Annotated in this window: 54 protein-coding genes, 1 tRNA gene and 1 pseudogene; 27 read left to right on the top strand and 29 right to left on the bottom strand. The window is 61.2% G+C overall.

The window, feature by feature from the left end:
* The 4 genes from DK870_RS26495 to DK870_RS26480 form a co-directional block, all read right to left on the bottom strand.
* On the bottom strand, positions 1–9,434 hold a 9,434-nt coding region (locus DK870_RS26495), incomplete at its 3' end, for a non-ribosomal peptide synthetase (RefSeq protein ID WP_161550164.1).
* Positions 9,431–19,261, bottom strand: coding sequence for an amino acid adenylation domain-containing protein (locus tag DK870_RS26490; RefSeq protein ID WP_372241723.1), 9,831 nt, complete (start codon positions 19,259–19,261; stop codon positions 9,431–9,433). The genes DK870_RS26490 and DK870_RS26495, both read right to left, overlap by 4 nt.
* Entirely contained in the window at positions 19,258–28,917 is a 9,660-nt protein-coding gene (locus tag DK870_RS26485; RefSeq protein ID WP_161550162.1) for a non-ribosomal peptide synthetase, read from the bottom strand. The genes DK870_RS26490 and DK870_RS26485 overlap by 4 nt, the downstream gene beginning before the upstream one ends.
* 461 nt (positions 28,918–29,378) lie before the next feature.
* Positions 29,379–31,076, bottom strand: coding sequence for a cyclic peptide export ABC transporter (locus DK870_RS26480; protein ID WP_090372016.1), 1,698 nt, complete (start codon positions 31,074–31,076; stop codon positions 29,379–29,381).
* A gap of 319 nt (positions 31,077–31,395) precedes the next feature.
* On the opposite strand from DK870_RS26480, the gene DK870_RS26475 reads away from it, so the two are divergent.
* The 4 genes from DK870_RS26475 (at position 31,396) to DK870_RS26460 (ending at position 35,473) form a co-directional block, all read left to right on the top strand.
* Positions 31,396–32,211 (top strand): helix-turn-helix transcriptional regulator, encoded by an 816-nt coding sequence (locus DK870_RS26475; RefSeq protein ID WP_161550161.1) that lies wholly within the window; start codon positions 31,396–31,398, stop codon positions 32,209–32,211.
* 62 nt (positions 32,212–32,273) lie between these two features.
* Positions 32,274–33,713, top strand: coding sequence for an efflux transporter outer membrane subunit (locus tag DK870_RS26470; RefSeq protein ID WP_161550160.1), 1,440 nt, complete (start codon positions 32,274–32,276; stop codon positions 33,711–33,713).
* Positions 33,710–33,916 (top strand): hypothetical protein, encoded by a 207-nt coding sequence (locus tag DK870_RS26465; RefSeq protein ID WP_060756414.1) that lies wholly within the window; start codon positions 33,710–33,712, stop codon positions 33,914–33,916. Before DK870_RS26470 ends, DK870_RS26465 begins: the two co-directional genes overlap by 4 nt.
* Positions 33,917–34,009: 93 nt before the next feature.
* A complete protein-coding gene (locus DK870_RS26460; protein WP_161550159.1) occupies positions 34,010–35,473 on the top strand; it encodes a carbohydrate-binding protein in 1,464 nt (487 codons plus the stop codon).
* Between the two features lie 102 nt (positions 35,474–35,575).
* On the opposite strand, the gene DK870_RS26455 is transcribed toward DK870_RS26460, so the two are convergent.
* The 3 genes from DK870_RS26455 to DK870_RS26445 all read right to left on the bottom strand — a co-directional run bounded on the left by DK870_RS26455 (position 35,576) and on the right by DK870_RS26445 (position 37,648).
* Positions 35,576–35,983, bottom strand: coding sequence for a DUF2000 domain-containing protein (locus DK870_RS26455; RefSeq protein ID WP_161550158.1), 408 nt, complete (start codon positions 35,981–35,983; stop codon positions 35,576–35,578).
* Positions 35,984–36,114: 131 nt separating this feature from the next.
* Positions 36,115–36,576: a transketolase gene (locus DK870_RS26450; protein ID WP_104993274.1), complete on the bottom strand. Its 462-nt coding sequence runs from the start codon at positions 36,574–36,576 to the stop codon at positions 36,115–36,117.
* A gap of 55 nt (positions 36,577–36,631) precedes the next feature.
* The gene (locus DK870_RS26445; RefSeq protein WP_090372028.1) at positions 36,632–37,648 is read right to left on the bottom strand and encodes a 1-aminocyclopropane-1-carboxylate deaminase; all 1,017 of its coding nucleotides are present in this window, start codon (positions 37,646–37,648) and stop codon (positions 36,632–36,634) included.
* 195 nt (positions 37,649–37,843) lie between these two features.
* Between DK870_RS26445 and DK870_RS26440 the strand changes: the two genes are divergently transcribed.
* Positions 37,844–38,353 carry an Lrp/AsnC family transcriptional regulator gene (locus DK870_RS26440; RefSeq protein ID WP_104993273.1) on the top strand — a complete coding sequence of 170 codons (510 nt, stop codon included), beginning with the start codon at positions 37,844–37,846 and terminating at the stop codon, positions 38,351–38,353.
* A 129-nt stretch (positions 38,354–38,482) separates the two neighbouring features.
* Here the strand turns inward: DK870_RS26440 and DK870_RS26435 are convergent.
* The 6 genes from DK870_RS26435 to DK870_RS26410 all read right to left on the bottom strand — a co-directional run bounded on the left by DK870_RS26435 (position 38,483) and on the right by DK870_RS26410 (position 43,086).
* A tRNA-Gly gene (locus DK870_RS26435) sits at positions 38,483–38,558 on the bottom strand.
* 59 nt (positions 38,559–38,617) lie between these two features.
* Positions 38,618–39,178 (bottom strand): CDP-diacylglycerol--glycerol-3-phosphate 3-phosphatidyltransferase, encoded by a 561-nt coding sequence (pgsA, locus tag DK870_RS26430; RefSeq protein ID WP_060756420.1) that lies wholly within the window; start codon positions 39,176–39,178, stop codon positions 38,618–38,620.
* A gap of 32 nt (positions 39,179–39,210) precedes the next feature.
* Positions 39,211–41,034, bottom strand: a complete 1,824-nt coding sequence (uvrC, locus tag DK870_RS26425; RefSeq protein WP_161550157.1) for an excinuclease ABC subunit UvrC — start codon at positions 41,032–41,034, stop codon at positions 39,211–39,213.
* Between the two features lies 1 nt (position 41,035).
* Positions 41,036–41,677, bottom strand: a complete 642-nt coding sequence (gene uvrY, locus DK870_RS26420) for a UvrY/SirA/GacA family response regulator transcription factor (protein ID WP_003190387.1) — start codon at positions 41,675–41,677, stop codon at positions 41,036–41,038.
* Positions 41,678–41,882: 205 nt separating this feature from the next.
* On the bottom strand, positions 41,883–42,317 hold the full coding sequence (locus tag DK870_RS26415) for a GNAT family N-acetyltransferase (protein WP_060756422.1): 435 nt from the start codon (positions 42,315–42,317) through the stop codon (positions 41,883–41,885).
* Positions 42,318–42,336: 19 nt separating this feature from the next.
* Entirely contained in the window at positions 42,337–43,086 is a 750-nt protein-coding gene (locus DK870_RS26410; RefSeq protein WP_161550156.1) for a carbon-nitrogen hydrolase family protein, read from the bottom strand.
* Between the two features lie 602 nt (positions 43,087–43,688).
* Between DK870_RS26410 and DK870_RS26405 the strand changes: the two genes are divergently transcribed.
* Complete coding sequence (locus tag DK870_RS26405; protein WP_161550155.1) at positions 43,689–44,768, top strand: 3-deoxy-7-phosphoheptulonate synthase; 1,080 nt, start codon at positions 43,689–43,691, stop codon at positions 44,766–44,768.
* A gap of 169 nt (positions 44,769–44,937) precedes the next feature.
* On the top strand, positions 44,938–45,756 hold the full coding sequence (gene dkgB / locus DK870_RS26400; protein WP_060756425.1) for a 2,5-didehydrogluconate reductase DkgB: 819 nt from the start codon (positions 44,938–44,940) through the stop codon (positions 45,754–45,756).
* Here the strand turns inward: dkgB and DK870_RS26395 are convergent.
* From DK870_RS26395 to DK870_RS26370, 6 genes are all read right to left on the bottom strand, one after another.
* On the bottom strand, positions 45,753–46,175 hold the full coding sequence (locus tag DK870_RS26395) for a hypothetical protein (RefSeq protein ID WP_060756426.1): 423 nt from the start codon (positions 46,173–46,175) through the stop codon (positions 45,753–45,755). The genes dkgB and DK870_RS26395 overlap by 4 nt on opposite strands.
* Before the next feature lie 134 nt (positions 46,176–46,309).
* Positions 46,310–49,924 (bottom strand): transporter substrate-binding domain-containing protein, encoded by a 3,615-nt coding sequence (locus tag DK870_RS26390; protein WP_060756427.1) that lies wholly within the window; start codon positions 49,922–49,924, stop codon positions 46,310–46,312.
* 1 nt (position 49,925) lies between these two features.
* A complete protein-coding gene (locus DK870_RS26385; protein WP_060756428.1) occupies positions 49,926–50,552 on the bottom strand; it encodes a response regulator transcription factor in 627 nt (208 codons plus the stop codon).
* Between the two features lie 295 nt (positions 50,553–50,847).
* Positions 50,848–51,564 (bottom strand): MgtC/SapB family protein, encoded by a 717-nt coding sequence (locus DK870_RS26380; protein WP_060756430.1) that lies wholly within the window; start codon positions 51,562–51,564, stop codon positions 50,848–50,850.
* A 485-nt stretch (positions 51,565–52,049) separates the two neighbouring features.
* Positions 52,050–52,649, bottom strand: a complete 600-nt coding sequence (locus DK870_RS26375) for a GNAT family N-acetyltransferase (protein WP_161550154.1) — start codon at positions 52,647–52,649, stop codon at positions 52,050–52,052.
* Between the two features lie 12 nt (positions 52,650–52,661).
* Entirely contained in the window at positions 52,662–53,006 is a 345-nt protein-coding gene (locus DK870_RS26370) for an FKBP-type peptidyl-prolyl cis-trans isomerase (RefSeq protein ID WP_104993266.1), read from the bottom strand.
* 391 nt (positions 53,007–53,397) lie between these two features.
* Here DK870_RS26370 and DK870_RS26365 point away from each other — a divergent pair.
* From DK870_RS26365 to DK870_RS26355, 3 genes and pseudogenes are all read left to right on the top strand, one after another.
* A pseudogene (locus DK870_RS26365) lies at positions 53,398–55,208 on the top strand (FAD-dependent oxidoreductase).
* 121 nt (positions 55,209–55,329) lie between these two features.
* On the top strand, positions 55,330–56,217 hold the full coding sequence (locus tag DK870_RS26360) for a nitrilase family protein (RefSeq protein ID WP_090372049.1): 888 nt from the start codon (positions 55,330–55,332) through the stop codon (positions 56,215–56,217).
* A gap of 14 nt (positions 56,218–56,231) precedes the next feature.
* Positions 56,232–57,398 carry a hypothetical protein gene (locus DK870_RS26355; protein ID WP_178126909.1) on the top strand — a complete coding sequence of 389 codons (1,167 nt, stop codon included), beginning with the start codon at positions 56,232–56,234 and terminating at the stop codon, positions 57,396–57,398.
* A gap of 61 nt (positions 57,399–57,459) precedes the next feature.
* Here DK870_RS26355 and DK870_RS26350 read toward each other — a convergent pair whose 3' ends face one another.
* Positions 57,460–58,080, bottom strand: a complete 621-nt coding sequence (locus DK870_RS26350; RefSeq protein ID WP_060756436.1) for a hypothetical protein — start codon at positions 58,078–58,080, stop codon at positions 57,460–57,462.
* 78 nt (positions 58,081–58,158) lie between these two features.
* A complete protein-coding gene (locus DK870_RS26345; protein ID WP_161550153.1) occupies positions 58,159–59,127 on the bottom strand; it encodes a hypothetical protein in 969 nt (322 codons plus the stop codon).
* 175 nt (positions 59,128–59,302) lie between these two features.
* Here DK870_RS26345 and DK870_RS26340 point away from each other — a divergent pair, with 175 nt between their 5' ends.
* Both DK870_RS26340 and DK870_RS26335 read left to right on the top strand, forming a co-directional pair.
* The gene (locus DK870_RS26340; protein WP_161550152.1) at positions 59,303–60,799 is read left to right on the top strand and encodes a PAS domain S-box protein; all 1,497 of its coding nucleotides are present in this window, start codon (positions 59,303–59,305) and stop codon (positions 60,797–60,799) included.
* A gap of 102 nt (positions 60,800–60,901) precedes the next feature.
* Positions 60,902–61,174: a DUF1652 domain-containing protein gene (locus DK870_RS26335; RefSeq protein ID WP_090372055.1), complete on the top strand. Its 273-nt coding sequence runs from the start codon at positions 60,902–60,904 to the stop codon at positions 61,172–61,174.
* Here DK870_RS26335 and DK870_RS26330 read toward each other — a convergent pair.
* The 4 genes from DK870_RS26330 to DK870_RS26315 form a co-directional block, all read right to left on the bottom strand.
* On the bottom strand, positions 61,137–62,330 hold the full coding sequence (locus DK870_RS26330) for an MFS transporter (protein WP_161550151.1): 1,194 nt from the start codon (positions 62,328–62,330) through the stop codon (positions 61,137–61,139). The genes DK870_RS26335 and DK870_RS26330 overlap by 38 nt on opposite strands.
* Before the next feature lie 76 nt (positions 62,331–62,406).
* Complete coding sequence (locus DK870_RS26325; RefSeq protein ID WP_060756441.1) at positions 62,407–62,715, bottom strand: RcnB family protein; 309 nt, start codon at positions 62,713–62,715, stop codon at positions 62,407–62,409.
* Positions 62,716–62,856: 141 nt separating this feature from the next.
* The gene (locus tag DK870_RS26320; protein ID WP_126870574.1) at positions 62,857–63,315 is read right to left on the bottom strand and encodes a transposase; all 459 of its coding nucleotides are present in this window, start codon (positions 63,313–63,315) and stop codon (positions 62,857–62,859) included.
* 226 nt (positions 63,316–63,541) lie between these two features.
* On the bottom strand, positions 63,542–63,910 hold the full coding sequence (locus tag DK870_RS26315) for a DUF4440 domain-containing protein (protein WP_256679924.1): 369 nt from the start codon (positions 63,908–63,910) through the stop codon (positions 63,542–63,544).
* A 46-nt stretch (positions 63,911–63,956) separates the two neighbouring features.
* Between DK870_RS26315 and DK870_RS26310 the strand changes: the two genes are divergently transcribed.
* From DK870_RS26310 to DK870_RS26295, 4 genes are all read left to right on the top strand, one after another.
* A complete protein-coding gene (locus DK870_RS26310; protein ID WP_161550150.1) occupies positions 63,957–64,514 on the top strand; it encodes a helix-turn-helix domain-containing protein in 558 nt (185 codons plus the stop codon).
* An 11-nt stretch (positions 64,515–64,525) separates the two neighbouring features.
* On the top strand, positions 64,526–65,872 hold the full coding sequence (locus DK870_RS26305; protein ID WP_161550149.1) for a glutamine synthetase family protein: 1,347 nt from the start codon (positions 64,526–64,528) through the stop codon (positions 65,870–65,872).
* A 28-nt stretch (positions 65,873–65,900) separates the two neighbouring features.
* Complete coding sequence (locus DK870_RS26300; protein WP_161550148.1) at positions 65,901–67,001, top strand: DNA alkylation repair protein; 1,101 nt, start codon at positions 65,901–65,903, stop codon at positions 66,999–67,001.
* A 155-nt stretch (positions 67,002–67,156) separates the two neighbouring features.
* Entirely contained in the window at positions 67,157–69,016 is a 1,860-nt protein-coding gene (locus DK870_RS26295) for a DUF3857 domain-containing transglutaminase family protein (protein ID WP_161550165.1), read from the top strand.
* Positions 69,017–69,149: 133 nt separating this feature from the next.
* Here the strand turns inward: DK870_RS26295 and DK870_RS26290 are convergent, their stop codons facing one another.
* Positions 69,150–70,043 carry a LysR family transcriptional regulator gene (locus tag DK870_RS26290; protein ID WP_060756446.1) on the bottom strand — a complete coding sequence of 298 codons (894 nt, stop codon included), beginning with the start codon at positions 70,041–70,043 and terminating at the stop codon, positions 69,150–69,152.
* A gap of 129 nt (positions 70,044–70,172) precedes the next feature.
* Between DK870_RS26290 and DK870_RS26285 the strand changes: the two genes are divergently transcribed.
* From DK870_RS26285 to DK870_RS26260, 6 genes are all read left to right on the top strand, one after another.
* On the top strand, positions 70,173–71,834 hold the full coding sequence (locus tag DK870_RS26285; protein WP_161550147.1) for a GMC family oxidoreductase: 1,662 nt from the start codon (positions 70,173–70,175) through the stop codon (positions 71,832–71,834).
* An 84-nt stretch (positions 71,835–71,918) separates the two neighbouring features.
* On the top strand, positions 71,919–73,541 hold the full coding sequence (locus DK870_RS26280; RefSeq protein WP_161550146.1) for an MFS transporter: 1,623 nt from the start codon (positions 71,919–71,921) through the stop codon (positions 73,539–73,541).
* A gap of 195 nt (positions 73,542–73,736) precedes the next feature.
* Positions 73,737–75,686, top strand: a complete 1,950-nt coding sequence (locus tag DK870_RS26275) for a DNA topoisomerase III (protein WP_161550145.1) — start codon at positions 73,737–73,739, stop codon at positions 75,684–75,686.
* Between the two features lie 131 nt (positions 75,687–75,817).
* Positions 75,818–76,258 (top strand): CBS domain-containing protein, encoded by a 441-nt coding sequence (locus DK870_RS26270; RefSeq protein ID WP_161550144.1) that lies wholly within the window; start codon positions 75,818–75,820, stop codon positions 76,256–76,258.
* Positions 76,259–76,266: 8 nt separating this feature from the next.
* On the top strand, positions 76,267–77,118 hold the full coding sequence (locus DK870_RS26265; RefSeq protein WP_161550143.1) for an NAD-dependent protein deacetylase: 852 nt from the start codon (positions 76,267–76,269) through the stop codon (positions 77,116–77,118).
* 598 nt (positions 77,119–77,716) lie between these two features.
* Positions 77,717–78,046: a hypothetical protein gene (locus tag DK870_RS26260; RefSeq protein ID WP_060756451.1), complete on the top strand. Its 330-nt coding sequence runs from the start codon at positions 77,717–77,719 to the stop codon at positions 78,044–78,046.
* Between the two features lie 67 nt (positions 78,047–78,113).
* On the opposite strand, the gene DK870_RS26255 is transcribed toward DK870_RS26260, so the two are convergent.
* Positions 78,114–79,016, bottom strand: coding sequence for a LysR family transcriptional regulator (locus DK870_RS26255; protein ID WP_060756452.1), 903 nt, complete (start codon positions 79,014–79,016; stop codon positions 78,114–78,116).
* Between the two features lie 133 nt (positions 79,017–79,149).
* Here DK870_RS26255 and DK870_RS26250 point away from each other — a divergent pair, with 133 nt between their 5' ends.
* From DK870_RS26250 to DK870_RS26240, 3 genes are read left to right on the top strand one after another with little or no spacing between them, the layout of a single operon-like run.
* Complete coding sequence (locus tag DK870_RS26250) at positions 79,150–79,848, top strand: CoA transferase subunit A (RefSeq protein WP_060756453.1); 699 nt, start codon at positions 79,150–79,152, stop codon at positions 79,846–79,848.
* Positions 79,849–79,883: 35 nt separating this feature from the next.
* Positions 79,884–80,543, top strand: coding sequence for a CoA transferase subunit B (locus tag DK870_RS26245; protein ID WP_065872325.1), 660 nt, complete (start codon positions 79,884–79,886; stop codon positions 80,541–80,543).
* An 11-nt stretch (positions 80,544–80,554) separates the two neighbouring features.
* Positions 80,555–81,736, top strand: a complete 1,182-nt coding sequence (locus DK870_RS26240) for an acetyl-CoA C-acetyltransferase (RefSeq protein ID WP_161550142.1) — start codon at positions 80,555–80,557, stop codon at positions 81,734–81,736.
* A gap of 98 nt (positions 81,737–81,834) precedes the next feature.
* On the opposite strand, the gene DK870_RS26235 is transcribed toward DK870_RS26240, so the two are convergent.
* The gene (locus DK870_RS26235) at positions 81,835–82,254 is read right to left on the bottom strand and encodes a PaaI family thioesterase (RefSeq protein WP_104993254.1); all 420 of its coding nucleotides are present in this window, start codon (positions 82,252–82,254) and stop codon (positions 81,835–81,837) included.
* A 157-nt stretch (positions 82,255–82,411) separates the two neighbouring features.
* Between DK870_RS26235 and DK870_RS26230 the strand changes: the two genes are divergently transcribed.
* A complete protein-coding gene (locus DK870_RS26230) occupies positions 82,412–83,197 on the top strand; it encodes a DUF4349 domain-containing protein (protein ID WP_060756456.1) in 786 nt (261 codons plus the stop codon).
* Here the strand turns inward: DK870_RS26230 and DK870_RS26225 are convergent, their stop codons facing one another.
* Positions 83,198–84,283, bottom strand: coding sequence for a DUF1615 domain-containing protein (locus tag DK870_RS26225; protein WP_161550141.1), 1,086 nt, complete (start codon positions 84,281–84,283; stop codon positions 83,198–83,200).
* Between the two features lie 233 nt (positions 84,284–84,516).
* Here DK870_RS26225 and DK870_RS26220 point away from each other — a divergent pair.
* Positions 84,517–86,381 (top strand): DUF6531 domain-containing protein (locus DK870_RS26220; RefSeq protein WP_256679923.1); only part of this gene is annotated, 1,865 nt, incomplete at its 3' end.

The following is an 86,381-nucleotide window of genomic DNA, read 5'->3' as shown; positions in this document are numbered from 1 at the left end:
TGGATATCGACGTTTTCACGCTCGGTGAAGTACGCCACCAGGCGCTTGTGCCCCGGTTCGTCCTGACGGGCGAGTACCACCGCGTCCTTGACCTGCGGGTGCTCACTCAGGCGCGTTTCGATCTCGCCCAGTTCGATGCGGAAACCGCGGATCTTCACCTGCTGGTCGTTACGGCCCTGATACTGCAAGGTACCGTCGGCACGCCAGGCCACCAGGTCGCCAGTGCGGTACATCAGCGCCCCGTCGTTGAACGGGTCGGCGAGGAATGTCTCCGCCGTCAGGTCAGCCCGGTTCAGGTAGCCCAGGGCAACCCCCTGGCCACCGATATACAACTCGCCAGTGACACCGACCGGCACCGGTTGTTGACGGGCGTCGAGCACATAAGCTCGGCTGTTGCCCACCGGGCGGCCAATCGGAATGCTGCCCTCGTCTGCCCGCGTAATCTCATGGGTGGTCGAGAAGGTAGTGGCTTCAGTCGGGCCGTAGCCGTTAAGCAGATGCTGGGGTGCACCGTCCTTGAGGACCCGAGCGATCACGTTCGGATCGAGCACATCGCCACCGACAATCAGGTAACGCAGTTGCGGGAAGACCGGCAACAATCCTTCGGCGTACTGGTGGAACAAGCCGGCGGTCATCCACAACACGCTGACTGCTTGTTCCTGCAACAGCGCGGCAAAGCCGGCCTGGGATAGCAATGTGTCCTGATCGACCACCACCACCGCGCCGCCATTGAGCAATGGCGCCCAGACATCCAGGGTACTGGCGTCAAACGCCGGGTTCGAAGCAAACGCCACCCGATCATGCTGATTGAAATCGGCATAGCCGTTGTTGATCACCAGGCGCGTGATGGCGCGGTGCGGCACCAGCACGCCTTTTGGCGTCCCCGTGGAGCCGGAGGTGTACATGATGTACGCCACCGTCTCGGCGGATTGCTCCAGTGCCGGGTTGTGATCAGGCTCAAGACTCAGATCCAGAGTATCCAGGTCCAGGCGACGAGCAACCTGCGGCGTCTCGATCGAGGCCGCCGTCAGCAGCAGAGCCGCCCCGCTGTCCGAGATCATGAAACCTTGACGGTCCAACGGCGCGTTGACATCCAGCGGCACATACACCGCCGCACATTTGCTGATTGCCAACTGGCTGACCAGCAGGTCCACGGAGCGTTCCAGCAAGATCGCCACGCGGTCGCCGGGCGCCACGCCTTGGCCGAGCAGGTGATGGGCCAACTGGTTGGCCCGTCGGTTCAATTGCGCATAACTCACGGCTTGCTCGCCATGCACCGCCGCCAGCGCCTGCGGATCGGCCGCCGCGCGGGCTTCGAACAGCGCGTGCACGGCCTGTGTTTCGGGGTAGGCACGCGTGGTCGGGTTGAACTCGACCAGCACCTGGTGTACTTCGCTCGCCAGCAATACCGACAATTGCTCGAACGGCAGATCGGGGGATTGCTCCAGTGCCTGCACCAACTGCTCCACGACGGTGAGCAGGTAGTCACAGAGACGGCGCGCCTCCAGCGGCGAAACCACCAGTGCATTGAGATTGAATTGCTCGCCCAGGTCATCGACGCTCAAGGTGATCGGGTAGTTGGTGCGCTCTTCGGCGTGCAGGAAGTACATACCGTGCCATACCTGTTCGAGCGCGGCCATGTCCTCGACCACGCCAGTGTGCCGGTAGTTGAGCAAGGCGCTGAACAACGGCACGCTCGCCGGCACCCCGCTGCAACGCTGGGACAGCGCCAGTGAAGCATGCTCGTGCCCCAGTAACGCCGTCAGTCGCGCATGGGTTGCCTTGACGGCCGAGCGCACGCCCACTGCGTCGACATCGACTCGAAGCGGCAAGGTATTGATAAACATCCCCAGCCCACGGTCCGCCCCTTCACCGCCTTGCATGCGGCCGAGCAACACGGTGCCGAATACGACCTCGCGACGGCCCGACACGCTGCCCAACACCCTTGCCCAGGCCAGGTGAAACAGGCTGGCGGCGCTGACGCCGGTCTGGCGTGCCTGTTCGCGCAGGCGCAGGCTCAAGCCCTTATCAAGCAGGTGTGTGGCTTCGCCCACGCCATGCCCATCGCCCTGCACATCCTGCAGACCGAACGGCAAAGTCGGTTCATCGATATCGCTGAGCATCTCGCGGAAAAACCGCTCGTGCTCCGCATCAGTGCTGCCCAGGCGTGCCTGCGCCACATAATTGCGGTAAGGCACCGCGTGCTTCAGCTGTTCGACCTGGCCCTGCAGCAACAGGTGCATTTCCTGTTGCACCACATCAAGGGCGGTATGGTCCATGATCAAGTGATGGAACATCAGCAACGCGACGATCCGCTGATTGGCCTCGTCACGGGCATAGACGATGCGCATCAACGGTGCCTGGGTCAGTTCCAGGCGATAGTGACGGGCATCGAAACGCTCACGCAGCTGGTTCACGACGTCATCGCCGTGCGGGTCGGCGGGCATTTCCTGCACCGCCAGCGCGGCCTTGCGCCACACCACTTGCACCGGGTTTTCCAGGCCTTGCCAGACGAGGCTGGTGCGCAGGATGTCATGGCGATCGATGACCGCCTGCAGCACCTCGATAAACACCTGGAAACGCTCCAGGCTGTCAAACCCGTAACTCGATTGCAGCAAGTAGGGGTCGCCGGTTTCGGCACGGATATGGTGGTACAACACGCCTTCCTGCAATGGCGCCAACGGGTAAATATCCTGCACATTCGCCGTGCCGCCCGGGATCTGGGCGACGATATGGTCGATGCTCGCCTGGTCCAGGGTCATCAGGGGTAGCAGGTCGGGAGTGATGCGTGCGCAGTCAGGCGTAATACGGTTGGCCGGTACAACCACCTCACGCCCGGAGCCGACGGCAGCCGCCAACGCCGCAAGGGTGGGCTGGCGAAACAACACGCGTACATCGGCGCTGAGGTCGGCCTGGCGCATGCGTTCAATCAAATTGACCGCCAGCAGCGAATGGCCGCCCAGTTCAAAGAAGTTATCGTGACGCCCGACTTGCTCGACCTTGAGCACATCCGCCCAGATCTGCGCCAACACGGTTTCCACTTCACCTTGTGGCGCTTCGTAGCCACGGCTCAGCAGGGCCTCCTGGTCCGGTGCAGGCAGGGCCTTGCGGTCGACCTTGCCGTTGTTGGTCAGCGGCAGGCTGTCCAGGCGCACGTAGGCGGCCGGCACCATGTAGTCCGGCAACTGCGCTTGCAGATGCTCACGCAAGGATTGGATATCGACGTTTTCACGCTCGGTGAAGTACGCCACCAGGCGCTTGTGCCCCGGTTCGTCCTGACGGGCGAGTACTACTGCGTCCCTGACCTGCGGGTGCTCACTCAGGCGCGTTTCGATCTCGCCCAGTTCAATGCGGAAACCACGGATCTTCACCTGCTGGTCGTTACGGCCCTGATACTGCAAGGTGCCGTCGGCACGCCAGGCCACCAGGTCGCCGGTGCGGTACATCAGCGCTCCGTCGTTGAACGGGTCGGCGAGGAATTTCTCCGCCGTCAGGTCAGCCCGGTTCAGGTAGCCCAGGGCAACGCCCTGGCCACCGATATACAACTCGCCGGTCACACCGACCGGCACCGGTTGTTGGCGAGCGTCGAGCACGTAGGCACGGCTGTTGCCCACCGGACGGCCAATCGGGATGCTGCCCTCGTCTGCCCGCGTAATCTCATGGGTAGTCGAGAACGTCGTCGCCTCGGTCGGGCCGTAGCCGTTGAGCAGATGCTGGGGCGCGCCGTCCTTGAGGACCCGGGCGATCACGCTCGGATCGAGTACATCACCACCGACAATCAGGTAACGCAGTTGCGAGAAGACCGGCAGCAGCCCTTCGGCGTACTGGTGGAACAACCCGGCGGTCATCCACAACACGCTGACCGCCTGCTCCTGCAACAGCGCAGCAAAATCAGCCTGGGACAGCAGCGTGTCCTGATCGACCACCACCACCGCGCCGCCATTGAGCAATGGCGCCCAGACATCGAGGGTGCTGGCGTCAAACGCCGGGTTCGAAGCAAACGCCACGCGGTCCTGCTGATTGAAATCGGCATAGCCGTTGTTGATCACCAGGCGCGTGATCGCTCGATGCGGCACCAGCACGCCCTTCGGCGTACCGGTGGAGCCGGAGGTGTACATGATGTACGCCGCGGTCTCGGCGGATTGCTCCAGCGCCGGGTTGTGATCCGGCTCGATACTCAGATCCAGGCTGTCCAGGTCCAAGCGACGAACACCTTCCGGCACCTCGACCGAGGCCACCGTCAGCACCAACGCCGCCCCGCTGTCCGCAATCATGAAGCCTTGACGGTCCAACGGCGCGTTGACATCCAGCGGCACATACACCGCCGCACACTTGCTGATTGCCAACTGGCTGACCAGCAGGTCCACGGAGCGTTCCAGCAGGATCGCCACGCTGGCACCCGGCGCCACACCCAGACCGATCAGGTGATGCGCCAGGCGGTTGGCCCGCAGATTCAGTTCGGCGTAGGTCGCTCGTTGCTCGGCATGCACAGCCGCCAATGCCGTCGGTTGTACGGCGGCAAGCGCTTCGAAAACCTCATGGACGGTGTGTGCAGCCGGGTATTCCCGTGCCGTGGTATTGAAGGTGCTCAACACTTGCTCGCGTTCGGCCGCCGGCAGGATTGCCAGTGCCTGCAGCGCAGTCGTGGGGGCATGCTCCAGCGCGTGTACCAAGTGTTCCAGCGCCTGGTGCACAAAAGCGCACAGGCGTTGCGCACCGACTTGTGGCAGGGTCAACACCGTGAGACTGAAACCGTCGCCCCATTCGTCAACGTTCAAGGTCAGCGGGTAGTTGGTGCGCTCCTCGCCGCCGAGCCCTTCCATCCCTTGCCAGGCCAGGGCCTGCGCCACCCCGTCGCCGACACTGCTATGGCGATAGTTGAGCAGCGCACTGAACAACGGCAACGGCGCCAACACTTGGCTGCAACGTTGCGCCAGGGCCAACGCGGCATGTTCATGCCCCAGCAGCGCGCTCAGGCGCGAGTGCGCCTGGCGCACACCGGCGCGAACGTCGCGACCATCCACATCGATGCGCAGCGGCAAGGTGTTGATGAAAATGCCCAGCGCCCGCTCCGCCCCTTCGCCACCGAGCATGCGCCCCATCAACACCGTGCCGAAGACTACGTCTTGCTTACCGGTCACCCCGGCCAGCACTTGGGCCCAGGCCAGGTGAAACATGCTGGCGGCGCTGACCCCGAGGTGGCGCAACTGGCTACGCAGGCGCCGGTTCAACTCGGGGTCGACACGCAGGCTGGCCTCTTCGATCGCCTGGGCATCGCCTTGCACATCCTGCAAGCCGAAGGGCAACGTCGGCTCTTCGATGTCGCCCAACAGCTCGCGAAAGAACGCCTCATGCTCTTGTTCGCTGACACCCAGGCGGGCCTGGGCCACGTAATTACGGTACGGCACCGGCACCGGCAGCTCGGCTGTCGGGTCCAGCAAGTAGGCCTGCATTTCCTGGCTGACGACCTCCAGCGCGGTATGGTCCAGGGCAATGTGGTGGAACAGCAAAATCGCCGCCACCCGCTGATTGAGCGGGTCTTGGGCATACACCAGTTGCATCAGTGGCGCGCGGGCCAGGTCTACGCGGTGGTGACGGGCGCCAAAACGCTGCTCCAGTTGGGCCAGCACGTCGCCGTGGGCGGCGTCCACCGATACGCCTTGCACATCAAGCTCGGCCTTGCGCCAGACCACTTGCACCGGCGCTTGCAAACCCTCCAGCACGATGGCGGTACGCAGGATGTCATGACGGTCGATCACCGCCTGCAGGGCCTGGACAAACGCTTGCAGACGCTGCGCGTCGGCAAAGCTGAAACGCGCCTGCAGCAAGTACGGGTCGCCCTGTTCGGCGCTGAGGTGATGGTAAAGAATGCCTTCCTGCAACGGTGCCAGCGGGTAGATATCCTGCACGTTGCCGACACCGCCCGGTACGCTGTCGACAATCCGATCAATGCTGCTCTGGTCCAACGTGATCAGCGGCAACAGGTCCGGGGTGATGCGTTGGCAATCCGCTTGAATACGGTTGGGCTCGACCGTCACTTCACGCCCCTGGCCAACGGCGGCGGCCAATGCCGCCAGGGTCGGCTGGCTGAACAGTACGCGTACATCGGCATTCAAACCGGCCTGGCGCATGCGACTGACCAACCCCACCGCGAGCAAAGAATGCCCGCCCAACTCGAAGAAGTGGTCATGCCGCCCCACGCGCTCGACCTTGAGCACCTCGGCCCAGATCTGCGCCAGGGTGCGTTCCACCTCGCCCTGCGGTGCCACATAGCTGCGGTTGAGCAGCGCGTCCTGGTCCGGTTCCGGCAGGGCCTTGCGGTCCAGCTTGCCGTTGGCGGTCAGCGGCATATGCTCCAGACGTACGTAGGCGGCCGGCACCATGTACTCCGGCAACTGCGCCTGCATAAAGCCGCGCAGGCTCTCGACATCCACCGCGTCATGCGCGGTGAAATAGGCGACCAGCCGCCCGTCACGGGCCAGCACCACCGCTTCACGCACCTGAGGATGGGTGGCCAGGCAGCTGTCGATCTCGCCCAGTTCGATACGTACACCGCGAATCTTCACCTGGTCGTCGTTACGCCCCAGGTATTCCAGGGTGCCGTCCGCCAGCCAACGCACCAGGTCGCCGGTGCGGTACATCCGCGCCTGCGGGTCGGCACTGAACGGGTCCTTGAGGAAGCGTTCGGCGGTCATTTGTGCACGGTTCAAGTAACCCCGCGCCACCCCGGCCCCCCCCACGTACAGCTCACCGGCCACGCCCAGCGGCACCGGCTTGAGTTGTGCATCCAGCACGTACGCCTGGGCATTGGCCACCGGCTTGCCGATGTGCAACGCCTGTCCTGCCGTGATCACGCCGGAAGTCGCCACCACGGTGGCCTCGGTCGGGCCATAGTTGTTGACCAAGGTAAAGCGTTGCGCCTGGCTGAACTGGCGCAGACGGTCGCCGCCGATCAGCAGGGTCTTGAGGGTCGGGTGTTGCAGGTTCTGGCTGAAGGCGTATTCGGCCACTGGCGTCGGCAGGAAGCTGACATCCAGCGGTTGCGCCTGCCACCAGGCCAGCAAGGCGTCGATGTCTTCGTTGCCCTGCGCCGCCGGCGGCAGATGCAGGGTCGCCCCGACGCACAGGGCCGGCCAGACTTCCCAGGCCATCGCATCGAAACCAAACCCGGCGACGCTGGAGGTATGGCTGCCGGCGTGCAGGTCGAACGCATCGCAATGCCAGTTGACCAGGTTTTCCACAGTCTGATGTTCGACCATTACGCCCTTGGGCAGACCGGTGGAACCGGAGGTGTAAATCACATAGGCCAAGTGTGCCGGGGTCAGGCCGGCGACCTGGGGGTTGCCGCAGGCAGCACCGTGCAGCAGGCGGCTGTCGAGTTCCAGCACCGGCACCTGCAACGTCGGTAAACGCTGGGCCAGCTCCGGCTGCACCAGCACCGCAACCGGGGCGCTGTCTTCGAGCAAGTAGCCGATGCGGTCCAGCGGGTGCGCCGGGTCGACGGGGACATACGCCGCACCGGCCTTGAGGATCGCCACCAGCCCGACCAGGGTGTCCAGGCTGCGCCGCGCGCAGATGGCCACGCGGTCGTCAGGCTGCACGCCCAGCTCGATCAGTTGAAAAGCCAGGTGGTTGGCCTGCTGGTTCAGCTCGGCATAAGACAGCGCCTGTCCGTCATACACCGCGGCGACCGCCTGCGGGTTGCGCTGCACGTGCTGTTCAATACGCTGGTGGAGCGTCAACCCACGTGGGTAGTCGATCTGGGTCTGGTTGAAGTCTTCAAGCACCTGTCGACGCTCAGCACTCGGCAGCACCGGCAGTTGATTGACCGCGAGCGTCGAGCCCTGCTCCAGCGCCTGCACCAGGTGTTCCAGGGCAACGTGCATGCGCTCGCAGAAACGTTGCGCGCCCAGCACCGGCAGCGCCTGCACGGTGAAAGAGAAGCCGTCCGCCAGTTCATCGACACTGAGCGTCAGCGGGTAATTGGTGCGCTTGCGCTCTTCCGTGTGGAAGAACTCGATGCCGCGCCAGGCCGTTTGGGCCTGTTCGGACGCGAGGTCATGCGCTTTATGACGATAGTTGAGCAAGGCACTGAACAACGGTTGCGGCGCGGCCACGCCGCTGCAGCGTTGGGCCAGCACCAGCGGCGCGTGCTCATGGCCAAGCAACGCCGTCAGCCGTGCATGGGTCGCCTTGAGCGCGGCCGGTGCGTCCTGCTCGCCGATGTCCACTCGCAGCGGCAAGGTATTGATCAGCATACCCAGCGCATGCTCGGCGCCTTCGCCGCTGTCCATACGCCCGAGAAATACCGTGCCGAAGACCACCCGCTCATTGCCGGTAACGGCCGCCAGCACCTGGCCCCACGCCAGATGACACAGGCTGGCCGTGCTGACCCCCTGCTGCCGCGCCTGGGCTCGCAGGCGCTGGCTCAACGTCGTCGGGATCGTCAGCGCGGCCTCTTGCAGCAAATGCCCATCACCTTGCACATCCGCCAGGCCCAACGGCAGTGTCGGCGTGTCGACGTCGCCGAGCATCTCGTGGAAAAACGCTTCGTGCTGCTGCTCACTGACGCCCAGGCGCGCCTGCGCTACATAATTGCGGTACGGCACCGGCTTGCCCAGTTGCGCCGCCTGGCCCAGCAAGTATTGCTGGATTTCATGCTGCACCACGGCCAACGCGGCGTGGTCGGACACGATGTGATGCAACATCATCAGGGCGAGCCAGCGCCCCGTCGCCGGGTCCTCGGCACACGCGATACGGATCAGCGGCGCCTGACTGAGATCCAGCCGGTAATGCTGGTTGTCAAAACGCTGCTCCAGTTGCTGGCGGATATCGCCGACGGTCGGGTCCAGGGCGACTTCTTCGACCTGCAGGCGGGCCTGGCGCAAGACCACTTGCACAGGTTCGTCGAGCCCTTCCCACAACACCGCCGTGCGGAAGCTGTCGTGCCGGTCGACCACGTGTTGCAGGGCCTGGTTGAAATCGTCCAGGCATTGGCGGTTGTCCAGGCCGATCAGGCATTGCAAGACGTAAGGATCGCCCTGTGGCTCGGACAGGTGATGGAACAGCAGGCCCGATTGCAGCGGTGCCAGCGGGTAGATGTCCTGGATGTTGGGCGCGCCGCCGGGGATGCACGCGACGATGTGCTCGATAGTCGCCTGATCCAGCGTCATAAGCGTCAGCATGTCCGGGGTAATGCGCGTGCATTCGGCGGGGATGCGGTTGGCTGGAATGGTGACTTGCCCGGTACGCTCTGCGCGGTACTCGCCGGCGTTGATCAAGGCGATCAACGCGGCCTTGTGTTCACGCAGCGCAGCCAGCACGCTGGGTTCCTTCAGCGCTTGCTTGTTGCCCTGCACCACGAGTTGCTCACCCTTGACTGCAAGTTGAACGTCTTTTTCTTTTAATGTCGCCAACAGTTCGAGAACACTCACAGGACCATCTCCATTCTTTCGGTAATTTCGGCGTATTCCCAGAGCGTGGGTTGCTCGAACAGCGCCTTGACGTTCGCATCGATGCCTTCCTGGCGCAGTCGCCCAATGAGGCTGACGGCCAGTAACGAATGGCCGCCCAATTCAAAAAAGTGGTCATGCCGACCGACTTGCTCAACGTTCAACAATTCGCCCCAGAGCCGGGCCAGGGCCATTTCCGTGTCGCTCACCGGCGCTTCATAGGCACGCACCCGCAGCGCCGCCAGGTCCGGTGCCGGCAGGGCCTTGCGGTCCAGCTTGCCGTTGGGGCTCAGCGGCAATGCATCCAGATGCACGAACAGTTGCGGCACCATGTAGTCCGGCAATTGCGCCAGCAAATGCGTACGCAACGCCTCGGTCTCGGCCGGCGCGCCGGTGTAATAGGCCACCAGGCGCTTATCGCCCGGCACGTCCTCACGGGCCAGCACCGTGGCTTCCTGGATATTCGGGAACTCGCCGAGGCGCGCCTGGATTTCCCCCAGTTCGATACGCAGGCCACGGATCTTCACCTGATCATCGTTACGCCCCAGGTACTCGATGTTGCCATCGGGCAGGAAGCGTCCAATGTCACCGGTGCGGTACATGCGTCCGGCGTTGAACGGGTCGTCGAGGAAGCGTTCGGCCGTCAGCTCCGGGCGGTTCAGGTAGCCACGGGCAAGCTGCACGCCACCGATGAACAGCTCGCCACTGACACCCAGCGGCACCGGTTGCAGGTGTTCGTCCAGCAGGTACATACGGGTATTGGCGATCGGTTTGCCGATTGGCGTGTTATCCGGGGTGACCGGCCCTGCGCAATCCCACGCGGTGACGTCCACCGCCGCTTCGGTCGGCCCATAGAGGTTGAAGAGCGAGCTGGCCGGCAGTTGCTGCTTGAAGCGACGCACCACACTGCCAGGCAGTGCCTCACCGCTGCACATCACCCGCACCAGCCCGGCCGCCTGGCTGACATCGCCATGGGCGAGGAACACATCGAGCATGGAGGGCACGAAGTGCAGCGTGGTGACGCGCTCGGCCTGGATGATTTCGCATAGGTACTGCGGATCCTTGTGCCCACCCGGGCGGGCCATGACCAGGCGAGCGCCGATGAACAATGGCCAGAAGAATTCCCACACCGACACATCGAAGCTGAACGGGGTTTTCTGCAGCACCGTGTCGCTGGCGTCGAGGCCGTACTCTTCCTGCATCCACAACAGGCGGTTGACCACCGCGCTGTGCTCGTTGATCACCCCCTTGGGTTTACCGGTGGAGCCCGAGGTATAGATCACGTAAGCCTGGTGTTGCGGGGTCAACCCGGCAATCAGCGGATTGCTCGCCGACGCCTGTTGCCAGGTCTCCTGCTCCAGGTCCACCACCGGTACGCTGATTTCACCGAGCAGACCACGAGTCGCCTCTTGCACCAGCACCACGGCCGGCGCGCTGTCTTCGAGCATGTAGGTCAGGCGCTCCTGCGGATAAGCCGGGTCCAGCGGCACATAACCGCCACCGGCCTTGAGGATCGCCAGCAGGCCGATGACCATTTCGAGGCTGCGCTCGACGCAGATCGCCACGCGCGAATCCGGCTGTACACCCAGCTCGAGCAGGTGATGGGCCAGACGGTTGGCGCGCTCATTCAGCGCGCGATAGCTCAGCTGCCGGGTGTCAGACAGCAGTGCAATGGCATCCGGCGTGCGTTGCACCTGGGCTTCGAAGAGGCCGTGCAGGGTTTGTTGCAACGGGTAGTCGCGGGCCGTGTCGTTGAACGCCACCAGCAGCGTTTCGCGCTCCTCGGCCGGCAGTACTGACAGTTGCCACAAGGCCGTATGCGGTGCGGTCTCTAGCGCTTGCACCAGGTTGTACAAGGCGGTCTGCACATAATCCAGCACGCGTTGGGCATCCACCGCGATGGCCTGCACGTTCAAGCGGAAACTGTCGCCTTGGTCATCGACGTTCAACGCCAACGGGTAGTTGGTGCGCTCCTCGCTGGCCAGGGTTTCGATGCCGACCCAGGCGTCACGGGTCTGGTGCATCACCCCATCGCTGGCACTGTGGCGATAGTTGAGCATCGCGCTGAACAACGGTGCCGGCGCGGCCACGCCACTGCAACGCTGGGCCAGGGACAGCGAGGCATGCTCGTGCCCCAGCAGCGCCGACAGCCGTGCATGGGTTGCACGCACGCCGTCTTGTGCGCTGTGCTGACCGAGGTCGACGCGCAGCGGCAAGGTGTTGATGAACATGCCCAATGCGCGGTCGGCGCCTTGGCCGCCCTGCATACGCCCAACCAGTACCGTGCCGAACACCACATCCTGCTTGCCCGAAACCGCACCCAGCACCTGGGCGTAAGCCAGGTGGAACAGGCTGGCGACACTGACTCCCAGGGTACGCGCCGCCGCACGCAGGCGCTGGCTGACATCTGCCGGCAGCACCTGCGTGACCTCGGCCACGGTGTTGCCGTCGCCCTGCACGTCCTGCATGCCGAAGGGCAAGGTCGGTTCGTCAACGTCACCGAGCATCTCGCGGAAGAAGCTTTCATGTTCCTGTTCAACGCCGCCCAAACGTGTCTGGGCCACGTAGTTGCGGTACGGCACCGGCGCGGCCAGCGGTTCGGTGGAACCCAACAGGCTGGCCGCCATTTCCCAACTGACCACCTCCAGCGCGGTGTGGTCCAATGCCGTGTGGTGGAACAACAGCACCGCCACTATCCGTTCGTTGAGTTCATCACGGGCATAGGCCAGGCGCATCAACGGCGCCTGACTGACATCCAGGCGGTAATGCCGGGCATCAAAGCGTGCATGCAGCTGGCTCAGGATGTCGCCCTCGGCCGGGTCGAGCACCAGCTCCTGCACCGCCAATTCGGCCTTGCGCCACACCACTTGCGCCGGAGTGCTCAGGCCCTCCCAGACAATCCCGGTGCGCAGGATGTCGTGACGGTCGATCACGCCTTGCAAGGCGTGGGCAAAGCGCTGCAGACGCTCCACGCTGTCGAACGCCATTTGCGACTGCAACAGGTACGGGTCGCCCTGCTCCGCCGTGATGTGGTGGTACAGGATGCCTTCCTGCAACGGTGCCAAGGCGTAGATATCCTGCACGTTGGCGACGCCGCCCGGCACGCTGGCGACGATGCGGTCGATCGCCGCCTGGTCCAGGTCCGCCAGGGGCAGCAGGTCCGGGGTGATGCGTACGCAATCGGGCGTGATCAGGTTGGCCGGTACGGCTACCTCACGCCCACTGCCCACCGCAGCGGCCAGCGCTGCCAAAGTCGGCTGGCTGAACAGCACGCGCACGTCGGCGCTGAGGTCGGCGCGGCGCATGCGTTCGATCAGGTTGACCGCCATCAGCGAGTGGCCGCCCAGTTCAAAGAAGTTGTCGTGACGACCGACTTGCTCGACCTTGAGCAGGTCGGCCCAGATCTGCGCCAGTACGGTTTCCACTTCTCCTTGTGGCGCTTCGTAGCCACGGCTCAGCAGGGCTTCCTGGTCCGGTGCAGGCAGGGCCTTGCGGTCGACCTTGCCGTTGTTGGTCAGCGGCAGATGGTCCAGGCGCACGTAGGCGGCCGGCACCATGTAGTCCGGCAACTGCGCGTGCAGATGCTCACGCAAGGCTTGGATATCGACGTTTTCACGCTCGGTGAAATACGCCACCAGGCGCTTTTTCCCCGGTTCGTCCTCACGCGCGAGTACCACCGCGTCCTTGACCTGGGGGTGTTCACTCAGGCGCGTTTCGATCTCGCCCAGTTCGATACGGAAACCGCGGATCTTCACCTGCTGGTCGTTACGCCCCTGATACTGCAAGGTACCGTCGGCACGCCAGGCCACCAGGTCGCCGGTGCGGTACATCAGCGCTCCGTCGTTGAACGGGTCGGCGAGGAATTTCTCCGCCGTCAGGTCAGCGCGGTTCAGGTAGCCCAGGGCGACACCCTGGCCACCGATGTACAACTCGCCGGTCACACCGAACGGCACCGGTTGTTGGCGGGCGTCGAGCACATAGGCACGGCTGTTGCCCACCGGACGGCCAATCGGGATGCTGCCCTCGTCTGCCCGCGTAATCTCATGGGTGGTCGAGAAGGTGGTGGCTTCGGTCGGGCCGTAGCCGTTGAGCAGATGCTGGGGGGCGCCGTCCTTGAGGACCCGGGCAATCACGCTCGGATCGAGTACATCACCGCCGACGATCAGGTAACGCAACTGCGGGAAAACCGGCAACAATCCTTCGGCGTACTGGTGGAACAACCCGGCGGTCATCCACAACACGCTCACCGCTTGCTCTTGCAACAGCGCAGCAAAATCAGCTTGGGACAGCAGCGTGTCCTGATCGACCACCACCACCGCGCCGCCATTGAGCAACGGCGCCCAGACATCCAAGGTGCTTGCGTCAAACGCCGGGTTCGAAGCAAACGCCACCCGATCGTGCTGATTGAAATCGGCATAGCCGTTATTGATCACCAGGCGTGTGATCGCCCGATGCGGCACCAGCACGCCCTTCGGCGTACCCGTTGAACCGGAGGTGTACATGATGTACGCCGCCGTCTCGGCGGATTGCTCCAGCTCAGGGTTATGCTCAGGTTCGTCGGTGAGGTCGAGGCGATCCAGGTCCAGACGACGAGCACCCTCAGGCGCATCTATCGAAGCCGCCGTCAGCAACAGAGCCGCCCCGCTGTCCGAAACCATGAAGCCTTGACGGTCCAACGGCGCGTTGACATCCAGCGGCACATACACCGCCGCACACTTGCTGATTGCCAACTGGCTGACCAGCAGGTCCACGGAGCGTTCCAGCAGGATCGCCACGCTGGCACCCGGCGCCACACCCAGACCGATCAGGTGATGCGCCAGGCGGTTGGCCCGTCCGTTCAGTTCGGTATAGCTGAGCTGTTGCTCGCCATGCACCGCCGCCACCGCCTGGGGAGCCGCCACCGCATGGGCTTCGAACAGCGCGTGCAAGGTGCAGGTGTGCGGGTAATCCCTGGCAGTGCCATTGAACGCCTGCAGCACCTGATGACGCTCAGCCGGCGGCAGTATCGACACACCGTTGAGGGGCGCCGATGGCGTATGGGCCAGCGCATCGACCAACTGTTCGATGACGGTATTGAAGTAAACACCGATTTTTTCCGCGTCCAGCGTGGCAACCGCCAATATGCTCAGGCTGAACTGCTCGCCCAGGTCGTTGACACTCACGCTCAGCGGGTAGTTGGTGCGCTCATGCACATCCATCACCGCAATGCCGCGCCAGGCGTGCTGGTACTCGGCCTGCTCGGCCGCCGACGGCAGCGCACTGTGCCGGTAGTTGAGCAAGGCACTGAACAACGGCACGCTCGCCGGCACCGCGCTGCAACGTTGCGCCAGCGCCAGTGCGGCGTGCTCATGGCCGAGCAAGCCACTCAGGCGGGCATGGGTGGCCTTGACCGCCGCCTGCACCGGCTGGTCATCGATGTCGACACGCAGCGGCAGGGTGTTGATAAACATGCCCAGCGCCCGGTCGGCGCCGTCTCCGCCCTGCATGCGGCCCATCATCACCGTGCCGAACACTACGCGGTCGGTCTGCGCGATAACACTCAGCACCCGCGCCCAGGCCAGGTGAAACACGCTCGCCGGGCTGACGCCCAGTTGCCGGGCATGTACACGCAGCCGGCGGCTCAGGCCCGCGTCGAGGGTCAGTTCGGCTTCGTCGATGTCCGCCCCGTCATCCTCGACGCTCTGCAGGCCAAACGGCAGGGTCGGTTCCTCGATGTCCGCCAACATTTCGCGAAAGAACGCTTCATGCTGCTGCTCACTGACGCCCAGACGCGCCTGGGCGACGTAGTTGCGATAGGGCACCGCCGCTCCCAGGCGGTCGGCGTGATCCAGCAGATACGCCTGCATTTCATGCTGCACCACCTCGACAGCGGTGTGATCGAGCACCAAGTGATGGAAGACAAAGAACGCGACGATTGTCCCGCGTGCCGCATCATGGGCGTAGACCAGGCGCATCAGCGGTGCCTGGTTCAGGTCGAGACGGGCGTAGCGCGCCCGTACTTCGGCACGCAGTTGCTCGGCGACTGGCGTTGCGCCAGGGGCCGGCGTGAACGGCTCCACCGGCAATGGCGCATGGCGCAACACCACTTGCATCGGCTGCTCCAACCCTTCCCAGAGCACGGCGGTGCGCAGGATGTCGTGGCGTTCGACCACCTGTTGCAGGGCTTGGCAAAACGCCTGAAACCGCGCGCTATCCGCCAATTCGAATTGCGACGTGAGGACGTACGGGTCACGGTGCTCGGCCGACAAGTGCAGGTAGAGAATGCCCTCCTGCAACGGCGCCAAGGGATAGATGTCTTGCACATTGGCCGCACCACCGGGCACCGCGGCGACGATCCGGTCGATGCTCGCCTGATCCAGTGTGGCCAGGGGCAGCAGGTCCGGGGTGATCCGGGTGCAGCCGGCCTCGATGCGATTGGCCGGCACCGCCACTTCGTGGCCGGCGCCCACCGCCGCCGCCAGGGCCGCCAGGGTCGGCTGGCTGAACAGCACGCGCACATCGGCGCTCAGGCCCGCCTGGCGCATGCGTTCCACCAGGTTGACGGCCAGCAACGAATGCCCGCCCAGCTCGAAGAAGTGGTCATGCCGCCCCACCCGCTCGACTTTGAGCACATCGGCCCAGAGCTGCGCGAGGGTGGTTTCCACCTCGCCCGCCGGGGCTTCATAGCCTCGGCTGAGCAATGCTTCCAGCCCGGGCTCCGGCAGGGCCTTGCGGTCGAGCTTGCCGTTGGCGGTCAGCGGCAGGCTATCGAGCTGCACGTAGGCCACCGGCACCATGTATTCCGGCAGCTGCACCTGGACAAAGCCACGCAGGCTCTCGGCGTCCAGCGCATCGTCGGCGGTGAAATAGGCGACCAACCGCCCGTCACGGACCAGCACCACCGCTTCACGGACCTGGGGATGGGCGGCCAGGCAACTGTCGATTTCGCCCAGTTCGATGCGTACGCCACGGATTTTCACCTGGTCATCGTTACGCCCCAGGTACTCCAGGGTGCCGTCCTCACGCCAGCGCACCAGGTCTCCCGTGCGGTACATGCGCGCTTGCGGGTCGCGGCTGAACGGGTCCTGAAGGAAGCGTTCGGCGCTCATCTCAGGGCGGTTCAGATAACCCCGGGCTACCCCGGCACCGGCCACATACAGCTCGCCGGCCACTCCTTGCGGCAACAGTTGCCGTTGCGCATCGAGCACGTACACCTGCGCGTTGGCCACCGGTTTGCCGATGTGCAGGGGCTTGCCCGCTTCGATCAAGCCGGAGGTGGCGACGACCGTAGCTTCAGTCGGGCCGTAGTTGTTGACCAGCTTGAAGCGCCGAGGCGTATGGAACTGACGCAAACGGTCACCGCCAATCAGCAAGGTCTTGAGCGTCGGGTGTTCCAGGTGCTGGCTGAAGGCGTACTCGGCCACCGGCGTCGGCAGGAAGCTCACATCCAGCGGCTGGGCGACCCACCATTGCAGCAGCGCGTCGATGTCTTCATGGGCTTGCTGCGCAGGCGGCAGGTGCAGGGTCGCCCCCGCGCACAAGGCCGGCCAGACTTCCCAGGCCATGGCATCAAAACCGAAACCAGCCACGCTGGACGTCTGGCTGCCGGCGTGCAGGTCGAAGGCATCGCAATGCCAGTTCACCAGGTTCTCCAGGGTCTGGTGTTCGACCATCACCCCTTTGGGCTGGCCGGTGGAACCGGAGGTGTAGATCACATAGGCCAGGTGCGCCGGGGTCAGGCCGGCCACGTGCGGGTTGTCGGCCGGCGTGGTGTGCCAGGCAGCCGAATTCAGATCGATGACCGCAACCGGCAGCCCGGCAACCAGGCCGGCGGTCGCCGCCTGCACCAGAACGGCCACGGGCGCGCTGTCTTGCAACAGGTAGGCAATACGCTCCTGGGGGTGCGCCGGGTCGACCGGCACGTAGGCCGCGCCAGCCTTGAGGATCGCCACCAGGCCCACCAGGGTTTCGACGCTGCGTCGAGCGCAGATCGCAACGCGATCGTCAGGGCCCACGCCCCGTTCGATCAAATGGTGGGCCAGTTGGTTGGCCTGCTCGTTGAGCTGTTGATAGCTCAGTTGCTGCGCGCCCTGGCGCACGGCCACCGCCTGGGGCAACGCCCGTACACGCGCCTCGAACCTGGCGTGAATGGTCTGGCCACGCGGGTAATCCCTGGCCGTGTGATTAAAACCGACCAACTGAAGGCGCCGCTCTTCGGCGGGCACGATCGGCAAAGCCTGCATCGGCGTGGCGTGGCCCTGCTCCAGCGCCTCGACCAGGCTGTGCAGCGCGGTGAGCAGATAACCGAGGATGCGCGCCAACGGCATGCTGGCGACGCCTTGCAGTGTCAGGTTGAAATCTTCACCGACATCATCCACCGACAGCACCAGCGGATAGTTGCTGCGCCCCTCGCCGCCCAGCAGCTCGATACCGTCCCATTGCGGCCCGCTCGATGCCGACGCGTGGCTCTGGCGATAGTTGATCAAGGCACTGAACAACGGCGTAGGCGCGGCCACGCCGCTGCAACGCTGAGCCAGCGCCAGCGGCGCATGCTCATGCCCCAACAGACGCGTCAGGCGCACATGGGCGGCCTTGGCCGCGGCCTGTACGTCCAGTGCGCCCACATCCAGACGCAGCGGCAAGGTATTGATAAACAGCCCCAGCCCGCGCTCACTGCCCTCGGCACCGCCCATGCGCCCCATCAGCACGGTGCCGAACACGACATCGTCACGCCCGGAAATACGCCCCAGCACCTGGGCCCAGGCCAAATGATGCAGGCTGGCGACGCTGACCACCTGCTGCCGGGCCTGGGCGCGCAGGCGTCGACTCAACTCGGCGTCGAGTCGATGGACCTGTTCGCCGACCTGCTCGTCGCCCTGCACATCCTGATGACCGAAAGGCAGGGTCGGCTCATCCAGATCGCCAAGCATGTCGCGAAAGAACCCTTCATGCTCCTGCTCGGTCGTACCCAGGCGTGCCTGGGCCACATAGTTGCGGTATGGCACCGCCGCGCCGAGCTGTTCGGCATTGCCGTACAGACAGGCATGGATCTCCTGATACACCACCTGCATGGCCACATGGTCAATGGCGATGTGATGGAACAGCAACATCGCCACCCACCGCTGGTTGGCCGGGTCTTCGGCGAACACCACACGCAACAGCGGCGCCTGGCCCAGAGGCATATGCATCGAGCGGGTGTCGAAGCGTCGGTACAACTGCTCGATGATCGGTCCGTCTGCCGGGTCGAGCAGCACCTCGTCGATCATCAGTTGCGACTCGCGCCAGACCACTTGCACCGGCTCATCCAGCCCCTCCCAGACAATGCTGGTGCGCAGGATGTCGTGACGGTTGACCACCTGCTGCAGGGCCTGGGCAAAAGCCTCCAGGCGCGGCCGCGTGGTGATCGCGAACTGTGAGCGCATCAGGTAGAGGTCGCCTTGGCGCGCCGTGACGTGGTGGTAGAAAATCCCCTGCTGAAGCGCCGCCAGCGGGTAAATGTCCTGCACATTTGCGGTGCCGCCGGGCACCGTGGCGACGATACGGTCAATCGCCGGCTGGCTCAGGTTGACTAGCGGCAGCAGCGCCGGGGTGATCCGGGTGCAGTCGGGGCGGATGGCATTGGCCGGAACCTCGAGTTGCCCAGCGCGCTGCGCCGAGTAATCGCCGGCCTTGATCAAGGCGATCAGCGCGGCTTTATGCTCGCGCAGCGATGCCAGCACGCCCGGCTCGCTCAAGGCCAGCTTGTTGCCCTGCAACACGAGTTGATCGCCCTTGACGGACAGCTGCACATCCTTTTGCTTCAGTGTCGCCAACAGTTCGATAACACTCACAGGACCATCTCCATTCTTTCCGTAATTGCCGCGTACTCCCACAGCGTGGAGTGTTCGAACAGCGCCTTGACGTTGGCCTCGATGCCTTCCTGGCGTAAGCGCCCGATCAAGCTGACCGCCAGTAACGAATGCCCACCCAGCTCCAGGAAGTTGTCGTGGCGACCCACGCGCTCGACCTTCAACAACTCCGTCCAGAGCCGCGCCATGGCGGTTTCAATTTCGCCCTGAGGGGCTTCGTAGGCATGGGTGCGCAGCGCTCCCACGTCTGGCGCCGGCAGGGCCTTGCGATCAAGCTTGCCGTTGGGGCTCAGCGGCAGCGCGTCAAGGTGCACGAAGAGTTGCGGCACCATGTAGTCCGGCAATTGCTCCAACAGGTGCGCACGCAGCGCCTCGGTGGCGGCCGGCACGCCGGTGTAATAGGCCACCAGGCGTTTGTCGCCCGGCACGTCCTCACGGGCCAGCACCGTGGCTTCCTGGAGATGCGGGAACTCGCCGAGGCGTGCCTGGATTTCCCCCAGCTCAATGCGCACGCCACGGATTTTCACTTGGTCATCGTTGCGGCCCAGGTACTCGATGTTGCCATCGGGCAAATACCGTGCAACGTCACCGGTACGGTAGATTCGCCCAGCACTGTAAGGGTCCTTGAGGAAACGCTCGGCGTTCAACTCGGGACGGTTCAGGTAGCCTCGGGCAACCTGCACACCACCGATGAACAGCTCGCCACTGACGCCCAGCGGCACCGGCTGCAAGTGCGCGTCGAGCACGTACATGCGCACGTTGCCAATCGGCTTGCCGATCGGGGTGTTGTCCGGGGTAACGGCGCCGTTGCAATCCCACGCCGTGACCTCTACCGCCGCTTCGGTGGGGCCATAGTGGTTGAACAAGGCACTGTCCGGCAGTTGCGCCTTGAAACGGCGCACCAGGCTGCCCGGCAAGGCCTCGCCGCTGCACATCACCCGTACCAGCCCGGCCGCCTGGCTGACATCGCCATGGGCCAGGAACACATCGAGCATCGAGGGCACAAAATGCACCGTGGTGATCCGTTCGGCCTGGATCACCTCACACAGGTAGGCCGGGTCTTTGTGCCCACCGGGGCGAGCCATGACCAGGCGCGCACCGGTGAACAGCGGCCAGAAGAATTCCCACACCGACACGTCGAAGCTGAACGGGGTTTTCTGCAGGAGCGCATCCGAGCCGTCCAGGCGATAGGTGTCCTGCATGCACAGCAGGCGGTTGACCACCGGGCTGTGTTCGTTGATCACGCCCTTGGGCTTGCCGGTAGAACCTGAGGTGTAGATCACGTAGGCCTGATGCTGCGGGGACAATTGGGCAATCAGCGGGTCGTTTGCCGGTTGGTGCTGCCAAGTGACGTGCTCCAGGTCGACCACCGGCACGCCGACGTCACCGAGCAAGGCGCGGGTAGAGCCTTGTACCAGGACCACCGACGGCGCGCTGTCTTCCAGCATGTAGGCCAGGCGGTCCAGCGGATACGCCGGGTCCAGCGGCACGTATCCGCCGCCGGCCTTGAGGATCGCCAGCAACCCGATGACCATCTCGACGCTGCGCTCAACACAGATGCCGACCCGCGACTCCAGCCCTACGCCCTGTTCGAGCAGATGATGGGCGAGACGATTGGCATGTTGGTTCAGCTCGCGATAGCTCAGGCGCCGGCCGTCCGCCTGCAGCGCAATCGCGTCCGGCGTGCGCTGCACCTGGGCTTCGAACAAGCCGTGAATCGTCTGTTGTACCGCGTGGTCCCGGGCGGTGTCGTTGAAGCGCTCCAGCAGAGTCTCACGCTCGGTTGCCGGGATTACCGAGAGGTGCCGCACGGCAGTGTGCGGCGCCGTCTCCAGCGCCTCCACCAATTGCTGCAAAGCAGTCTGCATGTAGGCTGCTACGCGCTGGGCATCCACGCCGCTGGTCTGTACGCCGAGCAGGAAGCCTTCGCCTTGGTCATCCACCGACAGCATGCACGGGTAGTTGGTGCGTTCACGAACTTCCAGCACCTGCGCGCCGGACCAATACTGCGGCCCTTCGCGCTCCAGCAACGGGCTGTGTCGGTAGTTGAGAATTGAACTGAACAGCGGCGACGAAGCCGGCACGGCGCTGCAGCGCTGCGCCACCACCAACGGTGCATGTTCATGCCCCAAGAGTGCCGAGAGCCGGGCGTGTACAGCGCGCACCGCGGCGCGCACGCCTTGCTCATCGACGCTGACCCGCAGCGGCAAGGTATTGATGAACATGCCCAGCGCCCGGTCGGCGCCGTCGCCACTTTGCATGCGCCCCAGCAACACGGTGCCGAACACCACGTCATCCCGCCCGCTGACGCTGGCCAGCACCCGCGCCCAGGCCAGGTGGTGCAGGCTGGCCGCGCTGACACCCAAGTGGCGCGCCTGCGCCCGCAGGCGCCGGCACAACCCAGCGTCCAGTTGGATCTTGGCTTCTTCAGCCGCGAGCCCGTCACCCTGCACTTCCTGCAGGCCGAACGGCAGCGTCGGCTCGTCGATGTCGCCAAGCATTTCGCGGAAGAACTGTTCGTGGTCGGCCTGACTGACGCCCAACAGCGCCTGCGCCACGTAATTGCGGTACGGCATCGCCGCGTCCAACTGCGCAAAACCGCCACTGCGGTAGGCAAGGACCTCCTCGCTGATCACATCCAAGGCCGTGTGGTCCATGGCAATGTGGTGGAACAGCAACATCGCCAGCCAGCGCTGGTTGGCCTCATCGTGCACGTAGGCCAGGTGCAGCAGCGGCGCCTGGCTCAACTCCAGCCGCACCCGGCGCGGGTCGAAGTGCGCGTGCAATTGCTCCAGCATGGCGCCCCGGGCCGGATCGAAATGCAATTCTTCGAGGGGCAGCTCGGCGTGGCGCAGCACCACTTGCACCGGCTGTTGCAGGTCCTCCCAGTAGATCGTGGTACGCGTCATGTCATGCCGGTCAATCACGGCCTGCAGCGCCTGGATGAAGGTCTCGAGCTGCGCGCGACTGTTCAGGCTGAAGGTCGCCTGCAACAGGTAGGGGTCGCCCTGCTCGCTGGTGATGTGGTGGTACAAAATGCCCTGCTGCAACGGTGCCAGCGGGTAGATGTCCTGTACATTGCGCGCCCCGCCCGGCACCCGCGCGACGATACGGTCGAGGGTGTCCTGCCCGAGGTCGATCAGGCTCAGCATGTCGGCGCGGATGTGTGCGCAATCCGCCGGGATACCGTTGGCCGGCACCTGGATTTCACTGCCGCCCCCCACCGCTGCCGCGAGGGCCGCCAGTGTCGGCTGGCCGAACAGCACGCGCACGTCGGCGCTCAGGCCCTGTTGGCGCATGCGTTCGATGAGCTTGACCGCCAGCAGCGAGTGGCCACCCAGTTCGAAGAAGTTGTCTTGGCGCCCCACGCGGGTCACACCCAGCAGCTGGCTCCACAGTTCCGCCAGGGTGGTCTCGATGGCGGTGTGCGGGGCTTCATAATCACGGCTGGCGAACGCCTCGACATCCGGCACCGGCAAGGCGCGGCGGTCGAGCTTGCCGTTGGGCGACAGCGGCAGCGCGTCCAGATGCACATAGGCCGCAGGGATCATGTAGTCGGGCAGCAGCGCCTGCAGATGCTCGCGCAGCACGTCGACACCCGCAGGCTGCGCCTCGGCATGGGCGGTGAAATAGGCCACCAGGCGCTTGTCGCCGGGGCTGTCTTCGCGCACCAGCACCGCCGCATCGCGGATGCCCGGATGCTGGGCCAGGCGCGCTTCGATCTCGCCCAGTTCCACACGGAAACCGCGGATCTTGATCTGACCGTCGTTACGCCCAAGATAATCGATTTGACCGTCGGCCTGGTAGCGCCCCAAGTCACCGGTTTTATACAGGCGGCCGTGGGGCATGAAGGGGTCGGCCAGGAAGCGTTCGGCGGTCAGGTCATCGCGGTGCAAATAACCACGGGCCACGCAGGCGCCGCCAATGTAGATTTCACCGGCAACTCCCAACGGCACCGGTTGCAGGTGTTCGTCGAGCAGGTAGATCCGCGTATTGGCCACGGGCACGCCAATCGATGGCAGCACCGGCCAGGACCGCGCATCCCCCTCCAGGGTCAGGGCCGTGGTGACGTGGGATTCGGTCGGCCCATAGTGGTTGTGCAAGCGGCAGCCAGGCAGGCGCTGGAACAGCTCGCGCATCGGTTCGCTGATACGCAGTTGTTCACCGGCGGTGATCACATCCTGCAGCGCACAGGGCAAGCGCCCCAACTCGGGCGTCTCGGCCACGGCTTCGGCCAACGCCTGCAGGGCAATGCACGGCAGGTACAGGCGTTGCACGCGCTGCTCGCAGAGATGTCGGAACAGTGCGCGGAAATCCAGGCGCAAGTCACCCGGGATCAACGACAGCTCACCGCCTGCGCACAGGGTGCTGAAGACCTCCTGGAAGGCCACGTCAAAGCCCAATGCGGCAAACTGCAGGGTGCGCTGGGCCGGACGGCCATCGGCCAGGGTTTGCGCAATCTGCCACTGCATCAGGTTGACCAGCGGCCCGTGTGGCATGGCGACGCCCTTGGGCTGGCCGGTGGAGCCGGAGGTGTAGATCACGTAGGCCAGGGCCTCGGCATTCAGGCCCGCTACTTGCGGATTGTGCGCGGGCTGCGCAGCGAGGCCGTCAACCGCATCCAGCAACAAGGCCGGCACGCTGCACGGGTGGAAACGTTGCGCCAGGCGCTGCTGGGTCAGCAAGGCCCTGGGTGCGCTGTCTTGCAGCATGTACCCCAGGCGTTCGTCCGGGTACGCCGGGTCCAACGGCACATAACCTGCGCCGGCCTTGAGAATCGCCAGCAGGCCGGCGACCATTTCCAGGCTGCGCTCGGCGCAGATCGCCACGCGGTCGTTGGCGCCGATGCCGTCGGCGATCAGGCGGTGGGCAAGCCGGTTGGCCAGGGCGTTCAAATCGCCATAGCTGAGCGACTCGCCGGCATAGGTCACGGCGATTGCCTCCGGCTGGCGCTGCGCCTGTGCTTCGAACAGCGCGTGCACGGTTGCCGTGACCGGGTATTGGATATCGACGGCGTTGAAGTCGGCCAGCAGTACCTGACGTTCAGCGTCAGGCAGGATCGCGAGGCTATGCAACGCTTGATCCGGCTGGTGCTCCAGGGCGTCGGCGATGGCTTCGAGTACGCGGTGCATGTAGCCGCAGATGCGCTGCGGGTCGACGCCGGCCACGGCTTGCACGCTCAAGCCGAAGGCATCACCGAGGTCGTCCACCGACAACATCAGCGGGAAGTTGGTGCGTTCTTCGCCGCCGAGCATTTCCACCCCGCCCCAGACCAGGGCCTTGCCGGCATCTTCCGCCGATTGTGCGCCGACGGCGGCATGCCGGTAGTTGAGCAAGGCGCTGAACAGCGGTGTCGGTGCCGCCACGCCACTGCACCGTTGTGCCAGGGACAGCGGCGCATGTTCATGGCCGAGCAAGGCGGCCAGGCGCGCATGGGTGGTTTTCAGCGCACGTTCGACACCCTGGTCGCCCGCTTCAACGCGCAATGGCAAGGTATTGATGAACATACCGAAGGCACGGTCGGCGTCTTCGCCGCTGCTCAGGCGGCCCATCAACACGGTGCCGAACACCACGTCGCGGCGTGCGGCCAGATGCCCGACTACCTGGCCCCAGGCCAAGTGGTACAGGCTGGCATTGCTCACGCCCAGGCGCCGGGCCTGGGTGCGCAGGCGCTGCCCGAGCAGCTTGGCCACCGGCACGCTGGCTTGGGTCACCCCTTGGCCATCGCCCTGCACATCCTGCAAGCCGAACGGCAAGCTCGGCTCGTCGACGTCGCCCAGCATCTCGCGGAAAAACGCCTCGTGGGCGGCCTGGCTGGTGCCCAGGCGGGTCTGCGCCACATAGTTGCGATACGGCACCGACGGCGCCAACCGATCACCGCGACCTTGCATCACGGCCTCGATTTCCTGGCCCAGCAGCGCCAGCGAGGTCGCGTCATCGATCAGGTGATGGAATTGCAGGACCGCAACCCAGCCGCTACCCGGCAGGTCTTGGGCGATATGCAGGGCCATCATCGGCGCGCGGGTCAGGTCCATGCGCGTGTGACGTGGGTCAAAGCGCTCGGACAGTTGCGTGGCCACCGCTCCCTCTGCCGGATCGAACTGTACTTCCTGCACGGGCAGGCGTGCCTCGCGCCAGACCACTTGCACCGGCTCGTCGAGACCTTGCCAGGCCACCGAGGTGCGCAGGATATCGTGGCGATCGATGACCTGTTGCAGGGCCTCGACAAAGCTCTGCACCTGCTCGCGACTGGACATGCGCAACACCGCCTGCAACAGGTAGGGGTCGCCCTCGGTGCTGGCCTGGTGGTGGAACAGGATGCCTTCCTGCAACGGCACCAGCGCATAGATATCCTGTACGTTGGCGACACCGCCGGGGATGCCGGCGACCACGCGGTCGATCTGCTCCTGGGGCAAACGCGTCAGGGGCAACATGGCCGGAGTGATCCGCGTGCAATCGGCCGCAATCGCATTGGCCGGCACCTGTACCTGGTGTCGGCTGCCGGCGGCAGCGGCCAGCGCGACCAGGGTCGGCTGGCCGAACAGCACGCCCACATCAGCGTTCAGGCCGACCTGGCGCATGCGCTCGATCAGCTTGACCGCCAACAGCGAGTGGCCGCCCAGCTCAAAGAACTGATCATGCCGCCCTACCCGCTCGACGCCCAAGAGTTCGCTCCAGAGGCGCGCCAGGGTGGTTTCCAGCTCACCTTGCGGCGGCGCGTACTCGCGTCGCGCAAAGGCTTCGGTATCCGGCGCCGGCAAAGCCTTGCGGTCCAGCTTGCCGTTGGTGGTCAGCGGTAAACTCGTCAACATCACAAAGGCGCTGGGCACCATGTACTCGGCCAGGGACACGCGCAGCTGCGTGCGCAACTCGGCGGCCGACGGTTCAGCGCCGTCGGTGGCGATCACATAGGCCACCAGGCGCTGGTCTCCCGGCTCATCCTCGCGGGCGATCACCACCGCTTCGCGCACGCCTTCACAGGCGGCCAAGCGGGCCTCGATCTCACCCAGCTCGATACGGAAACCACGGATCTTCACCTGGTCGTCGTTACGCCCCAGGTAGTCGATGCTGCCGTCCGCCAGCCAACGACCCAGGTCGCCGGTACGGTACATACGTGCGCCCGCAGTGGTGTCAAACGGATCGTCAAGGAAGCGTTCGGCGTTCAATTCAGGCCGGTTCAAGTAACCACGGGCAACCCCCGCGCCACCCACGTACAACTCACCTTCCACGCCGTGCGGGACGGGCTGGCCCTGTGCATCGAGGATGTACAGGCGCAGGTCCGGTATGCGCCTGCCAATCGGGCTCGTGCCGACGCGCTCGGCGTCAGCGGCGGTCAGTGCGCGATAGGTCACATGCACGGTGGTTTCGGTGATGCCGTACATGTTCACCAGTTGCGTACCGGCGTTGCCTGGGCGTGCGTACCAGGGCTTGAGAATCCCCGGTTCCAGGGCCTCGCCGCCGAAGATCACCTGGCGCAGGGAGTGCTTGAGTTCGCTCTGGCCCTGGGCCGCAATCAACGAGCGGAAGGCACTCGGCGTCTGGTTGAGGATGGTCACCCCGGCGCTGCACAACAGCGCATAACAGGCGTCCGGCGAACGGCTGGTCAGCTGCGGCACCACCAGCAACTGCCCGCCATGCATCAGCGCGCCCCAGATTTCCCAGACCGAGAAGTCAAACGCAAACGAGTGGAACAGTGCCCACACGTCTTGCTCGTTGAAGCGGAACCAGCCCTCGGTGGCGCTGAACAGGCGCGCCACGTTGCAGTGTTCGATCATCACCCCCTTGGGCAAGCCGGTGGAGCCGGAGGTGTAGATCACGTACGCCAGGTTGGCCGAAGTCAGGCCCGGGACGTGGGGATTCTGAGTGGACTCACCCTGGCAATCGCCGCCGTCCAGTTCGAGCACCGGCACCGACACCTCGGCCACCCGGGCACGGGTCGCCTGCTGCACCAGCACCGCTACCGGCGTACTGTCTTGCAGGGTGTAGCTGATGCGTTCCTGCGGGTACGCAGGGTCAATCGGCACGTAACCGGCCCCGGCCTTGAGGATGCCGAGCAGGCCGACGATCATGTCCAGCCCGCGCTCGACGCAGATCGCCACCCGATCATCCGGGCGCACGCCCAGGCTCAGCAAGCGATGCGCCACCTGGTTGGCGCGGCGGTTCAAGTCGCCATAGCTCAAGTGTTGGCCGTCGAAAATCAGCGCTGTCGCATGGGGCCGCGCTGCCGCCTGCGCCTCAAACTGCCCATGGAGAGTGGCATGGCTGGGGTACGTGCCGACGTCGGCATTCCAATGCTGCATCAGCGCGCGGTCGGCTTCGGTGGTCAACGAAAACTCAGCCACGGCCAGATCGGCATTCTCCAGGGCCTGCTCGAGCACGTGGGTAAAGCGCTCGGCCAGGGCCTCGATATCATCGGCGTTGAAATACGCCTCGTTATAAACGTAGTGCGCCCACGCCTTGTCCTTGTGATTGCTCGCCCGCAGGTGAAACGCCAGGGGCATCTGCTCGTGGTTGTTGGTGACTTTGAGCAGGTGCCCGCCCTGCTCGGCGAACTGATAAAGGTGGTCGTCCTGTTCGTAAGACAAGGTCAGGTCGAACAGTTGGCCCCCTTCGGTCCGCAGGTTCATACCGCTCAGAGGGAAGCGTTGGTGGCGATAATCCTGCTTGAGTGCATCGCGTACCGCGCCGACCAGGGCGCTGAAGGTCAGCTCGCGACCGAGGCTGAAGCGCACGGCACTGACCTGGGTAAACAGACCCAGGGTGGTTTTGAACTTGGCCGAGCGGTTGAGCAACGGCAAGCCCACCACCCATTCATCGCGCTGGCTCACACGCGTGAAGTAGACATACATGGCCGCCAGCAACACGTGGTAGGTCGAGGCCTGGCAGGCTTGCGCCAGCTCTCCCATACGATCGTGCAACACCACCGGGAACGGCCGCACATAGTGCCGGCCAGGGGCTTTGCCCTTGGCATGCTGGTTCTGATAACGCGGGGTAAACAGCGCTTCGGGCAAGGTCTGATACTTGTGCTGCCAGTATTCGCGATCCTTTGCATAACGTGCCGACTCACGGTAACGCAGGTCGTCGTCAATGAAGTCGACATAGGAGCTGGCCTGCATGTCAGGCTGTCGCGCCTCGGCCAGGTCGCTGTAGATGCCGCCCAGCGACTGCAGCATTTCTCCGAAAGCCCAGCCGTCGAGAATGATGTGGTGGGCCTGGCTGGCGAAGTAGTAGTGCGCCTCCCCCAACTTGATCAGGAAAAAGCGAAACAGCGGCGCCTGGGTCAGCGAAAACGCGCGGGCCATATGCTCGCCCATCCATACCAACGCGGCGCTGGCAGGATCGGCGTGTTCAGAGAGGTCGAGCAGCGGAACCTCCACCGGCACAGTTGACGCGATACATTGCAGCGGCACGCCATCGGCATCGGTGGCTTCCAGCAGCGTGAGGCGCAGCGCGTCGTGCTTGGCCACCAGCAACTCGGCGGCGCGTTGCATCCGTTCGGCGTTGATCGGGCCGTTGAGTTCCAGGTAAGAGCCGATGTTGTACAGCGGCGATTCAGCCTGCGTTATCTGGTCCAGCCAGATGGCTTTCTGCGCGGCGGTCAGCGGGAATGTCTGCGGCAACTGCACGGGCGAATTCATGCGATCACCTGCGCGGTAAACCCTGCCACGGCAAGGTTGCTTGATAGGACTTTTTTCGCGACAAGGTCGCCCATGGCCACTGCAGAAAAACGTTTCATAAAAGCCTTCTCAGAGTTTTGTCAGTGCCACCTGGGTCACAGCGCAGCAGCGAGGGAAATTGAGGCAAAAATCGTTAAAAACGTCAGACCAATGGGCAACTCAATCTGCCTATACGGCCTCGTACGCCGGATAAAAAAGCCGCCCACAGCGTGACCTGATAAGCGCATTGGCAAATTTAATCATCGGCGTTTTGGGCTGTATGTCACCCGAATCCCGGACAATCACGGGACACGGAAATATTTCGTAATTTCTCAATTATCTTTTTGATATTTAAGAATTTTTAACCACAAAAAAGCACGACACCTGCAGTTTTTAAACCTATAGGTGTCGTGCTTGGGGGAAAGGCGTCGGCATCGTCTGGATCAGGCGCGACGGTCCTCGGCGACAAGGCTTACATCGGAGACGATATGGCCGTCGACCAACTTGACGATGCGGTCAGCCAATTGGAAGTATTGATCATCATGCGTAATGATCAGCACGGTCTTTCCGCGACGCTTGAGCTCCGGCAGCAACTCTTCATAGAAGAAGCGCTTGAACGGAGGATCCTGGTCCGCCGCCCACTCATCGAGGACATACACCGGGCGATCTTCCAGGTAGGCACACACCAGGGCCAGGCGTTTTTGCTGGCCGTAGGACAGCTCTTTGGTGGTGGAATACCCCAGCCCTTCGATCTTGATTTTTTCGGCCAGGCCCAGTGCGGCCAGGTACTTCTGCGCCTGGGCCGGATTGACCTCCTCGCCTTCAGGACCGATCAGGCGGTTGAACAGATGGAAGTCGCTGAATACCGCGGAAAACAGGTCACGGTAGTCACTGCGGGTTTCATCGTTAACGGCGACGCCGTCGAGCAATATCTGCCCGGCCTGGGGCACGTACAACCCGCATAGCGCCTTGACCAGGGTACTTTTGCCGCAACCGTTGCCGCCGATGATGTAGATCAACTCACCGCTGTTGATGGTCAGGTCGACCGGCCCCAGCGCGAAACCGTTCTCCGCGTCGGCGCCACGATAGTTCATCACCACCCCCTTGAGCGTGATCTGGCGCCAGTGCTTCTTGTGCTCCAGACGCAGGACATTGGTGTTATCCGGCTCGTCCTGTTCGGCGTGGTGTTCGTTGATCAGGAAACCAAATTCGGCGAGACGGCTGACCGCAATCCGCCCTTGCGCCACGACCGGCATTGCACCGATCAGCAACCCCAGCGGTCCCAGGATATACATCACCGTCAACACGCTGCCGGTCATCACTTGACTGTCAGCCACCATCAGCAACGGCAACGCGAACACCAGGCTGCCGATCAGCAGTGACTGGGTGACCAGCCCCATGTTTTCCGCACCGAGGTACCACATATGCTCGATGAAATTGAAGCGCGCCACCCGCGTGGACGATTCCTTGATGGCAGAGCGGCCAAACCAGCGGCGGCGAATGCCGTTGAGCTTCAACTCCTTGAGGCCGAAGACCAGCCCGTGCGTGTGTTCGTTGAAAGCGGTGAACTCATCACGCACGCGGCCGGTGAACTTTACGCCGCCGAGAAACAGGAAGACGTACAGAATCGCACCCACTGCCAACAACGCCAGGGTTAACGCAAACACCGTCCACGACAGGTAAGCCAGGTAAGCCAGGCCGCACATGAACACCGTGCATTCCACCAGGACCACGGGCATCACCAGCAGCGTCGCATTGAGCTGCGGAATATCAGTGGTCAGCAGCGTCAGCACATTGGGCGGGCCGCGCCGATCCACTTCTTCGAGGGGCGAAGAAAGGATTTTCTGGCACAACGCTATGCGCAGGCGCGTCATCAATTTCATGTTGGCGTACGCGGGAAACAAGGTCGCGCCGTTGCGAAACGCCAGCGCCACCACACTCAAACCGACAAACCAGTACAGCAAGTGCAACCGCGATCCCTGCTCGTAGATCGCCTGGTTGATCACGTTCACCACCGCAATCGCCGCCACGCCACTGATGATGCCGGTGACCACTGAAAAGAAGGCCAGCCAGGGATGATTTTGCCAAAGCAGGCGCAAGACCGAGCCCGGCTTGGGCGGCTTCTCATGCTCTTTATTCATGGATTAACTCCTCAAATACACTCAAGACCGGGCGTGGCCCGTCAGGCAAACCGCTGCGACTGGCCAGGGTGCCGGAGCCGCAAGTGTACGGATTGCCCGGAATTCGGCTGTCCCCGAAAGCCTGTACAAAGCGTTGAGTGAGGCAAATCCATGAGGGGCAAGCGGCTGAGACCTGAATGTCCCCGCTTTCTATTACAGACCGTCGCGCAATGAGTGGGCCTAATACGGACCCGAGTTGAACCCTTCAGGAGTGAACGATGGCTGCACTGCTCGCTCACCAACAACTTATAAAAACGGCGCCATCAAGGATGATTGGACTATGGATCTGACCAGCAGTATTCGAAATGCGGACAGCCCACACTTCTATTTCATACTCGGCGAGTTGATCTCCAGTACTGACCAGGATCACTTCGCACTCAACATGCTCAAGCTGATCGACAAACTCTTGCCGGTCACGGCGTTGACGCTCAGCGAATGGACACTCGATAAGTCAAACGCTCAACTGACCGACATCAAGCCCTTGGGCAATGCCGGCGACCCCGCCGACGTCCCTGCGCCCGACGCAAGCCTTCCTGCCCATAACCCTCAATTGCTCAAGGAGGTGCTGGAGATGGAGGGCTCGCTGTTGATCCGTATGAACACGCGCGCCAAAGGTGCAGCCGGCAAGGGCACGCGCCGTGCGGCGCACCAGTGCACGCTGGCGTCACGCGACGGCAACCGGCGCTGCGTGGTGACCTTGTATCGGTCGCCCACGCACAAGGATTTTTCCTTGAGCGAATTGTCGCTGCTCAAGAACCTCTCCGAAGCCCTGCTGCCGCTGATTGAAAATTATGCCCAGTTCAGCCGCCAGAGCTCACTGCGAAAAATGGGCAGCTGGATGGCGACCCTGGTCACCCATCAGGAACCGACGCACATTCATCGCGAATTTCAAAAGCGCCTGGCGTTGTGCGACATCACCCTATCGACCCGCGAACAGGAAGTTTGCCTGGGTTTGCTCAACGGCAAGACGGTGCCGGAAATAGCAGAAACGCTGCAGCTGAAAAATAGCTCTATCGAAACCTACCTCAAGCGTGCAACCGCAAAGCTTGGGGTCAGCGGCCGACATGGATTGACCCGATGGATGGTCGGCGCCTAGCGCAACTCAAGCAACGGGCGGCTGCGCAGCCCCCCGTGCCCCTTTTCAAATGAGGCTGGCTCATGAACAAGTTTGCTTTTTCTCTGGTAACGGTTGCAGTGGCACTGAGCGGCTGCTCGCTCATCCCCGATTACCAGCAACCGGCCGCGCCCGTGGCGCCACAGTACCCCCAAGGCCCGGCGTATGCCGCTGCCGCTGGGACGGTCAGCGAAGAAGCGGCCAGCCAGGGATGGCGCACACTGTTTCGCGACCCGGCCCTGCAGCAACTGATTCAGACCGCCCTGACCCAGAACCGCGACCTGCGTGTGGCCGCCCTGAATGTCGAAGCCTACCGCGCGCAGTACCAGATACAGAGCGCCGACCTGTTCCCGGCGATTTCCGCGGGCGTCGGCGGTACCCGCCAGCGTGTCCCGGCGAGCATTACCCGCACCGGCAAAGCGGCAATCACCTCCACCTATTCGGCGACGCTGGGGATGAGTGCGTACGAACTGGATTTCTTCGGCCGCGTACGCAGCCTCAGCGAGCAGGCGATGCAGGCTTACCTGGCCACCGAGCAAGCGCGCCGCAGTGCGGAACTGAGCCTGGTCGCCAGCGTCGCCAACGCCTACCTGACTTGGCGCGCCGACCAGGAGTTACTGGTGCTGACCCGCCAGACCCTGGCCTCCTACGAGGAAAGCCTGCGCCTGACCACCCGCAGCCTGGCGGTGGGGACCGCGTCGTCACTGGACGCCGCACAGGCGCAAACCAGTGTCGAGAACGCCCGCGCCAACCTGGCTCGCTATGAGCGTCAAGTGGCGCAGGACCGCAACAGCCTGACGCTGTTGATCGGCGGCGCACTGCCGCCATCCTTGCCGGCTCGGCCGCTGGCCAGTGACTTGATCGCCCAGGTGCCTTCCGGCCTGCCGTCGGACCTGCTGCAGCGCCGGCCCGATATCCTGCAGGCCGAATACCAGCTCAAGTCCGCCAACGCCAATATCGGCGCGGCCCGTGCCGCTTTCTTCCCCAGCGTCAGCCTGACGGCGAATGCGGGCGCCTCCAGCTCCCAACTGTCCAGCCTGTTCAAGGGTGGCTCGGGCAGTTGGACGTTCCAGCCCCAGATCAACCTGCCGATCTTCAATGCCGGCAGCCTGCGCGCAAGCCTCGACTATTCCAAGCTGCAGAAAGACATTGGTATCGCGCAGTATGAAAAAACCATTCAGACGGCGTTCCAGGAAGTCTCCGATGGCTTGGCGGCTCGCCAGACCTATGACGATCAACTGAGCGCACAACGCGACCTGGTGCGGGCGAACCAGACCTATTACGACCTCGCGCAACGTCGCTATAAAATCGGCGTGGACAGCAACCTGGTCTTTCTCGATGCACAGCGCTCGCTGTTTTCCTCGCAACAGACGCTGATCACCGACCGGTTGGCGCAACTGGTCGCCGAGGTCAACCTGTACACCGCCCTGGGCGGCGCCTGGGGAGAACCGACCCGCCTGGCCGTTGCCGAGACGCGCCCATGAGCACCTTCGAGCCCGGGCAATATGTACGCCTGCGCTCGGGGGGCAAGAGAATGCTGGTCAAACCAGCGCAGGACAGCACGCACCTGCCCAACACCACGCTGGTGCCCTGTGAATATCAAGAGAAAAAACGCACGGTCGTAGGGTTTTACATCGCCGCCAACCTCAAGTTGGCGGACGCGCCGCCGAAGGCGTCACGCGAGTGAGCACGTCGGCGCTCTGCATCAGCCCAAGCTTGAGCTGACTTCAAATCACAACCGGACAGTTGTTGATTCATTCAAATTCTAAAGGATTGGAATATGAGCAAGATTGATTTTTCCTCAGTAAAGAAACTGGCGAACGATGCAGCGTCGTTGATGCCGTCAATCGCCGGCAAGAAAATCCTCATGGGGTTCTGGCACAACTGGCCGGCGGGTTCCAGTGACGGTTACCAGCAGGGGCAGTTCGCCAACCTCAATCTGGTGGACATCCCCAAGGAATACAACGTGGTGGCTGTGGCCTTCATGAAAGGCAACGGTATTCCCACGTTCAAGCCTTACAACCTGTCGGACGAAGAGTTTCGTCGCCAGGTCGGGGTGCTCAACAGTCAGGGCCGCGCCGTATTGATCTCCCTTGGCGGTGCCGATGCGCATATCGAGTTGCATGATGGTGACGAGAGACCGCTGGCCAGGGAAATCATCCGCCTGGTGGAAACTTATGGTTTCGATGGGCTGGACATCGACCTTGAGCAGAAAGCCATTCACACCGCCAACAACAAGACCGTTTTGCCGGCTGCACTGAAACTGGTGAAGGATCACTACGCGGGCGAAGGCAAACACTTCATTATCAGCATGGCACCGGAGTTCCCCTATCTCGTCACGACCGGGGCGTACGTCGCCTACATCCAGGCACTGGAGGGTTACTACGATTTCATCGCGCCGCAGTACTACAACCAAGGGGGCGACGGTGTGTGGGTCCAGGAAGCCAACGGCGGAAAAGGTGAGTGGATTGCCCAGAACAATGATGCGCTGAAAGAAGACTTCCTGTTTTATCTGACTGAAAGCCTGCTTACAGGCACTCGTGAATACATCAAGATTGCCGCCGACAAATTCGTGATCGGCTTGCCTAGCAATATCGACGCGGCGGCGACCGGGTACGTGATTGACCCGGCGGCGGTGAGCAATGCCTTCAAGCGTCTGGATGCGGCAGGGTTGTCGGTCAAGGGGCTGATGACCTGGTCGGTGAACTGGGATGACGGCCTCAACAAGCAGGGAACCCACTACAACTGGGAGTTCCGCAACCGTTACGCATCACTGATCCACGGCGACAGCGGCAATGAGCGGCCTTCGGCGCCGGGGAGCTTGTCTTCCCCAGCCCGGACGGAAGTCAGCGTGACCTTGAACTGGAGCGCTGCCAGCGGTGTGCGCCCGATCGAGTTTTATACCTTGTATCGCAATGGCAGCCCGGTAGGCCAGACCGCCGCGTTGACCTTTACGGACAATGGCCTGACAGCGGATACCCAGTACAGCTATTTCGTCACCGCCACCGATAGCCAAGGCAATCAGTCGTTGCCGGGTGTCAGCCTGAACGTCAAGACCGCAGGTGGAATGACTGACCCGCAATACCCGGAGTGGCAACTGAATCATCACTATCGCAAGGACGATGGGGTGACGTATGAAGGCAATCGCTACGCGTGTATTCAGGAGCACACCTCCAATAGCGGTTGGGCCCCGAATGTTGCCTTTACCCTTTGGTCCAGGGTGGCGATTCAACGGCGGGCGTGATCCGCCGCAGACGATAACCAAGAGGACGCATTGCCGGCCGCATAAACAAAATGCCCGTACCTTTCGATACGGGCATTTTTGTTTATGTGCCTGGGCTGATTATCACGTGTGAAGCAATAAACCCTTCGTGGCTTTTTCCACGGCTTTTTTGGGCCCTCGAATACCGATCCCAACCAGGTTCAGATGCTGGGGGTCTTCTGCCAGAAATGCCTCACGGTTCGCCTGATCGTGGCCGGTTGAAAACATCGCAAAGACGTAGGGCACTATCGTGATATCGCGTGCCAGAGCTACGCGATGGGCAGTCTGGAGGCCCGCCAAATCGGCTTCGAATATCAGCATCGGCTGTCCCAGCATCTTTGCATAAAGGTGGCCACTCGCATCGGCATAGGCGTCGCCCATGGCTTCGGGAGCCGCCGACGCGATACCGGTTGCAAGAAATGCGACGACGTTCAAACGCTGCCAGATTTTCAAGTCGTTGCGCACGATGATCGCGACTTTGGTGTCGAACATTAGCGGCTCCAATACCGTTTTCATTGGGGGCGGGATTAGCCGGTATTATTCGCAGCAATGACGTCAGCGGCTAGAACGTTTGTGCATGCCCGCTGCGCGGCGCGCACCTCATAGGAGAAACCTGACGGTTGTTAGCTGAAACAACGTTCTTGCAACACGCTTTTCACCAGCGTGCGCGTCACCGACAAAACCTCTTCTACCTGCCTATCAAGCGCTGCTGGGGATGCTGCGTCTTCCAGTTTGAGGACGCGCAGCGGGTGACCGCAGACTGATCCCAGCCAGGTGAGACGGGGTATCGGGCTGACTTCGACATCCAGTAAAAAGCAGCCCTTGGATACACCGCGCAGCAGTTGGCTGGCCTGACAGGGGGTTGCCGGCGCCGAGGCTGTCGGGTTGGAGCCCGACTGCAGCCAGTCGAGCATAAATGCCCTCGATTGCCGGACCGCCAGGTAGGCGACCTGATCCCAGTCGTCAATCGCCATGTGCAACGCGTCAATCAGGTATTTGGGCAAAGCGGCGCTGGTCACGATGACCACCCCGGTATCCGCCAGGGGTTCTTTCACCCAGATTGCAGACTGTGATATCGCATGCATGGTGGTACTCCCGGCAGGATTCTGGACGCGAGCGTGACTCCAGGCAGCGTTACGTTTAACCGTTACGGAACAGGAAGCTGTAGGCGTTCAGCGCCGGCACCCCGCCCAGGTGTGCGTAAAGCACTTTCGAGCCTTCGGGGAATTCACCGCGACGCACCATTTCAATCATGCCGTGCATCGATTTACCTTCGTACACCGGGTCTGTCAGCACCCCTTCAAGGCGGCCGCACAGGCGGATGGCCTCCAATGTGCCTTCGTTGGGCAAGCCATATTCGGGGTAGGCAAAACGCGTATCGAGCACCACATCCGCCTCGGTAATCTCTTGACCCAGCTCCACCAGCTCAGCGGTGTGTCGAGCGATACGCAGGATCTGTGCCTTGGTCTGTTCCGGCTTGGCCGAAGCATCAATACCAATCACCTTCCTGGAACGACCGTCGGCAGCGAAACCGACAACCATGCCCGCCTGCGTACTGCCGGTCACCGAGCAGACCACGATGTAGTCAAACTGGAAGCCCAGTTCTTTTTCCTGCTGCCGCACTTCTTCGGCAAAACCGACGAAACCCAGGCCGCCGTAGGGGTGCTCGGAACAACCCGCCGGAATCGGAAAGGGTTTGCCACCCTGCTCCACGACATCACTCATGGCCTTTTCCCAACTTGGCCGAATGCCAATATCGAAGCCTGCAGCGTCAAGCCGCACGTCAGCGCCCATGATGCGCGACATCTCGATGTTGCCTACGCGGTCATACACTGCGTCGGAATAGTTCACCCAGTTTTCCTGCACCAGTACGCACTTCATGCCCAAGTGGGCTGCGACCGCAGCGACCTGGCGGGTCTGGTTCGACTGAATGCCACCGATGGACACCAGCGTATCGCAACCTTGCTCGATCGCCTCGGGAATGAGGTATTCGAGCTTGCGTGTCTTGTTCCCGCCAAAGGCCAGGCCGCTATTGCAGTCTTCACGTTTGGCATACAGCTCGACCTTGCCCCCCAGGTGTTCACTCAGGCGCTTCAAGGGCGTGATGGGAGAAGGACCGAAGGTCAACGGATAACGTTTAAAACGATTCAGGTTCATGACTGTGCTCCTTGATAGTGGATATCCAAGCGCCAGACGAGAGAAAGAGGCCACATTCCGGGCTCTTTCAGGGGGCTTCGATGAGTTAAATACTAAGAAGAATTCAGAAAATATGTGTTGCAAGTTTTTGCCATTTGGAAAAACATAATTTCCAACAATTCACATCACACACACTTTTAATGTGTAAAAAACGATATGAAAGCAACAAATAATCGCCACAAGCCGGGCGCTACAGCCCCAGAGCCGCAGCCACTGGATCGAACCGACCGCGCGATTCTCAAGGCCCTGCAACGAGATGCCTCCATCTCCAATGTGGCGCTTGCGGAGAAGGTGAAATTGAGTGCCCCGGCCTGCCTCAGGCGTGTCGAGCGGCTCAAGCAGGTCGGCCTGATCAAAGGCATCGTCGCACTGCTGGACAATGACGCGCTGGACGCGGGGATGGTGGTCTTGATCGGTGTCGTGCTGGACCGCTCCACACCGGAATCTTTCGCCGCCTTCGAGGCGGCCGCACAAAAAGTCTCCGGCTGCATGGAATGCCATGTGGTGACGGGAGAGTTCGACTACTTCATGTTGATACGGACCAAGGACAGCAACAGTTTCAACCGGCTCCACGCCGAGCAATTGCTTTACCTGCCCGGCGTTCGCCAGATTCGGTCATTCATGGGGCTGCGCCAGGTCCTGTCGACGACCCAGATTCCGTTTTGAAGCTTGAACCAGATTCGAAAGGCTGCGCGTATGTGGTTTTTTTCGGTGATCGGCGAGTTCCCGCCAGGGCCTGCCTGGAATCTGACGAGCAAAAAAAAGCCACTCGATTGAGTGGCTTTTCTTTGTGTTTGGAGCGGGAAACGAGACTCGAACTCGCGACCCCGACCTTGGCAAGGTCGTGCTCTACCAACTGAGCTATTCCCGCTTGGTGTTGCGCATTCTATAGATTTATCAGAACCCGTCAACCTCTTGATTCAAAAAAGTTTATTTCTTTTCAACGGTAGTGCGCAGATGAGGCCAGGCAGCGCGCAGGTATTGGAGCATGGACCACAGGGTCAGGCCGGCCGCAATCAGCAGCAAGGCGTAGCCAATGAATACCCAGAACGAAAAGTCCGAAGGGTTGGCCAGCAGGATCACCAGGGCGAGCATTTGCGCGGCGGTTTTCCATTTACCCAGGTTCGATACGGCAACATGGGCGCGGGCGCCGATTTCGGCCATCCATTCGCGCAGGGCCGAAACGACGATCTCGCGACCGATGATCACCGCGGCCGGCAAGGTCAGCCACAGGTTACCGTGCTCCTGCACCAGCAGGACCAGGGCCACCGCGACCATGAGCTTGTCTGCCACCGGGTCGAGGAACGCGCCGAACGGCGTGCTCTGTTCCAGGCGGCGGGCCAGGTAGCCGTCGAGCCAGTCAGTGGCGGCGGCAAACGCAAATACCGAACTGGAGGCGGCATAGCTCCATTCGTAAGGTAAATAGAACAGCAAAATAAAAATCGGAATAAGCAGGACGCGTAGAACGGTGATCAGATTAGGGATATTCATCGGCACAACTGGCTACGAGGTGAGAAGGCATTCTATTCGCTGTGCAGATTTGCATAAATCAACTCAGCGAGCTTTTTACTGATACCGGGTGCTTTGGCTATTTCGTCAATGCTGGCACGGGACAGCTCCTGCAAGCCACCAAAATGTTTAAGCAGGTCGCGACGCCGTGTCGGGCCAACCCCCGCCACCCCTTCCAGGGTTGAGGTGCGCCGGGTTTTGCCACGCCGGGCGCGGTGACCGGTAATGGCAAAACGGTGGGCTTCGTCGCGAATCTGTTGAATCAGGTGCAATGCAGGTGAGTCGCCCTTCAAAGTGAACTCATGGGCGGCATCATTCAAGTACAACGTTTCGAAACCGGCCTTTCGCGTGGTGCCCTTGGCCACACCGAGCAGGATCAGATCGGGCACCGCCAGTTCGTTGAGCACGTCACGCGCCATGGACAACTGGCCCTTGCCGCCATCCACCAGCAGGATGTCAGGCAGTTTGCCCTCGCCGTCCTTCAACTTGCTGAAGCGTCGTGTGAGGGCCTGATGCATGGCGGCGTAGTCATCGCCGGCGGTAACGCCTTCGATGTTGTAGCGCCGGTAATCAGATTTGATCGGCCCTTCCGGCCCGAACACCACACAGGAGGCCACGGTGGCCTCGCCGCTGGAGTGGCTGATGTCGTAGCACTCCAGGCGCTGCGGTGGCTCGTCCAGGTGCAGGACCTCTGCCAGGGCGTCAAAGCGTGCGGCAACATGCTGTCGATTCGCCAGGCGTGCGCCCAGGGCCTGCTCGGCATTGGTCACGGCCAATTGCTGCCAGCGCGCCCGGGTGCCGCGTACCCGATGGCTGATATCCAGCTCACGACCACGCAGCTCGTGGATGGCCTCGATCAGCGTGGGAAAGTCTTCATGCACCACGTTGACGATCAGCTCCGACGGCAAGTCGCGCTCCGGACTGCTGACATAGTACTGGCCCAGGAACGCGGCCATGACTTCGGCGACGTCTTCGTCGATGCCGGTCTGCGGGAAGAAATTCTTGCTGCCCAGCACCCGCCCGCCCCGCACGCTGATCAGGTGCACACAAGCACCGCCCGGGTTGACGAAAGCGGCGATCACATCGACGTCACCGCTGCCACCTTCCATGCTTTGCTGGTCCTGGACGCGACGCAGCAGGGAGATCTGGTCACGCAGCTCAGCGGCGCGTTCGAAATCCAGGGTATTGGCGGCTTGCTCCATGGAAACCGAGAGTTCATCGGTGAGTGCATTACTGCGCCCCTCAAGGAACATGACGGAATGGCGAACATCCTCGGCATACTCCGCCGGTTCCACCAGGCCCACGCAGGGCGCCTTGCAGCGCTTGATCTGGTATTGCAGGCACGGCCGCGTGCGGTTCTTGTAGAAACTGTCTTCGCACTGACGCACAAAAAAGGTCTTTTGCAGCAAGCTCAGGCTTTCACGAATCGCACCGGCACTCGGGTACGGGCCGAAATACTTGCCCTTCTGCTTCTTCGCGCCCCGGTGAATGCTCAGACGTGGGAAGGCGCCATCAGATAAAAACACATAGGGGTAGGATTTGTCGTCACGCAGCAGAATGTTATAGGGCGGACGCCATTCCTTGATCAGCGTCTGCTCAAGCAGCAGCGCTTCAGTCTCGTTGGCGGTAATGGTGGTTTCGACCTGGGCGATACGCGCCACCAGCGCAGCGGTTTTCGTCGCGAGACCGGTCTTGCGAAAGTAGCTCGCCAGGCGGTTCTTCAGGTTCTTGGCTTTACCGACATACAGCAGCCGCGCCTCGCTGTCGAACATGCGGTACACGCCGGGGCGGCCACTGCAGGTGGAGAGAAAGGCGCTCGGATCAAACGGTGTGGTCATGTCAGGCGCTGGCGTCCACCATGCCGTGGCGCACCGCGAGCAAGGTCAATTCAACATCACTGCTGATGGCAAGCTTCTCGAAGATACGATAGCGGTAGGTGTTGACGGTTTTTGGCGACAGGCACAGCTTATCGGAGATGGTCTGCACCTTCTGGCAACCCACGATCATCAAGGCGATCTGTATTTCCCGTTCCGAAAGTGCATCAAACGGCGAGTCACTGGTGGGCTGAAACGATTTGATCGCCAACTGCTGGGCAATCTGCGGGCTGATATACCGCTGGCCGGCAAACACCAGGCGAATGGCTTGCACCATCTCCGCCAGGCCCGCGCCCTTGGTCAGGTAGCCCGCCGCGCCTGCTTGAAGCAGGCGTGTTGGAAACGGGTCTTCCTCGCACACGGTCACCACCACGACTTTGATGTCCGGATGGCTGCGCAACAATTTGGTAGTGGCACCAAGACCGCCGATCCCGGGCATCTTGACGTCCATCAAAACCACATCGGGTTTCAACTCCCGGGCCTTGATCAGGGATTCCTCCCCCGATTCGGCCTGGCCGACTACTTGCAGGCCATCGATGTCAGCCAGCATTCGTGTAATGCCTGTACGAACGAGATCATGGTCATCGACTACTAGCACCCTAATCAAGCAGACACCTCGCGATATGGTCTTATAGGTTGCTGAACACCTTAGCAAAAAACCAAGGCGCAGACCTAGCTGCAAGCGTCATATATATAGAGTTTGGATACATAGCGGCCACACAGCGCGACGCGATTAGCGCAGTTTGCTGGGAGAACGGTCAGGATTTACGGGGGTGCGGCCTGTTTTTTCCTGTTCAACCCATCTGAGCAGGTCAGGAAGGCGAGCGACAGACCCTTTCCATCCGCCAGAAGCAGCCTTCGTCACCGACGATACTCAAACCCATGCGCTGATAAAGCCGCCTGGCCGGGTTTGTCTTGAACACGGTCAGGCGCAGCAGACCCTGCTCGCGAGCCTTCAGCGCCATCTGCGCCAACACCCAACTGCCAGCACCTTGCCCGCGCGCACCATCGAGCATATGCAACTCGCGGATGTACAACGCCGCGCTGTCACAACTCACGCTGATAAAACCCATGACATGCCCGTCGCGGCAAACCAGCCAGTTTTCCCGACAGGCCCAGGCGGTATCAAAGCCATTATCCGACCATGACAAACCATACTGCAGGTAATAGTGGTTCATCGCCTCGTAGGTCAGGGTCCGGGCAAACAAGCGGTCCTGAGAGGTCGCTTCGCGCAGGTGAAACCCCATGAGGTTGCGCTCCTTCAACTCAAAGGTCGACTGCGTAGCCACTCCAGCCGCCGTCGGTGCGTTGGGCAACCAGGAGTGCATCGCCAACACCCGGCGCGGCAGCCACCAGGCGCCCCTCGGCGTCCCAGATGGCACTGCGACCGGCGCAAGCCCAGCCGCCAGACGGGCCACCGTGATTGGCCATTAACACCAGCAGGCCATGTTCAACAGCATAGCCCTGGAGCAAGGCACTGTCCGTCGCATAGCCGCCTTCGCTGATCAGCACGCCGGCGGCGTACACACTGGCGCCGGCTTGTGCGGCCTGGCGTGGATGGCTGGCGTGGGAGAAGTCAGCGCAAACCGCCAACGCAATCCGCTCGCTCCCGAACTCAAGCGCCCGGCCACCCTGCCCCGCGACAAATGCCACCTCTTCGCCTGGGTGCAGATGTTGCTTGGTGTAGACCGCCAATGCACCGTCTGCCGCCAACACCAGTGCACCAATCGATACGCCCGCCTCTGGCGCCAACCGGATCGGCATCCCGACCACCACCGTCAAGCGCAGTTCACGTGCGCTGTCGCGCAGCGGTGCCAGCACCCGATCGTGTGGATCAATCGCCAATGCCGCGGCCAAGAACGGCTCATACCCGGTCAACGACAACTCCGGAAATACCAGGCATTGCACACCACGCTCGGCTGCCGCCTGCATGAAAACCAGGTGCCGTTCGATATTGGTCGCGACATCACCCGCGATGGAAATCGATTGAGCCGCAGCAAGGGTCAAGGCAGTCATGGTTACGTCCAGGCAGTCATCAAGGTTCTGTGAGCATATCTCGGCCCATAGCCGTCAGTCCTCTCAGGCAATAGAAATTACTGATTGAATCCACCCGTGCGCCTCTAGTAAGCTCCTTCCATCTTTCGGAGACACACCATGTTGCAACTCACCCACACTCAGGTTTGCACTGCTTCCAGCGCCCAGCGCTCGGTATCGGCTACCCGTGTGAGCGGTTCGAGCGCAGCTGTAAGCTTTTATTTTGGGTATTGGTTTAGCCACTGGCGCGCCTGATACCTGAAATCGGCGCCCACTACTCAAGGGGTCGCCTACCAGAGAAATCTAAACCCCCGGTCGGCTCCCCGATCGGGGGTTTTGTTTTTTCAGGCCCCACTTATTTTCGGAACACTCAAGGAAATCACCACATGAACTACGCCACCTATTACTACGACACCTGCACTGCCTGGCGATTTAGCAAGCTCCGTTCGGGACAGCCTGCCGCCTCCGATCGGTCACCTATTGGTGGCAAGCCAACACACGCACCCAATACGGCCAATTGTCGAACACCCCAGTAGGGCAGAGCGCGCGGGAACAACCCGCCGCTTGCCCAGGAAGCCTTGAATATGAACTCCTCCGTCGCCGCTCTGCCCGTTTCGAACCTGAACAGCGCCAATGAAGCCCTGACTCAGCGTCTGCCCAGTTCCCTGGATTTAAAGCACCAGCTGCCTCTCAGCCCGTTCCTCGTTGAACAGATCCACGCCCATCGCCAGGCCGTGCGCGCCATTCTCAATGGCGAAGATTCACGCTTGCTGGTGATTGTCGGCCCGTGTTCGATCCACGACCCGGAATCGGCCATGGAGTACGCACGCAATCTGCAAAAGCTCGCCCGGGACGTCAGCGACCAGATGCTGCTGGTGATCCGCGCCTACGTCGAAAAACCGCGCACCACCATCGGCTGGAAAGGCCTGGCCTACGACCCACACCTGGACGGCAGCGATGACATGGCCACCGGCCTCAGCCTGTCCCGCGAACTGATGCGCGAAATGCTGCGCCTGGGCCTGCCGGTCGCTACCGAACTGCTGCAACCCATGGCTGCGGGCTACTTCGATGACCTGCTCAGTTGGGTCGCCATCGGTGCACGTACCACTGAATCGCAGATCCACCGCGAAATGGCCAGCGGCCTGGGTATGCCCGTGGGCTTCAAGAACGGCACCGACGGCGGCGTCGCGATTGCCTGTGATGCAATGCGCTCGGCGTCTCACCCACACCGCCATTTCGGCGTCGACAGCCAGGGCCATCCGGCGATCATCCAGACCCCCGGCAACCCCGACACGCACCTGGTGCTGCGCGGCGGTCATCGTGGGCCGAACTACGATGCGCAAAGCGTGGCGCAGGTGAAGCACGACTTGGCCAAATCCAAGGTGGCGGCGCGGATCATGGTTGACTGCAGCCATGCCAACAGCGGTAAAGACCCGCTGCGTCAACCCGCCGTATTCAACGACGTGCTGGAGCAGCGCTTGCAGGGCGATACCTCGCTGATCGGCATGATGCTTGAGAGCCATTTGTTCGAAGGCTGCCAACCGCTGAGCCCGGCCATGAAATACGGTGTGTCGGTGACGGATGGTTGCCTGGGTTGGGACGGCACCGAGCCGTTGTTGCGCAGCGCCGCCGAACGTCTGCGCCTGCATCGCAACGCCAGCTGACGCCTGCAGGAGCGAGCAAGTCTCAGCCCCCTTTCACTCCCCCTGGACTCGGGCTGAGGCTGCGATTCGTGATTTGCAGTCAAGAGTCCTTTTCGGAGCAGGCGGTTTTTCCGAAGGAACGACGGGCGGATACTCGGCTTCGTTGTTTATCGCCCTTCAGGAGTTACCGATGTCTATTCCCCAACAACCTGTTCCGGCCTTCGGCCTCGGCACTTTCCGCCTGCAAGGCCAAGTGGTCATCGACTCCGTCAGCACCGGCCTGGAACTGGGTTACCGCGTCATCGATACCGCGCAGATCTACGAGAACGAAGCACAAGTCGGCCAAGCCATCGCCGACAGTGGTGTGCCGCGTGATGAGCTGTTCATCACCAGCAAGATCTGGATCGCCAACTTCGCCGAAGGCCAGTTGATTCCAAGCCTCAAGGAAAGCCTGCGCAAACTGCAGACCGACTATCTGGACCTGACCCTGATTCATTGGCCATCGCCGGAAGACCAGGTGCCCGTCGCCCAATTCATGGAGCAGTTGCTGGAAGCCAAGCGCCTGGGCCTGACACGCCAGATCGGCATTTCCAACTTCACCATCGACCTGATGAAGCAGGCCATTGCCGCAGTGGGCGCAGAGAACATCGCGACCAACCAGATCGAACTCCACCCTTACCTGCAAAACCGCAAGGTGGTGGACTTCGCCACCGCCCATGGCATTCAGATCACCTCGTACATGACCCTGGCCTACGGCGAAGTGTTGAACGACCCGGTAATCCAACAGATTGCCGAACGCCATCAGGCCACCCCGGCGCAAGTCACCCTGGCCTGGGCTATGCAGCTGGGCTACGCGGTGATCCCGTCGTCGACCAAGCGGGCCAACCTGGCAAGCAACCTCAAGGCCCTGCAACTGACCTTGAGCCCGGCCGATATGGCGCAGATTGCCGGCCTCGAACGTGGCCACCGCTTGACCAGCCCCAAGGGCATCGCACCGAAGTGGGACTAAACCCCGGCCACGGGGCGGCGGGATAACTCCCGCAGCCATGGCAACACCCGCAGCCCCTGGGGGGACGCGGGTGGATCGATGATGTCCATGAAGTGTTCAAGATTGACGTTGTCCGGCACACCCGGCAGGCGTACCAGCACCGTCGGCGTTGCACCGGCGAGCGCTCCCATGTCGAGCTGGTCGTAGACCAGCACATGGCGCACCTGTGGGTTTGGCCCGTCAGCACAGGCCGCCAGCCCCGCATTGATGATCAGCACATCGAAGGGCTCGGCCGGGATGGCCGTCAGGATCTGGACCTCTTCGAAGGTTTGCACCGGCACAATCCGGTGATACCCCAACTGGTTGAGCATTTTTTCGATGTACAGCCGTTGCAGGTGCTGTTCATCGGCAATCAGGATAGTCAGTGCTTTGTTCGGCATGGCAAGCCCCTGGGCTGGCAGTACTCGTCAGTGAGTGCCGACCATTTTCCAGACATACCTCGACGACAAAATCAGGCATGTTCCCCCTTCGCGTAGGAGTTCTCCCAAATCCACCGAATGGCCATCAACTGCGGTCAAGGCCGCTTGCAATACATGCTCAGGCCACGCTGCAAATCATCGATCGCGTCATCCAGCGCTTCAACCACTGGCCCCAACGCTTCGCGGTCGCGGCGCTCACAGACGGTCGCCAACGCTTCACACCCCTGGATCAGCGTGTGTGCCTTGACCATCCGCGCCCCACCCTTGGCACGATGGGCCAGGTCGTGCAGCCCGGCGAAATCGGCTTTGCGTTGCAGCGTCGACAACAGCGTGCGATCCGCCGCCAGACTGTCGAGCAGTGGCATCAGTAATTCTTCAAGGACATGGGGATCTCCACCCGTCAATACGGCCAAGGTGCTCAAATCGAACGCGGCCACTTCTGGTTCGCAAAGGCTGGCGGTGAGGGGAGCCAACGCGCTCCGCAGATCCTCGAGCCCCGTGGGCTTGAACAGGCACCCGTCCATGCCGGCCTGCCGGCAGCGCTCGGTTTCTTCGGGTTGCGCATTGGCGGTGAAACCCAGCAGCAGGCACGGCGTCAGGCCCTGCGCGCGCTCCTGCGCACGAATGTCCTGCGCCAACTGGTAGCCGTTCTTGAGCGGCATATTGCAGTCCGTGATAACCCCGTCGAAGTGCCCGGCCTGCCACTGCGCCAGCCCTTGAATTCCGTCTTCGGCCGTGGTGATTTGATGCCCCAGGAAATTCAACTGCCGGGCCAGCAGCAGGCGATTGGCCGGGTAGTCGTCCACCACCAGAATGCGCAGCGCCCGGGCCGACGGGGTCTGTACACCCGCCGGCAGCGCCTGGGCCGGCAATGCAGCGGCCCGCGCCAGCCTCAACGTCACATCGACTCGAGTGCCCTGCCCCAGCACACTGCTCAGGTGCAACTGCCCCCCCATCATTTCACAGAGGCTGCGGCTGATGACCAGCCCGAGGCCAGACCCGCTGCGGGCCGACTGCTCACTGTTGCCGCCCTGGACGAAAGGGTTGAACAGCCGTTGTTGATCCTGGGCACTGATACCGACGCCCGTGTCCTGCACCCACAACTGCACGCTCAAATACTCGCCTTCATCAAGCACCTGGGCACCCAGCTTGACCTGGCCCTGCGGGGTGAACTTGATCGCGTTGCTCAGCAAATTGGAGATCACCTGTTTGAAGCGCAGCGGGTCGAGCATCACGATGCGCCCCTTCAGCGGGTCCAACTCAACCTGCAGCACCAACTCCTTGACCCGTGCCAGCCCCTCGAACACACGCACCACCGAGGCCAGCAACTCATGCAGATTGGCCGGCTGCAATGCCAGTGACAAATGCCCCGACTCGATCCGCGCGATATCGAGGATATCGCCGATCAGCTCCAACATGCCACGCGAAGCCACCGAGGCCACCTCCAACGCATCACGGTCGGCCCGGCCCTGCTCGGCATTTTTCAGGGCCAGCTCGATCATGCCGATCACCGCGTTCATCGGCGTGCGGATTTCGTGGCTCATCGTCGCCAAAAACGTGGTCTTGGCCCGGTTGGCGGCGTCGGCATCATCCTTGGCCTCCTGCAATTGGCCCAGCAGCCGCTGACGCTCGCTCACATCCAGCCAGCCGGCGATCATGCCCACCACCTTCTCATCACGATCACGGTACGGCAGCATCCACTGGTAGATCGTCAGCACCTCTCCCGTGGGCACCTTGAGTATGCGGTCCTGAATCTGCGGCTCGCCGTCAGCCATCAACCGCAAGTAATCCTCATGGAAGGACCGGGCCTGCGGGGGATTGCCCGTGTCGGTTTCCACCACGGTCTTGCCGATCACGTCTTCGAGCTTGAAGCCGAACACATCCAGATAGGCGCTGTTGCAAGCCATCAAGCGCCCCTGCCGGTCACGCACATAAATCGGGTGCGGCGTACCGTCGATCAAGGCGCGCATGAAGATCATCTGATCACTCAACGCCCGCTCGGCCTGCACCCGCTTGCGGATCAAGCTGCGCAGATAAATGGCCCAGCCCAATGTGACCAGCAGCAACAGTGCCGCCAACCCGAAGCCTTGAATGATCGCGTTGCGGTGACGCAACCAGTAACTGTCCTCGATGATGATGTCGTTGCGCCAACGACCTATCAATTCATCCATTTCCTGAGGTGTGATACTCAGCAACGCCTTATCGAGGATCGAGTACAGCTCCAGCTGACTGCGATTGACGCCAAACGTGACGCGAGCCGGCTCGGAGCCAACCGTGCTGGATACCCGCAATCGGTCGCGGTAGTACCGTGCTATGAGGTAGCGCGCACTGATCAGCGAATTGACCGCGCCGTCCACTCCCCCATCGGCTACCAGCGCCATGGCTTGCTCCGGGTTCTCAACGTCGACAAATTCAACCCCCGGGAAATTCTGGGTGATCGCATCACGCAGGCCATTGCCGGGGATCAGCGCCAGGCGTTTGCCCACCATGTCTTCCAGGGTGAGCGGGCTGCGTTCGTCACTGCGAGTGACCAGCACAAAGGGATTGGTGAGATAGGGCCGACTGAACCGTATCTTCTCGGCACGCTCGACGCTGGGGGTGACCACCGCCAGCATGTCCGCCGCGCCCGTACTGACTTGATCGATCTGCTGCGGCATTGAAGTGCCCGAGACCACATCGAACTTCAAGCCGGTACGCAGGCTGATGCGCGACAACACTTCGGCGCTCAACCCTTCGAATTGCCCGTGCTCATCGAAAAACGATAATGGTACGAATTTGTCGAGCGTCGCGACCTTGACCCGCGGATGTTTCTGCAACCAGCGTTGTTCGCTGGCACTCAGGTGCAAGCGGCCGGTACCGACGATCCCGAGGTTGCCGGCGCTCCAACGACGCAGGATTTCCATCTGCTCGCTCGCCGGAATGACCGCCAGGGCGGTGTCCAGTATGGGCAGCAAGCGGGTATTTTCACGGGTGACGGCAAAGGCAAAAGGGTTGACTTCCAGGGCAGAGAAGTCGGCCATGCGCACGTTATTCAGATGGTTGTGGTTGATCAGGTAACTGGTGCTGATGGCATCGCCCAGGTACACATCGGCGTTACCAAACGCCACCGCGCCGAGGGCTTCGACGGTCGAGGGAAACAGCTCCAACCGGGCACGGGGATAGAAGGCCTGCACCGCGGCGGGCTGCATATAGTGATAGAGCATCGCCACGCGTTTGCCGGCCAGGTCGTCACTCAGCGCCTGGCTGTCACCGGTGCGGGTCACCAACGTGGGCTGATCATTGGCATAGGAACGGGACAGGCGCAACTGCGGGTCGGCCGCTTCATAACCATTGGCTGAGCCGAGGAAATCCACGCTGCCTTGTTTGAGCGCCTCAATGACCTCATCACGGGTATCGTAGCGCCGCACCTCAATGGGCATATTCAGGATCTGCCCGATCAAGGCGGCGTAATCGGCAGTGACCCCTTCAAGTTCGTCGTTGTTATTGGTCAAGTCAAAAGGCGCGTAATCCGGGGCGGACACGCCCATCACCAGGGTTCGCCGCTCGCGCAGCCAGCGCAGTTGAGCTTCATCCAGCACCACACTGGCTTGCTCCACCCGCGAATGCCCCAACAGCCGCAGCGTGCGCGGCTCATCGAGAGCGGCCGCGCACAGAGGCAACAGGCTCACCAGCCAGATCGCGGTAAACCTCAAAAACGTGGCGCGGGTCATTTCAGATCAGATGATTGCGTTGGGCAAACTTGGACAGATGCACCACCGATGACATATGCAACTTCTCTTTGAGTCGAGTCTTGTAGGTACTGACGGTCTTGTGGCTCAGCAACAGGTCTTCGGCGATATCCTTGTTGCCCAGGCCCTGGGCGAGTTTTTGCAGCACCATCAATTCGCGGTCTGACAGTGCCTCCACCATGGCCGCCTCCGTCACTTGCAAATCATCGCGACGCACCGAGCTGGTGGCGATACTGGGGAAGCAACTGTAACCGGACATGATCGCCTTGATCGCCTTTTGCAGTTCGTCCAGTTCACCGGTCTTGGCGACAAACCCCATGGCCCCGGCACGCATGCAGCGGGTGGAAAAAAACACCGCCAGGTACGACGTGAGCACCAGGATCTTGCACGGCAAGCCCAGCGACTTGATCCGGCTGATCACTTCCAGCCCACCCATCTTGGGCATTGCCAGGTCCATGATGATCAGGCTGGGACACTTCTCCCGCGCCAGTTGCATGGCATCCGCACCGTTGCCCGCCTCGTAGATCTCATCGAAACCTTCCAGCTTCAATAGATGCCTGACCGTGGCACGGATAAACGGGTGGTCTTCCGCGATTAACGCTGTGGCCATAAAACTCCCCTAAGTAGACACCCTTTCACATTACGTAGGGCCTCGGCACCTGTGAGAAATGACAGTCCCGACCAACGGTACTGCGCACATTCCAGGCAATCACCAGGCGCTGCCGGCCCCTTCAATTGAAAACACCACGAGCACGCGAAGCCGGACCAAAAGGCCCGTCAGCCGCAAGTGCGCAACCTTAACAACGTAATAACGCCCCATCTGAAAGGATAATCCTAATTGAGTGTAGGACTTTTCCGCGCACAACCCTGCCAATCCTTGGACCCGCCGGGTTTTCATAGGAGGCTCAGTCGGTGGTACTCGGGCTCCAAAAGGCCTGCACCACCAGAGTTGACATGGAAATACGCGTCACCAGCGCATCCAGTTCATCCCCATCGACCGACGTCGCGACCAGGGTTGCCTCGATTTCCACTTCCTCACTGCCGAACGGCCGCACGTCGACGTCACTGGCCGGGTAGTTGCACCGCGCCAACTCGGCTTCCAGCAACACCATCACCGCCTGTTGCTGGCTGCGCCGCGCAATCACATAGAGAATATTGGTGACCTCTGCCGACACCACATCCAACGGCTGGCGGTTGATGTTATTGACGATCGGCCGCAGCAGCGTGTTGGCCGCCAGTATAAACAGGGTGCCCAGCAGCGCTTCGAGAATCAGGTCGGCGCCGGCACAGGCCCCCACCGCCGCCGAGGCCCAGAGGGTAGCGGCGGTATTGAGCCCACGCACATTGCCCTCTTCCCGCATGATCACGCCCGCCCCCAGAAAACCGATGCCCGACACCACGTACGCAACCACGCGCACGGCGCCTTCCGCCCCCCCGAGACGGTTGGCCATGTCGACGAAAATCGCCGCCCCCACGGCGACCAGCACGTTGGTACGCAGGCCTGCCGTACGCTGACGGTACTGGCGCTCAAAACCGATCAGGCCGCCCAGAATAAACGCCGCGGTGAGGCTGACCACAGTATCCACGAGGGAGTTGAGGTTGATGTTATTGATTGCTTGCATAAGGATTCTTCCCTGCTCATTACCCGCCAGAATTACGGATGTGGAAACCCTTCACTACCGGGGCACGGCGTGTCGGCATCAACCCCATACCACAGGTGTGGCAACGGGGTGATGTCAAGGATCGAGCAGTACGCAGCGCCCATCATAAAAGGCAGGCGCACGCGTGGCATCCCGGCGTGAGCCAGGTGCTGATCAGCGTCATGAGAGGGATTCGGGCAGGTGCCAGGACTGGCCGCTGCCGGGATGCCGCTTCTCGCAATTCAAGGCGAGACAACGGCATCGCAAGAACGCGCGTTATCTTGCCAAGTAGGTGCCGGTTACCGAAACCGGCCGACAACTGTCACTCGAACAAGTACCCACTGAGGGTCTCCGCTATTGATGAAAACGCGCGAAGCTTACGCCCCGTTTGCGCGGGAGTAAACCGTAGGAAAGTATCCGCATGGTGAATGAGACAATTCTTCAGGGTAAGTTCAGGCAGGTGATTTTCAGGGCGCGCCCGGTCGATCCCTCGCCACCACCGCCAAGTAATCATCAACCTGCCCATCGGCCAGCGCCTTGATCTGTATCGACACCCGGTTCACCCGCCGCCCCATCTCGATGCCCTCGCGGGTACGCACCTGCACATAACCCAGCCTGGGCCAGAAACGCTCGGCCTTGGTATTGCCGATGACTACCGTCAGCCGAAGCCATCGGGCACCGCGCTTCGCCGCCCATGCTTCAAGGTCTTCATGCAAGCGATGAGCGAAACCGGTGCCATGCATACGCTTATCGACCAACAGCAACCCGATATGCCACACACCGGCTGCCAGCAAGTCTGCGGCGATATTCACCACGGCGACCAGTTGGTCATCACCCCCCCGGTAACCCAGCCAGTACATCCGGCTGCAGCTCCAACCTGCGGGCAGACAGCCCTGCAACTCCTCGTGCGCCTCGGTCGGCGTCGCCGGTTCGCCATTCACGGCGATGAAGTAATCCGGCGCCCGCTCAAACAGCCGTTGCAACTGGGCCTCATCGCAACTGCCCAACTCACTTACCCGAACACCCTCGATAGAGCAGTCCGGTATCGCTTGAGCATCAACGTCCATGTCCACCCTCGTTCAATCATCCCGCGTGAGCACTTCCAGCAATTCAATTTCGAAACGCAGATTGCTGTTGGGCTTGATATGCGCACCCATTGATCGCTCGCCATACGCCAGGTGCGCCGGCACGAACAACGTGCGCACACCGCCCACCTGCATGCCCATCAGGCCCTGGTCCCAGCCCTTGATCACCCGCCCCGTGCCGATCACACACTGGAACGGTTTGCCGCGCTCCCAGGACGAATCGAACACCGTGCCATCCTCCAGGGTGCCGGTGTATTGGGTGGTGATCAACGCGCCCTTGACGACGGCCTTGCCGGTGCCGGGGCGGATGTCGGTGATCTGAAGTTCGTCAGTGCTCATGGGAGGTCTCGTTGTCGGTGCAAAGGTTGGGGGTTTTCCCAGAATTGGTGGGGTTTGGCAAGTGGGCGGAACGGCCGGCTCAACGAGCGGCTCGTGACCAGGAAACCTCAAAAAGGCGCTGGGTCACGTTGGCGGTTTGCGGTTTCCCTACTAAAGAACGCGATTTTCCCCAGCCAAAAATCACTCCCTGCTTATTCTCTTGTCCCAGCGACTGAAGACAACCTATGAACAGACAATCATCTGATCAGCGAACCTCACAATGACAATAGGCTCAAGCTTCAACTATCCAGCCGACATCGCCCACAAGCATCATCGGAAAAAGCGCTCTCCCAATGATAAATGGAGAGCCAGATTCCCTAACCCGCCAGACTTGTGATTTGACTATCGCGCACTGGTAGAGCAAAAAAACGGTATCGCACAAGCCACGCAAAACCATCATAAAATCTGCATTATTGGGGCAGGCATTACAGGTTTAACAACCGCACGAGAACTACATCGGTGCGGCTTCACAAACATTACGCTCATTGAAAAGTCCAAGCGCATCGGCGGCAGGCATCTCACAGTCCTTGGGAGCAACAATAGCAATACCCTCGGCCGCCCGCCTTTTGAAATGGGCGCCATGAGAATGCCTTTTTTCAATACGTCCGATGAGCCCCCAAAAGAAGGGCGCTCACTCATGGCTTATTATGCGAGCGTATTTGAATTGGTTCATTCAGACTTCCCTAACCCAGGCAGTCCTGCCGTTCGGTCAACTGGAATATACCTACGAGAAGGGAGCATAGACGGCCACATCGAGCCCACCCTGCTTATATGGAAAAACACCGATGGAAAAACAGCACCACCGGGTGAAACCCTAGGTGCTGTCTTCGCAAAATGGAAGATTTTCGCTGAACGCATGACCCTGCATGTGTCAGAGCATTACGGCTGCGAACACTGGGATGATATGTGGGCTTCCATCGTCAAAAAATACGAAGGTATTTCATTTCGCGACCTGGTAAAAATGCCCGCTATTGATAGATGGCAGGCCAGCGATCCAGGCAATTTTGGCGGGCTGGGCATGACCGCACAGGAGTCAGCTGTTTTCTACTCTATTGGAATCGGTGATGGCAGTTGGGGAGCCTTCTATGACGTTTGCTCAATTTACCCCCTACGCACTGCGATATTTGGGTTCAGCAGCCATCTGCAATTGATCCATGGACGCGTAAGCGCAGATGGAACCCCGGTAGCCTCGCCTTATTTGGACGCTACAGAAACTGTGGACTCCAGCGGACTTCACTTTAACAAACCCAAGTACGTAGGATTAGGCGCTCTCGCAGAATCTCTCTTATTCATAAAATCAGACGAGACCCAGGAATCATTGTATGAACACCTGATGAAGAGTTCTTCCGGCTTGCTGACCAGCAGTTCAGTGACAAAACTGAAAAAACTTAAAAATGGTCAAATACGCGTTTACTATGACTGGAACGCCGCACATCCAGATGAGACGGAGAAGAAATTCATCGACGCTGACTCGGTTGTCATGACGCTCCCTTCGTGGCTGATAGAGACACAAATTCTTCTCGAAAACTTCGATCAGACAATGCTCCCATTCGAGATAGTAGCGGCCTACAAAGCCGCTCACTGGGAAACCAGTTGCAAAGTGTACGCTCCGCTTAAAAAGTCTTTTCTCTCACATAACAAAACCATTCCCCAAACCATCGTTACCGATAGCTTGGTCCACGATGTCTATACCTACCGCTACAACAAAAACAACACCTACGACTGCATACTGCTCAGCTACACATGGGAAGATGACGCTACAAAACTTTCGATATTCAGCGACAAGGAGCTTGTGAACAAGTGCATAGAGGAACTGGACAGGATCCTTTTAAAATCAAGCAATATAAAACAAAAAATATCACCTTATATCGGCCGCGAACAAGCGGTAGTCCAACGCTGGATGAATAATAAAACTCACTCGGTTGTGCAAAACTCTATCGTGCAGGCGCCTACTACGAGGCAGTGACCTTGATGAAATACAACAGAGAGTTTTCTTACACATCGGACCTTTATCTCTGCGGTGAATCCTTTTCTGTCGATGCCGGCTGGACTGAACCCTGTTTCAGAGGTGCGATTGATACGGTGATCCACATCTGCAACAAAACCCAAGCGCTTTTTTTTGGAGGTTTTAGCATTCAAAACTATCCAGCGTATAAAACGTAACTCAATCAACAGAAATAGACTACTACGCAGTAGGAACCATCCGACTTTCATTTAAACAAGTTGTCACCTCTTATAAACGCCCAACCATTTCCTGGTTGTATAACAATAAGAGGTCATCTTCATGAGCGAACCAATAAGCCCCGCCCGCGTAGCGGTCATCCAGCTTGACCCTCAAGTCGGTATCGACAACCGCGCCAACAACCTGCACCAAAGTCTTGCATTGGCAACCGAAGCCGTGAACGGCGGCGCCAACTTGATCGTACTGCCCGAACTTTCCAATTGTGGGTACTTCTTCAGCAGTCGCCAGGATGCCTTTGATCATGCCGAAACGGTACCGGACGGCGCCAGTGTACGGGCGTGGATTGATTTTGCCTGCAGGCACCAGGTGTATCTGGTTGCGGGCTTGAGCGAAATTGACGACACGCGTTTGTTCAATACAGCCGTCCTGTTAGGGCCCGACGGGTTTATCGGAAAATATCGCAAAGCTCATTTGTGGAACCTTGAAAAGCTCTGGTTTTCCCCCGGAGATACAGGTTTTCCGGTGTTTGAAACGCCCATCGGCCGCATCGGTTTGCTGATCTGCTGGGACATCTGGTTTCCAGAAGTACCGCGCATTCTCAGCCAGCAAGGCGCCGATATCATTTGCAGTCTGAATAATTGGGTTTGGACACCACCGCCATTATTCGACGACGCAGGCAAATGCATGGCCTCGTACCTGACGATGACCGCGGCCCATGTGAACAACGTATTTATCGCGGCTGCCAGCCGCATTGGTGAAGAGCGCGATGCCCGTTATCTCGGTTGCTCGCTGATTGCAGGAACCAATGGCTGGCCTATCGGCGCTGTCGCTTCGCCCAATCGCCAGGAAATCCTGTTCGCAGACATCGATATCACCAGTGCCCGAAGCGCGCCAATCTGGAACAGCCTCAATGACCTGCAACGCGACCGACGCACTGACCTCTACGATCAAATGCTCGGGTATTGCCAACACCCTGCCCTGCCACGCTGATCGGAGGGGCACCCATGGAAACGTTATTTACCAAGGCAACACTCGTCCGATCGAGAGCCGATACCACGGTCTTCATCCTGGGTTTGATAAGCGTATTGCTGGTGTTCTGGGTCACCCTGAGTCATCAAGGGTCTTGGCCGGGCTATGCCGAAATGACCGAAAGCCTGCCCCATCCCGCTGCCTGGCTGCGCTGGATACTCGGGGACATCAGTGAAGTTGCCTTCTACAAGCACGAGCTTGCTTCGCTCGGTTTGCTGGGTGGCGCCTACCTGGCTTGGTGGGCAAGCAAGCGCGGGAAAACCTGGCAAGGTTTTTCCATTTCCTATGGTACTGGGCTATGGCCTTGGCTAGTCACCAGCTCACTGCTGGGGCTACTGCTGAGCAACTTGTTATGGGGGTGGAGCGTCAGTTCCGAGACATGGCAACCGACGTTTGCAGCCTTCGTCTCATTGCCGGCGGCGATGGTGCTGATGTTCGGTAGAGGCTGGAAGGTTACGTTCAATGGTGCGTTATCAGGGGCACTGCTGGTTACGCCGATGTGTCTCTTGATCGTGAACTTTGTATGCACGCCACTGGGCTTACCGGTGGTGATCGGCAATGTGCTGGGCATGGCGACTGGGAGTGTCATCGCGTTCCTGCTTTGCCATCGTCTGCCTGCACTGGTGCGGTCGGACTACATCGCGCCCATCAGACCCATGCCGGCCAAGCCACCCACCTATGGCGTAGTGTGGAGCCTGCGCCGGGTGTTGGCGGACTTCTCTGAAGCCCCCTTTTTCGGAAATGAGCTGGCCAGCCTTGGGCTGCTGGCCGGGGTGCTACTGGCATACGCCCTTAACCCGCTCAGTCCGGCTTATGGGTCGGGCCTGGTGTTGCACATGATCGGCGCGCAGGCCCTGACATCCGCGCTGGGTGTGGTGATCTGGCGGCAACAATGGATCAAACGGGGCTGGTATCCAACCTACGTTCCGCTGGTATCGGTGGTGCCTGCGGCAGTATTGGCACACGGTGGCAGTTGGACGGTGATCGGCTCAAGTGCCTTACTGGGCGCACTGATTGCACCGCCACTGGCCTGCGCAATGGCTGGGCGAATGCCCCCGCACTTTCATCCGTATATCGGCAATGTAATAGCGATGGCGCTAAGCACGCTGCTGGTGGTGCCGCTGGTGGGCTGGTTAGCCTGAGTCACTGAGGTTTTCCCACGCTGTACATTGAACAGCGTGGGAGCAGCCAAACATTTCGACCTCACAACCACCGCCAAAACCGACTCCAGAACCCCCGCCCCAAATCATCCTTGCACCCGGCATATTGCGCCGCATACATCTGCGAGCGTGCCTGCACCTTGCTCGCCACCGGTGGCAGCCAGGCTTTGGCGGCGTAGGTGCGTTGGCGGTAGCCGCCCCACCCTTCGTGGTAGTTCAGGTATTGGCCATAGGCGTCGTATTTGTAGACGCCATTGATGGTGTAGGTCTTGTCCATGTACCAGCCGACAAAGTCGATCGCGTCGTCGAAGTCCTGGCGGCTGGCGCCGCTGCGGCCGGTGCTTTTGCGGTAATCGTTCCACACCTCATCTTTGGCCTGCGCGTAGCCGGCGGCCGTGGAGACGCGGCCCCAGGGGATGATCCAGAGCAGATATTTACGCGGGGCCAAGGCGTCCTGCCGGAAGCCGGACTCCTGGTACATGATGGCGAACGGTACCTGGATCGGCACGCCCCAGCGCTTTTGCGTGACTTTGGCGGCGTCGTACCAGTCGTCCTTTTCGCGGAAGATGCCGCAGATATCATTGGGTGTGCGTGGCGGCGAGGTGCCGCAGGCCGCCAGCAGTGAGGTGAGTAACAACAGTCCGACGGCTTTGCCTGCGCTCAAGGGGCACCTTTGTGTGATACGCGTAAAAAGCCGGCATTTTACGCGTTCAGCGAAGCGGCGTCCTTGCCGCAAACAGCTTTACGCCAAAGGTACGCGACGCGTTGTCAGTGCCAGGCGTCCTACCAGGAAACTCAAGGCAGCACCCAGCAACAGCATCGCCAAGGTGCTCCACGCTGCGCGGGACACTTGCTTGGCCGCCACTTCACCGGCCTCACGAGCCTTTTGCTCGGCCTGTTGCTTGAGCTCATCGACCTTCTGCACGGCTTGTTGATACGCCTGAGCATAATTGTCGACGATCTGGGTGGCCTCAGCCTTGCTCTTGCCGGTACGGGCCGCAACGATGTTGATCAGCGCGTCTTTATCCGCAGCATTCAAGGCAGGCTCGCCGGAAGCTTTGACCCGATCGAACCACTGCTTCAACGCATCGCCGGCCTGGGTCGGGTCCGTAGCGGCAGCCGTCGCCGATTGCTTGCCGTCGGCCGTCGCCTGATCGGCTTTCTGCTCAACGTTGGCCGGGTCCAGTTCAGGTTTACCGCTTTGCTTGAGCAAAGTGTCGAGCTGACTTTGCAGGCTGTTCCAATCCAGGTGGATGCCCTGCTCGTCCAGTTGCTGCTTGACGCTATCACTGATACCCGGCGCCACAGCAGCGATGCCACTGCCGGCAGCGGACAGGCCCTTGCCCACCACATTGCCCGCCGTACCCACAACGCCGGAGGCCAATGCCGCCAACAGCCAAGTGGTGAACAAGGTGGTCAAGGTCCAGGTCAGCACGCCGTGCAAGCCACCGCGATCCGGTGCGGTACGCCCCGCCACAAACGCGCCAGCGGCAATTGCCAGCAGCGTGGAGACAAACAACCAGATACCTGCGCCCGTACCAAAACCCCGCAACGGGTTACCCGCCTCCATCGGGTCGATGGCACTGGCGCCGATGGCGGTGCCCAACACACTGAGCACCAGGTAACTCACCAGGGCAATTGCACTACCGGCCAGCACAGAGCTCCAGGACACGCGAAATGCAGAACGATGGGTTTCATAGACAGTGGTCATGTTCGATCCTTTGACAGTGATTGACCGTTTCAGTCTGGCGAGCGCGCTGTCCGGCGTCCTCGTTCAAATGCACCATGCCACCTGGTGCATTCGCACCCCCGCATGGGGAATTGCTCTGCACTATCCTGATGCCCGGATGTCGTACTTCCATGCGCCCAAAACCCAAGGAGATTCTATGACCCGGGACGTTCTTGCCAAAGAAACCAACCGTCGCCAACTGCAGCAGATCATTTCCGGGTTGTCCGACGGTGTGATTCTGGCCGAAGTCGACCAGACCATTCTCTGGGCCAACGAAGCCGCACTGCGCATGCACGGTGTGGAGTCAGTCGTAGCATTGGGCGCCAACACGCAGGAGTACGCGCAGCGCTTCGCCCTGCGTTATCGCAACAACCACCCGGTGCAACTGGAAAACTACCCCCTCGCTCGTGCAGCGGCGGGCGAAGAGTTCAGCGATGTGATGGTCGAAGTCACCCCCTGCGCAGAGGAGGAGAAAACCTGGGTACACCGCCTGCGCAGCCTGGTCATCACCGACTCACACGATGAACCCGAACTGCTGGTGCTGATCCTCAGCGACGCCACCGAATGGGCCAGCGCCGAGCAGCGCTTCGAAAAAACCTTCAATGCCAACCCGGCACCGGCGGTGATCTGCCGCTTGAGCGACCTGCGCTACATCAAGGTCAACCAGGGCTTTTTGGAGATGACCGGCTACAACCGCGATCAGGTCATCGGCAAATCCGTCTATGAACTGGACGTACTGGAGCAGGCCGAGCGCAAGGACCTGGCCATCCAGCGTCTGGGTGAAGGCTCGACCATCCCGCAGATGCAGGCCGAATTGCGGCTGCCTGAAGGGGGTAGCAAACTGGTGATCGTCGCCGGCCAGCCGCTGGACATGAACGAAGAAGACTGCATGCTCTTTTCGTTCATGGACCTGGAGCCACGACGCAAGGCGGAAATTGCCTTGCGCCAGAGTGAAGAGCGCTTCGCCAAGTCGTTCCGACTGACGCCCGTACCCACCCTGATGTGCAGCGCGGACAACCGCCAGGTCGTGGATATCAATGAAGCCTTCATGGATATCACCGGCTATACCAGTGAGGAATTGATTGGCAAAGCCATTGAGGAAATCGACTTTATCGACAACCCTCAAGCGAGTGAGCAACTGTTTGCCAACCTGGAAAAAGCCGGTCGGCTGGAAGGCCAGGACATCAGGGTGCGCAAGAAAGGCAATGAAGTGATCGACTGCGTGGCCTCCGCCGACACCGTGATCATCCAGGACGTGCCCTGCTACCTGCTGGTGCTGATGAACATCACCGAACGCAAACGCACCGAGCTTGAACTCGTCGCGGCGATCGAGGAAGTGATGCAGGACGCGTCCTGGTTCAGCCAGACCCTGATCGAGAAACTTGCGAACGCCAAGAGTGTCAAGAGCCCCAATTCGCCGAACGTGGCCTTTACCGACCTCACCGCTCGAGAGCGCGATGTGCTGGGTTTGATTTGCGAGGGGCTGGCCGACAAGGAGATCGCCTCACGCCTGAAACTGGCGCCCAATACCGTGCGTAACCATGTCGCCACGGTGTATTCCAAACTGGGGGTGCACAGCCGCAGTGGAGCCATCGTCTGGGCCCGTGAACGCGGGCTGTTCGCCGGTGAATTGCGCCTGAAAAACAAGCCATGAAAGTGCAAATGCACTAGTGCGACTAGTGCGAACTCACCTTATTGCGGTCCAGGCTAAGCCATAACCTTCAAGGCATCGTATTGATGCCATGAAGGAACCCGCATGTTTACCGTCTCTCAATTGCGAAACTGCATCGAAGAAGGCCTGTCGCCACTGACCTGCGAATTCACCCTGTGCCGGGACGCATCCCTGACTCTCAAGGTCTTCGACGCCGCAACGGGCCGGGTCGACCTGGTGGTCACCGGGATCAGCACCAACCGACTGCAGACCCCGCAAGAAGTCGCCAAGATGGTCGAAGAGCTGCGCTACGAGCTGGAAAGCAACAACGTGGGCAAGCTTACGCTGGATGATTTGCCTTCAACGACGCCCCAATGAAATAGAACACTCCACCGCCGACAATGAACGCCCCCAGCATGTAGAACAGGGTGTGGGCCGGCAGGTTGGCCAATACCAGCCCGCACAGCACCGGCCCCAGCGCGGCGCCCAGGTTGGACAGGTTCTGCGCCCCGTAATACATGCCACGCAAGTGGTCCGGGGCGATCCGGTCGATAAACATGTACTCGGCCGGGAACACGATGATTTCCCCCACGGTAAATACCGCCATCGCCACTACCCACCACACCACGCTGGTGGCCAGCGCAAAGCCGATCAAGCCCAACATGAACATGCCCAAGCCGGCGACCAGCCACTGGCCCAGGTAGCGGTGCGAGATGCGCCGGCCGATCACGTACTGCAAGGCGATAACCCCCACGGCATTGGTGGTGAGCACGGCGCTGATCACGGTGTAGGTGTATTGCGCCGTCGTGGTGGTGACCAGGTACTGCGACAGCCAGGCGGTGAATTGGCCGAACACAACGGCGCTGAGTACGCCGCCCAGGGTAAAGCACACCAGGCGATGATCTCGCAGCAGCACACGGCCTACGGCCATGAACGGCACGGGTTTTTGCGTGGCATCGACGCTGGTCAGCGTGCGATCGCCCCAGCGCCAGTACAGCAGGAAAAACCCGACGCCCAACAGCGCCGACAGCAGAAACGGCAGGCTGATATCCAGCTTGGCCACTACCGCCCCGAACGCCGGCCCGATCGCATAACCGATATTGGTCAGGGTGTACTTGATGGAAAACACTTCACTGCGCGCGTCTTCCGGCAACAGGCTGGCGAAGCCGGCTTTCACCGCAATATCGATCACGGCGTAGGCCAGGTTGATCAGGATCAGGCAGCTGTAGAACGCCCAGATATTCCCCACGAGCACCGTGCCGATAAAGCCCAGTACAAACAGCGCGCTCAAGCCGAGCAGCAGGCGATAACTGTTGATGCGGTCGACCAGAAAGCCGCCGTAGACACTGAGCAGCGAGCCGACAATCAACGAACTGCCGATCACCAGGCCAACCTGGGAGATATCGAGGCCAAAGCGGCTGGTGAGGTAAATGACCAGGTAGGGAAAGGTGATTGCCTTGGCCAACGTCAGCATCAATGTGGCGGACAGCAACAGGTTAACCGTGCGGGGGTAGTTTCTTATTGTGGCAAGCATCCTGCTCTCTTTCTTTGAAGGTAACGCGGTCCGTCGGGCCGGTTACCTTAACGCAAGAGCAGGGTGTTACGGGAGGTCATTTTTTAACGGGCGTGATCTCGAGAATGGTGCCGTTGGTGGTCTTGAGCAACACGAATTTATCGCCGACCCGCGCCCACTGGCTGTCGGCTTCAGGCTGCTTGAGACCGTGCTTTTTCCAGTTGCTGATCGCCGATTCCTTGCGCATCAGGATATCCGGGGCACGGTCGCCTTCCTTCAAGTCACGGGCGTTGATGCTTGAAGGTTGCACGGTTTCCTGCGGAGTATCATTGGCTTGCACGACGAAGCTGGCAGTGGACAGGCCGGCAGTGAGCAGCAGGCAGGCAACGAGGGCTTTGGACTTCATGGGTACTCCTTCAATGAATGATGCGTACCCAGGTTACGACCGCCTACCGGTCTGAACATTCAACCGGCAATCGGCGATAAATGGATCAGGGCAGCTTCGCTGCCCAGCGGGAGCAAGCTCCCTCGCCACAAAGGCATGCCGTCATAACCAAGCGGCGTCCCAAAGGGAGTAGTCGCCTATATGCTTGACCAGGCCGGCTCGCAGAGGGTTGGCAATGACATAACGAGCCATTCGGATAAGATCTTCTTCTGCGCGGACCGCGCGATCATGGTATCCACTCTGCCAGAAAGCACCTTGCGTATGACAAGCACGATTAATGGTCAATGTGCTTCTCGACTTCACACGTCTCATCACCTCGGGCAACGCTGCCCTCCTCAGTTCAAATAGCCAATGAAAATGGTCCGGCATGATGACCCATGCCAGTGAATCAACAAGATTGAGGTCATGAGCTTGCTTGAGTTCGGCAACCAGTAGTCGCCCCAAGCGAAGGCTGGTAAATACCGGGCGGCGCTGATAAACCACAGAGGTGACCAAGTAGGCACGACCAGACTCTGAATAACGACCACGTCGTAACAGATGAGAATTGGGTTTTTGAAGCAATCCTGCGCTCCTGGATTAAATGGGTGCCTCATTCAACCTAGCAGGCACCCAGCCTCACCTTGCTGAATACAGTTTCCCAATATTTCCCCTGTGGCGAGGGAGCTTGCTCCCGCTGGGCTGCGCAGCAGCCCCAAAAAGCCCGAACTCAAACTGCCTGGACGAACACAATAAATAGATGAGGGCAGCTTCGCTGCCCAGCGCAAGCAAGCGCCCTCGCCACAGAGTGCTATAGGGCCGCAGCGGGTGTGCCCTGATGAAACACCATCCGCCACTGCCCTTCCTCCTCCCGCCACACCGAACTGCGCAGCGAATCGTCCGCGCCTTCCCGGTGGCAGCGATAAGTCACCAGCGCAACGCCCTTGCTCAGCAGGTTGAGCGCAAACTCAGTCATCCGGCGTTCGCAAAACACTTCATCCTGCAACCCGGCAATCACCTGAGCCTTGCTACCCCACACATGGCCGCTGGCACCAAACTCAACGAAATCATCCGCCAGCAACTGCGACAGCCGCGCCGCATTCAAACGGGTGGCACCGCCTTGCAGCTCCCGCTCCAACTGGAACAAAAGCGCTTCCAACGTCGTCCTCATTGCTCGCATGAAATAAATCCTGTAATTTTTCATGAAATTATTCGACATAAATTTCATGAACCAACAAGAAGAACTTGCCGTCCTGGCCACCCTCATCCACGACCTGCGCAAGCACAAGAAACTTACCCTGGCCCAACTCGCGCAAAAAATCGAGCGTTCGGTGGGTTTTCTGTCCCAGGTCGAACGTGGCCTGTCGCGACCGACCGTGGCTGACCTGACCGCCATCAGCCACGCCCTCGACGTGCCCACCACTTACTTCTACAGCCTGCCCAAACCCAAGGCGGTGGATTGGGTCACCCGGCCCAACGAGCGGCGCACGGTGTATTACGCCAATGGCATCACCGACATTCTGGTTTCGCCCAGCATGAACGGCGCCTTCTCGATGCTCGACAGCCTGCTGGCACCCGGTGCCAACAGCGGCGAACAAACCATGAGCGACCGCGCCGAGCAGGCCGGCTTCGTGCTGGAGGGTGAATTGACGCTGTGGGTGGAGGGCGAAGCCGAGTCGGTCACCCTGGGCCCCGGCGACAGCTTCCACCTGGCCAGTTTCGCCCACTGTCGCTACGCCAACCTGACCGATCTGCCCGCCCGCGTACTGTGGGTTTACAACTAGGAGCTGCACCCGTGAAAAGCCATTGCTCGACGTTGCTGGCCGAAGTCCGGACCTTTCGCCAGAACCACCCCGACGTACGTTATGTCGACCTGATTGCCCTGGATATCCCCGGGCACTTCTACGGCAAACGCTACCCCGTGGAGATGCTGGAAAAGGTCGCCGCCGGCAGCCCCTTGAAGCTGCCGCAAAACGCCGTGCTGCTGGGGGTTCAGGGTGGGTTGTTCAAGATTGGTGATTACTGCTTCAACGACGGCGACCCGGATGCCAACCGCCGCCTGGTGCAGGGTACGCTCAAACCCGTCACCTGGGAAAAGCAGCCACTGGGCCAGATGCTGATCACCTCCGACGGCACCGAAGCGCCCATCGAATTCGAACCCCGTGAAGTGCTGGCCAAGGTGCTGGAACGCCTGCAACACAAGGGCATCCACCCGGTAGTGGCGTTCGAACTGGAGTTCTATCTGTTCGACAAGCAACTCGACAACGGCCTGCCGCAATTTGCCCGCGACCCGCTGAGCGACGACGCCGATGACCAGCCCAACCTGCATATCGAACGCCTGTCGCGCTTCAGCGAGGTACTGGACGACATGGCACAGACCGCCAAGGACCAAGGCATCGACATCACAGTGATCACCGCCGAGCTCGGCCCCGGCCAGTTCGAGATCAACTTCGGCCATCTGGACGACGGCCTGCGCGCCGCCGACTGGGCCGCCCTGTTCTGCCGCAGCACCCGTGGCGTGGCGCTCAAGCACGGTTACCGCGCCAGTTTCATGGCCAAGCCCTATCTGCAATATCCCGGCAGTGGCATGCACGTCCATGTGAGCCTGTATGACGCGGCGGGCAACAACCTGCTGGCGGCGCACCAGCAACAACCGCTGCGCCATGCCGTGGCCGGTTGCCTGGAGTTGTTGCCGCACTGCATGCCGATTTTCTCGCCCAACCACAACGCCTTCCGCCGCCTGGGCGGTACGGTCAACGCGGCGACCCGCGCCAGTTGGGGTTTTGAGGACCGTGACGCCTGTGTGCGCATCCCCGAGTCCGACCCACGCAACCTGCGCATCGAGCATCGCCTGGCCAGTGCCGATGCCAACCCGTATCTGGTGCTGGCCGCCATCCTCGCCGGTTTGGAGCATGGCCTTGAAGCCAAACGCGAACCCATCGCACCGCTGAACGAAGACCGCACCAGCGGCGCCGACTTCCCCCTGGAAATGCTCGACGCCGTGCGTGCCATGCAGCACCAACCGGTATTGCGCGATAAGCTGGGCGGCGAATTCGTCGACGTGTATTGCGAAAACAAACGCCAGGATCACTTGGCCTTCCACCAAGAGATCGCGGCACGGGAATACCGCTGGTTTCTCTGAACCGCCCCTACCCTGCATGGACTCACCGATGACCGTACAAAGCTCCCCGGCCCTCAAGGAAATCTTCAACCTCGAACGCCTGCAACACATCGCCACCGAGATGACGGCGGTATACCCGGATTTCGACGCCAAGGGCTTCCTCAAGCGCGCCAAGGCGGGGCTTGCCGAGTTGTCGGTGATGCAGCGCATGGCGCGGGTCAGTGAAAGCCTGCATGCGGTCATCCCACTGGATTACCCGCACACCCTCAAGCTGCTTTATGCGCTGGCCCCGCGCCTGAACAGCGGGTTCGTCAGCCTGTTCCTGCCGCACTACGTGGCCAGTTACGGGCGTGACGACTTCGAGCGCTCCATGGCCGCGCTCAAATACTTCACCACCTTTGGTTCGGCCGAATTCGCTATCCGCCAGTTCCTGCTGGACGACTTCGAACGCACCCTGGCGGTGATGCGGACCTGGTCGCTGGATGACAATGAACACGTGCGTCGCCTCGCCAGCGAAGGTTCGCGCCCTCGCCTGCCCTGGTCCTTTCGCCTGGGTCAAGTGCAAGCCAACCCCGAGCTGTGCGCGGTGATCCTCGACAACCTCAAGGCCGACAGCAGCCTGTACGTGCGCAAATCGGTGGCCAACCACCTCAACGACATCACCAAGGACCACCCGGACTGGGTGCTCACCCTGATCGAAGGCTGGTCCCTGGATAACCCGCACACCGCCTGGATCGCCCGTCACGCACTGCGCAGCCTGATCAAGCAAGGTAACAGCCGCGCGCTGACGATCATGGGCGCGGGCGCCAAAGCCGAGGTGAAGATTCATCACCTTTGCGTCACACCGGCCGTGATCCGCCTGGGGGAACGCATCAACCTGTCTTTCAGCCTGGAATCCACCGCCGCCGCTGCGCAAAAGCTGGTGGTGGACTACGCCATCGATTACGTCAAAAGCGCCGGTCACAGCGCGGCCAAGGTGTTCAAGCTCAAGGCATTTACCCTCGGCGCAGGCGAGCGTCAGAGCATCCGTCGTGAACAACATATCCGCGAGCTGACCACGCGCAAGCACTACCCCGGCAAACACGCGGTACATGTCTTGATCAATGGCGAAAAGCTTGCTAGCGCCGAATTCGAACTGCTGAACCCCTGACATAAATCATAGAAAAGGCTCTATCTCGGGCCTTACAGCCAATATATTGTCGAACAATCCTGGCCTTTATTGTTGCGATCCATTATCATTCGCCGCCTTCTCACTACCCATCGGGTAGTTGTTTCAATGTGTCACCCGAGGCGCCAATGTCCCGTTTGTACCGTTTTCCATTTCACCGCCCGTTGCTTGCCCTCAGCCTGGGCCTCGCGGCCCAGTCCACCTACGCTGCGTTACAACCCATGGCCGAAGCCCCGCTGGCCAGCGACACCGAACTGCACTGCCACTTCAACCGCGACGCCAGCACCGACTGCACCACCACCTACCACTACACCATCCTCAAGCCCAACGGCCGCGAAATGCTTTCGCGCATCGACTTCGATTACTCCGAAGGCGACACCTTTGAAGTGATCAGCGCGCAATCCACCCAACCCGGCGCGAAGCCGGTAGCACTGGGTGCCGCACAGATCGACACACGCACCGCGCCCAACCCGGACCAGGGTTTCAGCCGCGACAAGCAGACCTCCCTGGCCTTCCCCAACTTGCGCGTTGGCACACAGATCCGCCTGACCGTGCGCGAACACAACCCCGCGAAACCGCTGATGACCCAGTTTCACTACGCGCTCAAGTTCGGTCCCAGCGCGACGCGGCGCGACCACTTCAAGGCGCGCTTTACCGCCGAACGGCCGATCGAGTGGCGCAGCGAATTGTTCGAGGGTTTCAAGGTGACGCCCTCGGCCAACGGCAAGACTCTGGATGTAGTGCAAAAAGCCCCCGCCTACCTGAACTACATCAACGAATCCGCCAACGCCGCCCTGTTGCGCATCCCGCGCCTGGAGGTGGGCAGCGCACTGGATCGCCAGGCGTATTTCGGCGATTTCGCCCAACGCTACAACCAGATCCTTGGCGCCAGCCTGCCCACGCAAAGTGCCGCCGCCGTAGTCGCCGCACGCGGCCTGGCACCGGCCGAACAAGTCGCCGCACTGATGCAACACATCAACGACCACTACCGCTACCTGGGCGACTGGCGCGCCACCGAACGCGGCTACGTGCCGTTCAACCTGGCGGAAATCGAGCAGCATGGTTATGGCGACTGCAAAGACCTGGCGATTCTACTGACCGCCATGCTCAAGGCCAGTGGCATCAAGGCCGAGACGGCCTGGGTCAGCCGTGGCGATGTGGTCGAGTCCTTGCTGATCCCCGGCACCCTCGCCCCGAACCACGCCATCGTGCGTGCCGAAGTGGATGACCAGGTGTGGTGGCTCGACCCGACCAACCCGGTGTTTGCGCCCGGCCAGGTGATGCCGGACATCCAGGACCGCTGGGTACTGGTCAACGATGCCCAGGGCCAGGTACGCGAAGAACACATCCCGCTGGAACGCCCCGAAACCACCCTGCTCCTGGATAAAAAAGTCCACTTCGACAAACAGGGCAACGGCGCGACCCAGGCCACCATCACCTTCAGCCGCCTGCCGCTGATGCAACTGAGCGTCGCCGACCGCCAGCAAGGCGCCACTGCCACCGACCAGAACATCTGCGCCAACTTCGGCAACGAGATCAGCGACTGCCACATCACCCGCGAGCCCACCGCCTTCGTCATGCACGATGGCTATACCGTCAAAGCCACCTTGAACGACCAGCATGCCCTGGAAAAACTGGCGAACGATTACGTCTACAGCGATGCATCCTTGAAAGATCGCTGGGACAGCTTCATCAACTATCGCCGCCACGGACAACAGGCTGAACTGTACCTGGGCAACCCCGAAACCAATGACTACACCATCACCCTCAGCGGCGGGCAGATGGAAAAAGCCATCCCCGGATGCCAAGTGCGCTCGCCCTGGTACGACCTGGACCTCGACGGAACCCTCAAGGATGGCGAACTGCGCTACCACTACCGCTTGAGCCAGAAAAAGCGCTGGCTGACCCACGATGAGATTGCCAGCGAGGCGTTTGGCACGATGATTGAGAATGCGCGGGCGTGTGCCGAGCAGGTGCATCAGGTGGTGAAGCTTTAAGGTCACCCTGACGCAACACCGTCCAATTGTGGGAGGGGGCTTGCTCCCGATAGCAGCCGGTCAGTCAATACATCTGTGACTGAGCCATCGCTATCGGGAGCAAGCCCCCTCCCACATTTTTAATCCGGTTTATTCAGTCAGGCTCGTTGAGCAGCAACGCTTGTTCCCGTGCGCACAACTCCACGACGTAATCCCACAACACCCGCAACCGCACGGACTTGTGCAACTCCCGTCTTGAGCTGATCCAGTAACTGCGCTGAATACTCTCCCCCGGCAACAACGCCACCAGATCCGCATCCCCCGCCGCCATGAAGCACGGCAGTACCGCGATGCCCAACCCCGAACGCGCAGCCTGGTGCTGGGCAATCACGCTGGTGCTGTGGAAGACCACTTTAGGGTTTCGGCAGAAGCTGCTGAGGAATTTCAGTTCCTGGCTGAACAGCAGGTCATCCACGTAATCGATCCATGAATGGGTGGCGAGGTCTTCACGCTTTTCGATCGGCGGGTGACGCTCCAGGTAGGCGCGGCTGGCGTAGAGTGCGAGGCGGTAATCGGTGAGTTTGCGCGTGACGAGTTGGTCGACGCTGGGGCGTTCGAGGTGAATGCTGATTTCCGCTTCACGGTTGAGGATGCTGACGAAGCGCGGCACGGCCACCAATTCCACTTCCAGTCCTGGATAACGCTCGAATAACCCACCCATGCGGCCGGCGAGGAACATCACCCCCAACCCTTCGGCCACACCCAGGCGAATCTTGCCCAGGGGCGCGGCTGAATGAGTGAGTTCGTCTTCGGCCAGCAATGCGACGTTTTCCATGGCCTCGGCATGCTTGAGCAACGCTTCGCCCGCGGGCGTCAGTTCGTAGCCCTGGGCGTGCTGCACGAACAGCGCCGTGCCGAGGCTTTTCTCGATGGCTTCGATATGCCGGGCGACGGTGGCGTGGGTGGTTTTCAAGCGCTGCGCGGCGGTGAGCAGGCGGCCACTGCGCTGCAACTCCAGAAAATACCGCAGGTCGTTCCAGTCGAACATATCGCCTCCGTTGCGCAAGTCCCATGCACGCTGTTTAAAAACGCACAGCAGCTGGGTAAAAACTAACATTTTTAAGACGAAAACTAACAACTAGGATGAAGCCAATAAGAAAAACAAGCGAGACCCGAGATGCCCAGTGCAACTGCTCAATACGATTACGTGATAGTGGGCGCCGGCCCGGCCGGCTGCCTGCTGGCCAATCGACTGTCGGCCAACCCCGCCCACCGTGTGCTGCTGCTCGAAGCCGGCGGCCGCGACAACTACCCCTGGATCCATATCCCCGTCGGCTACCTGTTCTGCATCGGTAACCCGCGCACCGACTGGTGCTTCAAGACCGAAGCCCAGGAGGGCCTGCAGGGCCGTGCGCTGAGCTATCCACGGGGCAAGGTGCTGGGCGGTTGCTCGTCCATCAACGGCATGATCTACATGCGCGGCCAGGCCAAGGACTACGACAGCTGGGCGGCGGCGGGCAATCCGGGTTGGGCCTGGAAAGATGTACTGCCGCTGTTCAAGCAGAGCGAAAACCATTTTGCCGGCAGCTCTGCATTTCACGGCGATGGCGGCGAGTGGCGCGTCGAACAACAGCGTCTGCACTGGCCGATCCTCGACGCATTCCGCGACGCGGCCGCGCAAAGCGGCATCGCAGCGCTCAACGATTTCAACCAGGGCGATAACGAAGGCTGCGGTTACTTCCAGGTCAACCAAAAGGCCGGCGTACGCTGGAACGCAGCGAAGGCGTTTCTCAAGCCGATTCGCCAGCGGCCCAACCTCACCGTGTTGACCGAGGTGGAAGTCGACCGCGTGTTGCTGGAAAACGGCCGGGCAACCACCGTCCTAGGCCGTCAGCATGGCCAGCAGGTCGGCTGGAAGGCGCGCCAGGAGATCGTGCTGTGCGCCGGTTCCGTGGGCTCCCCGGGCATTCTGCAGCGCTCTGGGATAGGTCCTTCCAACGTGCTCAAGCCATTGGGCATCAATGTGCTGCATGACCTGCCGGGGGTGGGCGGCAACCTGCAGGACCACCTGCAGTTGCGCCTGATCTACAAACTGGAAAACGCACGCACCCTGAACCAGATCGCAGGCTCGGTGTGGGGCAAGATGGGCATGGGCCTGCGCTACCTGTATGACCGCAGTGGCCCGTTGTCGATGGCGCCCAGCCAGCTCGGCGCGTTTGCCCGCTCCGGCCCCGAGCAGACTTCGGCCAACCTTGAATACCATGTGCAGCCGCTGTCCCTGGAGCGTTTTGGCGAGCCGTTGCACGGGTTCCCGGCCTTTACCGCCTCGGTCTGCGACCTGCGCCCACACAGCCGTGGCCGCATCGATATCCGTTCGGCCAACCCGGCAGATGCCCCATTGATCCGGCCCAACTACCTCAGCCATCCGGAAGACCTGCGAGTGGCCGCCGACGCGATCCGCCTGACTCGGCGGATTGTTGCCGCGCCGGCGCTGAGCCAGTTCAATCCGGTGGAATACCTGCCCGGTGACGCACTGCAAACCGAAGAGCAACTGCACGAAGCCGCCGCGCGGATCGGCACCACGATCTTCCATCCAGTGGGCACCTGCCGCATGGGCGATGACAAGGACGCGGTGGTCGACGCGCAACTGCGGGTGCATGGCGTACCCGGCCTGCGCATCGCCGATGCGTCGATCATGCCGCGCATCACTTCCGGCAACACCTGCTCACCGACCTTGATGATCGCTGAGAAAGCGGCGCAGCTCATCTTGTCGCCCAATACTGTAGAAGCGAGCTTGCTCGCGAAGAACGTCAACGAAAACGCAGCGCATCCGGCTTAAAGAGGCAATGAATGAAGCAATAGCGGCGCCGCCCCCGGCGCCGACAGTGGAACAACAATAAATAATCACTGTGAGGGCTACCCGATGTCAGAACATGCGCAACCCCTGAGCTCGGTAATCGACGCGAGCACCAGCAACGACTCAAAGAAAGTCATCTTCGCCTCATCCCTGGGCACGGTGTTCGAGTGGTATGACTTTTTTCTCTACGGCGCCCTGGCGGCGGTAATCAGCAAACAGTTCTTTGCCGGGGTCAACGACACCACCGCGTTTATCTTCGCGTTGATGGCCTTTGCTGCCGGCTTTGTGGTGCGGCCGTTCGGCGCCCTGGTATTCGGCCGCCTGGGGGACATGATCGGGCGCAAATACACGTTCCTGGTCACCATCATCCTGATGGGCGTGGCGACCTTTTGCGTCGGCTTATTGCCCAACTACGCCAGCATCGGCATCGCCGCGCCGATCATCCTGATCGTATTGCGCATGCTGCAGGGCCTGGCACTGGGCGGTGAGTACGGCGGCGCGGCCACCTACGTGGCCGAACATGCCCCCGCCGGCAAACGCGGTTTGCACACCAGCTGGATTCAGTCCACCGCCACCATTGGCCTGTTGTTGTCACTGCTGGTGGTGCTGGCCTGCCGTTACTTCACCGGCGACCAGTTCGAGGTGTGGGGCTGGCGTGTCCCGTTCCTGTTCTCCATCGTGCTGCTGGGCATTTCCACCTGGATTCGCATGAGCCTGCATGAATCGCCCGCGTTCCTCAAAATGAAAGAGGAAGGCAAGGCCAGCCGATCGCCGATCCGCGAATCCTTCGGCAAATGGGAAAACCTCAAGGTGGTGTTGATCGCCCTGTTCAGCATCAACGGCGGCCAGGCGGTGACCTTTTACGCGGCACAATTCTATGTCTTGTTCTTCCTCACCCAATTTTTGAAGATGGACCCGGCCCTGGCCAATATGCTGCTGATCATCAGTGTGGTGATTGGCGCGCCGTTCTTTATCCTGTTCGGCTGGCTGTCGGACAAGCTGGGCCGCAAACCGGTGTTGATGCTCGGCCTGCTGCTGGCGACCGTGCTGTACTTCCCGATCTTCAAGGAATTGGCCCATTACACCAACCCGGCGATGGACCAGGCCAGCCGCCAGGCACCGATCACCGTCTTGGCAGACCCTGCCACCTGCACCTTCCAGTTCGATCCAGTGGGCAAGGCGCGTTTTGACAGCCCGTGCGACAAGGTCAAGACCTTCCTGGTCAAACAGGGCCTGCCGTACCACAGCGCCGCCGCCCCGACAGGCAGCCCGGTGCAGGTCAGCGTGGGCGATGTGCGCATCGACGGTTTCGACGAAGCCGCCCTGCGTGGCGCGGTGACCTTGGCCGGCTACCCGACATCGGCGGATGTGGCCCAGGTCAACAAGGTGATGGTGGTGGTGTTGATCGTGGCGCTGATCCTGATTGCCGCCATGTGCTACGGGCCGCTGGCGGCGTTGATGGTCGAGCTGTTCCCGACGCGGATCCGCTATACCTCGATGTCGCTGCCCTACCATATCGGTAACGGCTGGTTCGGTGGGTTCCTGCCGACAGTGTCGTTTGCACTGGTGGTGTACACCGGCGATATCTTCTACGGCTTGTGGTACCCGGTAGTGGTCACCGGGGTGAGCTTGATCGTGGGGTTGTTCTGCCTCAAGGAAACGCGACATGTGGATATCGATAACAACTGATCCGCTCTGCTGATCCCTTGTGGGAGGGGGCTTGCTCCCGATAGCGGTCGCTCAGTCAATGCACTTGTGACTGAAGCACCGCCATCGCAAACAAGCCCCCCTCACATTTCGCTGTACATCCATACAGATAACAGTTGATCAAAACCCTCCAACTGCGCATCCTGCAAGGCATCAACCCGATCTGATGTGATGACCATGCGGCTGTACCTCTGTGAAAAACCCTCCCAGGCCAAAGATATCGCGGCCGTGCTCGGCGCCAGCCGGCGCGGCGACGGGTGCTGGCTGGGCAATGGGGTCACAGTCACCTGGTGCATCGGCCACCTGCTGGAAACCGCCCCGCCGGATGCCTACGACGCCAAATACAAACGCTGGGTACTGGCCGACCTGCCGATCGTCCCGCAGAAGTGGAAGATGCTGGTCAAGCCCAAGACCGCCAGCCAGTTCAAGGCGGTCAAGCGTCTGCTGGGGGAAGCCCAGGAGTTGGTGATTGCCACCGACGCCGACCGCGAGGGTGAGATGATCGCCCGTGAACTGGTAGAGCATTGCCGCTATCGCGGGCCCATCCAGCGGTTGTGGCTGTCGGCGCTGGATGACGCCTCCATTCGCAAGGCCCTGGCCGCACTCAAGCCTGGCGCTGAAACCTTCAGCCTGTATCACTCGGCCCTCGGCCGTTCACGCGCCGACTGGCTGATCGGTATGAACATGAGTCGCTTGTTCACCCTGCTCGGGCGCCAATCCGGTTATCAGGGCGTATTGCCGGTAGGCCGGGTACAGACGCCAACCTTGCGCCTGGTGGTGGACCGCGACCGCAGCATCGCCGACTTCGTGCCGGTGGCCTACTGGGCCATCGATGTCGACCTGCGCCACGAGCGCATGACCTTCACCGCCCAATGGCGTGCAGGCGAAGATGCCTGCGACGACCAGGGTCGTTGCCTCAACCCACAGCTGGCTTGGGAGGCGGCCGACGCCATGAGCCACGCCGCCACCGCGCGATTGATGAAGTTGCGTACCGAGCGCATGCGCGAGGTGGCCCCCCTGCCCTTCGACCTGGGCACCCTGCAGGAAATCTGCTCGAAGAAGCTCGGCCTCGGCGCCCAGGAAACCCTGGACATCGCCCAGTCGCTGTACGAAACCCACAAGGTCATCACCTACCCGCGCAGTGATTGCGGCTACCTGCCGCTGAGCCAGCACCACGAAGCGTCGAACATTCTTGCGGCACTGGCGCGGGCGGACGCGACGCTGAATGAACTGATGCCCCATGTCGATCCGCAGCGCCGCTCACGGGCGTGGAACGACGCCAAGGTCAGCGCGCACCACGGCATCATTCCCACGGGAGCCGGCAAGGACGTCACCCAACTGACCGGCAAACACCGCGCCGTTTACACCCTGGTTCGCGCGCGCTACCTGGCGCAGTTCCTGCCCAACCACGAGTACGATCGCACCCAGGCGGACTTCGACTGTGCAGGCCAGGCGTTGCGCGCCGTCGGTAAAGTGATCATCGAGCCGGGATGGAAGCGCGCCTTGCCCGAAGCGCTGGCGCCCGCCAAAGGCCGCGAGGCGCCGGCCCCGCAGGCTTTGCCGACATTGGTGCAAGGTCAGGACTGCAGCGTAGCCAAGGTCAACCTGAAAGACCTGTGGACCCAGCCCCCCAAACCCTTCACCGAAGGCGACCTGATCAAGGCGATGAAAAACGTCGCCAAGCTGGTGGAAGACCCGCTGCTCAAGCAAAAGCTCAAGGACACTACCGGTATCGGCACCGAAGCCACTCGCGCCGGGATCATCCAGGGGCTGTTGGACCGTGGGTACCTGGTGAAAAACGGCAAGGCGCTCTGCGCCACCCCGGCGGCATTCAGCCTGATCGACGCAGTGCCCCGCGCCATCGCCGACCCCGGCACTACCGCCATTTGGGAACAGGCGCTGGACATGGTGCAGAGCGGAGAAATGAGCCTGGAAGAATTCGTCGCCAAACAAGCGGCCTGGATGAGCAAGCAAGTGGCTCGCTGCAACGGCATGCGCATGACCATCACTGGCCCGGCAAGCCCTGGCGGCAAAAGTGCTCCCCCTTGGAAAAAGAAACGAAAGAGCGCACCCCGCAAGGCCGCTGCCGCCCCCAGGCGGGGGAAAAAGCCGACAAACAGCGGGTAACCGTCAAAAAAATCCGGCGAATGACGCTTTTCGACAGGTTTAACGCCGCTTTGGCCCTTGCGGCCCCGTGGCCCGTCTAGGATTCTGTAGGAGGACCCTGACTTCCTAACAACAACACCGGAGTGGCCGCCATGAAAACCGTTGCAGAAGTGCTTAAAGCCAAGGACCAGAAAAACCAGGACGTCCATACCATCCAACATGACCACACCGTATTTGAAGCCCTGGTTCGTATGTCGGAGAAAAACGTCGGGGCCTTGCCGGTGGTCAAGGAAGGCGTAGTGGTAGGGATCATCAGCGAACGGGATTACGCACGCAAAATCATGCTCAAGGGGCTATCGTCAGTCACGACCAAGGTCAGTGAGGTGATGAGTTCTCCGGTGATAACCGTCGACACACACAAAAAGGTCGATGAGTGCATGAACATCATGACCGACGGCCACCTTCGTCACCTGCCCGTGGTCGAAAACGGTCAACTGCTGGGCCTGCTGTCCATCGGAGACCTGGTGAAGGAAGCCATCGCCAGCCAGGCTGACCTGATCAAGCAGTTGGAGCAGTACATCCGCGGCGAATAGGGGAACCCATGCTGGATACGCTGGAACATCAGGAAGACCACCTCGACACCCTGCACCAGGCCACGACCGAACGGCGCTTTCTGGTACTGACCGGTGCAGGGATCAGCACGTCGTCGGGCATTCCCGATTATCGCGACAGCGAGGGCGTGCGCCGGGGCAAGGCGCCCATGATGTATCAGGAGTTCCTGGCCACCCCGCAGGCGCGGCGTCGTTACTGGGCTCGCGCCATGTTGGGCTGGCCACGGGTGCGCATTGCGCAACCAAACAAGGCGCATCTGGCACTGGCCGAGTTGCAACGCCGCGAACAAATCAGCGGCTTGATCACGCAAAACGTCGACACGCTGCATGATCAGGCCGGCAGTCATGATGTGATCGAACTGCACGGCAGCCTGCACCGGGTGCTGTGCCTGGACTGCCAGCAGCGCAGCGAGCGCGATCTGATCCAACGGGTGATGGAAAGCCAGAACCCGTACCTGGCGGATGTCGATGCCGTACAAGCGCCCGACGGCGATACATTGCTCGACCCCGCCTTTGAAGAACGCTTCCAGGTCCCCCACTGCCCCCATTGCAAGGGGCAACGGTTGAAACCGGACGTGGTGTTTTTTGGCGAGAATGTCGCCCAAGCCACGGCAGCCAAGGCAATGGCTGCGGTGGCGCACGCCGAAGGCTTGCTGGTGGTGGGTTCCTCACTGATGGCCTATTCAGCGTTTCGCCTGTGCAAAGCGATGATCGAGCAAGGCAAGCCGGTGATTGCCATCAACCTGGGCAAGACCCGCGCAGACGACCTTTTACAGATGAAGATCGAAGCATCCTGCGAGCGGCTGCTACCCCTGCTGGCCGAACGACTGAAATGCCTGTAGTGAGCGGGCTTGCCCCGCGCTGGGTGGCGCAGCCGCCCCAAACCCAGTGACCTCGGCCTTTCTGAAACACCGCAGCATCCTTCTTGGGGCGGCTGCGCCACCCAGCGCGGGGCAAGCCCGCTCACTACATAGCCACTTTTGACCTCGACCTGTCTTCCAATAAATGACGCTCAAGTCACGTTTTATGGCAGGCCCCCGTCCCTACAGCACTTTATGTAGTGCTTTAAAATAATCACTACATAACCGTTGACGTAACGTTTTTGTCCTTGCATGATCTAGACGTCTCCCGGATCGGGAGCGTCGGTAACCCGTGTTTTGAACAAGCTCGTCTGACCGCCGAGCTGTTTTTTCCGGATGTGCACTGCCCACAAGGCAGATTGATGAAGCTGACCGGCCCGCAAGGTTCGGTACAAGGAGCTCAAACGCTGCTTGTCTTCGTTATGAAACCATTGCGTAGCAGTTCATCAGCAAGACTACATGCATCAGGTTCAAGACCCTGCCCGTATTCGGCAGACAGTCGCTGACGCCCGGTTTTCGGAACCGGAGACAACTAACGTGAATCAACTGATAGATCGCCAACTGGTCAAGGGGCTTACACATGAATCTGAACAACCAACCAACTATCAATGAATTGGCTGAAATGTTCGCAGCGCAGAAAGACACACTCGACGACCATATCCTGTGGGTAGGTAAATCGGGCGAAGTGAAAATCGACTGCCTGGCGCCCCACACCGAAGAAGCCGAGTTCGACCGCAATAACCGTGAACTGGCGGCGCGCCTGAAGATGTACCGCCGCGGCCAGGGTTATGTCGGCAAGAAGGCTGCAGCTGATCGCAACTTTATCGAGCAGGTGTTCGACACACTTAACAATGCGTGGGCGTCTTTCAAAGACAACTCACAAGTTAAAGTGATCGACCGCTACTACTAACTGGCAAGTAGTACTCGCCCTTGTATGGGAGCTGGCCAGCCAGCTCCCATATTTATAGTGGCCGTACTTAGAAAGTTGGAAACCTGCCCTTCCCCGCTTCATCCCTGAAGATATCAAACAATACCTGCGCCGCCGCCGAAAGTTCATGCCCCGGCTTGGTCAGCACGCCAATGGGCCTTTCGATCACCGGATCACTCAAGGTGATGCAGTGGGCACCCGCTTCCTCCATCTGCCGCGCACATAAAGCGGGGACAGCGCTGACGCCCAATCCACTGGCAACCATCTTGCCCACCGTGGCTAACTGATGGCTTTCCAGAGCCACCGGCAGCTTCATCTGCAGGGCGCCGAGGTGCTCCTCCAGCATGACCCGCACCGTGGATGGCCGTTGCAAGGTAATGAACGGTTGCGCCAACAGGGTTTTCCAGTCGATTTCGACGCGCTCGGCCAAGGGTGAATCGCCCGGCACCACCGCGATGAACCGGTCCAGGTACAGCGGCGTAAACGCCAGCGAAGAAGCCTCGGTGGGCTCGAACGCCACTCCCAATTCCACCTGCCGGTCGCGCACCATCTCCAGTACCTGCTCGTTGATCAGGTCGTGCACCGTCACGTTCACTTGGGGGTAACGTTCGCGGAATATCTTGAGAATCGGCGGTAACAGGTTGCCCGCGAACGATGGCATCGCCGCCACCGTCACGCGCCCGCGCTGCAAAGTGAAGCGCTGGCGTAGTTCATCCTCGGCATTGTCCCAGTCGGCGATCAGCCGACGCGCCAGCGGCAACAGCGATTCACCTTCAGGGGTGAGCGCGACGTTACGGGTATTGCGGCTGAACAAGCGTCCGCCCAATCCCTCTTCCAGGCCCTTGATGGTCAGGCTCAGCGCCGATTGGGAAAGGTGCAGACGCTCGCAGGCCGCGGCAAAACTCAGGCTCTGGGCCACGGCGAGAAAGGCACGCATCTGTTTAACGGTCATGAGGCGACTCCGAACGGCCAGGCGACTATGCTGTTTTTTAAATCAATCAACCTTAAAAAACAACTTAACAAATCAATGCTTCGGCGCAACACTCGGTTCATTGGCTGGCCCACAAACAATAAAAGAGGTGCGTATGGCAGGTTTCGATAAACGCGTGGCGTCCTATGAAGAAGCCCTGGCAGGCCTGGAAGACGGCATGACCGTGTTGTCCGGTGGTTTTGGCCTGTGTGGCATTCCGGAAAACCTGATTGCCGAGATCAAGCGCAAAGGCACCCGCAACCTGACCGTGGTTTCCAACAACTGCGGCGTGGATGGTTTTGGCCTGGGCGTGCTGTTGGAAGAAAAGCAGATCAGCAAGGTGATCGCCTCGTACGTCGGTGAAAACGCACTGTTCGAGAAGCAGCTGCTCAGCGGCGAAATCGAAGTGATATTGACCCCCCAAGGCACCCTGGCGGAAAAAATGCGCGCCGGCGGCGCCGGCATTCCGGCCTTCTTCACCGCAACCGGTGTCGGCACTCCGGTTGCACAAGGCAAGGAAACCCGCGAATTCAATGGTCGCCCCTACCTGATGGAAGAGTCCATCACCGGTGACTTCGCCATCGTCAAAGGCTGGAAAGCCGACCACTTCGGCAACGTCATCTATCGCCACACCGCTCAGAACTTCAACCCGCTGGCCGCTACTGCGGGCAAGATCACCGTGGTCGAAGTCGAGGAAATCGTCGAACCGGGCGAGCTGGACCCGGCGCAGATCCACACCCCTGGCATCTACGTCGACCGGATCATCTGCGGCACCTTCGAGAAGCGCATCGAACAGCGCACCGTCCGCAAATAATCCGCCTCCAGCCCAGACAATAAGAGGAAAAAAACATGGCTCTTACCCGCGAACAAATGGCTCAACGCGTCGCCCGCGAAATGCAGGACGGTTTCTACGTCAACCTCGGCATCGGCATTCCGACCCTGGTGGCCAACTACATTCCCGAAGGCATGGAAGTGATGCTGCAGTCGGAAAACGGTCTGCTGGGCATGGGCCCGTTTCCGACCGAAGACACCATCGATGCCGACATGATCAATGCCGGCAAGCAGACCGTGACCGCGCGTATCGGCGCCTCGATCTTCTCCTCCGCCGAGTCTTTCGCGATGATTCGCGGCGGCCATGTCGACCTGACCGTGCTCGGTGCGTTTGAAGTGGACGTGCAAGGCAACATCGCCTCGTGGATGATCCCCGGCAAGCTGGTCAAAGGCATGGGCGGTGCCATGGACCTGGTGGCCGGAGCGGAAAACATCATCGTGATCATGACCCACGCGTCCAAGGACGGTGAGTCCAAGCTGCTCAGCCAATGCAGCCTGCCGCTGACCGGCGCGAACTGCATCAAGCGTGTACTGACGGACCTGGCCTACCTGGAAATCGAAAATGGCGCTTTTGTCCTCAAGGAACGCGCACCTGGCGTCAGCGTCGAGGAGATTGTGAGCAAGACCGCCGGTAAACTGATTGTCCCGGACCACGTTCCAGAAATGCACTTCCAGTGAGGACAGATTCCATGCAAGACGTCGTGATTGTTGCTGCCACCCGCACCGCCGTGGGCAGCTTCCAGGGTTCACTGGCCAGCATTCCGGCACCGGAACTGGGTGCTGCCGTAATCCGCCGCCTGCTGGAGCAGACCGGCCTGGACCCGGCCCAGGTGGATGAAGTGATCCTCGGCCAGGTACTGACCGCAGGCTCCGGCCAGAACCCGGCGCGCCAGGCCTCGATCCTGGCCGGCTTGCCCCACGCGGTGCCCAGCCTGACGTTGAACAAGGTCTGCGGTTCGGGCCTCAAGGCCCTGCACCTGGGCGCCCAAGCCATCCGTTGCGGTGACGCCGAGGTGATCATTGCCGGTGGCATGGAGAACATGAGCCTGGCGCCGTACGTCTTGCCTGGCGCGCGCACAGGTTTGCGCATGGGCCACGCCAAGATGATCGATAGCATGATCACCGATGGCCTGTGGGATGCGTTCAACGACTACCACATGGGTATCACCGCCGAAAACCTGGTGGACAAGTACGGTATCAGCCGTGAGGCCCAGGATAGCTTCGCCGCCGCCTCGCAACAAAAGGCCGTCGCCGCCATCGAGGCCGGGCGTTTTGTCGATGAGATCACGCCAGTCCTGATCCCCCAGCGCAAAGGCGACCCCGTCGCCTTCGCCGTGGATGAACAACCCCGCGCCGGCACCACCGCCGAATCCCTGGCCAAGCTCAAACCTGCGTTCAAGAAAGACGGCAGCGTCACCGCCGGCAACGCTTCCAGCCTCAATGACGGCGCCGCTGCCGTGCTGCTGATGAGCGCCGATAAAGCCCGCGCCCTCGGCCTGCCCGTATTGGCGCGCATTGCCAGCTACGCCAATGCCGGCGTCGACCCGGCCATCATGGGCATCGGCCCGGTCTCGGCGACACGCCGCTGCCTGGACAAAGCCGGTTGGCAACTGAGTGACCTGGACCTGATCGAAGCCAACGAGGCTTTCGCCGCGCAGTCTTTGGCGGTGGGTAAAGAGCTGGAGTGGGACGCTGACAAGGTCAACGTCAACGGCGGTGCCATTGCCATCGGCCATCCGATCGGTGCGTCCGGCTGCCGCGTGCTGGTCACCCTGCTGCATGAAATGATCAAGCGTGATGCCAAGAAAGGCTTGGCGACGCTGTGCATCGGTGGCGGCCAAGGCGTAGCCCTCGCCCTCGAACGCAACTGATTCAACGCGCACTACGGAAAAGGCCAGGTTCCACGCAAACCGGGCCTTTTCTTTTTGGCGGCCGCGTCAGAAAAACACCCTCCCACAGTTGATCTGAGTCAGCTGTCAGGTTGTGGCACCGCAAACACCGCATTCGCCCGAGCCACCACCCGATCTCCCACCTGCAGGCTCACCGTGGCAAACGCCAGTTGCCGACCGCGTTTATGGTGCTCCAGTCGCACCACAATCCAATCCCCCACCCGCACCGTCCCCAAGTAGTCCAATGTCATGCTGGCCGTAATCAACGGCAAAGGCGGCTCACTGGAAAACGCCATCGCATACCCCATGCCGACATCCGCCAAGGTCGCCAGCACGCCGCCATGCACCGTGCCGCGCCCGTTGGCGTGGCGGTTATCCGCACGCAGACCAATTTCAAGGTGCAGCCCCTCACCCCGGCCATAAGCAGGACCCAGCAAATCAAGGAGGGGGCTGCTGCGCGGCAGCGAAACAAAACCTTCGGGCACGGCATGAACATTCATGGTGAATTCGTCCTTGGAGTAAGGCTTGAGGTGTACTCCAGGGCCGACGTGAGGGCCATCACCATCAACCACACATATCCCCTCTGATGCTTTGCGTTAATCCGCCAGACCCGGTTTAATCGCCGTCCAATTCCCCTGTACACCCCAAGGAACTGCAATGCGCCATCTGGACGGCAAATCTCGCCCGTTTTTCATGCTGTTACTGGCCGGGTTGGTCTTGACCGGCTGTTCGCCCAAGGACCACCCCCGCGCCACGGTAATCAACGGCGAACAGGGCCGGGCCGGTGCGCAGTTGGCCTACGAACACGAGCTGACCCTGGCCCTGCCCGGCGCTCTGCTCGCACCACGCATGCAAGCCACCCGCGAAGCCTGTGAAACCGCGCGCTTTGGTGCCTGCAACATCCTGGGCATCACCGAAGATGGCGACGGCGGCGAGATCATCTTGCGCATAGCGCCTACCGGCGTGGAACCGATGGTCGCGATGGCGGCCGAAGGCGGCAAACTCGGCCAGCGCATCACCACCGCCGAGGACCTGGCCGACGCCGTCAATGACGTAAAGCGTCGCCAGCAGCGTCTGCAAGCCCAGCAGCAGCGCCTGGATGATCTGGCCAAACGCAAGGACATCACCGTCAGCGACCTGATTGCACTGAGCAAGGAACAGGCGTCCATTGAGAACGAACTTCAGGAACTCGCCCAGCTCGCGGCCGGCCAACAGCGTCGCCTCGATACCAACCGCGTCACCCTCAACTTCCGCTCCAGCGACGGTGCGAACCAGCAATCGCGCTTCAGCCGAATGTTCAGCAACCTGGGCGACAACCTGGTGAACGGCACGGCGGACGCCATGGAGCGCGCCAGCTATGTATTGCCGTTTGTGATCCTGGCGTTCCCGGTGGTATGGCTGTGGGTGGGGTTGTGGCGCCGGTTTGTCAAACGACGCACTTGATCAACGCTTCATACAGCGCTGATATCGCTCGTCCACCCGCTGGGCGAACCACGCCGTGGTCAGGTTGCGCGTGATCTTCGGGCTTTTCAGCACGATGCCCGGCAGGATCGCGCGCGGCATCGGCTTGCCGGCGGCCTTGTCGGCCAGGGCGAACACGCGTTTGTAGAGCGTGGTGTCTTCAAAATCCAGCTGCTCGCCCTGCTCGAGCTGGCTGCGGATACTCGGGTTACGCATATCCAGTTTCGAACCCAGCGAACGCACCGCCAGCTCGGTGGAGCCCGGCAGTAATGAGCCGTAACGAATCAAGTCGCCATCCAACACCAGCTCGGTGCCGGTGACGCGGCTGACGGCAGCCTGGAACGCGGCGTTACGGCTGGCATACCAGCCGGCATTGAAGTCGGCAAAACGATACAGCGGCTGGTCGTAGTTCACCGGGTAACCCAGCAAATGGGTAATGCCGAAATACATGCCGCCGCGTCGGGTGAAGACTTCCCGACGAATCGTGCCATCCACCGTGTAGGGATAACCCCGCGCATGTTGCTGCGCAAAGTCGATGCTCACCTGCATCGGGCCGGCGGTGTGTACCGGGTTGAAGCCGCCGAACAGCGTATTTCCCAGCGGCACCATGCTGATGAAGTCGTCGAAGATCCCGCTCAGATCCTTCTCAGTGCGCGCGGCGCTCAGGCGTTCGGCGTAGGACTTGCCGGTGGGCGAGCGCAACTGCAGCGTGGTGCGTATCACAAACGCCGGCACATGGACCTTGCCGGCCCGCCGCAGGATCTCATCCTGAGCAATCTTGCCCATGTTCGGCACCGCAGGGTCGACCTGGTAAGTGGACTCCTGCTCGGTGACCGCCAGCACGGCGCAGATATTTTCAGTGCTGGGGTAGATCTTCTGGGTGTCGAAGGCGGTGTAGATATCCTGAGCCCAACCGTTGCGGTCCGGCACCGACGCCGGCAGCAGCCGCACAATCTGGGCCTTCACATCGGCCTCGCTGCGCTGCGGCTGTTGCGGGTTGCGCGTGGTGGAACAACCGGCCAGTACCAATGAGGTGGTGAGGCAGAGCATCAAACGGCTTGAATACATGGGGCTTCCTTGAACGACGACGGGCCGGGCACTGCGGATATCGACAGGTAAGTCTAACCGGGGTTCGCCGACTTGTATGGAGGACAAAAACTACTGAAACGCCCTACTTCTGTTGACGAATAGGTCCGGCTTCTTTTCCTTACAAACCTCTCCAAAGTCCTTCGCCTGATCATTCAGTGCGAGGGACCGCCGATGTACTTCTCCGTAACCACCTTGCCCGATAGGGCTGCCTTTTGATCCCGGTGATTGCCAGGTTTGTCCTGGCCCCCATGGACGCCAAAACGCCGGACGTTGAGCACGTCTTGCGCGACTTCAGAACCTGCCTGAATACCTTCGACGACTGGGCTGAAAGCTTTTGGAGCGGTTCGGCACTGGATCTTGAGCAGGTGTTCAAGGTCGGCGACGACGTCGCACTGACCGCACCGGGCTCGTCCAAGGCGCCCAGCGCCACCGTTGCCCTGTGCAAAGCCCAGGGTTCACTGACCCTGGTGCACCTGTTCGAAAGCACGCAGTTCGTGCCCATCGGCAATACACCCGTGGTGCTGCAAGCCATTGCAGCAGATGGCAGCCCGGTGGGGCCACCCATCCATGACACCATCGGCCCCAGCGGCATCCTTGAAATCCAGGGCTGCACGCGTGATCAGCGTTATCAAGTCACATTCTATCCCGACGTATCCAGGGATCACGTCAAGGCGCTGTATGCGTCTTATCAATCGGTGATCGCGGGGCTCGAGACCCGCCTGCGCGAGGAATGGACGCAGACCTTCAACGCCCGGTGGAGCGACTTTTCAAAGGCCGCGCCTTTGGAACGCAGTGTGATGCAAAATGTGGCGCTCTCAAGCGGAATCGCCCAAGCCCTCTACAACCTTTGGGACAACATCACACAACTCTGTGACCTGCTGGCGGACATCAAGCCCAACAGCCAGAAGCTGCTGCAATACCTCTCCCAAACTGAACTAGATCAACTACTGAAACTGAGCAGCGAGGCCGTTGCACAGGGCTTGCTCGTGCTCAGCGACGAGCCACTGCTGTTCATTTACCTGTCAGCCATGGTCGCCTGGATACGCATGCTGCCGCCGCCAGACATGTATGAGCTGCTGGGTGAAATCACGGGTGAAGTACTGATCAACCTGTTTCTGATCTGGGCCACCCGGGGCATGGGCGTGCAACTTCGGCTGGGAGCCCAGGTATTGGGGCATATCAAATCCGGGCGGGTGCGTGGCTGGCTGGAAACGCTGGCGAATCAGTTGGTGGGGCCACCTCTGGAGCCCCATGCCGAAGCGCTGAAACCGCTGTTGCTGAGCAGTGTGCCGACACCGATAAAGACGGTGCCGCCTGGGCCTTTGAAAGCTGGCGATCAGTTGGTTTCCAACCCCGTGACGGCAGTGCGGGACAAGGCGACGCAACGCACGGTACTGGTCAGGCAGGAGACTGTCGACGATGTGCCGGCCTCGGGGAAAAACCTCAACGGAGAGGCCTCGGCCCCGGCGGACAAGACTGCCTCCCATGGCTGCCCGGTGTCGATGGTCACCGGCGAGGAGTTGCTGACCCTCACCGATGGCACGCTGGATGGCGTGTTGCCGTTTGAGTGGACGCGGCTGTATCGCACCAGTGCCGTGGAAGTGGATTGTGGGTTGGGGTTTGGCTGGAGCCATGCGCTGGCGCACAGGCTTTCGGTGTCGGGTGATTCGGTGGTGTGGACCGATCATGAAAACCGCTCTACTGAATTTCCACTGCCCACTGCGTCGCGACCCGCAATCACCAACAGCCTGGCCGAAGCGGCGATCTACCTGGGCGCTCTGCCCGATGAATTAGTGCTGGCCCAGGAATCACGCTTCTACCACTTTTGCGACGGTGTGCTCACCGCCATCAGCGATGCATACGACAACCGGCTGCGCATTCTGCGGGATCGCTCGGGGCGTATTGAGCGACTGGATAACGGCGTCGGCCGCTCGCTGTTCTTGCGCTATGAGCTTGGGCGCATTGTGGCGGTGGACTATCAGGTCCAGCGCGCCAAAGGCCATGAAGCCTTCACCTGGGTGACCGAACACAACGTTGTTTCCTACGCCTATGACGACGGTGGCCGACTGGTGTGTGC

Source organism: Pseudomonas sp. Q1, assembly GCF_009935975.1.
In the GTDB taxonomy this organism is placed as follows: Bacteria; Pseudomonadota; Gammaproteobacteria; order Pseudomonadales; family Pseudomonadaceae; genus Aquipseudomonas; species Aquipseudomonas palleroniana.
Note: the sequence above shows the minus strand (reverse complement) of the source record. Positions and strands in the feature narration are given on the sequence as shown.

What these genes read in the sequence shown, in the direction of transcription:
- DK870_RS26460 (WP_161550159.1), top strand. Translation starts at nt 34,010, where the DNA reads ATGAGCAAGATTGATTTTTCCTCAGTAAAGAAACTGGCGAACGATGCA.
- DK870_RS26455 (WP_161550158.1), bottom strand. Translation starts at nt 35,983, where the DNA reads ATGTTCGACACCAAAGTCGCGATCATCGTGCGCAACGACTTGAAAATC.
- DK870_RS26335 (WP_090372055.1), top strand. Translation starts at nt 60,902, where the DNA reads ATGTTTACCGTCTCTCAATTGCGAAACTGCATCGAAGAAGGCCTGTCG.
- DK870_RS26415 (WP_060756422.1), bottom strand. Translation starts at nt 42,317, where the DNA reads ATGGGGTTTCACCTGCGCGAAGCGACCTCTCAGGACCGCTTGTTTGCC.
- DK870_RS26445 (WP_090372028.1), bottom strand. Translation starts at nt 37,648, where the DNA reads ATGAACCTGAATCGTTTTAAACGTTATCCGTTGACCTTCGGTCCTTCT.
- DK870_RS26345 (WP_161550153.1), bottom strand. Translation starts at nt 59,127, where the DNA reads ATGACCACTGTCTATGAAACCCATCGTTCTGCATTTCGCGTGTCCTGG.
- DK870_RS26235 (WP_104993254.1), bottom strand. Translation starts at nt 82,254, where the DNA reads ATGAATGTTCATGCCGTGCCCGAAGGTTTTGTTTCGCTGCCGCGCAGC.
- DK870_RS26310 (WP_161550150.1), top strand. Translation starts at nt 63,957, where the DNA reads ATGAACCAACAAGAAGAACTTGCCGTCCTGGCCACCCTCATCCACGAC.
- DK870_RS26265 (WP_161550143.1), top strand. Translation starts at nt 76,267, where the DNA reads ATGCTGGATACGCTGGAACATCAGGAAGACCACCTCGACACCCTGCAC.
- DK870_RS26315 (WP_256679924.1), bottom strand. Translation starts at nt 63,910, where the DNA reads ATGCGAGCAATGAGGACGACGTTGGAAGCGCTTTTGTTCCAGTTGGAG.
- DK870_RS26410 (WP_161550156.1), bottom strand. Translation starts at nt 43,086, where the DNA reads ATGACTGCCTTGACCCTTGCTGCGGCTCAATCGATTTCCATCGCGGGT.
- DK870_RS26330 (WP_161550151.1), bottom strand. Translation starts at nt 62,330, where the DNA reads ATGCTTGCCACAATAAGAAACTACCCCCGCACGGTTAACCTGTTGCTG.
- DK870_RS26480 (WP_090372016.1), bottom strand. Translation starts at nt 31,076, where the DNA reads ATGAATAAAGAGCATGAGAAGCCGCCCAAGCCGGGCTCGGTCTTGCGC.
- DK870_RS26360 (WP_090372049.1), top strand. Translation starts at nt 55,330, where the DNA reads ATGAGCGAACCAATAAGCCCCGCCCGCGTAGCGGTCATCCAGCTTGAC.
- DK870_RS26325 (WP_060756441.1), bottom strand. Translation starts at nt 62,715, where the DNA reads ATGAAGTCCAAAGCCCTCGTTGCCTGCCTGCTGCTCACTGCCGGCCTG.
- pgsA (WP_060756420.1), bottom strand. Translation starts at nt 39,178, where the DNA reads ATGAATATCCCTAATCTGATCACCGTTCTACGCGTCCTGCTTATTCCG.
- DK870_RS26395 (WP_060756426.1), bottom strand. Translation starts at nt 46,175, where the DNA reads ATGCCGAACAAAGCACTGACTATCCTGATTGCCGATGAACAGCACCTG.
- uvrC (WP_161550157.1), bottom strand. Translation starts at nt 41,034, where the DNA reads ATGACCACACCGTTTGATCCGAGCGCCTTTCTCTCCACCTGCAGTGGC.
- DK870_RS26465 (WP_060756414.1), top strand. Translation starts at nt 33,710, where the DNA reads ATGAGCACCTTCGAGCCCGGGCAATATGTACGCCTGCGCTCGGGGGGC.
- DK870_RS26250 (WP_060756453.1), top strand. Translation starts at nt 79,150, where the DNA reads ATGGCAGGTTTCGATAAACGCGTGGCGTCCTATGAAGAAGCCCTGGCA.
- DK870_RS26300 (WP_161550148.1), top strand. Translation starts at nt 65,901, where the DNA reads ATGACCGTACAAAGCTCCCCGGCCCTCAAGGAAATCTTCAACCTCGAA.
- DK870_RS26355 (WP_178126909.1), top strand. Translation starts at nt 56,232, where the DNA reads ATGGAAACGTTATTTACCAAGGCAACACTCGTCCGATCGAGAGCCGAT.
- DK870_RS26275 (WP_161550145.1), top strand. Translation starts at nt 73,737, where the DNA reads ATGCGGCTGTACCTCTGTGAAAAACCCTCCCAGGCCAAAGATATCGCG.
- DK870_RS26405 (WP_161550155.1), top strand. Translation starts at nt 43,689, where the DNA reads ATGAACTCCTCCGTCGCCGCTCTGCCCGTTTCGAACCTGAACAGCGCC.
- DK870_RS26260 (WP_060756451.1), top strand. Translation starts at nt 77,717, where the DNA reads ATGAATCTGAACAACCAACCAACTATCAATGAATTGGCTGAAATGTTC.
- DK870_RS26375 (WP_161550154.1), bottom strand. Translation starts at nt 52,649, where the DNA reads ATGGACGTTGATGCTCAAGCGATACCGGACTGCTCTATCGAGGGTGTT.
- DK870_RS26340 (WP_161550152.1), top strand. Translation starts at nt 59,303, where the DNA reads ATGACCCGGGACGTTCTTGCCAAAGAAACCAACCGTCGCCAACTGCAG.
- DK870_RS26470 (WP_161550160.1), top strand. Translation starts at nt 32,274, where the DNA reads ATGAACAAGTTTGCTTTTTCTCTGGTAACGGTTGCAGTGGCACTGAGC.
- DK870_RS26440 (WP_104993273.1), top strand. Translation starts at nt 37,844, where the DNA reads ATGAAAGCAACAAATAATCGCCACAAGCCGGGCGCTACAGCCCCAGAG.
- DK870_RS26285 (WP_161550147.1), top strand. Translation starts at nt 70,173, where the DNA reads ATGCCCAGTGCAACTGCTCAATACGATTACGTGATAGTGGGCGCCGGC.
- DK870_RS26385 (WP_060756428.1), bottom strand. Translation starts at nt 50,552, where the DNA reads ATGGCCACAGCGTTAATCGCGGAAGACCACCCGTTTATCCGTGCCACG.
- DK870_RS26485 (WP_161550162.1), bottom strand. Translation starts at nt 28,917, where the DNA reads ATGAATTCGCCCGTGCAGTTGCCGCAGACATTCCCGCTGACCGCCGCG.
- DK870_RS26370 (WP_104993266.1), bottom strand. Translation starts at nt 53,006, where the DNA reads ATGAGCACTGACGAACTTCAGATCACCGACATCCGCCCCGGCACCGGC.
- DK870_RS26475 (WP_161550161.1), top strand. Translation starts at nt 31,396, where the DNA reads ATGGATCTGACCAGCAGTATTCGAAATGCGGACAGCCCACACTTCTAT.
- DK870_RS26245 (WP_065872325.1), top strand. Translation starts at nt 79,884, where the DNA reads ATGGCTCTTACCCGCGAACAAATGGCTCAACGCGTCGCCCGCGAAATG.
- DK870_RS26280 (WP_161550146.1), top strand. Translation starts at nt 71,919, where the DNA reads ATGTCAGAACATGCGCAACCCCTGAGCTCGGTAATCGACGCGAGCACC.
- DK870_RS26230 (WP_060756456.1), top strand. Translation starts at nt 82,412, where the DNA reads ATGCGCCATCTGGACGGCAAATCTCGCCCGTTTTTCATGCTGTTACTG.
- DK870_RS26225 (WP_161550141.1), bottom strand. Translation starts at nt 84,283, where the DNA reads ATGTATTCAAGCCGTTTGATGCTCTGCCTCACCACCTCATTGGTACTG.
- DK870_RS26270 (WP_161550144.1), top strand. Translation starts at nt 75,818, where the DNA reads ATGAAAACCGTTGCAGAAGTGCTTAAAGCCAAGGACCAGAAAAACCAG.
- DK870_RS26255 (WP_060756452.1), bottom strand. Translation starts at nt 79,016, where the DNA reads ATGACCGTTAAACAGATGCGTGCCTTTCTCGCCGTGGCCCAGAGCCTG.
- DK870_RS26450 (WP_104993274.1), bottom strand. Translation starts at nt 36,576, where the DNA reads ATGCATGCGATATCACAGTCTGCAATCTGGGTGAAAGAACCCCTGGCG.
- DK870_RS26290 (WP_060756446.1), bottom strand. Translation starts at nt 70,043, where the DNA reads ATGTTCGACTGGAACGACCTGCGGTATTTTCTGGAGTTGCAGCGCAGT.
- DK870_RS26380 (WP_060756430.1), bottom strand. Translation starts at nt 51,564, where the DNA reads ATGCAAGCAATCAATAACATCAACCTCAACTCCCTCGTGGATACTGTG.
- DK870_RS26240 (WP_161550142.1), top strand. Translation starts at nt 80,555, where the DNA reads ATGCAAGACGTCGTGATTGTTGCTGCCACCCGCACCGCCGTGGGCAGC.
- DK870_RS26390 (WP_060756427.1), bottom strand. Translation starts at nt 49,924, where the DNA reads ATGACCCGCGCCACGTTTTTGAGGTTTACCGCGATCTGGCTGGTGAGC.
- dkgB (WP_060756425.1), top strand. Translation starts at nt 44,938, where the DNA reads ATGTCTATTCCCCAACAACCTGTTCCGGCCTTCGGCCTCGGCACTTTC.